The sequence below is a fragment of the Kitasatospora sp. NPDC088351 genome, from assembly GCF_040685575.1.
Taxonomy (GTDB): domain Bacteria; phylum Actinomycetota; class Actinomycetes; order Streptomycetales; family Streptomycetaceae; genus Kitasatospora.
Map to the genome: position 1 here is coordinate 1 of NZ_JBFBIL010000009.1, position 111,565 is coordinate 111,565.

At 74.1% G+C, this 111,565-nt stretch carries 105 protein-coding genes and 3 pseudogenes (1 of these 108 cut by a window edge); 68 read left to right on the forward strand and 40 right to left on the reverse strand.

What is annotated here, in order from left to right; genetic code table 11:
- Positions 1-265 precede the first annotated feature (265 nt).
- Together AB0P06_RS09425 and AB0P06_RS09430 are read left to right on the forward strand one after the other, a co-directional pair.
- Positions 266-532 carry a hypothetical protein gene (locus tag AB0P06_RS09425; RefSeq protein WP_363606336.1) on the forward strand — a complete coding sequence of 89 codons (267 nt, stop codon included), beginning with the start codon at positions 266-268 and terminating at the stop codon, positions 530-532.
- A 280-nt stretch (positions 533-812) separates the two neighbouring features.
- Complete coding sequence (locus AB0P06_RS09430; RefSeq protein WP_363606338.1) at positions 813-1,280, forward strand: YjbQ family protein; 468 nt, start codon at positions 813-815, stop codon at positions 1,278-1,280.
- A gap of 23 nt (positions 1,281-1,303) precedes the next feature.
- Here the strand turns inward: AB0P06_RS09430 and AB0P06_RS09435 are convergent, their stop codons facing one another.
- Positions 1,304-1,984 (reverse strand): DUF1990 domain-containing protein, encoded by a 681-nt coding sequence (locus tag AB0P06_RS09435; protein ID WP_363606340.1) that lies wholly within the window; start codon positions 1,982-1,984, stop codon positions 1,304-1,306.
- A 130-nt stretch (positions 1,985-2,114) separates the two neighbouring features.
- Here AB0P06_RS09435 and AB0P06_RS09440 point away from each other — a divergent pair, with 130 nt between their 5' ends.
- The gene (locus AB0P06_RS09440; protein ID WP_363606341.1) at positions 2,115-2,348 is read left to right on the forward strand and encodes a hypothetical protein; all 234 of its coding nucleotides are present in this window, start codon (positions 2,115-2,117) and stop codon (positions 2,346-2,348) included.
- Between the two features lie 62 nt (positions 2,349-2,410).
- Here the strand turns inward: AB0P06_RS09440 and AB0P06_RS09445 are convergent, their stop codons facing one another.
- The 3 genes from AB0P06_RS09445 to AB0P06_RS09455 form a co-directional block, all read right to left on the reverse strand.
- Complete coding sequence (locus AB0P06_RS09445) at positions 2,411-2,713, reverse strand: hypothetical protein (RefSeq protein ID WP_363606342.1); 303 nt, start codon at positions 2,711-2,713, stop codon at positions 2,411-2,413.
- 94 nt (positions 2,714-2,807) lie between these two features.
- Positions 2,808-5,948, reverse strand: a complete 3,141-nt coding sequence (locus tag AB0P06_RS09450) for an SMC family ATPase (RefSeq protein ID WP_363606343.1) — start codon at positions 5,946-5,948, stop codon at positions 2,808-2,810.
- Positions 5,945-7,114, reverse strand: a complete 1,170-nt coding sequence (locus AB0P06_RS09455; protein WP_363606344.1) for an exonuclease SbcCD subunit D — start codon at positions 7,112-7,114, stop codon at positions 5,945-5,947. Before AB0P06_RS09455 ends, AB0P06_RS09450 begins: the two co-directional genes overlap by 4 nt.
- A gap of 473 nt (positions 7,115-7,587) precedes the next feature.
- Here AB0P06_RS09455 and AB0P06_RS09460 point away from each other — a divergent pair, with 473 nt between their 5' ends.
- From AB0P06_RS09460 to AB0P06_RS09475, 4 genes are all read left to right on the forward strand, one after another.
- A complete protein-coding gene (locus AB0P06_RS09460) occupies positions 7,588-8,454 on the forward strand; it encodes a hypothetical protein (RefSeq protein ID WP_363606346.1) in 867 nt (288 codons plus the stop codon).
- A gap of 204 nt (positions 8,455-8,658) precedes the next feature.
- Positions 8,659-9,297, forward strand: a complete 639-nt coding sequence (locus AB0P06_RS09465; protein ID WP_363606348.1) for a hypothetical protein — start codon at positions 8,659-8,661, stop codon at positions 9,295-9,297.
- Positions 9,298-9,301: 4 nt separating this feature from the next.
- Entirely contained in the window at positions 9,302-9,847 is a 546-nt protein-coding gene (locus tag AB0P06_RS09470; RefSeq protein ID WP_363606349.1) for a glyoxalase, read from the forward strand.
- Positions 9,848-10,007: 160 nt separating this feature from the next.
- The gene (locus AB0P06_RS09475) at positions 10,008-10,787 is read left to right on the forward strand and encodes an SGNH/GDSL hydrolase family protein (protein ID WP_363606350.1); all 780 of its coding nucleotides are present in this window, start codon (positions 10,008-10,010) and stop codon (positions 10,785-10,787) included.
- Positions 10,788-10,937: 150 nt separating this feature from the next.
- Here the strand turns inward: AB0P06_RS09475 and AB0P06_RS09480 are convergent.
- From AB0P06_RS09480 to AB0P06_RS09495, 4 genes and pseudogenes are all read right to left on the reverse strand, one after another.
- A pseudogene (locus AB0P06_RS09480) lies at positions 10,938-11,336 on the reverse strand (nitroreductase family deazaflavin-dependent oxidoreductase); the annotation flags it as partial.
- Positions 11,337-11,810: 474 nt separating this feature from the next.
- On the reverse strand, positions 11,811-12,656 hold the full coding sequence (locus AB0P06_RS09485; protein ID WP_363606351.1) for a hypothetical protein: 846 nt from the start codon (positions 12,654-12,656) through the stop codon (positions 11,811-11,813).
- A 192-nt stretch (positions 12,657-12,848) separates the two neighbouring features.
- Positions 12,849-13,316: a hypothetical protein gene (locus AB0P06_RS09490; RefSeq protein WP_363606353.1), complete on the reverse strand. Its 468-nt coding sequence runs from the start codon at positions 13,314-13,316 to the stop codon at positions 12,849-12,851.
- 244 nt (positions 13,317-13,560) lie between these two features.
- Positions 13,561-14,553, reverse strand: coding sequence for a WYL domain-containing protein (locus tag AB0P06_RS09495; protein ID WP_363606354.1), 993 nt, complete (start codon positions 14,551-14,553; stop codon positions 13,561-13,563).
- Positions 14,554-14,661: 108 nt separating this feature from the next.
- Between AB0P06_RS09495 and AB0P06_RS09500 the strand changes: the two genes are divergently transcribed.
- Positions 14,662-15,066 carry a DUF3224 domain-containing protein gene (locus AB0P06_RS09500; protein WP_363606356.1) on the forward strand — a complete coding sequence of 135 codons (405 nt, stop codon included), beginning with the start codon at positions 14,662-14,664 and terminating at the stop codon, positions 15,064-15,066.
- Between the two features lie 27 nt (positions 15,067-15,093).
- Here AB0P06_RS09500 and AB0P06_RS09505 read toward each other — a convergent pair whose 3' ends face one another.
- Positions 15,094-16,071, reverse strand: a complete 978-nt coding sequence (locus tag AB0P06_RS09505; protein ID WP_363606358.1) for a TetR/AcrR family transcriptional regulator C-terminal domain-containing protein — start codon at positions 16,069-16,071, stop codon at positions 15,094-15,096.
- A 188-nt stretch (positions 16,072-16,259) separates the two neighbouring features.
- On the opposite strand from AB0P06_RS09505, the gene AB0P06_RS09510 reads away from it, so the two are divergent.
- The 14 genes and pseudogenes from AB0P06_RS09510 to AB0P06_RS09575 all read left to right on the forward strand — a co-directional run bounded on the left by AB0P06_RS09510 (position 16,260) and on the right by AB0P06_RS09575 (position 30,095).
- Positions 16,260-17,468 carry an FAD-dependent monooxygenase gene (locus AB0P06_RS09510; RefSeq protein WP_363606360.1) on the forward strand — a complete coding sequence of 403 codons (1,209 nt, stop codon included), beginning with the start codon at positions 16,260-16,262 and terminating at the stop codon, positions 17,466-17,468.
- A gap of 431 nt (positions 17,469-17,899) precedes the next feature.
- Positions 17,900-19,033, forward strand: a complete 1,134-nt coding sequence (locus AB0P06_RS09515; RefSeq protein ID WP_363606362.1) for a DNA-binding protein — start codon at positions 17,900-17,902, stop codon at positions 19,031-19,033.
- Between the two features lie 153 nt (positions 19,034-19,186).
- Positions 19,187-19,267: pseudogene (locus AB0P06_RS09520) on the forward strand (hypothetical protein); the annotation flags it as partial.
- A gap of 139 nt (positions 19,268-19,406) precedes the next feature.
- The gene (locus tag AB0P06_RS09525) at positions 19,407-20,363 is read left to right on the forward strand and encodes a transcriptional regulator (RefSeq protein ID WP_363606363.1); all 957 of its coding nucleotides are present in this window, start codon (positions 19,407-19,409) and stop codon (positions 20,361-20,363) included.
- Positions 20,364-20,379: 16 nt separating this feature from the next.
- Positions 20,380-20,919, forward strand: a complete 540-nt coding sequence (locus AB0P06_RS09530; protein WP_363606365.1) for a DUF6221 family protein — start codon at positions 20,380-20,382, stop codon at positions 20,917-20,919.
- Between the two features lie 328 nt (positions 20,920-21,247).
- A complete protein-coding gene (locus AB0P06_RS09535) occupies positions 21,248-21,634 on the forward strand; it encodes an ATP-binding protein (protein WP_363606367.1) in 387 nt (128 codons plus the stop codon).
- A gap of 11 nt (positions 21,635-21,645) precedes the next feature.
- Positions 21,646-22,710: a radical SAM protein gene (locus tag AB0P06_RS09540; RefSeq protein ID WP_363606369.1), complete on the forward strand. Its 1,065-nt coding sequence runs from the start codon at positions 21,646-21,648 to the stop codon at positions 22,708-22,710.
- Positions 22,710-23,915, forward strand: a complete 1,206-nt coding sequence (locus AB0P06_RS09545; RefSeq protein WP_363606370.1) for an enolase C-terminal domain-like protein — start codon at positions 22,710-22,712, stop codon at positions 23,913-23,915. The genes AB0P06_RS09540 and AB0P06_RS09545 overlap by 1 nt, the downstream gene beginning before the upstream one ends.
- Entirely contained in the window at positions 23,912-24,625 is a 714-nt protein-coding gene (locus AB0P06_RS09550; RefSeq protein ID WP_363606371.1) for an HAD family hydrolase, read from the forward strand. The genes AB0P06_RS09545 and AB0P06_RS09550 overlap by 4 nt, the downstream gene beginning before the upstream one ends.
- A gap of 30 nt (positions 24,626-24,655) precedes the next feature.
- Entirely contained in the window at positions 24,656-25,774 is a 1,119-nt protein-coding gene (locus AB0P06_RS09555) for a hypothetical protein (protein ID WP_363606373.1), read from the forward strand.
- Complete coding sequence (locus tag AB0P06_RS09560; protein ID WP_363606374.1) at positions 25,771-27,912, forward strand: phosphoketolase; 2,142 nt, start codon at positions 25,771-25,773, stop codon at positions 27,910-27,912. The genes AB0P06_RS09555 and AB0P06_RS09560 overlap by 4 nt, the downstream gene beginning before the upstream one ends.
- The gene (locus tag AB0P06_RS09565) at positions 27,909-28,772 is read left to right on the forward strand and encodes a phytanoyl-CoA dioxygenase family protein (protein WP_363606376.1); all 864 of its coding nucleotides are present in this window, start codon (positions 27,909-27,911) and stop codon (positions 28,770-28,772) included. The genes AB0P06_RS09560 and AB0P06_RS09565 overlap by 4 nt, the downstream gene beginning before the upstream one ends.
- A 42-nt stretch (positions 28,773-28,814) precedes the next feature.
- Positions 28,815-29,615 (forward strand): class I SAM-dependent methyltransferase, encoded by an 801-nt coding sequence (locus tag AB0P06_RS09570; RefSeq protein WP_363606378.1) that lies wholly within the window; start codon positions 28,815-28,817, stop codon positions 29,613-29,615.
- 174 nt (positions 29,616-29,789) lie between these two features.
- Entirely contained in the window at positions 29,790-30,095 is a 306-nt protein-coding gene (locus AB0P06_RS09575) for a hypothetical protein (RefSeq protein ID WP_363606380.1), read from the forward strand.
- 187 nt (positions 30,096-30,282) lie between these two features.
- On the opposite strand, the gene AB0P06_RS09580 is transcribed toward AB0P06_RS09575, so the two are convergent.
- From AB0P06_RS09580 to AB0P06_RS09605, 6 genes are all read right to left on the reverse strand, one after another.
- Entirely contained in the window at positions 30,283-30,510 is a 228-nt protein-coding gene (locus AB0P06_RS09580) for a DUF397 domain-containing protein (RefSeq protein WP_363606381.1), read from the reverse strand.
- Positions 30,507-30,662 (reverse strand): Scr1 family TA system antitoxin-like transcriptional regulator, encoded by a 156-nt coding sequence (locus tag AB0P06_RS09585; protein ID WP_363606383.1) that lies wholly within the window; start codon positions 30,660-30,662, stop codon positions 30,507-30,509. The genes AB0P06_RS09580 and AB0P06_RS09585 overlap by 4 nt, the downstream gene beginning before the upstream one ends.
- Before the next feature lie 354 nt (positions 30,663-31,016).
- Complete coding sequence (locus AB0P06_RS09590) at positions 31,017-31,244, reverse strand: DUF397 domain-containing protein (protein ID WP_363606384.1); 228 nt, start codon at positions 31,242-31,244, stop codon at positions 31,017-31,019.
- Positions 31,241-31,573 (reverse strand): DUF5753 domain-containing protein, encoded by a 333-nt coding sequence (locus AB0P06_RS09595; protein ID WP_363606586.1) that lies wholly within the window; start codon positions 31,571-31,573, stop codon positions 31,241-31,243. The genes AB0P06_RS09590 and AB0P06_RS09595 overlap by 4 nt, the downstream gene beginning before the upstream one ends.
- A 161-nt stretch (positions 31,574-31,734) precedes the next feature.
- Positions 31,735-32,871: a polysaccharide deacetylase family protein gene (locus AB0P06_RS09600; RefSeq protein WP_363606386.1), complete on the reverse strand. Its 1,137-nt coding sequence runs from the start codon at positions 32,869-32,871 to the stop codon at positions 31,735-31,737.
- Between the two features lie 207 nt (positions 32,872-33,078).
- A complete protein-coding gene (locus AB0P06_RS09605) occupies positions 33,079-34,908 on the reverse strand; it encodes an AMP-dependent synthetase/ligase (protein WP_363606388.1) in 1,830 nt (609 codons plus the stop codon).
- Between the two features lie 578 nt (positions 34,909-35,486).
- On the opposite strand from AB0P06_RS09605, the gene AB0P06_RS09610 reads away from it, so the two are divergent.
- The 6 genes from AB0P06_RS09610 (at position 35,487) to AB0P06_RS09635 (ending at position 41,509) form a co-directional block, all read left to right on the forward strand.
- Complete coding sequence (locus AB0P06_RS09610) at positions 35,487-38,405, forward strand: nitrate- and nitrite sensing domain-containing protein (RefSeq protein ID WP_363606389.1); 2,919 nt, start codon at positions 35,487-35,489, stop codon at positions 38,403-38,405.
- Positions 38,402-38,821, forward strand: a complete 420-nt coding sequence (locus tag AB0P06_RS09615; protein ID WP_363606390.1) for a roadblock/LC7 domain-containing protein — start codon at positions 38,402-38,404, stop codon at positions 38,819-38,821. Before AB0P06_RS09610 ends, AB0P06_RS09615 begins: the two co-directional genes overlap by 4 nt.
- A gap of 8 nt (positions 38,822-38,829) precedes the next feature.
- Positions 38,830-39,297, forward strand: a complete 468-nt coding sequence (locus AB0P06_RS09620) for a DUF742 domain-containing protein (RefSeq protein ID WP_363606391.1) — start codon at positions 38,830-38,832, stop codon at positions 39,295-39,297.
- A gap of 121 nt (positions 39,298-39,418) precedes the next feature.
- Positions 39,419-39,967, forward strand: coding sequence for an ATP/GTP-binding protein (locus tag AB0P06_RS09625; RefSeq protein ID WP_363606392.1), 549 nt, complete (start codon positions 39,419-39,421; stop codon positions 39,965-39,967).
- Between the two features lie 527 nt (positions 39,968-40,494).
- Positions 40,495-40,623 (forward strand): hypothetical protein, encoded by a 129-nt coding sequence (locus tag AB0P06_RS09630; protein WP_363606393.1) that lies wholly within the window; start codon positions 40,495-40,497, stop codon positions 40,621-40,623.
- A gap of 82 nt (positions 40,624-40,705) precedes the next feature.
- Complete coding sequence (locus AB0P06_RS09635; protein WP_363606394.1) at positions 40,706-41,509, forward strand: winged helix-turn-helix domain-containing protein; 804 nt, start codon at positions 40,706-40,708, stop codon at positions 41,507-41,509.
- 105 nt (positions 41,510-41,614) lie between these two features.
- On the opposite strand, the gene AB0P06_RS09640 is transcribed toward AB0P06_RS09635, so the two are convergent.
- A complete protein-coding gene (locus AB0P06_RS09640; RefSeq protein WP_363606395.1) occupies positions 41,615-42,397 on the reverse strand; it encodes an IclR family transcriptional regulator in 783 nt (260 codons plus the stop codon).
- 465 nt (positions 42,398-42,862) lie between these two features.
- Between AB0P06_RS09640 and AB0P06_RS09645 the strand changes: the two genes are divergently transcribed.
- From AB0P06_RS09645 to AB0P06_RS09670, 6 genes are all read left to right on the forward strand, one after another.
- Positions 42,863-43,903: an ABC transporter substrate-binding protein gene (locus AB0P06_RS09645; protein ID WP_363606397.1), complete on the forward strand. Its 1,041-nt coding sequence runs from the start codon at positions 42,863-42,865 to the stop codon at positions 43,901-43,903.
- 181 nt (positions 43,904-44,084) lie between these two features.
- The gene (locus AB0P06_RS09650) at positions 44,085-45,107 is read left to right on the forward strand and encodes an NrtA/SsuA/CpmA family ABC transporter substrate-binding protein (protein ID WP_363606399.1); all 1,023 of its coding nucleotides are present in this window, start codon (positions 44,085-44,087) and stop codon (positions 45,105-45,107) included.
- A 71-nt stretch (positions 45,108-45,178) separates the two neighbouring features.
- Positions 45,179-46,039, forward strand: coding sequence for an ABC transporter permease (locus AB0P06_RS09655; RefSeq protein ID WP_363606401.1), 861 nt, complete (start codon positions 45,179-45,181; stop codon positions 46,037-46,039).
- Positions 46,036-46,743, forward strand: coding sequence for an ABC transporter ATP-binding protein (locus AB0P06_RS09660; RefSeq protein ID WP_363606403.1), 708 nt, complete (start codon positions 46,036-46,038; stop codon positions 46,741-46,743). Before AB0P06_RS09655 ends, AB0P06_RS09660 begins: the two co-directional genes overlap by 4 nt.
- 80 nt (positions 46,744-46,823) lie before the next feature.
- Positions 46,824-47,729, forward strand: a complete 906-nt coding sequence (locus tag AB0P06_RS09665) for an ABC transporter substrate-binding protein (RefSeq protein ID WP_363606405.1) — start codon at positions 46,824-46,826, stop codon at positions 47,727-47,729.
- A 3-nt stretch (positions 47,730-47,732) separates the two neighbouring features.
- The gene (locus tag AB0P06_RS09670) at positions 47,733-48,809 is read left to right on the forward strand and encodes an LLM class flavin-dependent oxidoreductase (protein WP_363606406.1); all 1,077 of its coding nucleotides are present in this window, start codon (positions 47,733-47,735) and stop codon (positions 48,807-48,809) included.
- Positions 48,810-48,904: 95 nt separating this feature from the next.
- Here the strand turns inward: AB0P06_RS09670 and AB0P06_RS09675 are convergent, their stop codons facing one another.
- Positions 48,905-49,894: an aldo/keto reductase gene (locus AB0P06_RS09675; protein WP_363606408.1), complete on the reverse strand. Its 990-nt coding sequence runs from the start codon at positions 49,892-49,894 to the stop codon at positions 48,905-48,907.
- Positions 49,895-50,197: 303 nt separating this feature from the next.
- Between AB0P06_RS09675 and AB0P06_RS09680 the strand changes: the two genes are divergently transcribed.
- From AB0P06_RS09680 to AB0P06_RS09705, 6 genes are all read left to right on the forward strand, one after another.
- Positions 50,198-51,217 (forward strand): LLM class flavin-dependent oxidoreductase, encoded by a 1,020-nt coding sequence (locus AB0P06_RS09680; RefSeq protein ID WP_363606409.1) that lies wholly within the window; start codon positions 50,198-50,200, stop codon positions 51,215-51,217.
- Between the two features lie 230 nt (positions 51,218-51,447).
- Positions 51,448-52,014 (forward strand): TetR/AcrR family transcriptional regulator, encoded by a 567-nt coding sequence (locus tag AB0P06_RS09685; RefSeq protein ID WP_363606411.1) that lies wholly within the window; start codon positions 51,448-51,450, stop codon positions 52,012-52,014.
- Between the two features lie 75 nt (positions 52,015-52,089).
- Complete coding sequence (locus AB0P06_RS09690) at positions 52,090-52,695, forward strand: DUF4865 family protein (protein WP_363606413.1); 606 nt, start codon at positions 52,090-52,092, stop codon at positions 52,693-52,695.
- 17 nt (positions 52,696-52,712) lie between these two features.
- The gene (locus tag AB0P06_RS09695) at positions 52,713-53,147 is read left to right on the forward strand and encodes a carboxymuconolactone decarboxylase family protein (protein WP_363606414.1); all 435 of its coding nucleotides are present in this window, start codon (positions 52,713-52,715) and stop codon (positions 53,145-53,147) included.
- Positions 53,144-54,058: a phosphotriesterase gene (locus tag AB0P06_RS09700; protein WP_363606415.1), complete on the forward strand. Its 915-nt coding sequence runs from the start codon at positions 53,144-53,146 to the stop codon at positions 54,056-54,058. Before AB0P06_RS09695 ends, AB0P06_RS09700 begins: the two co-directional genes overlap by 4 nt.
- A 300-nt stretch (positions 54,059-54,358) precedes the next feature.
- Entirely contained in the window at positions 54,359-55,501 is a 1,143-nt protein-coding gene (locus AB0P06_RS09705) for an alpha/beta hydrolase-fold protein (protein ID WP_363606417.1), read from the forward strand.
- A 105-nt stretch (positions 55,502-55,606) separates the two neighbouring features.
- Here the strand turns inward: AB0P06_RS09705 and AB0P06_RS09710 are convergent, their stop codons facing one another.
- The gene (locus tag AB0P06_RS09710; RefSeq protein WP_363606418.1) at positions 55,607-55,936 is read right to left on the reverse strand and encodes a MoaF N-terminal domain-containing protein; all 330 of its coding nucleotides are present in this window, start codon (positions 55,934-55,936) and stop codon (positions 55,607-55,609) included.
- 343 nt (positions 55,937-56,279) lie between these two features.
- Here AB0P06_RS09710 and AB0P06_RS09715 point away from each other — a divergent pair, with 343 nt between their 5' ends.
- Positions 56,280-57,593, forward strand: coding sequence for a lipase (locus AB0P06_RS09715; protein WP_363606419.1), 1,314 nt, complete (start codon positions 56,280-56,282; stop codon positions 57,591-57,593).
- Between the two features lie 125 nt (positions 57,594-57,718).
- Here AB0P06_RS09715 and AB0P06_RS09720 read toward each other — a convergent pair whose 3' ends face one another.
- On the reverse strand, positions 57,719-58,258 hold the full coding sequence (locus AB0P06_RS09720; RefSeq protein WP_363606420.1) for a hypothetical protein: 540 nt from the start codon (positions 58,256-58,258) through the stop codon (positions 57,719-57,721).
- 318 nt (positions 58,259-58,576) lie between these two features.
- Positions 58,577-59,374: an IclR family transcriptional regulator gene (locus tag AB0P06_RS09725; RefSeq protein ID WP_363606422.1), complete on the reverse strand. Its 798-nt coding sequence runs from the start codon at positions 59,372-59,374 to the stop codon at positions 58,577-58,579.
- Between the two features lie 190 nt (positions 59,375-59,564).
- Here AB0P06_RS09725 and aceB point away from each other — a divergent pair, with 190 nt between their 5' ends.
- A complete protein-coding gene (aceB, locus tag AB0P06_RS09730) occupies positions 59,565-61,244 on the forward strand; it encodes a malate synthase A (protein WP_363606424.1) in 1,680 nt (559 codons plus the stop codon).
- 471 nt (positions 61,245-61,715) lie between these two features.
- Here the strand turns inward: aceB and AB0P06_RS09735 are convergent, their stop codons facing one another.
- The 6 genes from AB0P06_RS09735 to AB0P06_RS09760 form a co-directional block, all read right to left on the reverse strand.
- Entirely contained in the window at positions 61,716-63,101 is a 1,386-nt protein-coding gene (locus AB0P06_RS09735) for an 8-oxoguanine deaminase (RefSeq protein WP_363606426.1), read from the reverse strand.
- A gap of 96 nt (positions 63,102-63,197) precedes the next feature.
- A complete protein-coding gene (gene pucL / locus AB0P06_RS09740) occupies positions 63,198-64,112 on the reverse strand; it encodes a factor-independent urate hydroxylase (protein ID WP_363606427.1) in 915 nt (304 codons plus the stop codon).
- 27 nt (positions 64,113-64,139) lie between these two features.
- A complete protein-coding gene (gene uraH, locus AB0P06_RS09745) occupies positions 64,140-64,475 on the reverse strand; it encodes a hydroxyisourate hydrolase (RefSeq protein ID WP_363606429.1) in 336 nt (111 codons plus the stop codon).
- A gap of 55 nt (positions 64,476-64,530) precedes the next feature.
- Positions 64,531-65,034: a 2-oxo-4-hydroxy-4-carboxy-5-ureidoimidazoline decarboxylase gene (uraD, locus tag AB0P06_RS09750; RefSeq protein ID WP_363606431.1), complete on the reverse strand. Its 504-nt coding sequence runs from the start codon at positions 65,032-65,034 to the stop codon at positions 64,531-64,533.
- 204 nt (positions 65,035-65,238) lie between these two features.
- Positions 65,239-65,619 carry a helix-turn-helix domain-containing protein gene (locus tag AB0P06_RS09755; RefSeq protein ID WP_363606432.1) on the reverse strand — a complete coding sequence of 127 codons (381 nt, stop codon included), beginning with the start codon at positions 65,617-65,619 and terminating at the stop codon, positions 65,239-65,241.
- Entirely contained in the window at positions 65,616-65,870 is a 255-nt protein-coding gene (locus AB0P06_RS09760; protein WP_363606433.1) for a thiamine-binding protein, read from the reverse strand. The genes AB0P06_RS09755 and AB0P06_RS09760 overlap by 4 nt, the downstream gene beginning before the upstream one ends.
- 239 nt (positions 65,871-66,109) lie before the next feature.
- Between AB0P06_RS09760 and AB0P06_RS09765 the strand changes: the two genes are divergently transcribed.
- The 9 genes and pseudogenes from AB0P06_RS09765 to AB0P06_RS09805 all read left to right on the forward strand — a co-directional run bounded on the left by AB0P06_RS09765 (position 66,110) and on the right by AB0P06_RS09805 (position 77,087).
- Positions 66,110-67,261, forward strand: coding sequence for a glycerate kinase (locus AB0P06_RS09765; protein WP_363606435.1), 1,152 nt, complete (start codon positions 66,110-66,112; stop codon positions 67,259-67,261).
- Positions 67,262-67,463: 202 nt separating this feature from the next.
- The gene (allB, locus tag AB0P06_RS09770; protein ID WP_363606436.1) at positions 67,464-68,840 is read left to right on the forward strand and encodes an allantoinase AllB; all 1,377 of its coding nucleotides are present in this window, start codon (positions 67,464-67,466) and stop codon (positions 68,838-68,840) included.
- Positions 68,837-69,889, forward strand: a pseudogene (alc, locus tag AB0P06_RS09775) (allantoicase); the annotation flags it as partial. The gene allB and the pseudogene alc, both read left to right, overlap by 4 nt.
- 421 nt (positions 69,890-70,310) lie before the next feature.
- On the forward strand, positions 70,311-71,090 hold the full coding sequence (locus AB0P06_RS09780) for an IclR family transcriptional regulator C-terminal domain-containing protein (RefSeq protein ID WP_363606437.1): 780 nt from the start codon (positions 70,311-70,313) through the stop codon (positions 71,088-71,090).
- 203 nt (positions 71,091-71,293) lie between these two features.
- Positions 71,294-72,265, forward strand: a complete 972-nt coding sequence (locus tag AB0P06_RS09785) for a metal-dependent hydrolase (RefSeq protein WP_363606439.1) — start codon at positions 71,294-71,296, stop codon at positions 72,263-72,265.
- A gap of 96 nt (positions 72,266-72,361) precedes the next feature.
- Entirely contained in the window at positions 72,362-73,447 is a 1,086-nt protein-coding gene (locus AB0P06_RS09790) for a PDR/VanB family oxidoreductase (RefSeq protein ID WP_363606440.1), read from the forward strand.
- Positions 73,448-73,461: 14 nt separating this feature from the next.
- Positions 73,462-74,328, forward strand: a complete 867-nt coding sequence (locus AB0P06_RS09795; protein ID WP_363606441.1) for a M24 family metallopeptidase — start codon at positions 73,462-73,464, stop codon at positions 74,326-74,328.
- Positions 74,325-76,049, forward strand: coding sequence for an SDR family oxidoreductase (locus AB0P06_RS09800; RefSeq protein WP_363606443.1), 1,725 nt, complete (start codon positions 74,325-74,327; stop codon positions 76,047-76,049). The genes AB0P06_RS09795 and AB0P06_RS09800 overlap by 4 nt, the downstream gene beginning before the upstream one ends.
- Positions 76,050-76,172: 123 nt before the next feature.
- The gene (locus AB0P06_RS09805; protein WP_363606445.1) at positions 76,173-77,087 is read left to right on the forward strand and encodes an SDR family oxidoreductase; all 915 of its coding nucleotides are present in this window, start codon (positions 76,173-76,175) and stop codon (positions 77,085-77,087) included.
- Here the strand turns inward: AB0P06_RS09805 and AB0P06_RS09810 are convergent.
- On the reverse strand, positions 77,078-78,100 hold the full coding sequence (locus AB0P06_RS09810; protein ID WP_363606446.1) for a WYL domain-containing protein: 1,023 nt from the start codon (positions 78,098-78,100) through the stop codon (positions 77,078-77,080). The genes AB0P06_RS09805 and AB0P06_RS09810 overlap by 10 nt on opposite strands.
- A gap of 122 nt (positions 78,101-78,222) precedes the next feature.
- On the opposite strand from AB0P06_RS09810, the gene AB0P06_RS09815 reads away from it, so the two are divergent.
- The 3 genes from AB0P06_RS09815 to AB0P06_RS09825 all read left to right on the forward strand — a co-directional run bounded on the left by AB0P06_RS09815 (position 78,223) and on the right by AB0P06_RS09825 (position 79,574).
- Positions 78,223-78,438: a cold shock domain-containing protein gene (locus tag AB0P06_RS09815; protein ID WP_363606447.1), complete on the forward strand. Its 216-nt coding sequence runs from the start codon at positions 78,223-78,225 to the stop codon at positions 78,436-78,438.
- A 69-nt stretch (positions 78,439-78,507) separates the two neighbouring features.
- Positions 78,508-79,131, forward strand: a complete 624-nt coding sequence (locus AB0P06_RS09820) for a LysE family translocator (protein WP_363606448.1) — start codon at positions 78,508-78,510, stop codon at positions 79,129-79,131.
- A gap of 149 nt (positions 79,132-79,280) precedes the next feature.
- The gene (locus AB0P06_RS09825) at positions 79,281-79,574 is read left to right on the forward strand and encodes a hypothetical protein (protein ID WP_363606450.1); all 294 of its coding nucleotides are present in this window, start codon (positions 79,281-79,283) and stop codon (positions 79,572-79,574) included.
- Here AB0P06_RS09825 and AB0P06_RS09830 read toward each other — a convergent pair.
- The 4 genes from AB0P06_RS09830 to AB0P06_RS09845 form a co-directional block, all read right to left on the reverse strand.
- Positions 79,556-80,809, reverse strand: coding sequence for an XdhC/CoxI family protein (locus AB0P06_RS09830; RefSeq protein WP_363606451.1), 1,254 nt, complete (start codon positions 80,807-80,809; stop codon positions 79,556-79,558). The two genes, AB0P06_RS09825 and AB0P06_RS09830, sit on opposite strands and share 19 nt — an antisense overlap.
- Before the next feature lie 163 nt (positions 80,810-80,972).
- A complete protein-coding gene (pucD, locus tag AB0P06_RS09835; protein ID WP_363606587.1) occupies positions 80,973-83,339 on the reverse strand; it encodes a xanthine dehydrogenase subunit D in 2,367 nt (788 codons plus the stop codon).
- A 2-nt stretch (positions 83,340-83,341) separates the two neighbouring features.
- A complete protein-coding gene (locus AB0P06_RS09840) occupies positions 83,342-83,827 on the reverse strand; it encodes a (2Fe-2S)-binding protein (RefSeq protein WP_363606452.1) in 486 nt (161 codons plus the stop codon).
- Positions 83,824-84,711 carry an FAD binding domain-containing protein gene (locus AB0P06_RS09845; protein ID WP_363606453.1) on the reverse strand — a complete coding sequence of 296 codons (888 nt, stop codon included), beginning with the start codon at positions 84,709-84,711 and terminating at the stop codon, positions 83,824-83,826. The genes AB0P06_RS09840 and AB0P06_RS09845 overlap by 4 nt, the downstream gene beginning before the upstream one ends.
- Positions 84,712-85,128: 417 nt before the next feature.
- Here AB0P06_RS09845 and AB0P06_RS09850 point away from each other — a divergent pair, with 417 nt between their 5' ends.
- Positions 85,129-86,721, forward strand: a complete 1,593-nt coding sequence (locus AB0P06_RS09850; RefSeq protein ID WP_363606454.1) for a PucR family transcriptional regulator — start codon at positions 85,129-85,131, stop codon at positions 86,719-86,721.
- Between the two features lie 81 nt (positions 86,722-86,802).
- On the opposite strand, the gene AB0P06_RS09855 is transcribed toward AB0P06_RS09850, so the two are convergent.
- Positions 86,803-87,942, reverse strand: a complete 1,140-nt coding sequence (locus AB0P06_RS09855) for an alpha/beta hydrolase-fold protein (RefSeq protein ID WP_363606456.1) — start codon at positions 87,940-87,942, stop codon at positions 86,803-86,805.
- A gap of 314 nt (positions 87,943-88,256) precedes the next feature.
- Between AB0P06_RS09855 and AB0P06_RS09860 the strand changes: the two genes are divergently transcribed.
- From AB0P06_RS09860 to AB0P06_RS09890, 7 genes are all read left to right on the forward strand, one after another.
- On the forward strand, positions 88,257-89,276 hold the full coding sequence (locus AB0P06_RS09860; protein WP_363606458.1) for a substrate-binding domain-containing protein: 1,020 nt from the start codon (positions 88,257-88,259) through the stop codon (positions 89,274-89,276).
- Complete coding sequence (locus AB0P06_RS09865) at positions 89,273-90,301, forward strand: ABC transporter permease (protein WP_363606459.1); 1,029 nt, start codon at positions 89,273-89,275, stop codon at positions 90,299-90,301. The genes AB0P06_RS09860 and AB0P06_RS09865 overlap by 4 nt, the downstream gene beginning before the upstream one ends.
- A complete protein-coding gene (locus AB0P06_RS09870; protein WP_363606460.1) occupies positions 90,298-91,191 on the forward strand; it encodes an ATP-binding cassette domain-containing protein in 894 nt (297 codons plus the stop codon). The genes AB0P06_RS09865 and AB0P06_RS09870 overlap by 4 nt, the downstream gene beginning before the upstream one ends.
- A gap of 41 nt (positions 91,192-91,232) precedes the next feature.
- Positions 91,233-92,294, forward strand: coding sequence for an ROK family glucokinase (locus AB0P06_RS09875; protein ID WP_363606588.1), 1,062 nt, complete (start codon positions 91,233-91,235; stop codon positions 92,292-92,294).
- 131 nt (positions 92,295-92,425) lie between these two features.
- Positions 92,426-94,213 carry a gamma-glutamyltransferase gene (ggt, locus tag AB0P06_RS09880; RefSeq protein ID WP_363606461.1) on the forward strand — a complete coding sequence of 596 codons (1,788 nt, stop codon included), beginning with the start codon at positions 92,426-92,428 and terminating at the stop codon, positions 94,211-94,213.
- Between the two features lie 117 nt (positions 94,214-94,330).
- Complete coding sequence (locus AB0P06_RS09885; RefSeq protein WP_363606463.1) at positions 94,331-95,134, forward strand: exodeoxyribonuclease III; 804 nt, start codon at positions 94,331-94,333, stop codon at positions 95,132-95,134.
- Positions 95,135-95,301: 167 nt separating this feature from the next.
- Positions 95,302-95,901 (forward strand): hypothetical protein, encoded by a 600-nt coding sequence (locus tag AB0P06_RS09890; RefSeq protein ID WP_363606465.1) that lies wholly within the window; start codon positions 95,302-95,304, stop codon positions 95,899-95,901.
- Positions 95,902-96,047: 146 nt separating this feature from the next.
- On the opposite strand, the gene AB0P06_RS09895 is transcribed toward AB0P06_RS09890, so the two are convergent.
- Positions 96,048-96,782, reverse strand: coding sequence for a lysoplasmalogenase (locus tag AB0P06_RS09895; RefSeq protein WP_363606466.1), 735 nt, complete (start codon positions 96,780-96,782; stop codon positions 96,048-96,050).
- Between the two features lie 230 nt (positions 96,783-97,012).
- On the opposite strand from AB0P06_RS09895, the gene AB0P06_RS09900 reads away from it, so the two are divergent.
- On the forward strand, positions 97,013-98,749 hold the full coding sequence (locus tag AB0P06_RS09900) for a DUF2398 family protein (protein ID WP_363606468.1): 1,737 nt from the start codon (positions 97,013-97,015) through the stop codon (positions 98,747-98,749).
- Positions 98,750-98,830: 81 nt separating this feature from the next.
- On the opposite strand, the gene AB0P06_RS09905 is transcribed toward AB0P06_RS09900, so the two are convergent.
- Positions 98,831-99,793 (reverse strand): helix-turn-helix domain-containing protein, encoded by a 963-nt coding sequence (locus AB0P06_RS09905; RefSeq protein ID WP_363606469.1) that lies wholly within the window; start codon positions 99,791-99,793, stop codon positions 98,831-98,833.
- A 107-nt stretch (positions 99,794-99,900) separates the two neighbouring features.
- On the opposite strand from AB0P06_RS09905, the gene AB0P06_RS09910 reads away from it, so the two are divergent.
- Positions 99,901-100,230 (forward strand): antibiotic biosynthesis monooxygenase, encoded by a 330-nt coding sequence (locus tag AB0P06_RS09910; RefSeq protein ID WP_363606470.1) that lies wholly within the window; start codon positions 99,901-99,903, stop codon positions 100,228-100,230.
- A 37-nt stretch (positions 100,231-100,267) separates the two neighbouring features.
- On the opposite strand, the gene AB0P06_RS09915 is transcribed toward AB0P06_RS09910, so the two are convergent.
- From AB0P06_RS09915 to AB0P06_RS09930, 4 genes are all read right to left on the reverse strand, one after another.
- On the reverse strand, positions 100,268-100,447 hold the full coding sequence (locus tag AB0P06_RS09915) for a hypothetical protein (protein WP_363606472.1): 180 nt from the start codon (positions 100,445-100,447) through the stop codon (positions 100,268-100,270).
- Between the two features lie 136 nt (positions 100,448-100,583).
- Positions 100,584-102,242, reverse strand: coding sequence for a BCCT family transporter (locus AB0P06_RS09920; RefSeq protein WP_363606474.1), 1,659 nt, complete (start codon positions 102,240-102,242; stop codon positions 100,584-100,586).
- Between the two features lie 296 nt (positions 102,243-102,538).
- Positions 102,539-103,189 (reverse strand): TetR/AcrR family transcriptional regulator, encoded by a 651-nt coding sequence (locus AB0P06_RS09925; RefSeq protein WP_363606475.1) that lies wholly within the window; start codon positions 103,187-103,189, stop codon positions 102,539-102,541.
- A gap of 113 nt (positions 103,190-103,302) precedes the next feature.
- Positions 103,303-104,214, reverse strand: coding sequence for an acyl-CoA thioesterase II (locus AB0P06_RS09930; protein WP_363606477.1), 912 nt, complete (start codon positions 104,212-104,214; stop codon positions 103,303-103,305).
- Positions 104,215-104,351: 137 nt separating this feature from the next.
- Here AB0P06_RS09930 and AB0P06_RS09935 point away from each other — a divergent pair, with 137 nt between their 5' ends.
- The 4 genes from AB0P06_RS09935 (at position 104,352) to AB0P06_RS09950 (ending at position 109,580) form a co-directional block, all read left to right on the forward strand.
- On the forward strand, positions 104,352-105,764 hold the full coding sequence (locus AB0P06_RS09935) for an SWIM zinc finger family protein (RefSeq protein ID WP_363606478.1): 1,413 nt from the start codon (positions 104,352-104,354) through the stop codon (positions 105,762-105,764).
- Positions 105,761-108,469: a DUF6493 family protein gene (locus AB0P06_RS09940; protein ID WP_363606479.1), complete on the forward strand. Its 2,709-nt coding sequence runs from the start codon at positions 105,761-105,763 to the stop codon at positions 108,467-108,469. Before AB0P06_RS09935 ends, AB0P06_RS09940 begins: the two co-directional genes overlap by 4 nt.
- An 82-nt stretch (positions 108,470-108,551) precedes the next feature.
- Positions 108,552-109,103, forward strand: coding sequence for a TetR/AcrR family transcriptional regulator (locus AB0P06_RS09945; protein WP_363606481.1), 552 nt, complete (start codon positions 108,552-108,554; stop codon positions 109,101-109,103).
- A gap of 93 nt (positions 109,104-109,196) precedes the next feature.
- Positions 109,197-109,580 carry a hypothetical protein gene (locus AB0P06_RS09950; protein WP_363606482.1) on the forward strand — a complete coding sequence of 128 codons (384 nt, stop codon included), beginning with the start codon at positions 109,197-109,199 and terminating at the stop codon, positions 109,578-109,580.
- A 75-nt stretch (positions 109,581-109,655) separates the two neighbouring features.
- On the opposite strand, the gene AB0P06_RS09955 is transcribed toward AB0P06_RS09950, so the two are convergent.
- On the reverse strand, positions 109,656-110,876 hold the full coding sequence (locus AB0P06_RS09955) for an MBL fold metallo-hydrolase (RefSeq protein ID WP_363606589.1): 1,221 nt from the start codon (positions 110,874-110,876) through the stop codon (positions 109,656-109,658).
- A 252-nt stretch (positions 110,877-111,128) separates the two neighbouring features.
- A protein-coding gene (locus tag AB0P06_RS09960) for a MaoC family dehydratase (RefSeq protein WP_363606484.1) crosses the window boundary here: on the reverse strand, positions 111,129-111,565 show its 3' portion. 16 nt of this gene lie beyond the right edge of the window; only the last 437 of its 453 coding nucleotides appear in the window; its start codon lies off the right edge, out of view; it ends in the stop codon at positions 111,129-111,131.

Here is a 111,565-nt window from a genome sequence, read left to right on the forward strand (position 1 = left end):
GCCGGCGACCGCGCCCCGAGTTTCGCGAGATGGAGTCACCGTGTCCTCGAACGTCTTCCGCAGCGGCATCGGACGGCTGCTCTTCGACCGGCCGGTCGTGCACCATCATCGATGCCTAGTCGTGACCGGCCCGGCGGCCCCTGGTGCAGCGTCAGTTGACGCCGCACGATACGGTGGCAGAACACCAGGACGGTTGCGCGAAGACCGTCTGTCACGGATAGTCTTCGCCTCACGGCCCTGGCGCCTCGTAGGGGTGGGAATACTGATGGAACAGATGCAAGTGCGGACTCGGCCCCGAGTGCCGGCGATCCAGTGCGGTGTCGGCGCGACCGGCCGCCGGATCGACCGCCACCTGGCTGTGCTCGGCGCGCCCGCACTCCCGGCGGTGGAGACCGCCGAGGCGGTCGGGTTGATAAGGGAACTGACGCCCCGCGGCGCCAGTGCCCCGACCGCCCGTCGCCGTCACGCGCGGGTGTCGCTGCTGACGCCGCTGCGCCGACTGCGCCGGAGCCTCTTCGGCGGGCGAGGCTAGGGCCCTCACGGCTCGCTGTCGCGCCGCTCGGCACGCGACCCGACGGACCTCCGGGACCGTCGGGTCTTCGGCGTGTCCGGATGTCTCCTTCGCGGGGCGCGGTGCCGGGTTGTTCCGGGGTTCCTGGAGGCTCCCGGGGGGCTGCTTCGGGCCGCCCGCGCGAGCCCGGTTCTCCGGGCGGAAAGGTCTGAACCTCTCAGCGTACGACACCTTGCCCACCTGGCACGGAGAGTCGGCGAGGCAGGTCATCGCACCCCCGGGCGTGGGCCAGGATGGCGTCATGGCGGACAACATCCACTCCACCCCCCTGCAATTCCCTTCCTCCTACTCCAGCACCTTTCACTCCACGACCTTCGAGATCACCACCGGCAGCCACGAGGTGGCGCTCGACATCACCGACCGCTGCGCGGAGTTCCTCAACGAGCAGGCGACCGGGCGCGACGGTCTGCTCAATGTCTTCGTACCGCACGCCACAGCGGGCATCGCCGTTCTGGAAACCGGTTCGGGCAGCGACGACGACTTCCTCGCCACCCTGCGCGAGCTGCTGCCCCCCGACGACCGCTGGCGCCACCGCCACGGCAGCCCCGGCCACGGCCGCGACCACGTGGTGCCCGGCCTGGTCGCCCCGCACGCCACCCTGCCGGTCATCGGCGGTCAACTGGCGCTCGGCATCTGGCAGTCCGTGGTCCTGATCGACACCAATGGCGACAACCCGCACCGGACGGTCCGGCTGTCCTTCCTGGGCTGACGCGCCACCGTTCGGCTGACGGGCTACCGCTGGATCGCGGTGTCCGGGGCGTCGGTGTTCCGGGCCCCGGTGTCCGAGAGAGCTGTAGTGCCGGACGGGCCTGCGGTGCCCGGCGTGGCCGGGGCGCCGGCCGGGGCGGTCGTGGCGGCAGTGCCGTCCGCGGCCGCCCCGGCGACCGCCGCGAGATAGCGCTCGATCGCCAGGTACTGGCAGAGCACCGCCACCGGGCGGCCCAGCCGCGCGTACCAGGCGGCGAGCCGGGAGAAGGCCGTGACCTCGAACCACACCTCGCCCGCCGCGTCCATGCTCACCAGGAACGCCTCCTCGCCGCACTCCGGGTGTCCCGGCAGCGTCCCGTACGCGAAGCCGATCCGGTCCGGCGCGGCCACCGTCCACACCACCCGGCAGGGGATCACCAGGTGCGGGCGCCGCAGCCCGGGCAGGCTCAGCCGCAGCAGCACGGTGGCGCCCTGCTCGGCGGGGGCGTACGGGTGGACGGCGAACCCGCTGCCCAGCTGGCTGCCCCAGCCGAGGACGTACCGTCCGGCCCGCTCCAGCACCTCCGGCCCGTGCCCGAGGTGGATCCGCCGCCGCAGCTGCGCGTACCCCGCGGGCAGTCGGGCGTCCCGGGTGGCACCCACCTCCGGGTAGTTGGGCGAGGCGGCGCGGGCGGCTTCAAGGCGCCGGTGGAGAGCGGTCGGCATGGGCCCCACCGTAGCGGGCGCGTTCGGCGGGTGAGGCGGTCGGTCCGGGTGGCGGGTCGCTGGGCCGAGCCCCGCCACCCGGGCCCGGACGACCTTGCGGGCAGGCGGGGGAGCGGAGTAGGAAGGCGGCATGAGCGAAGCGGTGGACACGGCGGGCGTGCTGAACGAGGACGACGGGCCGGTCTGTGCCCTGGCTCCCACCGGGGCGGAGGCGGCGCTGACGCGTGCCCCGGAGTCGGCCGGTCCGCGCGCGGACTGCGTGCTGTGCGGGGAGCCGACCGAACTGCCCGCCGACCACCCCGGCAGCACGCTCTGCCCCGTCTGCGCCTGGCAGCAGGCCCAGCGGATCGCCTGCACCGGCTGACGGACGCCCCGTGGTCCCATGGCCGCCTGTCCGTTACACCCGATGAGGTGCACCGGGCTGGCTCAGCCGTCGGTGTCGGGGAGCGGGCCGACCCTGGTCACGGCTCCGGTCCACCAGCCCGGTTGATCGGTGGCCGCCCAGTCGACGTCCAGCTCCCGGCAGGTGAGCTCCGCGGCCTTGAGCCGCATGGCGGCCTGAGCGGTCTCCGGCTCGCAGGAGACCGCAGGCCGATCGAGAGCGCCGTCGGCGATGCCCCGGGGGTTCTCGAAGTACACGGCGTAGCGCCAGCGGTCAGGGGTGCGGTACAGGACGAGCGTCCTCGGCGTCCCGAAAGTACGCCAGTACGGCTTTCGTGCGTTTCCCATGCCCGCACGGTATCGGTGCGGGTGCGGACTGCCCGCACCCCGGGCGGCCGGCCCGGAGATTACGCGGGCCGGCCGGCTCGGCGTCGCCCGCCCCTCAGGCGTCCTCCCGGCCGGCCAGGGCGAGGGTGGAGCCGTGACGACCCTTGCGGACCAGCAGCTGGGCCGGGATCCGGCTGCGCAGGTCGGCCACGTGGCTGACGATGCCGACCGCGCGATCCCGCTCCCGCAGCCCGTCGAGGACGTCCATCACCTCCTCCAGCGCCTGCTCGTCCAGCGTCCCGAAGCCCTCGTCGATGAAGAGGGTGTCCAGCGGCATCCCGCCGGCCTCGTCGGTCACCACGTCCGCGAGGCCGAGGGCCAGGGCGAGCGAGGCGAAGAAGCTCTCGCCGCCGGAGAGCGTCGCGGTGTCCCGCTCGGTGCCGGTCCAGGCGTCGACCACACGCAGCGCCAGGCCCGAGCGCTTGTTGCCGGTGCCCCGGTCGTCGCTGTGGACGAGGGTGTAGCGGCCGCCCGACATCCGCACCAGGCGATCGCTCGCCGCCGCCGCGACCTGCTCCAGCCGGGCCGCCAGGACGTACGACTCCAGGCGCATCCGCAGCCGGTTCTCGGTGGAGGTGCCGGCCGCCAGCGCGGCGAGCCGGTTGATCCGGCCGTAACGGACCAGGGCCGGGGCCAGCGAAGCGGCCAGCTCAGCCAGCCGCCGCCCGATCGCGGCCAGCGCCTCGCAGCGCTCGCGCGCCGCGGTCTGGGCGGCGTGCGCCCGGCGCAGCCGGTCGACGGCCTCCTGGAGCCGGGCCCGCGCGCCCGGCACGTCCGCCGGAGGGCGGGCCGCCGCCTCGACCAGCTCGGGCAGCGCGAGCTGCCGCTCCACCGCCGCCAGCTCGGCACGGTGCCGCTCCAGCCGGGCCTCCAGCCGCTCGCGCTCCTCCCGTCGCAGCAGGACGGCGGTGGCCTCCTCCGCGCTCGGGAACCCGGCCGCCACCGCGGCCCTGGCCAGCTCGTCGTCGGCGTTCTTCAGCCGGAGCGCCGCCTCCGTACCGGCCCGCGCGGCCGCGGCCAGCGCCGCCACGCCCCCGGTGAGCCGGGTGAGCGCCGCCGCCCGGTCGGCCACCGAGGGCGCGTCGCCCCGGGCGGCGGCCACCCGTTCGGCCAGGTCCGTCCGCTCGGTGCGGAGCGCCTGGATCCGGGCCGTGAGCGCGGCGCTGCGCTCACCGGCCTCGCGCAGTGCGGCGAGCCGGACGGTCTGCTCCCGCGTCAGCCGCTCGACCCGCTGGGTGACCGGGCCCAGCCCCTCCGCCACCCGCAGCGCCTCGCGGTGCTCCCGCTCCAGCGCGGTGAGCGCCTCCGCCAGCGTCTCCGTGCTCTCCGGCCCGGCCGCGCCGGCGGCGGTGGCCTCGCGGACCCGGAGCCCGGCCAGCTCCCGTTCGGCGGTGTCCGCGGCCTGCTCGGCCGCCGTCTGGGCCGCCCTGGCCCGCTCCTCGTCCTCCGCGCTGACCTGGCCGCCCGCGGGCCGGGCCGGCGCCGGGTGCTCCGGCGAGCCGCAGACCCGGCAGGACTCGCCGGGCCGCAGCTGTGCCGCCAGTTCGGCGGCCATGCCGCCGAGCCGGCGTTCACGCAGGTCCTGGTTGTGTTCGCGGGCGTCCAGCGCCCGGGCCCGCAGGGCCAGCGCCCGGGGCTCCGCGTCCCGGATCTCCGCGCGCAGTCCGTCCCGGCCGCGGGCGGCGGCCAGGCGGTCCGTCGCCTCGCCGCGCCGCGTGTCCACCTGCTCGACCCGCGCACCCGCGGCCCGGGCCGCGGACTGCTCCTCCTGCAACGTGGCGAGCCGGCCGTCGAAGCCGTCCAGCCACTCACCCGCCTCCTCGGCCAGCTCCTCGGCCCGCTGCCGGTCGGCGTCCAGCGCCCGCTCCTGGTGCCCGAGCTCGGCGCACCGCCGCTCGTCGGCCTGCGCCGCCTCCAGCCGGACCACCTCGGCCCGCAGCCGGAGCTCGGCCTGCGCCAGCTCCTCGGCCTCCGCATGGGCGAGCGCCGGGCCCGTGCCGGCCATGACGCGGGCCTCGTCCGGGCCGTAGGCCTTGTCCGGCCCGGCCGCCCCGTCGGGGACACGCTCCCCGCCCGGGACGCGTGCCGTCTCCGGGATGCGCGCCAGCGCCGCGCGGTGGCGCCGCTCCTCGTCGCCCGCCACGCGGTAGGCCTCGGCGGCGGCCTCGCGCAGCCGTAGCACCGACTCCACGCCGACGGCCGCCTGCGCGGCGGCCAGCCTCCGCCGGTCGCGCCCCAGCGCCGCCTCGCCCTCGGCGAGCCGGGCGGCCTGGAGCGCCGCCTCCTGGTGGCGCCGCTGCCGGCCGGCCAGCTCCTCGGCGGCCTCCCGCGCCAGCTGCGCCTCCCGGTGGCCGGCCTCGGCCCCGGCCAGCGCGGCATCGGCGACCGCGAGCTGTTCGGCGGCGCCGCTGCGTAGCATGGCGGCCCAGCCGAGCACCCCGCCGGCGAGATCGGTGCCGGACCGCGTGGGCTCGTCCTCGGCGGGTACCCAGCCCTCGGCGGGCTCGGCCGCCGGGCCGGCCGCCTGTTCGGCCTTGCTGGCCAAGTCCCGAAGGCTCCGCTGCCCGGACTGGACGGCGGCCTCCTGGGCCCTGCGCTGTTCGGCCAGCCAGGACTCGACCTGCCCGAACCGCTCGGTGTCGAACAGCCGGCTCAGCAGCTTGCCCCGCTCCACGGCGTCCGCGCGCAGGAAGCGTGCGAAGTCGCCCTGCGGCAGCAGCACCACCTGGCAGAACTGCTCCCGGCTCATCCCGATCAGCCGGTGGATCTCCTCGCCGGCCTCCTGGTGCGATTTGCTGACCGCCTGCCAGCCGGGTGCGCCCCCGCCCGCGTCGGCCGTCCACTCGCGCAGCAGGGTCTGGGCCCGCTCGACCGTCGTCCCCGTGCCGACCTTCTTCGGCCGTCGCTGCTCCGGGAGCCGGGTGATCTCCAGCCGCCGCCCGCCGAGCGTCAGCTCCAGCCTGACCTCGGTCAGCCGCCGCGGGTCGGCGTGGTCGCTGCGCAGCCGGCTGGCCCGGCGGGCGCCGGGCACCTCGCCGTAGAGGGCGAAGCAGACCGCGTCCAGCACGCTGCTCTTGCCCGCGCCGGTGGCACCGCGCAGCAGGAAGAGCCCGCCGGCGGAGAGGGCGTCGAAGTCGACCGTCTCGGCGCCGGCGAACGGGCCGAAGGCGGTGACGGTCAGCCTGTGCAGTCTCATCGGGGCAGCTCCGCCTTCCGGTCGGTGGTCTCCCGGACGCTCTCGAAGCCCTCGCGCAGCCAGCCCAGCTCGTCCCCGTCCGGTTCGGAGCCCGGGCGGACGTGGCGGAGGAAGCCCTCGGCGATCTCCAGATCCGCGCGCCTGCTCACCCGGGCCGCGTACGACTGCGAGGGCGCCGCCTCGGCCTCCTCGGGGTCGAAGAGCAGTTGCAGGGTGTGGGGGAAGCGCCGGCGCAGCTTCTCCATCGGCTCGGCGGGGCGGCCCGGGTCGGTCAGGGTCGCCTGTACCCAGGACTGCTCGAACGGCGCGTACCTCTCGTCGGACAGCAGCTCGTCGAGCCTTCCGCGCAGGCAGGCCAGCGGGCGCGGCCGCGGGCAGTCGATCCGCTCGGCGGCCACCGAACCGTCCGCGGCGAGGTCGACCAGCCACATCGTCTTGCGCTGGGCGGCCTCGGAGAAGGAGTAGGCGAGCGGGGATCCGCTGTAGCGCAGGTGCGGGGCGAGGGTCTGGCAGCCGTGCAGGTGGCCGAGCGCGGCGTAGTGCACACCGTCGAAGACCGAGGCGGGCACGGAGGCGACGCCGCCCACCGCGATGTCCCGCTCGCTGTCGCTGGGCGCGCCGCCGGTGACGAAGGCGTGCGCCAGCACCACCGCCCTGGTACCGGCCGGGCGGGCCGCCAGGTCGGCTCTGACCTGGTCCATCGCCGCGCCGAGCACCGCCGCGTGGCCGCCGCGCTCCAGCCCGAAGCGCTCCCGGACCAGCGTCGGCTCCAGGTACGGGAGCCCGTAGACGGCGACCGGCCCGTGCGGGTCCGCCAGCAGCACGGGCACCGCGCACTCGCCGGGGTCGGTGCGCAGATGGACGCCCGCCCGGCCGATCAGCCCGGCGCCCACCCCCAGGCGGCGGGCCGAGTCGTGGTTGCCGCTGATGAACACCGTCGGCACGCCGAGCCCGGCCAGCCGGTGCAGCACGTCGTCGAACATGGCGACCGCCTCCAGGCCCGGCAGCGCACGGTCGTACACGTCGCCGGCGACCAGCACGGCGTCCACGCGCTCGGCCCGGACCACCGCCACGAGGTGGTCCAGGAAGGCGCGCTGGGCGTCGTGCAGGCTCTCCCGGTGGAACGAACGCCCGAGATGCCAGTCGGAGGTATGCAGCAGTCGCATGGTCCCCGACCCTAACGTCCGTCACCGACAACCCGGCCCGGAACTGGGATCCCGCCCGTTCCACCGGCCTGCCGGGAATCGCTCTGGGTGGATTGTCGGTGACGGTGTGTAGGTTCTCGATCGTCGGTCGCCCGCGGGATTCCGGGGCGGCCGTGAGAGATGCGAGAAGAGAGAGGGAAGCCATGTCCGTTCGGTCCCGGTACATCGAGTTCTCCGGTCCGGTCGGCCCTGCCGGTTCCGACCGGTACCGGGCGGCGGTGCCGACGGGGAGGCGGGGTCTGCCGCGGGTTCGGGTGCACGCCGGGCAGCGCCCGGGCCCGGGCGGGCCGGGGGGTGGCCTGCCCGGCGGCGGTGCCTCGTCGGGTGGTGGGCCTCCGGCCGGGGGTCCTCCGCGCGGGGGCGGGGCGGGCGGGCCCGGCGGGCGTGCGCGTCGCCGGGGTGGCGGCTCGCGGGGCGCGCCGCCCCCGGAGCCGGTGGCCCTCGCGGTGGCCGCCCGGGCCGCCGACTTCGTGGGCCTGGCCCGGTACGGGCTGTTCGGCACCGCCCCCTACCGGGAGTACCTGCGGCGGACGGAGAGCCGGCTCCGAGCGCTGCGCGGGCAGGGGGTGGAGGTGCACCTGCGGGTGTTCGACGCGGCCGACTACGAGGACTACTGCGAGGCGTTCGGCCTCGACCCCGGTGAGGCGGCCGCCCGGGTCGCGTACGCGGCCGATCCGGAGCTGGCCGGGGAGCCCTTCGTGTACGCGGGGGAGCGGCTGGCCGAGTTGCTTCCGGTACTGGTCGACGACCACCGGGCCAGGGTGCGGATCTCGGTCGCCGGCGAGGCGCTGCTGGACGCGGTCGGCGACGGCCCGTACGGGCAGCGGCGGCTGGTGGCGGTGATGAGGTTCGTCACCGCCGCCTACCTGGCACTGGCCGGGGGCGCGGGCGAGGGCTGCCACCTGCTGACGCTGCGCTGCCACGGCCCGGAGGACGGCGAAGAGCTCACCGCCGCGGCGGACGTCCGTGTCGAGGGCGGTCGGCTCGTCGGCACGGGGCGGGACGCGGAGGCGTTCTGCGTCACGCTGGCCGCGGGCGTGGCCGCGCGCGGCTCCGGCGCGCTGCTGCTGCACGGCGACCCGGCCGCGTCCGCCGGACCGCAGGTGCGCGGCTGGGCGCTGGCGGGCGGGCGGTTGCGGCCGATGGCCGTCCAGGAGGTGGCCGACTCGCTCACCGACGACGCCGACCGGGGGCTGCCCTTCCCGCCGGGAGCCGTGCCGCTGCCGGGCTTCCCGCTGCCGGACGGCCCGTCGGCGGCGGGGCCGTCCGGGGCCGAGGACGGCGGTGAGCCCCTGGGCTGACCAGCCGGTTCTGGCTCGGGTGTCCACCAAGCGGCGCTGGGGACTGTTCATCGACCGCCTGTTCGGGGAAGATTTCGGGGAAGATCAACAGGAGGAGCGGGCGGTGCCCCATGCCGCCGCTCCCGAAGCTCTGCCCCGAACCGCGTACCGCAGGTCTCCCCGCGCACCGCCGGTCCGGCGAGCCCGACACGGAGAGGGGGACGCATGGGCCGGATCGAGTTCAGCGCGGAGATCGCCGAGCTGCTCGGCAAGGTGCGGCGGCGTCCCACCGCGGGCTGGCCGTGGCGACCGGGGGAGCCGGTGCCCGCCGGGCTGCCGGTGAAGCAGTCGTGGGGGTGGCTGTTCGCCCCCGACGGCCGGGTGCTGACCCTGGTCAACCCCCGGGACGGCATCGTCTCGCTCCCCGGCGGTTCACTGGAACCGGAGGACACCGGCGATCCGGGCTCGGCGCTGGCACGGGAGGCGGCCGAGGAGGCCCAGGCCGTGATCGGCGCGCCCTACTACCTGGGCTACCTCTACGACCGGGTCGGCTCGGCCAACGGCGGGCACGAGTGCGCGCGGGTCCGGATGGCCGCCGCGCTGCGCGCCGTCGGCCCCAGCGCCGCGGACCCGGCCTCGGGCCGGCACTACCGGCGGCTGCTGGTCGCGCCCGGCCTCGCCGTCGAACTTCTCGGCTGGGGCGGGCCCGGGCTGCGTCAGGCCCGGTCGGCGGTGTCCGCCGCCGTCCAGTGGCTGGGTGTGCCCGCCGCCGCCAACGAGACGATCGAGGAACTGCCGGCCGGGGGCGCCGTGGTGTTCCCCGGCACCGCCCACTCGGGCACCGTCTACCCGGCCGGAGGCTGAGCCGGTGACGCTGCCGACGCCGGAACCGCGGGCTGCCGGGCAACCGGCCGCGTCGTCGTCCCCGGGCGCGGAGTGGGGCGAGGAGCCGGCCGCGCCGTCGCTCCCGGACGGGCAGCCGGACGCGCAACCCGGCACGGCCGGGGACCGGCGCGGGCTGTTCCACCACGTCGAGCTGTGGGTGGACGACCTCGCCACCGCCGAGGCGCAGTGGGCCCCGGTCCTGCTCGCCCTCGGCTGCGAGCCGTTCCAGCACTGGCCAGCCGGCCGCAGCTGGCGCCTCGGCGCCGCGTACCTGGTGATCGAGCAGTCGCCCGCCCTGCTGCCGGGCGGCCACCAGCGCCTGCGCGCCGGGCTCAACCACCTCGCCGTGCACGGCTCACGCGAGGCGGTGGCCGCCGCGCTCTCCGCCGGCTGGACGGTACGTGTCGACACCGGTGAGGCCGCGCACCTGATCGACGGTCAGGGCTTCGAGCTTGAGGTCGTCTACCGTGCCGCGCCCGCCGACCCCTCGGGCGCGACCCCCGGCGCGAACGGCGCGAACGGGGTCTGACCAGCGCGGAAGCGCCCGTGCGGGATCCAATTCACCCCGTCGTTATCAGACTGTTCGTCAATATCCTTGGCATGACCACTTCCCGGGGAAGCTACTGCCTGGTATCACTTCTGTGACCCTCGTCACTCCAGGAGACTTCATGCTGCGCCCCACTCGTGTCATGTCGACTTCCGCCCTCGCGGCGGCCCTCACCCTGACCACCTTCTTCGCCGCCTCGTCAGCCGGCGCGGCCACCGTCAACTACGTCGCGCTGGGGGACTCGTACTCCGCCGGCGTCGGCGCCGGCGGCTACACCAGCGAGAGCGGAAGCTGCAAGCGGAGCACCAACGCGTACCCCTACCTCTGGAAGAACGCGCACTCCCCGTCCTCCTTCTCCTTCGTGGCCTGCTCCGGTGCCAAAACCGGTGACGTGCTCAACAACCAGCTGTCGGCGCTGACCTCCGGCACCACGCTGGTCAGCATCAGCATCGGCGGCAACGACGCGGGCTTCGCCGGCACCATGCAGACCTGCGTGCTGGACTCGGAGAGCGCCTGCCTCAGCGCCGTCGCCACCGCGAAGAACTACGCCACCAACACCCTGCCCGCCCAGCTCGACCGGGTGTACTCGGCCATCCACGCCAAGGCCCCCAACGCCCGCGTGGTGGTGCTGGGTTACCCGCACCTGTACAAGATCGGCGGCAGCTGCATCTTCGGCATCGGCGACACCAAGCGCGCCGCCATCAACAGCGCGGCCGACGCGCTCGACGGCGTCCTCGCCAAGCGCGCCGCCAACGCCGGTTTCGCCTTCGGCGACGTCCGCAGCATCTTCACCGAGCACGAGATCTGCGGCTCCAGCACCACCTGGCTGAACAGCACCACCCTCCCCGTCGACGAGAGCTACCACCCCAAGGCCTCCGGCCAGTCCGGCGGCTACCTGCCCGTCTTCTCCGCGCAGGTGTAGCACCCCCGCTCCGCCGGTCCTCCCCCTCCCCCCGAAGGGGGCGGGCCGGCGGAGCGTCACCAGGCCCTACGCCCTCGGCCGCGGGTTCGGCGGGAACGGAATCCCGGCGAGGACGGGCAGCAGGGATTCCTCCTCATAGGCCAGATGCGCCTCCAGCACCACGACCGGCAACACCCGTGCGGTGTGCGCCCGGTAGTCGCCGTACCCCGGTGCCGCCCGGACCACGGCCTCGAACAGCCGGTCCCGCCGCGCACCCTCGGCCGGTACCGCGATCGCGTCGAACACCTCCGTTCCGAGCTCCACCCGCACCACCGGGCGGGCGAGCAGATTGCGGTACCAGTGCGGGTGCTCCGGCGCCCCGGCCGCCGACGCGACGACCAGCAGCAGCCCGTCGGCCCGGACGTACCCGAGCGGCACCGTGTGCGGGCGGCCCGACCTCGCGCCGGTGGTGGTCAGCAACAGCAGGTCACCCCCCTCGAAGGGGCCGCCGACCCGGCCGCCGTTGGCGCGGAATTCCTCGATGATCGCTTCATTGAAAGACATGGGCATACGTGTGTGTGAAGTCTCCGGAAAAGGGGAGCCGAGGCCGCGGACAGAACGGCGCACGCACGCGACGGAACGACAACGAGGCGGGCGCGCGCAGGCACTGCTGCGACCGCTTGCGTCAGATCAGGGGAGCGGAGTGAGAACTCATCGCGCATCGTCCCTCGGTGAAAGGTGCTCGCCCGGTCACCGGCCGGCCCACATCTCTTTGGCCGGCGCCACGCTGCACGCCCCCATTGGAGTCACCCCACCCACCGCCTGTCAACGAGCGTGATCACGCCGGATGGCCGTCCCGTCGGTGGCCCGGGGATTCTCGCGGGCGCGTGTCGCCGGGGTTTTCGGCCCGGTCGAACCAGTGGTCCGCCGGTGGCGAGGGCGGAATGCTGCCGGGCTCCGGGATCACCTCCGCGGCCCGAACGGCCGCGGCCCCGGCCGACGTGGTGTCGGGCCGGGGCCGCGGTAGGGCTTGTTCGGGACCGCTCAGGCGCACTTCGTGGTGCGGTTGGCGAGCGCGACCCCGGTGACCTTGTCGCCGTCCACGGTGAACTCGTACTGCCAGCCCGGCTTGCCCTCGACCGGCAGCTGGAACTTGCCGCTCTTGGCCAACTCCAGGCCCTTGGCGCCGTAGGCCTGCTTGAGCGCGTCCACGGTCGAACCGGCGCCGATGCCCTCGGCGGTCCGGGCGTCCGCCGGAGCGACCAGCTCGCGCAGTCCGTCGACGCCGAAGGAGACCCGCCCGGCGGTCAGGAACGCCGCGTCCCGGGCCTCGCGGGCCACCATCAGCTGGGCGGTGGACATCGTCGCGTCCGCGATCGTCTTGGCGTCGGCCGCGGAGTTCTTGGCCGAGCCGTACGCGCCCGCGGCGAACTCGGCCGCCTCCTTCGCCGAGGCGTTCGGCGGGAGGGTCGAGCCGGCGGCGGGCTTCTTGAGCGCGTCCGCCTTGGCGTTCAGGTCCTTGTAGGTGGCCTCGGTGGCCGCCTCGGAGGCCATCCGGGCGGCGTCCGGCGCCGGGCCGCCCTTGTAGGCGAAGTCGGTGCAGCCGTCGAGCAGCGACACCGGCGCGGGCTCCAGCGCGCCGGTCGCCAGTGCCGCGTCCTTCGCGATACCCGGCGTCAGGCCGCGGTAGCCGGCGGCGCCGAACGCCACCGGCGTCGGCGTCGCGCTCGCCGGGGCGGTCGCGCTCGCGGCGGCGCCGGTCCGGGCGGCGGCCGCTCCCGTGGCCTTCGAGTCGGTGGCGTCGTCGTTACAGGCCGACGCGCCGACGACGACCAGCGCGACCGTCAGCCCGGCGCCCGCCAGGCGCCGCAGTGCGGGGTTCTTCCCCAAGTCGATCTCCCCCTTCGTTCCGCAGGACACGGTAGCGAAGCTGCGTGGACGATCCACATCGGGTCCCGGGTGGACGCATCCGCTGGTCCGCCAACTCGGCTTCCGTCGAGGTGAGTTGATGGCCACCCCGCACGCTGTCCCCGGCCCCGGTGAGGGAGATCACACCCGCCGCGCCGACCCGCGCGCCACCGTTCAGCACTTATCCCGGACGTGGCGGTCGAACTCCTCGATCGCCCAGGTCCTGCCGCCCGCCCAGACCTGGCCGGGTTTCAGGCCGGAGATGTCCAGTGAGGTGAAGCTGACCGAGGAGTAGGCCGGTTCGGTGGTGCGGACCTCGACGTAGTAAGAGGTCCCGTCGGTGAGCGGTGGTGGCGTGGCGCCCTTGGCCGACCAGCCGGCCGGCGGCTGGAACAGCGGGAACGAGGTGGCCCTGTGGGCTTTCTGCGGTGTCAAGCTGAGCCACGAGTCGCTGCGGTGTTCCGAGACGGTGATGTAAGCGTAGGCCTCGTCGCCACAGGTCCGCAGCAGCACCACGGGCTGGCCGTTTTCGACGGTGATGCCGGTGATACTCCGCTCCGGTGGGGTGCAGCCGCCCAGCAGCAGCACCGCCACGACCGACCCCAGCCCCCAGTACAGCGTGTGAACTCCCCGATCCCTCATGCGCATGAGTCTGGCCAGGGCGGATCGCGCTTCGGCCACGGAGGGGATACACCTGGATACCGGAGGCGAGTGCGGCGGGGCCGCGAAATCCCTGATGGCAGGGGCCGGGGGCCGTTGAGGCCCGGAGCCGTGGCCGGACACCGCGGTGGGATCCCGGCCGGGCGGAGTGCCCGTGCGGACGACGACCGCGACAGCCAGGTCCTGGGGAGGATCGCCGGGCGCGTCCAGGCACGGATCGAGGAGGTCAGCAGCCCGTGTCCGGGTAGCGGTCCGCCAGGGCCGCGACCGTGCGGGCGACGGCCGCGCGCAGTCCGGGCGGGCCCAGGACCTCGGCCTCCGCGCCGAGTCGGAGCAGGTCGCCGACCGCGACGGACTCCGTCTCGACGGGCAGGTCCGCCTCCACCCAGCCGGCCCCGTCCGGCTGGGAGGCCCCTTCCAGCGCGCGCAGACCCGCCGAGCCGAACTGGGCCGGCAGCAGCTTCTGCGCGAGCGGGGAGAGCCGGACCCGGGCCGTCTGCTGGTGGCAGGCGGCCTCCAGCCGCCGGGACGACTCCTGCCAGTAGGCGGCCAGATCGAAGCCGGGGGGCCGATGGAAGGCGTCCGGCCGTTCGGGGGCGTCCGGCTCCGTCTCCACGGCCAGGAATCGGGAGATCCGGTACGTCCGGACGGTTTCGCCGGCCCGCGCGACCAGATACCAGATGCCGCCCTTGAGGACCAGGCCGAGCGGGTGCAGCTCGCGGTCCACCTCGCCGCGCCAGCGGCGGTAGCGGGTGCGCAGCGGGCGCTGCTCCCAGACGGCTTCGGCGATCTGCGCGAGGTGCGGCACCGGGTCGGCCTCCCGGAACCAGGCGGGCGCGTCCAGGTGGAAGCGGTCCTGGATGTGCCGGGCGCGCCCGGCCAGTTCGGCGGGGAGGGCGGCCTGGAGCTTGAGCTGGGCGGCGGCGAGGTCGGCGCCGAGGCCGAGCTCCCGCGCCGGGCCGGGTGCGCCGGCCAGAAACAGCGACCCGGCCTGGGCATCGGTGAGCCCGGTGAGCCGGGTGCGATAGCCGTCCAGCAGCCGGTAACCGCCCTCGGGGCCGCGGTCGGCGCAGACCGGGACACCGGACGCGCCGAGGGCCTCGATGTCGCGGTAGACGGTGCGGACCGAAACCTCCAGCTCGCGGGCGAGTTCGGGGGCGGTCATCCGGCCACGGGTCTGGAGCAGCAGGAGGAGGGAGAGGAGCCGGTCGGCGCGCATGGGGCCATTGTGTCGCCCGTACCTGACACGAGGTGTCAGGTACGGGCGGGAAGCTGATCACGCCTCGCCGCACGGATCAGGCCGTGCGGCGGATCGAAAGGAACGCGCATGCCCACGCAGACCAGCGGCCGGTTCACCTTCGCCAACTGGGAGGAGGCCCCGGTCGGCCCGGCCGACGGAACGCCGAGGCTCGCCCATGCCTCCGTCGCCAACAGCTTCACCGGGGGCATCGAAGCGGCCGGTACCACCTGCGAGTACGCCATCGTGTATGTCGGGGAGAGCGTCGGCACGTTCACCGGCATGGAGGTTGTGACGGGTGCCGTCGACGGCCGCAAGGGCTCGTTCGCGCTGGAGGAGCGCGGCACCTTCGACGCGGAGGCCACCCGCTGCACCTTCGAGGTGGTGCCGGGCTCGGGCACGGGCGAACTGGCCGGCCTGCGCGGGACGGGGAGCTTCACCTCCCGCCACGGCACGCCCGCCGTCGAGTACACCTTCGGGTACGAGCTGGGCTGACCGCCCGGCGGTGCCGGCGGCGTCGGCTCAGGGCGTCTCCTCGAGGAGTGCGGCGATGCCGTCGAGGAGGCGTTGCAGGCCGAACTCGAACAGCTCGTCCAGGTCGAAGTCGTACCCGGCCGTGGTGAGCCGCGCGAGTGTGGGGAATCGGCCGGTGGCCAGGATGGCCTGGAACACCGGCTCCTGGGTGTCCAGCCACTCCTCGTTGTTCTGGCCGCTGAGGGCCTCCGCCTCCGCCTCCAGCTCGACGTTGACAGCGGTGCCGCGAACGTAGTTGAACAACGTGAGGTGGGTGGTGAACATCGTCTGCAGGTCCAGACCGCGGCCGTCCAGGGCGGTGAGCACCCACTCGGTGAAGGGCAGTGCGCCGGCGACGGGCTGGGGCCGGGTCACCGACAGGGTCGGCGCGAGCCACGGGTGGCGACGGAACATGTCCCACAGCGTTCGGGCGGCGAGCGTGAGCCGGTCCCGCCAGCTTTCCGGCGGATCGGTGGGGAACGGCCACTGGGAGAGGGTCGCGTCCAGCATCCGCATCAGCAGGTCGTCCTTGTCGGCCACGTGCCGGTACAGCGACATGGTCGCGACCCCGAGATCGGCGGCGACCCGGCGCATGGAGACCGCGGCGACTCCCTCCGCGTCGGCGACCGCGACGGCCGAAGCGACGATCCGCCCGACCGTCAGTGTCTGGTCCGAGCCGCGCTTTCGGTGGGTGGACGATGCCGGGGCGGCGGGTGTGTCCGGGTGAGGCGAGGCCGGGAGCGGGCCGGTGCCCACGGGGCGGCGCCCGGCTTCGACGACTGTGCCGATACCCGGGACCGCGCGGACCAGGCCCTCGCGGCGGAGCTCGGTGAGCGCCTTTGTCGCGGTCGCCATCGCGACGCCCCACTGCCGGGTGATCTCACGGGTCGAGGGCACCCGGTCGCCCGGTGCGAGCTCGCCCGCCTCGATCCGCTGCCGCAGTTCGGCGACGATCTGGCCGCAGCGTGGCGCTCGCTGTCCGCTCACCGGCGTCCCCTCCGCACTAGTGCACCTGAACGCGCACCACCCTAGTCCCCAGCCGGGCGGTCTTCGCAACCGTGCCCGTCCGGGTGGAGCAGGCGCTCCAGCACTAGTGCACCGAAGGGTCAACTCGCCTTGATGGCAATGGTTTCCTGGCTTGTCTGATCTCATGTGTACGCCGTACATTCGGCGCTATGGGGAACACCGACGTACTCATCTCCGGCGCCGGCATCGCCGGGCCCGCGCTCGCGTACTGGCTGCGCAGGGCAGGCATCACCGTCACCGTCGTCGAGCGCGCGCCCGCGCCGCGGCCGGGCGGCCAGACCGTGGACCTGCGCGGCGCCGGGCGCACCGTGATGGCGCGTATGGGACTGCTGGAGCAGGCGCGGGCGACCAGCGTCGACCAGCGTGGCATCGCCTTCGTCGACGCCTCCGGCCGGCACACCGCCCGGATGACGGCGGACAGCTTCGGCGGCGAGGGAATCATTTCGGAGATCGAGATACTGCGCGGCGACCTCGGCCGCCTGCTGTACGAGGCGACCCGGCCGGAGACGGAGTACCTGTTCGATGACACCATCACCGCGCTCGACCAGGACGACGACGGCGTCACCGTCGCCTTCGAGAAAGCCGAGCCGCGTCGATACGGCCTGGTCGTCGGGGCGGACGGGCTGCACTCCGCGGTGCGCGCACTGGCCTTCGGCCCGGAGTCGGCGTACGTCCGCCCGCTGAACGTGTACACCGCCTGGTTCACGGCCACCGATGAGCTGGACCTCGACGGCTGGTTCCAGATGTACAACGCACCCGGCGGGCTCGTCGCGTCGGCCCGTCCGGGCCGCCTCCCCGGAGAGATCAAGGCCGGCCTCAGCTTCCGGTCGCCACCGATCGCCTACGACCGCCACGACACCGCCGCGCAGCAGGACATGATGGCCGACCGATTCGCCGGTGCGGGCTGGGAGGTCCCGCGGCTGCTGCGGGCGATGCGCACCGCGCCGGACTTCTTCTTCGACTCCATGGGCCAGGTGCGGCTCGACCACTGGTCTCGCGGCCGGGTGGTGCTGCTCGGTGACGCCGGCTACTGCCCGACGCCGCTCACCGGTCTGGGAACGAGCGTGGCCCTGGTCGGCGCCTACGTGCTGGCCGGCGAGCTCGCCACCGCCGACGGAGACCACCGTGCCGCCTTCCGGAACTACGACCGGGTGATGCGCCCCTATGTCGGCCAGGCCCAGCGACTGCCGCCCGGCGGTGCTTCGGGATACGCGCCCTCCAGCGCGCTAGCCATCCGCTTGCGGGACCTCTCGATGCGCTCGATGAACCGCTGGCCGATGCGGAACCTGCTTGCCGCACAGTTCGCCAAGGCCGGAGACATCACCCTGCCCGAGTACGGTCACGCACCCGCGCTGTAGTACCCGGCGCGGGTGCGGCCGGGGCGGACGGCCTTCGTCGGGACGGCGCCGCCGTGCTCCTTCGCCCGGGTCGGGCCGGTCGTTCGGTTGCGGCGGTCATCTGCCGTGCGCGTTCGTGGAGTTCCCGGGCGCGCTCCCCTCTTGCTGTGAGGTCTGAGGGCGGCGAGCATTGCGCGGATGCGGTCGTCGGCTAGGCCGGACTGGACGCGTGGGTAGTCTTCGACGGCCAGGTGCCAGGACGCGCAGGCTTCGTCGAGTCTCCCGTTGTGAGATCCCTGCCCTGTGCTACCGGGGCCTGCACTTCAGGTGAGCCAGGGTCACTACTGTGGTGCGGGTGAAGGGCATATGCGCTCACACGGGGGCCTCCGCTGACCGGAGGGAGCCGCCTTCGGCTGGCAGCGGACGCGACGGCAGAGGATCGAGCAGGCCCCGTGAGGCACGACGGACACAGCGATCAGGACGGCGGAAGCCTGATAGGCAGGAATCTGGCCACCTGGCGAGTGCGGCGGGCGGTGAGCGTCGGCGAACTCGCCGAGCGTGCCCGGATCCCGTCCGAGCGCATCGCCCTTCTGGAGAGCGGCCGGAACTGGGTGGACCGCCGCGGTGAGCTGGCCGCCCTGACCGGGGCCCTGCGGCTGGACGCCACCGATCTGACCGGGCAGCCCTACCCCCCGGCCGGCCCCGAGCACGCGGCGGTGCGGGCCGTGGCCTTCGAGCTGCGGCGCGAGATCGCCGGATCCGCAGCGGCGTCCTTGTCCGGGTCGGTGGACGATCTTGACGCCCGTACCTCCTCGGCCTTGGCCGCCGAGGCGGCCGGGGACGAGTACGCGCTGGCGCTTGCCCTGCCGGGCGCGATCCGTCTGGCCGACAGCATCGCCGCGACGGCGCGCTCGGAGGCCGGCCGGGAGCGGGCGGCGGAACTGCGGATGCTGGGACACGTCGCGGCGGCCGGACTGCTGCGGCGCCTGGGCTATCGGGATCTGGCCTGGATGCTGCTGCACACCGCCCGGCCTGGCGGCCCCGAGCCGGTGGAGGTCCTCATTGAGGAGGCCCGGCTGCTGATCGACATGGCCTTGCCGGAGTACGCCCTCGCCCGCCTCCAGCGGGCCAGGGCCGCCGGGGGCGGGCAGGGCCTGCCGCTGGTGGAAGCACTCGCGCACGCCGTCACCGGGCGGCGGGAGACGGCCGATGGGCTGCTTGACCAGGCGGCCGGTCAAGCGGAGGACTCCCGGACGGGCGCGGTGGTCGCGGCCACCCGGGTCGTGGTCGCCGTGGAGAGCGGAGCGGCGCACGAGGTGGTCGAGCATGCCCGGTGCGCGGATCTGGATGCCTTGGAGCCGGCCTGGCGTGCCTCGGTGATGGTGGCCGCCGCCTTGGCTCACGCCCGGCTCGGCCGTCTTGAGGAGACGGCGGCCAACCTCGCCGCGGCCGAGGAGCTGGCGCCGTTGCGGGTGCGTCTGGACTCGTTCGCTCGCGAGCTGCTGGCCGTGCTGCCTGCCCAGACCCACGACCCTGCGTCCGCGGAGACGATCCGGCGAATCGCGGAGCGGGCCGGAGTGCGGTGACGGCACCCGGTTCGGGGAAACCTGTCCCGGCGGGCCCCGCGGTCGCCCTACGCTACGGCTTGGTCACCGGAACTGCGAGGGTGGGGCGTGATGAGCGAAGAGCAGGCCCAGCAGATCGGCCAGCGGCTGCGGTTGGCCCGCCGTCAGCGAGGGATGAGCCTGCGGACGCTGTCCGGGCTGTCCGGGCTGTCGGCCGGCTTCCTGTCGATGGTGGAGAACGGCCAGCGGCACCTGGACCGCACCGGGCACATCAACGCCCTGGCCGAGGCCCTGCAGATCGCACCCTCGGAGCTGACCGGCCAGCCCTACGCTCCCGCCGACCCGATCCACCGCGAGCGCGCACGAGGCGATCCCGGCCCTTCGCCTGGCGCTGATGGGCATGAACCTGGGGCTGCCTCCGGACCAGGGGCCGCCGGCCGAGCCGGTCGGCGTGCTGGCCGAGCGGGTCGCCGAGGCCAACCGGCTCTATCACTCCTGCGAGTACGGCCAGGTCGCGGACGTGCTTCCCGGCCTGCTTGGGGATCTGCACGCGGCGGCCGATGCGGCCACCGGTCCGCGGCGGCAGGTGCTGCTGCGGCTGCTGGCGGACGCCTACCACCCGGCCTGCACGCTGCTGCTGAAGAACCTTGGCTACACCGACCTGGCGTTCATCGCAGTCACCCGGGCGGCGGAGGCGATCGCCGAGCTGGACGACCCGATCTACCACGCGCTGTCAGGGTTCTTCCACACCCACGTGCTCATGGCCGCCGGCAGCCCGGCCCAGGCCCTGGCCCGCGCCGGACAGGCCGCTGCCGAGGTCGAGCGGCGCCTGGTGAGCCCGGCCGCGCACGCGCTGCTGGGCGAGCTGCACCTGATCCAGGCGACCTGTCTGACCCAGGATGTCCGCCGCTCGGGCGCCGAGCGGACCCACGAGGTCAACCAGCACCTGGTGGAGGCCGCCAGCCTGGCCGCCCGCACCGGCGAGACCAAGGCATGGCACCTGAACTTCGGGCCGACCAACGTCGGCATCCACCAGGTGAGCCTGAACACCGACCTGGGCCTGCACGGAAAGGCGGTCGCGGCGGGCGGCGGCGTCCGCCCGCAGATCCTGTCCGCCCCAGGCCGGGAGGCGGCCTTCCGCGCGGACCTGGGCCGCTCGCTCGCGCACCTTCGCGGCCGGGACGCCGAGGCCGTCGCCGCGCTGCTGGCCGCCGAGCATGTCGCGCCCCAGCGTATCCACGCCAACGCGCTGGTGCGTGACACCGTCTCCGACCTGCTCGACCGCCAGCTGCCCTCGCATGCCGCCCGGGATCTGCGAGGGCTGGCCCACCGCATGGGCCTGCAGTTCTGAGCTGCACAATTGCCCGGTGGCGACGAACAAGTACGGGGCGGTCTGCGCGGCCGCCGGCTGCCAGACCTACGTTCCGCCCGGCGGCGGAGTGCTCATCCGCGGTGAACGGGGGTGGCTGACCTACTGCCCCGCCGACGGCCCGAGCGGACGGAAGGCCCGCGAGTCCTACGGCGGCCCGAGGGACTCCGAAGACGAGGGCCCGCACGAGCCCGTCGTCGTCTTCCTGCACGACCGCCTGGAGGAGGAACTGGCGGCAGCCGCGGCGGCGGGGATCACTCCCTGGCGGCACTGGCCCCGCCGCAGCCAGCGAGTTGTCGACGGCCACGACGAACTGGTGGTGGAGACCTCGCTGCGGGTCGTCGCCGACCACATCGCCACCTGGGGTCCCTGGCCCGCGATCCTGAACGCCGACAGCCGCTACATGGTCATCAACCTCTTCGAGGAAGCGGAACCGGGACCGGCCCGCGAGGCTCTGCGGGACGCGGTGAGGGCCTTGGCCATGGCCTACCGGGAACACCCCGACTACGACCCGGCCTGGACGCTGCGCGAGCCGTGACGGCCGCCTGGGCGCGTCGAAGTCACACTCGGCCGGGCACGTTCATCCGTACTCGACAGCTAACCCTTTTTGATGCCTGATCAGGGGCTCTCCCATCAGGGAGGGCCCCTGATCGCTGTCCGGGGCGGTGTGTTCACAGCCGTGAACACCGCAGCGTGTTCTCTCGCTTACCTTCGGTGATGCCGGGTTGCCGAGTCACCCCGGAAGGGAGGGGCTGTGATGTCCGCCGACGCGATGATCCACGTCTTCCAGGTCCTGTCGATCGCCGAGCGCGTCCCGCCGGGAGACCAGGAAGGTCCTCGAAGGCTGGGGTCTGGACGACGAGCTGGTGGCCACCTCCTGCCTGAGCGTCAGCGAGCTGGTCACGAACGTCGCCCGGCACGCGGCGGTGATCTCGCCGACCGTGAAGGTCGAACTGAGCACGGATGACACCGAGTTGACGGTTTCCGTCGCGGATGCCCACCCGTTCCGCCCCAAGGCCCTGCCTGCTCCGAACGGTTCGGGCGGCTGGGGACTGGCCCTGGCGAAGGGCCTGGTCGAGGAGGCTCACGGCAGGCACGAGGTCGTGGACGACGCCTCGACCGGCGGCAAGGCGGTCGTCCTCCATCTGCCGCTCGCCTCGGGTCGCCGTCTGAAGCCCGGTCCGCACCACCGCACGACCGCTCCTCCGGATGCTGCCGGCCTGGCCGCGTCCTGCCCGCACACGACTGCGTGAAGGAGAACGAGATGCTCGAATCGGTCGCCCACCTGGAGAAGGTGGCCAAGCAGTGGGACGTCAACACCGAGGACGTGCTGCTGATCGCCCTGAACGCCTGCGGCGCCCGCTCGCCGCTGACCAAGCCGCGCATGCGTTTCCAGCTGCGGCTGGACTCTCGCCCCGCCGATCCGCTGTTCCTGATCCTCTCCCTGGGCCGTCAGAACTCCCCGTTCGAGCTGGACGAGCACGAGCTGCGGCTGCGCGGGGTGAAGGTCGGCGAGGTCGACGGCATCGAGGACGATGATGCTGTGCTCGGCTACTGGCGTAACGGCAGGAGGACGCTGACCCTCAACTCCAACGCCCGTTCCCAGTGCACGGGCTGTGTGTTCTGCCCGAACACCCTGGAGGACTCCTCCGACCCGAAGATCAAGGCCCTCGACCTGGCCGGCTATCTCGGCGCGCTCGCCGCGAACTCGGGGATGGAGGACCTGTCGCCGGTAGAGACGGTGACGGTCTGCACCGGGTGCTTCCTCCACGAGCACCTCGCGCTCGAGCACCTGGCGGAGGTCCGTACGGCGATGAGCGCGAACGGTTGCACCGGCACCCTGCACTTCCTGTCCTCGGTGCTGACCACCGAGACCGGACTGGACGCCGCCGCGGATCTGGGCTCGTTCCACCTCACCCTGACGGCCGAGTGCTTCACCGAGCGGCGGCAGATCCTCAAGGAGTCCAAGGCCAAGCTCACGCCCGAGGAGATGGTCACCGCCCTCGGGGCGGCGAAGGAGCGCGGGATCACCACGGACTTCACCTACATCGTCGGCCTGGACCCGATCGAGGCGGCCGTCGAGAACCTGAAGGGCTTCGTCCCGGTCACCACGACGTTCCCCCGGTTCCAGACCTACCAGGCCCACAACCCGTTTATGGACGTCTACCGCACGCCCGGCTCGGACTCGATCGAGTGGCACCTGACGATGCGCCGCAACGTCGAGCGGCTGTTCGCCGGCACCGGGCTGCGGCCGGCCTGGTGGCAGAACTACCGCAGCCCGTGGTGCTTCACCTTCGACGGTGAAGAGCTGACCGGAGCGAGGATCTGATGGCGGCCACCGACACGGCGCCCGCGGCGGGCCGCTGCGAGGACGCCGGTCCGGTCCGGGAGGCGGGCACGGTGATCCGCGAGGTCCAGGCATGGCGCCTGCCCCCGCAGGAGGCGGGTCTGCCCGAAGGGCTGCCGAAGGAGATCGCCGCCGTCGCGGTCACCCCGGCCGGGCCCGAGTGGGCTGAGCACCGCGAGCGGTTCGCGCTCTGCCTGGTCGGCGACGGCGGGCTCGGCTGGCACGGCCCGGTGAGCGGGCCGGTGGTACAGGTGATCCGGGATGACCACGCGGCCGGGCTGGTAGGGCACGACGCCGCCGAGCACCGCCGCCTGCCCTACCGGAAGGCCACCGGCCGCCACCGGACGGGCCCGCACGCCCGGCAGGCGGTCTCCGCGGTCGAGCTGGCCTGCTGGGATCTGGCCTCGGCCGCGTCCAGGACGAGCGTGGTCGATCTGCTGGGCGGGCAGGTCCGCTCCCGCGTCCCGGCCTACGCGTCCGCGTTGGGCCTGGACCCGGCCCACCCGGGCGCCGGGGAGGCTGCGGCCTGGATCGCCGGGGCCGGGTTCTGGGGCCAAAAGTGGCCGCTGACCAAGCAGCTGATCCTGGCCGGGCCCCGCGCGCTCGCCGCCACGCTCGGGCGGCTGCGGGAAGCTGCGGGCGAGGGCCCGTTCATGGTCGACGGCCTGGGCCGCTGCCACCTGGACGACGCGCTGCGGTTGCTGCCGGTCCTCGCGGATCTCCAGGTCCAGTGGGCGGAGGAGCTGGTCCCGGCCGGCTCCTGGGGCTGGCAGCGGCTGCGGCTCGCCCCGGCCGAGGTCCCGCTCGCGGCCGGAGAGCACGCGGTCGACGAGGCTGAGCAGACACGGCTGCTGACCGGCGGGCAGGTGGACGTCTGGCAGGTCGACGTCGGCTGGGCCGGGGGCCTCGCACGCTCCCTGCACACCGTCGAGACGGCCGCGGATCAGGGCATCCCGACCTTCCCGCACGGCGCCCACCTGAACGCCACACTCGCGCTGGCCGCCGTCTGCTGCCGCGACAAGATCCCGGCGGTCGAATACCACCTGACCGTCGAGTCACTGCGGCAGCAGATCCACGAACACCCGGTGACGGTCGACGGGGGCTGGCTCCCGGCCCGCACCGGGCCGGGGCTGGCCGATCGGCTGACGACCGTCGGCGACGACCCGGCCTGGTCGGTGGGGCGATGACCAGCCGCCAGATCGGGGCGTGGATGACCGGGGCCGAGCGGAGCTCGCTCTGGGCTGGGGTCCGCGGGGTCTGCTTCGACCTGGGCGGCACCCTGGTGGTCACCGACACCCACCCGACCACCGGGCAGGTCGCCCACGTCCTGGGGATCACGCTGCAGCAGGCCCGGGAGGTGATGGAAGCCGGAGCGAAACGCCGCCGGATCACCCCCGCCGACCTGGCGGGCGAGCTCGCCCGCGATTTCGCCCGGCCCGAGGCATTCGAGCAACTGCTGCGGGTGCTGGAGGGCGCCCGCACCCGGGCGGCGTCCCCGCAGCTGTTCCCCGACGCGCTCGCGGCCCTGCAACTGCTGCGGGCCCGGGGGTTCGCCCTGTTCGCGATGACCAACTCGCTCGGCTCCTCGATCCCCGAGCAGGAGCCCGGCTTCCACGCGCTTCTTGACGCGGTCGTCCACTCCGCCGACACCGGCTTCTGCAAGCCGGAGAAGGAGGCGTTCGCCGCCGTCGAGGCCCTGTCCGGGCTCCAGCCGCACAAGCTGCTGCACGTCGGGGACTCCGCCCGGGCGGACGCCACCGGGGCGGTCGCGGCGGGCTGGCACGCGGCCTACCTGCACCGGCCCGAGGACACCCGGCTGCCGCAGCTGGCCGATCCGCTGGCCGTTACGATCCGCACCTTGCGCACGCTCCGCCACCTGCTGCCCGCCCGCAGCTGATCCCACTTACACCTTGGGGGAGGTCCCTCGATGGACCAGAGCGCCAACACCACCAAGGACGTGCTCGCCACGTCCGTGCCCTACTTCGACCCGTCCGGGATGCCGCTTCGCCAGTGGTGCACCGGCAGCCGGGAGGACCCGCTCACCGGGCTGGTCGCCTTCCCGGACTTCCACACCTCCATCCCCCGTGCGCTGGCCGGCGAGCTGGAAGCGGGCGGGATGGTCGCCCTGGCGATCGGCGACGTCGACGGGCTGAAGGAGCACGTCGAGCAGGCCAACGCCACGGACGCGGCCAGCTTCGGGCATCTGGCTGGCAATCAGGTCATGGCCCGCCTGGGCGCCGCCACCCGGGACTGGTTCCGCGACCAGCCCTGGCAGGCGGCCTGCACGGCCACGTTCGGCGGCGACGAGGTCATCATCGCCGCTGCCGTCGACGCCCCGGCCGCCTTCCAGCAGGCCGTCACCGACCTGCGCGACCGGCTCGCCGACGTGCTGCCCACCCGGGTGTCCTTCGCGCTCGCCGTCGCAGGTCCCGCCCACTTGCCCGACGGGCGGGAGGGCAACGCCTGGAAGCACACCTTCACCGACCACCTGCTGGCCACCGTCGACCGCTGCCTGTTCGCCCACAAGGCCGCCCGCCGCACCGCCGGGACCGCTGGCGGCGTCATCGCCGTCACCGAGCCCCCCGGCCACACCTCGCCGGGCACCCTGCAACCGCTGCCCGGACCGGACCGGGTCCTGCACGTGACGGCCCGGCCCTCCCATCCCGGCGGCCGACCCGTCCTACTGCTGCCCTGCCAGGGGCCGGCGGGTCTGCGCGGTCGGCGCCTGCGGGTCACTTTCCCGCAGTCCGGCACACGGACCCTGGTCGCCGTCTCCGCTGCCGGGCAGGCGGCCCTGCTCGTCGAGCACCCCACCGACCAAGCGGGCGTCCCGCTCGTCCTGCGCGGGATCCGGGAGGCTGCCCGGCACAGCGTCCCCGATGACCTGGCCGCCGCCCTCGCCCGGGCCGGGGCCGACTGGGCAGTCCTGCCGGACCATGAACGCGCCCAGATGCTCCACCTGATCACCGAGTCCGCCGACTCCCAGGTCCGAGCCGACCGCATCGCCGGGGCCGTCGTCGCCGCCCGCACCCGGAGCCCGAAGTGACCACCGCCCTTACCACCACCGACCCGGACCCCACCCCGGCGACTGCTGGCTTCCCCGATTGGGGCCGAGCCGCGGCCGAGGCCCTCGTCGCTGTCCCGGACCAGGCCGTCGACGCCTACTGGCGGGCCCTGAACTACCTGTCCGCCGCCCAGCTCTATCTGACCGGAAATCCACGTCTGGCCCGACTGTTGCGGCACGAGGACCTCAAGGCGAGCCCGCGAGGTCACTGGGGCGTCTGCCCGCCGGTGAACTACCTGCTCGCCCACCTCGGCCCGCTGACCGCTCACCGGCCGGAAGGCTCGGAGCTGCTGGTGCTGCACGGCGCCGGACACGCCGGGCCGTCTGCGCTCGCTCACGCCTACCTCAACCAGAGCCTGCCCCGGCCCGGCAGCGAAGCCTGGACGATGGCCGACCTGCGGACCCTCGTCGCCGGCTTCCCCGACCCCGAGCGGTTCGGATCGGAGGTCACCCCGCTGATCCCCGGCGTCCGGCACACCGGCGGGCAGCTCGGCCCCGTGCTCGCTGTCGCCCAGGGCATGGCCCTGGACGCCCCGCACCGCCTGGTTGTCCCGCTGATCGGCGACGGCGAGCTGGAGACCGGTGCCACCGCGGCGGCCTGGCTCGCCTGCCGGGCCCTGGCCGGATCCGGCGGGCACGGGGCGGTGCTGCCGGTGGTGCTGGCCAACGGCCTGCGGATGGGGGGCCCGTCCCTCCTCGCGGGGCTGACCAGTGAGGAGATGACGGCCTACTTCGCGGGGCTCGGCTACCGGCCGCTGGTCGCCGACGGCAGCGACCTGACCGCCTTCCGCCGCCTGCTCGCCGACGCGTTCACGGCGCTTCGCCCGCTCGGCGAGGCGGGCCCGCAGCCGGTGGTGGTGCTGACCATGCCCAAGGGCTACACCGGGCCCGAGCACGTCGCCGGACGGCAGATCGCCGGGACACCGGCGGTCCACAAGACACCACTGGCGAACCCGCTGGAGAACGACGCGGAGTTCTCCGCACTCGCCGGCTGGCTCGCCTCCTACCGGCCGACCGAGCTGCTGACCGCCCAGGGCCGCCCGACCGAACTGGTCCGCCGGGCCCTGCCCGGCCCTGCCGCACAACCACCTGCGGCAGGGACTGCGGTGATCGGCCAGCGGCAGTCCTGGGCGGACGTGAGCACGGTCCTGCGGGCCCGGGCCGAGCACCCCGCGTTTCGGCTGTTCAGCCCCGACGAGATCGCCTCCAACCGGCTCCGCCTCAGCCCGGACGGCAGCACCCCGCCCTGGGCGGTGGAGATCCTCAACGAGGAGATCTGCCACGCCTGGCTGCAGGGCTACACCGAGACCGGCCGCGACGCCGTGCTCGCGACCTACGAGGCGTTCGCCCCGGTCAACACCAGCCTGCTCGCCCAGCACCTCAAGCACCGCAACATGCGGTACGCGGCCGGGCATGCGAACCTGCCGTCGATCAACTACCTGATCACCTCGCTCGGCTGGCGCAACACCTACACCCACCAGAACCCGGGCCTGGCCTCCGCGATGCTCGAACTCGAAGACCCGTCCGTGCACATCTACACCCCGGCGGACACCACCCGGGCCGCCGCCGTTCTCGCCGAGATGCTCGCCGGCCGCGACCGTGTCAACTTCCTGATCACCGACAAGCACGGCGGGCTGAACTTCCCGCCCGGACCGTTCCGCGACGAGCTCACCCGAGGAGTCGCGATCTGGCCGCACCTGTCCTTCGGCCGGGGCACCCCGGAGGTGGTCCTGGCCTCCGCCGGAGACGTTCCGGCCCGCCAACTCGCCGAGGCCGCGCGCAACCTGCGTCGCGTCCGGGCCGCCACTACGATCCGATACCTGCACATCAACGACCTCACCGTCCTCGGCTCCCCGGGGACCTGGCCGGCAGCCCTGACCCGGCAGGCGTTCACCGACCTGTTCGGCGCCGACTGCCCCGTCCTGCTGGCCGTCCCGACCTTCCCCGGCGCCGTCCGCGGCCTGCTCGCGGCCCGCGGCGAGACGGACCGCTTCCACGTGGTCGGCTACCGCGACCCCGGCCGCCCCGTCAGCAACGAGGCCCTGCTCGAACACGCCGACCTGTCGACCCCGGCCCTGTCCGCCCGCGCGACCCGACTCATTGAGGAGCACCGCCGATGACCCGCACCCTCCCGGCCCCGCCCGACCCGGACCAGCTCGCCGCGTTTGACCGCGACGGCTACCTCATCCTGCGCGACGTCATCAGCCCCGAGCTCCGGGACCAGCTCGCCGAGGCGAGTGAGCGGCTCCTGGCCGGCGACCGGACCGCCGGCCGCGACCGCAGCACGGACGGCAAAGACGGCTTCCGTGGCGTCGTGGCCGTGGACGACGCCTTCCTGCCGCTGGTCGCCAACCCGGCCGTCCTGCCCACCATCGTCGGCCTGCTCAGCCCGAACCTGCACCTGATGTCCAGCAACCTGATCTCCATGCCGTCCATCCCGCCCGGCGGCACGCGCACCATCCGCGTCCCACAGCGGCACGGCTGGCACCGCGACATGGCCGCCGCCACCCGCGACCTCGGCACCGGCAAGGTCCCCCGGCTCGCGATCAAGGCCGCCTACTACCTCAGCGACATCACCCCCGATGCTGGCCTCACCATGGTCCTGCCCGGCAGCAGCCACGACCCCGGCCCGGTCACCGTTCCCCAGGGCGCCATCGACCCGCCCCGCGCGATCACCCCCGACCTCGGTCCCCTGGACGTCCTGCTGTTCGAAAACCGCACCTGGCACGCCGGCGGCCTGAACGTTTCTGGCCGCCCGCGCCTGGCGGTGATGATGCAATACGGCTACCGCTGGCTCGCCGACCTCGACGACCCCGCCCCGCACCTGCACGATCACCCCGGCCTGGACGACGTCGAACGCCAACTGCTGGGCACCCCCGACCGCAACCCGGACGGCTCGGTCACCCACGAAGGCGCCGGAGCCTGGGCCCTCCAGCAGTGGTGGGACCGTGTCAACTCCACTCCGCCGCATTCCTCCTGAAGAGCCACAAACCACGAGAGCGTCCGCGAAAGACTGGTGACCATGACCTCCTACACGCCCGACGAACTGTTCGCCTCCACCGCCCCCTACTACGCGAAATACCGGCCCGGCTACGACCCGAAGCTCTACGACCTGCTCAAGGAGAAGTTCGCCCTCGACGGCACCCAGCGCGTCCTGGACCTGGGCACCGGCACCGGCGTCCTCGCCCTCCCGCTCGCCCGCCTCGTCGGTGAGGTCGTCGCCGTCGACCCCGAGCCCGGCATGCTCGCCGAAGGCCGCACGCTCGCCGACCAGGCCGGCATCACCAACATCACCTGGCTGCAAGGCGATTCCACCACCCTGCACACCCTCGACCTCGGACAGATCCTGCTCACGGTGATGGGCGCCGCGTTCCACTGGACCGACCGCGACCAGCTCCTCAAGGACCTGGACCACCTCATCGCCCCCGGCGGGGCCGTCGTCCTCGCCTCCGGGGGAGCTCCCGGCGACGTCGAACCCACCCCCTGGCTGGAGGTGATCGCCGAGGTCCGCACCCGCTACCTCGGCCCCGAGCGCCGGGCCGGCTCCAGCACCTACAGCCACCCCAAAGAACGCCACCAGGACGTCGTCGCCCGCTCCCCGTTCTCCCACATCGAGACCGTCCGCTGGGACCGCACCGTCACCCGCACCCTGGACGAGGTCGTGGGCCTGCAGTTCTCCTACAGCTACTCCAGCCCCGCCCAACTCGGCGACCGGAAGGACTCCTTCGAGCACGACCTGCGCGAAGCCCTCACCGCCTTCAACCCCGAGGGCCGCTACGACGAACTCGTCCGCACCGAAGCGATCATCGCCACCCGAACCTGAGAAGACCCCAGCAGACCACCCGAAGGGCGGCCCCGGGCAACACCCAGCCCCTGGAGCCGCCTTTCCTCATACACCAGCGCCGAAATGCAGGGTCCTTGCGATCAGCTCCGACCACGCCACGGCGACGATGGCCTCGATACGCCAACGGCAGCACGCTGCGGCGAAGGACCACTGGTGGGAGCGCATGACCAAGCCGCTGCTCGACGGCTGCATCCCCCGCAAGCGGTTACCATCCTCAACCTGCCGAAGCCCAAGCGCTTCCGCGTGCTGGCCGAAGGCATGGCCAAACTCGCCGAGCACGTCGGCGCGCTCCACGGCGAACTGCAGCTGCTTCAGCAGAGCAGCGTTCCCCGGAGCCGGGTGGTAATTGACGGTCCGGCCAGCGAGGAAGCGGCGAAGATCCTCATCCTGTTCGATGTAGCCAGGATGGGCTGGGACGACCAGGAGCAGACGAAGCGACAGCTGGAGCGCAGCCCGTAGCCGGTTTCGTGAGGTGTCGGCGGTTTCCCGCAGCCGGCGGCCGACTCTCCGTCGGCCGCCGGTGAGTCACATCAGTCGGGTGCGTCGTTGGCCGTACTGACCGGGGCTGGCGCCCGCATGAGTGGCGGCCGGGTGGGAGGCGTCTCGACTCCGGGTGGCCGGTGGCTCGATCGTGGACAACCGGCTGTCAGAGTTCGCCGGCGATGACGCCGGTGCGGAAGGCGTGCCACTCGGCTTCGGTGAACAGCAGGGCCGGGCGGTCGGGGTTCTTGGAGTCGCGGACAGCGCGGGCGCCACCGGGGAGGACGGCGATCTCGACGCACTCGTGTTCACCCGCACTGGCCGACGACTTCGTCCAGTTGGCGTTGGAGAGGTCGGTGCCGTACAGGTCGGCCTTGGAGGAATCGGTGCTCATGTGCGTGTTCCTTCGTGTAGGCGTGTGACGAGTGCGAGGGAGTCGTCTGTGGAGAGCGCGGTGGCGACGATCCGCTCGTAGGCGGCGGTGTAGCTCTTCACGCCGTGGGCGTCCTCAATGTAGGTCGCGCCGAGCAGGTTCTCCAACACCACGACCCCGGGAAAGCCGATCAGGACGCGCTGTCGTCGGCTGCGCGCGGTGAACTGCGGCAGCCGTGGCCGGCGCTCGATGCGGAGTTCGTATGGCGGATCTTGCCGGATCCGTTCGCGTCCGCGGGGGCGGGAAGTGCCTGGTAGCACCGGTGTTTGACCGGCCCGTAGCCGGTTTCGTGAGGTGTCGGCGGTTTCCCGCAGCCGGCGGCCGACTCTCCGTCGGCCGCCGGTGAGTCACATCAGTCGGGTGCGTCGTTGGCTGTGTTGACCGGGGCTGGCGCCCGCGTGAGTGGCGGCCGGGCGGAGGCGTCTCGACTCAGGGTGGCCGGTGGCTCGATCGTGGACAGCTGGGCGTCAGAGTTCGCCGGCGATGACGCCGGTGCGGAAGGCGTGCCACTCGGTTTCGGTGAACAGGAGGGCCGGGCGGTCGGGGTTCTTGGAGTCGCGCACGGCGCGGGCGCCGTTGGGGAGGACGGCGATCTCGACGCACTCATGCTCGCCCACGCTGGCCGAGGACTTGGTCCAGGCCGCGTTGGAGAGGTCGATGGCGTACAGCTCGGCCTTGGAGGACTCGGCGTTCATGTCCGTTTTCCTTTTTCTAGGTGTGCGATCAGTGCGAGCGAGTCGTCAGGAGACAAAGCTGCAGCAACGATCCGCTCATACGCGGTGGTGTAGCTCTTCACGCCGTGGGCGTCCTCAATGTAGGTCGCGCCGATCAGGTTCTCCAAGACCACAACAGCTGGGACCGGGCCCCGGAATCTGATCAGGCTGAAAGGGCCCGCGCTCCCTGGGTGGGGCGTAGAGCTGAGTGGCATGACTTGGATCGTGACGTTCGGCAGGTTCGAGACATGAAGGAGGTTACGTAGTGACTCGCGCATGACGACGGGCTTTATGGCGAATCGTTGGTGCAGGACAGCTGGATGCCTTCGCCCTGGCCAACGTGCGGTGCCGGCAAGGGGATCGGGTCATGGGCGGGGCGGCCCGGAGGTGGTATGCGCACCGTCTCTCCGGGGACCGCCCGATGCTGTGAGGCGCGCCGCCGGGCCCCCGGGACTGGCGGCGCGCCCAGGAGTCAGCGCAGGTAGGAGGCCAGGCCCGCCGGCTTGAGGCCGGCCGCGTCGGCTGCCGCCAGGGCGCGCTGGAGGTCGGTGGCCAGGGTGTCGGTCCAGTGCATCAGGACGATGTCGCCGGGCTGCAAGGGGCCCTCGTGCCAGACGTTGGAAGCGCCCCAGCTGAAGTCGGCGTCGGCGGTCAGGACGGTGCGCATGCCGCAGTTGGCGGCGGCCTGGAGGGTGTCGGCGTTCCAGGTGAAGTAGGGCGGGCGGAAGACGGTGGGGACGGTGCCGAAGGTGCGGGTCAGGGAGTCGCGGGCGTCGCAGATCTCGACCTGCTGCTCGGCGGGGGAGAGCGTGGTGAGGTCCGGGTGGGAGACGCTGTGGTCCTGGATGGACGAACCGGGCACGGCGGTGACCCGCTGGAAGAAGCCGGGGTCGGCGGCGGCCGGCATCGGCAGCGGGAAGGCGGTGATCGGCAGCTTGTGGTCGGCGATGAACTGCTCCGCCTCAGGGGTGCGCTGCCAGCCGTCGTCCACGGTGAAGAAGACGACCTTGTCCTTGGTCGGGACGGACGGGGTGGCCGTCGCCGGGGCGGGGGCCGGGCCGTCCACCCGGACGTCGTCGACGGAGAACGGGCCCTGCTGGTACCAGCCGTGGACGTACAGCCGGACGGTGCGCGCGGTGGGGCCGGTGGTGAAACGGGTGGTCAGCTGCTGCCAGCCGCCGTTGGTGTTCTCCGTCCAGGCGGGGGCGACGTCGCGGCCGGTGCCGGTGGCGCCCAGGTAGACGAACTTGCCGCGTACCCAAGCCGAGGCGGTGTACGTGGTGTTGGGCTGGACGGAGACGGTCTGGGCGCACTCGCCGGTGGAGTTGTCGCCCGCCGGGGTGACGGTGAGCGCGGAGCCGCCGGAGTGCGGGGCTGCGGTGGTGGCCGCGGCCTCGGCGGGGCCGCCGGCGCAGCTCCAGCCGGGGACGCTGCCCCAGTCGGCGAGCGAGGAGGCGGGGATCTCGAAGCCGGGGTTGGTGGCCAGGTTGACGGTGGGAGCGGCGGGGGCGGTGGGGCTGGTGGGGCCGGTGTCGGCGGACGCCGGGGCGGCGAGGCCGCAGACGGTGAGCGCGGCGCACGCGGCGAGCGCGGACAGGCGCGAGGACATGGACAAGTGGGGACTCCTGCGTGGGGGAAACGCACCCGTGGGGAGGGCGCGTCGGAACGGGTTGGGGCGCTCCCCGAGGGGCGGGAGCCGTTGGCGTGCCGCACTCAGACCGAGGCAAAACAATGGACTGGACCACTCGGATCGTCAAGGGAGCGGCAGGTCGAACGATCGCCGTACGGCCGACGACAAAGGGGACAAGACGAACCGTCAGGGGAGGTACAGTTCCTCGATGTCCTGGCGGTGGAACTCCGTGATCACCGTTCGCCGCAGCTTCAGCGAGGGCGTGACCAGCCCCTGGGCCTGGCTGAACTCCCTTGGCAGCAGCCGGAACGCGCGGATCGACTCGGCCCGGGAGACCGCGGTGTTCGCCGCCGCCACCGCCCGCTGGATCTCGGCGTGCAGTTCCTCGTCGGCGAGCACCGCCCAGGTGTCCAGCTGCCCGCGCCCGTGGCTCTTCAGCCAGTGCGCGAGCGCCGTCGGGTCGAGCGTGATCAGCGCGGCCACGTACGGGCGGTCGTCGCCGACCACCAGGCACTGGGAGACCAGCGGATGCGCCTGGACCCGCTGCTCCAGGGCGGCGGGGGCGAGGTTCTTGCCGCTGCTGGTGACGATCAGGTCCTTCTTGCGGCCGGTGATGGAGAGGTAGCCGCCCTCGTCCAGGGAGCCGAGGTCGCCGGTGCCGAACCAGCCGTCGTGCAGCGATTCGGCCGTGCAGCGCGGGTGGTTGAGGTATCCGCCGAAGACGCTGCCGCCGCGCACCCACACCTCGCCGTCGTCGGCGATGGCCACCGAGGCGCCGGGCAGCGGGTGGCCGACCGTACCGAGCTTCTGCCGCCCGGCCGGGTTGGCGGTGATCGCGGCCGTGGTCTCGGTCAGGCCGTAGCCCTCGTAGATGTTGAGGCCGATGCCGGTGAAGAAGAGGCCGAGCTCCCGCCGGAGCGTCGAGCCGCCGCACACCATGGTGCGCACCCGTCCGCCGAGCACGGACCGCAGCCGCTGGTAGACGGTCCGCTCGTACGCCAGGTGCCGTAACCGCAGTTTGGGGCCCGGGCCGGGGCCGTGGCCGAACGCGCGGCGCTCCCGGGCGGCGGCCCAGTCGACGGCCACCTGCCGGGCCTGCTCGAAGAGTTCGCCCCGCCCGGCCCGCTCGGCGGAGCGCCGGGCCTGCTGGAAGATCTTGTCGAAGATGTAGGGCACGGCGTGCAGGAACGTGGGCCGGTAGGAGGCGAGGGCGGGTAACAGGACGTCGGTGGAGACCTCGGGGAGGTGGCCGAGCCGGAACCCGCCGCGCATCGCCGCGACCTGCACGGCCCGGGCGTAGACGTGTGCCAGCGGGAGGAAGAGCAGGGTGGACGGCTGGCCGCCGCCGGTGTCCTGGAAGACGTCGGCCCAGCCGCCGATCAGGCTGTCGGCCTCGGCGGTCAGGTTGGCGTGGGTGATCAGGCAGCCCTTGGGCGGGCCGGTGGTGCCGGAGGTGTAGACGATGGTGGCGATGTTCTCGGCGGCGACGCCGAGCCGTTGGCGGTGGACCAGCGAGTCGGGCACCCCGCGCCCGTCCTCGGTGATCGCGGTGACGCAGTCGCGGTCCAGCTGCCAGATGCCGGTCAGGTCCGGCAGCGCGTCACAGACCGCGCCGATCGTCATGGCGTGGTCCTCGTCCTCGACCACGCAGGCCACCGCCTGGGTCTCGGCGAGGATCCAGCGGACCTGCTCGGCCGCCGAGGTGGGGTAGATCGGGACGGGGATCGCGCCGATCGACCACAGCGCGTAGTCGAACAGCGTCCACTCGTAGCGGGTGCGGGACATCAGGGCGACCCGGTCGCCGTACCGCACGCCCCGGGTCAGCAGGCCCTTGGCGAGCGCCAGCACCTCGTCGCGGAAGGCCAGCGCGGTGACCTCGCGCCACTCCTGCGAGCCCTCGTCCTGGCGGGCCAGCTGGACCAGTTCGGGCGTGCGTTCGGCGGTGTCGTACAGCGAGTCGGCCAGTCCGCCGGCGGCCGGGGGCCGGTCCAGGGCGGGGGTGGTGAACTCGCGCACATCGCCCCCGATCCTGTTGCGGCCCTGCCTGCCGGGCCCGTGGGGCGTCCGGATCGGCGGCGCGCTGGACGGTCGGGCAGGTGCAGCGAAACTATCGGATTGCTCTGCCACTGCCCAGGGTTGTGACCGTGACGCGACGAGATCGGCACCGGCGCGTGGGGAAAGTGCCGCCGGGGGGAGCGGTCCGGGCAGGGCGCGTGATGGGTGAATCCGGGATGTCGGGGATGATTCGGACATGATCAGGGCGGGGGTGCGAAGAGTGGGCATTCGACCCTCGAACGAGTGGTCAGGGCGTAGTAGGCTCTCGCAGACCTGCGACCGGGGCCCTCCCGGCCGGGCCCGATCCGACGTCCACGACCCGCCCACGACCCGTCCGCGAACCGACCTCCAGCCGGCCTCCAGCCGACCGCGATCTCACTGCGATCTCGCCGCGATCCGACTGTGATCCGGCCGAGATCCTGACACACAGCCGACCCGCAGCCACCACCCCCAGCCGACCGTCAGCCGACCTCCGTCCGGGCTCCCGAAGCCTCGAACCGCTCCCCGTCCGCGCCTGGCACTTCCCGACCGAGGACTCCATGCGTCTGCGCAGCAGCTCGATCCGCGCGAAGATCATCGCGCTGCTCCTGGTGCCCATCGTCGCGCTCACCGCCCTGTGGGTGTACGCGACGCTCGCCACCACCGGAGACGTCTGGACCCAGCTGGAGGTCAGCAGTACGTACAAGGAGTTCGGGACGCCGGTCGACCGGTACGCCGACGACCTGCAGAACGAACGCCGCGCCGCCGTCCAGCGGCTGGCGGACCCCGGCTCGCGGGCCGCCCGGGACGCCTTCGAGCACGCCCAGGCGGTCACCGACCGTGACCTCGCCGTCCTGCGGGTCAAGAAGGACAGTGGCGCGGCCGGCCGGCTGGACGCGGCCCAGCGCGGCCGCTATGTGCAGATCCTCGCCGCCGCCGACCAACTCGCCCCGCTGCGCGGCCAGATCAACCGTACGGCGCTCAACTGGGAGTTCGCGCTCGGTCAGTACAGCGACCTGATCAAGCCCACCTTCGGCTTCCGGTCCGCCTACGTCGCCCGCCAGAGCGGCCAACTGCCCCGCCAGGGAACGATCCTGAACGAACTGGTGCGCGCCCGCGAGTACCTCGCGCAGGAGGACGCGGCGATGGAGGGGCTGCGCACCACCACCGGCCGGGTCACCGCCGAGCAGTACCAGGTGGCGCTGGACGCCCTGCACAACCAGCAGGCCCTGTTCACCGTCTACATCGCCGAGCTGGACCCGGTCGACCAGGCCGACTACATCGCGCTGCGCGGCGGCGAGGCGTGGGCCGCGCTGGCCCGTGCCGAGGCCGACTTCGTGGGCGCCGGCGGCCCGGACCGGGTGGTCCGGGCGATCGGCGGCGACTCCTGGCGGGAGACCGCCGAGCGGGCGCTGGACGACCTCGCCGCGATCAACTCCCGGCTGGCCGGCAGCCTCGGGGACCGCGAACGCTCGTACGCGATCGGGCTGCTCTGGCGCGGCGGCATCGCCGGTGCGATCGGCCTGGTCGCGGTGGTGCTCTCGATCATGATCTCGTACCGGATCGGCCGCGGCATGGTCCGCGAGCTGATCGGCCTGCGCAACGCGGCGAACGAACTGGCCGGTACCCGGCTGCCCTCGGTGATGCTGCGGCTGCGGCGTGGCGAGGCGGTGGACGTCGCGGCCGAGGCGCCGGAGCTGCAGTTCGGGCCGGCCGAGGTCGGGCAGGTCGGACGGGCGATCAACGCGGTGCAGCGGGCCGCCGTCGAGGCCGCGGTCGAGCAGGCCGAACTGCGGCGCGGCGTCGCGGCGGTCTTCGTCAACCTGGCCCGGCGCAGCCAGGTGCTGCTGCACCGCCAGCTGACCCTGCTGGACACCATGGAGCGCCGCACCGAGGACCCGGCGGAGCTGGAGGACCTGTTCAAGGTCGACCACCTCACCACCCGGATGAGGCGGCACGCCGAGGGCCTGATCATCCTGGCGGGCGGGTCGCCGGGGCGTGCCTGGCGCAAGCCGGTGCGGATGGTGGACGTGGTGCGCGCCGCCGTCGGCGAGGTGGAGGACTACGCCCGGGTGACCGTCCGGCCGTTCCCCGGCACCGGGCTGCTCGGCAGCGCGGTCGCGGACGTCACCCACCTGGTCGCCGAACTCGTCGAGAACGCGGCGGTGTTCTCCCCGCCGAGCACCCAGGTCACCGTCCAGGGCGAGGTGGTGGCGCACGGCTTCGCGCTGGAGATCGACGACCGGGGGCTCGGACTGAGCGAGCAGGCACTCGGCGAGATCAACGAACGGCTCGCGGTGGAGCAGGAGTTCGACCTCGCGGACACCGACCGGCTGGGGCTGTTCGTGGTCAGCCGGCTGGCCCGGCGGCACGGCATCCGGGTCCATCTGCGGCCCTCGCCGTACGGGGGGACCACCGCGGTGGTGCTGATCCCGCGCGAGCTGCTGGCGGAGGCGCCGGACGGACTGCCCGAACCCCCGGCCGCCGCGTCGGCCGTGTCCGCCGCGTCCGCCGTCGGCGGCAGGGCCAGGCCCGCCCAGGCCAGGCCCGCCCAGGCCAGGGCCGCCCAGGCCCGGCGGGGCCAGCGGGACCTGGTCGCCGTGCCCGCGCTGGGCGGCGAGGGCGGTGGCCTCGGCGAGGTCGGCGGATCCGGTGGCCTCGGCGATTTCGGTGATTCAGGTGATTCCGGCGATTTCGGTGCGGAGGGCGCCGATGGTGCCCGGGGCGGCGGCCGTGCGGCCGAGGCGGCGCAGGGCGGGCGGCACCGGGGGAGTGGCGGGCCGCGTCCGTCGGCGCCCGAACCGACCCGGACGCCGGGAGGTCTGCCGCGCCGGGCGCGGGTCAAGGGCGGGCCGGTGCTGGTGCCCGCGCCGAACGGTGAGACCGTGTCCGGCACCGGCCGGCACCGCCGGACGGGTGTGCCGCAGGCGGGCTCCGGTCCTGCTGACGTCGGTCCTGCCGACGCCGGCCCGGTGGACCCCGGTGTCGTGGGCTCCCGACCAGCGGACTCCGGCCCCGCCGACCGGCGGCCCGCCGACGGTGCCCTGCCGCGCCGCATCCGGCAGGCCAACCTCGCCCCGCAGCTCAAGGAACGTGCCGGACAGGAGGCCGAGCGGGCCGCGGCCGGTGCCGAATCCGCCCGCGAGCGCTCGCCGGAAGAGGCGCGGGCGACCTTCGCCTCCTTCCAGCGCGGTTTCACCCGAGGCCGCGGTACGGGCACCCCGCCTGCCTCGGGCACGCCGGCCGCATCGTCCCGATCGTCCGTCCGGCCCGCCGCCGTACCCACCTGGAGCCCGCCCGACCCGGCCCGCCGGGCGATCTCCCCGGCGCCCGCGCCGGCCGCTCTGCCCGCGCCGTCCGGCGGCGCGTCGGCCCCCCTGGCGCGCCGCGTACCACCCGCACCGCCGGCACGATTCGCACCACCTGTACTACCCGCACCACCCGCACCACCCGCTCCAGCGGAAGGAACAGATTCATGACCACTTCGACGCAGCCGTCCGGGGACCTCAACTGGCTTCTGGACGACCTGGTGGGGCGCGTCGCGGCCCTGCGGCACGCGGTGATCCTGTCCAGCGACGGACTGGCCACCGGGGCGTCCCGCGACCTCGACCGCGAGGACGCCGAGCACCTGGCCGCCGTCGCGGCCGGCTTCCACAGCCTGGCCAAGGGCGCCGGCGGGCACTTCAAGGTCGGCGGCGTCCGGCAGACCATGGTCGAGCTGGACGAGGCGTTCCTCTTCATCACCGCCGCCGGCGACGGCAGCTGCCTGGCCGTGCTCAGCGAGGCCGAGGCGGACATCGGCCAGATCGCCTACGAGATGGCCCTGCTGGTCAAGCGGGTCGGTGAGCACCTGGCCGCCGAGCCGCGCACCGAGACCGCCCCGCCGGGGAGATGAGCGGTCCGATGGCGGAGGACGAGCCGAGGCGGGAGCGGGACGACCCGGGCGGGGACGAGCCCGAGGTCGACCTGTTCCGGCCGCGCACCCCGGTCGACGAGCGCTGGTTCGACGACGACGCCGGCCCGGTGGTGCGCCTGTACTCGATGACCCGGGGCCGTACCCGACCGGTCGAGGACGGCCTGTTCGACCTGATCTCGCTGATCACCGCCGTCGAGCCCGGACCCGGTTCGGGGGCCGTGCCCGCGCACGTGCTCGACCCGGAGCACCAGACCATCCTGGCCTGGTGCCGCCGGGAGCCGCTGTCCGTCGCCGAGCTGGGCTCCTACACCGACCTGCCGGTCAGTGTGGTCCGGGTGCTGCTCGGCGACCTCTACGACGCCGAGCTGATCAGCGTCACCCGACCCGTTCCGCTCGCCGAGCTGCCGGACGAGCGCCTGCTGCGAGACGTGATCAATGGACTCCGTGCGCTCTGACGCCGCTGCTTCCGCCGCCTTTTCCGGTCCCGGTCCCGGTGCCGCCGGTAGTACCGGTGCCGCCGTTCCCGCCGGCCCGGGGGCCAACGATCCGCGCTGGCGCGGCGGACCGGCCGTCGCCGTGAAGATCCTCGTCGCGGGCGGGTTCGGCGCGGGCAAGACGACGCTGGTCGGCTCGGTCAGCGAGATCCGCCCGCTGCGCACCGAGGAGGAGCTCAGCGAGCTGGGCCGCCCGGTGGACGACACCGCGGGTGTCGAGGCCAAGCGGACCACCACGGTGGCGATGGACTTCGGCCGGATCGACCTGCGGCCCGGGCTCGCTCTCTACCTGTTCGGCACCCCCGGCCAGGACCGGTTCTGGTTCGTCTGGGACGAGCTGGCGCGCGGCTCGCTCGGCGCGGTGGTGCTGGCCGACACCCGGCGGCTGGCGGACTGCTTCCCGTCGGTGGACTTCTTCGAGCAGCGCGGCATCCCCTTCGTGGTCGCGGTGAACTGCTTCGACGGTACCGAGGTGTTCTCCCCCGAGGAGGTCCGCGACGCGCTCGACCTCGACGCGGACATCCCGGTGCTGCTCTGCGACGCCCGGCGCCGCGAGGACGGCAAGGAGCTGCTGGTCACGCTGGTCGAGCACGCCGCCGTACGCCGCCGAGGGGCGTCGGCGGGAGCCTGAGCCGACCGCGCCGTCTCATTCGGCCGTCCGAATCCCGGACGTCCGGCGCATGGAAGGTTGCCTTGACCGGCGCGGCGTGGAAGGCTCAGTGGGCGAAAGCCGTCCGGCCCTGCCGCCGGGACGTACCGAGACCGTGGGGGAGGGCAGCACCGTGACCGTCGACCACCGGCGTGCCGTCACCGTGCCCACCCCCGTCACGCCGACGCTGACGATCCGCCGGTACATCGACCACGCGCTCATCTGCAGCGCCTGCTGTCGGTGACCGGTCAGCCCGCCCTCGGTCCGTCGACAGCCCGCCGGGTCGACCGGGCCATCCCTTCCCGACGTTCCTGACGTTCCGTCAACTCGTCGACCCGGCCGTACCGGACACCCCGTCCGGAGCGCCGCACCTGCCCCGGCCCGCTTCGCGGAGAGCACCAGTGAACCTCGCCTGCCCCAGCTCCAGCCCTGCCGCCGCTACCGTCCGCGTGACGGGGGCGACACTCCCGGTGCGCTGCAACGGTCCGTTCACATGGTTGAATACGTGCATGAACAACGTCGTGGACAGCAGCCGAGGTCACTCCGACCTCGAGCCGTTCTGGCCGTCCCGGCAGCCGCACCTGTTCGACCAGACGTGTCCGGGTTCGCCCAGCGCGTCCCGGCTCTCCGCCCGCTGACCTCAAATCAGCCCCCGGCAGTTCGCCCGGTCGACGCGCAGACGACTCCACCCCGTCCGTCACGCGCGAAATGAGCGGCACCATGTCTTCTTCCTCCACGGCCACCCTTCCCCTGCCCGCCGCGACCCCGCACCTGCGCGCGGTCCGCTCCCTCCCCCCGACCGCCGAACGATGGCACGGCGGGTCCGCCCCGCAGCGCCCGGCGGCCGTTCCCCAGCACCCCGGCGCCTCCGCGCACCCCGGTGCCTCGCAGCACCCGTCCGCCGTCCAGGCCCCGCAGACCGCCCCGGCTCCGCAGGCGCCGCAGGCCCTGCTCGCCGCGCTGCCGGAGGGGGCCACCGTCGTCGCCGCGCTCCCGCAGGGCGCGTTGCCGCAGGCTCTGCTCGCCCAGTACGGCGCGCAGTTCGGCACGCAGTTCGGCGGCGCGACCGGGCACCCGATGGTCGGGTACCTGGTGCTCGTGCCCGCGGAGAACCCGCTTGTGGTGGCCCCGGTCACGGCTCCCGCCGTCGTCCAGACTCCGCCCGTCGGGCCGACCGGAGCCGCGGCGGCCGCCGCCGTCTCCGGACCCGCCGCGGTCCGGCCGGTCCGGCCCGCCGGCCGGGGCATCGCCGTCGACGTGGAGCGCCGCAACGCCTATGTCGACGGACGGCTGCTCGATCTCACCTACCTCGAGTTCGAGCTGCTGGCCCACCTGACCGAGCACCCGCAGCGGGTGCACACCCGCGATCACCTGGTCTCCGCCGTCTGGGGCTACGGCCACGTCGGCGACGGCCGCACGGTGGACGTGCACGTGGCCCGGCTGCGCCGCAAGCTCGGATCAGCCTACCGGGACAGCATCGTGACGGTCCGTCGGGTCGGCTACAAGTACACCCCGGTGGCGTGAACCGCCGCTGAACCAGGCCGGGCGGGCCGCTCGTCCATCGCGGACGTCAGGCCCGCCCGGCCCCGTTGACGATACGTCAGGGAAATTCGCTCGACGGGCGGCCGGTCACGCCCGCTGGTCGGGCGGCAGCAACAGGACGGCCAGTGCGCTCGCGCAGGTCCGCGCGTGCCCGAGGAACCAGTCCAGTCGGTCGTCCGTCAGGTGGGCCGGTGTCGAGCGCACGGCCAGGGCGAACCGGGCCTGCCCGGAGCGGTCCAGGACCGGGACGGCCGCGGTGCGTACCCCGGCGGCCGACTCGCCGTCGTTGAGTGCGAAGCCGGCTATTCGGACCTTCGCCAACTCCTCGGCCAGCCGCTCCGGTTCGGTGATGGTCCGGTCGGTGAACGGGTGCAGCGGGCCGAGCGCCGCCGCGCCCGCGTCCCCCGGGCGCGGCCAGGCGAGCAGCACCTTTCCGAGCGCGGTGGAGTGCAGCGGCCGGCGCAGCCCGAGCCCGGTGTCCGGGCGGACCGAGGCGCCGACCAGGATCACCGCGTGCGACCCGCTGCGGATCGCCAGGTCCGCGGTGGCGCCGGTGCGCTTGGCGAGCAGGTCCAGTTCCGGCGCGGCCAGGTGCAGTCCCCGCTGGTGGAAGCTGAGTTGGCCGAGTTCGGCGACGGCCGGGCCGAGCCGGTACCGGGCGGTCTGCTCGTCCTGTTCCAGGAAGCCGGCGCTGACCAGCGTCCGGGCCAGCCGGTGCGCGGTGGAGACCGACAGGCCCATCCGGCGGGCCAGGTCCGAGGCGCTCAGGTCGGGGCCGTTGTCGTGGAAACAGTGCAGCAGCCCGAGGGCCCGCTGGACGGCCTGCGCACCGGCCGGCGGGCTCTGGACGGCGGTGGCGGCCTCGGCCATGGCACCTCGCGTTCTGTCCGACGCTCCGGCTGGTTCACCGAAGTCACTTCCAGACTATGGCAGCCAGTGCTTCGGGATTGTGTCGGCGGCGTTGCAATGGAATGGCGTTCATGAACAAGTGATCCCACCATGTGGCAAAGGCTTGCTTCGTGCTCCCTTGCCGTGGAACGCTCGGCACATCGCCACCGAGCAGGACCGAGCAAGGCCGAGTGGTGTCGAGCAACACCGAACAGCACCAAGCAGTACCGGGCAGTACCGAACAGCACCAAGCATTACCGAGCAGGACCACAGGAACCACCGAACCCGCAGGAAGGAGCAGCGCCGTGACGACCCACCGGTGCCCCGCCCCCTGCGCCTGTTGTCGCTGACGCCTCCCCCGCGCCTCCCGCACTCCCTGAAGCTCCACGCCCTGTGCCGCGCCCAGCCGCGCCCGCGCACTCCCCGTTGCAGAGGAACCCCACCACCGTGCCCAGTCACGCCCCCAGCGCCCAGGCGACCTCCGAAGCCGCCCCGGACACCCTCTGGTTCACTCGCTGCCCCGTCCCCACCGCCACCGGCATCGCCGCCGACCAGGGGTGGCTCGCCAAGGAGTTCGCCGCCGACGGCATCACCGTCCGCTCGCTCCAGGACGCGCCGCCGGAGGTGGCCGCCGACCACCACTACACCCACGCCCTCACCGGCCTGTTCCGCGAGGGCGGCAACGTCCCGGCGCTCTGGGCCCGTTCGCGCGGTGAGCAGACCCGGCTGATCGGCCTCACCTGGATCGAGGAACGCCAGGTCGTCCTGGTCCGGGCCGGCAGCGGCATCACCACCCCCGGGCAGTTGCGCGGTCTGCGTCTGGCCGTCCCACGTCATGGGATCGGTATCGACTTCTGGCGGGCGATGGCCCTGGCCGGGCTGCACGGCGCCCTCTCGCTCGCCGGACTCACCCTGGACGAAGCCGAGTTGGTCGATGTGCCGGCCGCCCCCGGAGGTGGCCAGTGGGCCGCCGAACTCGCCGCGCTGCGTGACGGTGTGGTGGACGCGGTCTACGTCAAGGGTGCGCTCGCCGTCGAGGCCGCCCGCCGGTTCGGCGCCGAGGTCGCCGTCGAGCTGGACACCGCGCCGGACCGCCGCACCCGGGTGAACAACGGCACGCCCCGCCCGGTGACCGTCCACCAGCGTCTGCTGGACGACCACCCCGACCTGGTGGCCCGGTTCCTCGCCGTCCTGCTGGACGCCGCCGACTGGGCCGTCGACAACCCCGCCGAGGTGGTCCGGATCCTCCAGGCCGAGACCGGCGCCGGAGCCGAGGGCGTCACCGGGGCGTACGTGGCGGGCAGCCACCGCGCCCTGCATCTCGACCTCTCCGAGGAGCGCCTCGGTCTGCTGGAGCAGCAGGAGCGCTTCCTGCGCGGCCAGGGCTTCCTCGACGCGGCCGTCGACATCCGTGCCTGGACCGACCCCGAGCCGCTGCGTGCGGCCCGCGAGCTGCTCGACCGTCGTCGCGCGGCTGTGCGCGACTGACGGGCGGCAGGGAACAGAAAACAGAAAACAGGAAACAGATGACGGATAACAGATTTCGTTTTCTGTTACCCGTCACCTGTCGCCCGCCCGCCCGCCCGCCCGCTCGCCGCCCGCCCACCCCTCCGCCACCGCCCGTCATCAGCAGCCCCCGACCAGCTGCCGATCCATCAGGAGTTGACCCGTGAAGACCCCCCGCCTCGCCCTCGCTGCCACCGCGCTGCTCGCCACCACCGCCCTGGCCGCCTGCGGCTCGTCCGCCGACGGGGCCAAGGCCTCCGCCGACGGCGGGGGCAAGGCCGAGGTGGTCCTGCGACTGCCCGACCCGGGCAACAACGGCTTCCTCGCCCTCGGCAAGAAGGACGGCTCGCTGGACCGGGCCCTGGCCGCCGTCCACGCCAAGGTCTCCTGGACCGGCAGCGCCGGCCCGTTCGCCCCCGCCGCCCAGGCGCTCTCCGCCGACCAGCTGGACGTCGCGCTGGGCTCGATCACCTCGGCCGTCGCCGCGCTCGCCCAGAAGCCCGGCTTCAAGCTGTTCGCCCAGACCGCCCCCGACGGCGTCGGCGAGGGGATCCTGGTGAAGAACGACTCGCCCATCAAGTCCGTCCAGGACCTGGTCGGCCGGAAGGTCGCCGTCTCCCAGGGCGGCACCAGCGAGTACCTGCTGCTCAAGGCGCTGGAGAAAAACAACATCCCGGCCGACAAGGTCGAGCGCGTCTACCTGCGCGCCGACCAGACCTCGGGCGTCTTCAACTCCGGCCAGGTGGACGCCTGGGCCACCTGGAACACCTTCTCCACCCCGTCGATCGCCAACTCCGGCGCGCACTTCCTGGTCAACGGCAAGGAGGTGGGCTCCGACAACTACGCGGTCTGGGCGGTGCGCAACGGCTTCGCCGAGAAGCACCCCGACGTGGTCAAGGCCTTCTACACCTACCTGCACGAGAACGGCCTCAAGGAGAAGGCCGACCCGGCCGCCTACCTCAACGTCTTCACCGACTCCGGACCGACCGCCGTCACCCCGGCCGAGAAGGACATCGCGGTCAACATCGGCAAGCAGGGCGCGACCGCCGACGTGATCGCCGACGCCGACATCGCCCGCTTCGGCACCGTCGCCCAGTTCTTCGCCGACCAGAAGGTCACCAAGCAGCCGGTCGACGTCAAGCCGTACCTGATCGACATCAGCAAGATCGCGGACGGTGCCAAGTGAGCCCTGCCCCCTCGACAGCGGCAACACCAGCGGCAACACCGGCCGCAACGACACCGGCAGAGGCGGCACCGGTGGCCGCCGGTGGCCACACCCCCGCCGACACCGCGGCCGCCCTCGAAGCCGGCCTGGTCGTCCCCCGGACCAGGCTGCCCGCGCCCCGCCCGCGCGCCCTCGCCGTGATCCTGCGCACCATCGGCCCGCTCGCCCTGCTCGGCGGCTGGGCCCTGGCCTCCGCCACCGGCGTGCTCACCCAGGACGTGCTCGCCTCGCCCGCCCAGGTCGCCGAGGCGGTCGGCGAGCTCTGGGGCAACGGCCAGCTCACCGACGCCCTCGCGGTCTCGCTCACCCGGGCCGGCCTGGGCCTGGTCTTCGGAGCCGCCACCGGTCTGGTGCTGGGCGTGGTCACCGGGTTCTTCCGGCTCGGCGACGAACTGCTGGACTCCGCCGTCCAGGTCCTGCGGACCGTGCCCTTCCTCGCCCTGGTGCCGCTCTTCATGGTCTGGTTCGGCATCACCGAGACGGCGAAGATCGCCCTGATCGGTGTCGCCACCAGCTTCCCGATGTACGTCTCCACCTCCGGCGGCGTCCGCAACACCGACCGCAAGCTGATCGAGGCGATGCGCAGCTTCGGCCTCGGCCGCTGGGCGATCGTCCGTACGGTCGTGCTGCCCGGCGCGCTGCCCTCGCTGCTCTCCGGCCTGCGGCTGTCCATGACGCTCAGTGTGATCGCGCTGATCGCCGCCGAGGAGATCAACTCCACCGAGGGCATCGGCTATCTGATGGCCCAGGCGCAGAACTACTCCCGCACCGACATCCTCGCCGTCTGCATCCTGATCTACGGACTCCTCGGCCTCACCGCCGACGGCATCGTCCGTGTGCTGGAACGGTTCCTGATGCCCTGGCGCAAGGCCACCCAAGGAGCAGGCCGATGACCACCGTCGCGTCCCCCGCCGTGCACATCCGCGGTCTGCGCCGGGTGTTCGGTACCCGGGCCGTCCTCGACGGCGTCGATCTGTCCATCGCGCGCGGGGAGTTCGTCGCGCTGCTCGGTGCCAGCGGTACCGGCAAGACCACCCTGCTGCGGATCCTGGGAGCCCTGGACAAGGCCGACGGCGGCACCGTCCTCGTTCCGCCGGTGCGCACCGTGGTCTTCCAGGAGCCCAGGCTCGTGCCCTCCAAGCGGGTGCTCGCCAATGTCACCGTCGGCCTGCCACGTGGCGCGGCCACCCGGGAGACCGGCCTCACCGCGCTGGCCGAGGTCGGCCTGGAGAAGCACGCCGACGCCTGGCCCGCCACCCTCTCCGGTGGCGAGGCGCAGCGGGCGGCGCTGGCCCGGGCGCTCGTCCGCGAGCCCCAACTGCTCTTGCTGGACGAGCCGTTCGCCGCCCTGGACGCGCTCACCCGGCTGCGGATGCAGGACCTCGTCGGCGACCTGGTCCGCCGCCACCGCCCGGCCGTCCTGCTGGTCACCCACGATGTGGAGGAGGCCGTCCGGCTGGCCGACCGGGTCGCCGTCCTGCGCGACGGCAACCTCGTCCGCGATGAGCGGGTCACCGTCGACCGTCCCCGCGACCCGGCCGACCCGGCCTTCGCCGAGCTGCGCCGACAACTGCTCGCGGACCTCGGCGTCCACTGATCCGACCCGCCCCGAACCACCCTGACCCTTCCGGCAATCCCGCCCAGCAACCCCGCTCAGCACCAATGGAGTTGATCCCCATGGCCATCACCCTCGGCGTCCACGCCAGCAACCCCTCGCTCTACTACCTCTCCCGCCTGGACTACCTGAACGAGGAACTGGCCCCGCTCGGCGAGACCGGCGTGTTCCACCGCTACGCGGACGGCACCCGCACCGGCGAACTGCTCGCCGACGGCACCATCGACTTCGGCGGCACCGGCTCCACTCCGCCGGTCACCGCCCAGGCCGCCGGGTACGACCTGGTGTACGCGGCGGTCTCCGCGCCCCGCCCCGACCACGGCGCGCTGCTGGTGCGTGCCGACGGTCCGGTGCGGGCCGTCGCCGACCTCAGGGGCGGCACCGTCGTCCTCGGCATCGGTTCCTGGCAGACCCACCTGCTCGCCAAGGCGCTGCACGCCGAGGGCCTCTCCTACGCCGACGACATCACCCCGGTCCGCCCGGCCGCCGGGGAGGACCCGGCGCAGCGGCTGCGTGACGGCGAGATCGCCGGCTGGATCGCCCAGGGCGCCGAACTGGCCGCCGCCCGCCGGACCGGGGAGTTCCGCGAGCTGATCCGCACCGGGGACTTCATCACCGACCGCTCGGTCTTCTTCACCCGCCGGGACTTCGCCACCGACCGCCCCGAGGTGGTGGCCGCGATCGGCGCCGCGCTGCGCCGGGCCGACGCCTGGGTGGCCGCCAACCTGGCCGAGGCCGCCGCGATCGCCGCCGACGACCTCGGTGGCACCGCCGAGGACTGGCAGAGTGCGCTGGCCGTCCTGCCGTGGCGGCTGGAGCCCGCCACGACCGCCTTCGTGGCCGAGCAGCAGGAGGCCGCGGACATCTTCCACGGGGTCGGCTTCATCGGCCGCGCGCTGACCGTCGCCGACGCCCATCTGCCCGCGCTGGAGGCCCCGGTGGCCGCCGCACTGGCCAAGGCGGTCTGAGTCGTGGCCTCCGAATTCCTCTGGTACATCATCCCGCGCGAGGGCCACTACCCGTGGGAGCCGGCCGGGCGCCGCCCGACGGACCTCCGCTACCTCCAGCAACTCGCGGGCAGTGTGGAGCGGTTGGGCTACACGGGCGCCCTGCTCGCCACCGACCTCTACGACGTGTGGGACCTCGGCAACGCGCTGGCCGCCGCCACCACCCCGGCGTTCAAGCCGTTGCTGGCGATCCACCCCGGGCTGGTCTCGCCCACCCTGCTGGCCAAGATGGCGCTCAGCTTCGACCATCTGCACGGCAGCCGGCTGCGGTTCAACGTGGTCAACGGCTCCACCGCGCAGCTGCGCGAGTACGGCCTGGACGTCGAGCACGACGACCGCTACCGGCTCAGCGCCGAGTACTGGTCGATCGTCAAGCGCCTCACCTCGGGCGAAGTCTTCGACCACAAGGGCGAGTTCTACAACCTGAAGAACGCCGGCGCGAGCCTGCGCGAGCTCACCCCGGTCCAGCCGGGCGGCATCCCGCTCTGGTTCGGCGGCAGTTCGGCGGCCGGCATCGAGATGGCCGCCGAGCACGTGGACGTCTACCTCACCTGGGGCGAGCCGCCGCACCTGCTCAAGGAGAAGCTGGACCTGGTCCGCGAACGCGCCGCCGCGTACGGGCGCACCCTGCGGATCGGGCTGCGGCTGCACCTGATCGTCCGCGACACCGAGGACGAGGCCTGGGCCGCCGCGGACCGGCTGCTCGACGTCACCAGCGAGGCCACCTACGCGCGCCAGCTCGGCGGTGCCAAGGGGGAGGACGGGGTCGGCTGGCAGCGCCAGTTCCGCCAGCACGGCGGCAAGGTCCCGGCCCGCGCCCGGGAGCTGGAGAGCTACCCGAACCTCTGGCCGGGGATGAGCCTGTTCCGCCCCGGTCCCGGTACGGCGGTGGTCGGCTCGACGGCCCAGGTGATCGAACGCCTCCAGGAGTTCGAGTCGCTGGGCGTGGACACCTTCATACTCTCCGGCAACCCGCTGCTCGAAGAGGCCCACCGGGTGGCCGAGACGGTGCTACCGGCGCTGGGCGTCACCCGCCGGTAGCGCACCGGTCAGCAGGGTGAACGGCGCCGGCCAGGTCACGCGGCGCGGCCCGAACGCCCCACCCGGGGGCGCCGGGGCCGCGCCGCGCGCCGTCCTCAGCGGCTCAGCCGGTCGATCTCCGCCAGCTCCTCGGCCGTCAGCGGACCGCCGTTCAGCGCGTCGATGTTCTGGTCCAGCTGGGCGACGGAGCTGGCGCCGATGATCACCGACACCACCCGCTCGTCGCGCAGCACCCAGGAGAGCGCCAGCTGCGCGAGCGTCTGCCCGCGCCGCTCGGCCACCTTGTTCAGCGCCCGCAGCTGCTCCAGCTTCGGGCCGGTCAGCGCCTCCTTGTTCAGGAAGTGCCCGACCGACATCCGCGATCCGGCCGGCACCTCGCCCGAGAGGTAACGGTCTGTCAGCAGCCCCTGGGCGAGCGGGGAGTAGGAGATCAGGCTGGTCCCGGTCTCGCCGACCGCGTCCAGCACGCCCTCCTCCACGGAGCGGTTGAGAATCGAGTACGCCGACTGGTTCATCAGCACCGGCGTGCCCAGCTCCCGCAGGATCTCCACCGCCTTCCGGTGCTGCTCCGCCGGGTAGTTGGAGATGCCCGCGTACAGCGCCTTGCCCGCGCGCACCGCCGAGTCCAGCGCGCCCATCGTCTCCTCCAGCGGAGTGTCCGGGTCGTAGCGGTGCGAGTAGAAGATGTCGACGTAGTCCAGGCCCATCCGGCCCAGCGACTGGTCCAGGCTGGCCAGCAGGTACTTGCGGCTGCCGCCGTCCCCGTACGGGCCGGGCCACATGTCCCAGCCGGCCTTGGTGGCGATGAACAGCTCGTCCCGGTACGGACGGAAGTCCTGCGCGAACAGGTAGCCGAAGTTGCGTTCGGCGCTGCCGTACGGCGGGCCGTAGTTGTTCGCCAGGTCGAAGTGGGTGATGCCGCGGTCGAAGGCGCGGCGCAGCACCGCCCGCTGCACCTCCAGCGGCTGGGCGTCACCGAAGTTGTGCCACAGGCCCAGTGAGACGGCGGGCAGCTGTACGCCGCTGCGGCCGGCCCGGCGGTAGGTCATCGAGGCATAGCGGTCATCCGCCGCGAGGTAGGTCATGCCGGACATCCTGCCAGCCCCGGCCCTCCGATCAAGCTCTTGCCCCGTTCCTGAGCGGTGCATATGCTCGCGGTGGATCGTGTGTGTGCGAGGCGAGGGAGAGTCGGTATGTCCGTGTACGCCGCACCCCTGCGCTGTTGTCGTCCCCGCAGCACCTCGCGCTGACGCCGCCACCGAGCCGATTCCGCGCGATCCCTCCCCGGTGCCGCCCCCGGGTGAGCGCGGCCGTGTCCGGAGCGCTCAGCCCGGGCCGCCGCGCCGTCCTCGCCGAACTCCCACCGAGTGCCCCACAAGGAGACCGCCATGCGGTTCACCGTCTCGTCCCTCGTCGCCAACGGCCCCGACCCCGTCACCGGTGTGCGGCGCACCCCGAACGAGAAGCTGCACAACGTCATCGACCAGGCCGTCACCGCCGAGGAACTCGGCTACGACGGCTACGGGGTGGGGGAGCGGCACGGCGAGCCGTTCCTCTCCCCGGCGCCGCCCGTGCTGCTCAGCGCCATCGCCGCCCGCACCTCGACGATCCGGCTGTTCACCACCGTGACGGTGCTCAGCATCCTGGACCCGGTCCGGGTCGCCGAGGACTACGCCCTGCTCGACCAACTCTCCGGCGGCCGCCTCGAACTGATCATCGGCAAGGGCAACGACCCGCGCCACTTCGACCTGTTCGGCCTGCCCGAGGAACGGCAGTGGGACGCGCTGGCCGAGAACTACGCTCTGCTGCGCCGGCTCTGGCGCGAGGAGAAGGTGACCTGGGAGGGCGGCACCCGGCCGCCGCTCAAGGACGCGACCATCTCGCCGCGCCCGTTCCAGGACCCGATCCCGGTCTGGCACGGCAGTGCCACCAGCACCCAGTCCACCGACCTGGCGGCCCGCTACGGGGACCCGCTGTTCTCCGCCAACTCCTTCCACCCGCTGGCCAAGTACAAGGCCCTGGTGGACCACTACCGCGAGCGCTGGGAGCACTACGGCCGTGACCCGAAGGACGCCCGGGTCGGCACCAGTTTTGGCGGCCTGTTCATCGCCAGGCGCTCGCAGGATGCCGTCGAGGGCTTCCGCCCGTACTGGGACGCGCTGTTCAACTCGGCGGCCGGCAAGCACAACAACTCGCCGTTCGAGTCGCTGGAGGACGCGCTGGAGCGCGGCTCGGCGCTGGTCGGCAGCCCGCAGCAGGTGATCGAGAAGATCCACCGCTACCACGAGGCCTTCGGCAACGAGGTCGTCGGGATCGGCGTGGACTCGCTCACCGAGGACGTCCAGCACGAGCAGCTGGAGCTGTTCGCGAGCGAGGTCGCCCCGGTGATCCGGCGGGAGCTGCCCTGACGGCCCCTCGGGGGTGACGTACACCTCACCCGGACCGCGGGGCCCGGGGGAATGCCGCCCGCCGTTCCGGGGGACGACGATCACAGGGAGGGCCGTGGACCGCCGGGGGGCGGCCCACGGCCCTCGGCAGGCCTGTCGGGATCTGTCGGGGTGTGTCGGGTCGTGCCCGGCCGGGCCGTTCCCGGTGCACCCCTGGCGTTCTGTACCTACTGGTATGTACAGTGACCGGTATGGCAACCCAGGACCGTCTCATCGAGAGCACCCAGGAACTCCTCTGGGAGCGCGGCTACGTCGGCACCAGCCCCAAGGCCATCCAGCAGCGCGCGGGCGTCGGCCAGGGCAGCATGTACCACCACTTCGACGGCAAACCCGATCTGGCCGCCGCCGCCCTGCGCCGCAGCGCCGAGCAGCTGCGCGCCGTCGCCGAGGCCGACCTGGCCGGGCCCGGCACCGCCTACGACCGCATCGCGGCCTATCTGCACCGCGAACGCGACGTGCTGCGCGGCTGCCGGATCGGCCGGATGGCCCAGGACCCGGAGGTGATCGCCGACCCGCGGCTGCGCGCGCCCGTCGAGGAGACCTTCGACTGGCTGCGCGGCCGGCTGGCCGAACTGGTGGCCGAGGGGCAGACCGCCGGCGAGCTGATCCCCGGTGCCGACCCGGCCGACACCGCCGCCGCGGTGGTCGCCGTCGTGCAGGGCGGCTACGTCCTCGCCCGCGCGGCCGGCTCCGCCGAACCGTTCGAGCAGGCCGTCCGGGGCGCCCTCGGCCTGCTCGCCGCCCACCGCTCCCGCTGAGGCCCGGTCCCCGCGTCGCACCGCCCGCCGCCCTGCCCCGCCCCGTCCCGCCCGGCCGTTCCGGAGGTACCGCCCGTGCACGCCATGCAGTACGAGATCACCCTCCCCGCCGACTACGACATGGGGATCATCCGGAAGCGGGTCGCCGACAAGGGCCACCTGCTCGACGACTACCCCGGCCTCGGCCTCAAGGCGTACCTGGTGCGCGAGCGCGGCCGACGCGGGGCCGCCTCCCGGCCGGAGACCGGAGGAGGCTCACCGGTCAACCAGTACGCGCCGTTCTACCTCTGGCGCACCCCCGAGGGGATGAACAGCTTCCTCTGGGGCCCGGGCTTCCGGGGCGTGAGCGCCGACTTCGGCCGCCCGGCCGTCCGGCACTGGCTCGGAGCCGGACTGCGCCGGGGCACCTCGACAGGGAGCCCGGCCGCCGCCACCCGCCGTATCGAACGGCTCCCGGAGGACGCGGACCCGGCCGAGGCGGTCGAGCGGGCCCTTGCCGGGCTGCCCGACCACCCCGGCCTGCACACGGCCGCCGTCGCCGTCGACCCGGCCCGCTGGGAGCTGCTGCGGATCGCGCTCTGGCACGGCGACGCACCCGAGGACGAGCCCGGCGTCCACTACCGCGTACTGCACCTCTGCCGCCCCGAACTCGACCGGCTGCCCGCCGGCCGCCACTGGTGAAAGGACCGCCCGACCCGATGGAACCCGCCGACCTCACCCCCGCCCCGCTCGACCGCGCCGCCGGCTACGCGCTGCTCAACGACCTCGCCGGACCGCAGACCCAGGCCGACACCCTGCGCGGCCTGGACGAGGTGGCACCCGGCTTCCCCGACTGGATCGTCACCAGCCTGTTCGGCGGCACCTACCAGCGGCCCGGCCTCTCCCCGCGCGACCGCCAGGTCGCCAACCTGGCCGCGCTCACCGCCCTCGGTGGCGTCGAGCCGCAGCTCGCCGACCACGTCCGCAACAGCCTGCGGATCGGCCTCACCCGGCAGGAGATCACCGAGGTGCTGGTCCACCTCGCGCCCTACGTCGGCGTCCCCAAGGCGCTCGCGGGCCTGCGGGCCGCGACCGCGGCCTTCGCCGAGTACGCCGCCGCGGCCGAGGACACCACCGACCCGGATGCCGCGTGACCGCCACCGTCCGGACGGTGCTCGGCGACCTCGATCCGGCCGAACTCGGCGTCTGCGACTCCCACGACCACCTCTTCCTCCGCAGCCCCCGGCTGCCCGGCGAGGAACTGGACGACCAGGGGGCCGCCGCCGAGGTGCTGCGCGCCTTCGCGGCGGCCGGCGGCCGGGCGCTCGTCCAGTGGACCCCGCACGGCATGGGCCGGGGCGGCGCCACGCTCGCCGGGCTGTCGCGCGGCGCCGGCGTCCACCTCGTCGCGGCCACCGGTCTGCACCAGGCCGTCCACTACGACCCGGACGGGCTCGCCGACCTGTACGACGGACTGGCCGGGCTGTTCACCGCCGAGCTGACCACCGGCCTGCGCGGGGCGCCGGCCGGCACCAGGGCCGGACTGATCAAGGTGGCCGGCGACTACCACGGCCTCGGCGAGCACACCCGCCGGGTGATGGCGGCCGCCGCCGAGGCGCACCACGCCACCGGCGCGCCGATCGCGGTCCACCACGAACTCGGCACCGCCGCGCCCGACGTCCTGGACCTGCTCTGCGGTCGGTACGGCGTCCCGCCCCGGCGGATCGTCCTCGGCCACCTCAACCGGCTCCCCGACCTCCGGCTGCACCGGCACCTCGCCGCCTCCGGCGCCTACCTCGCGCTGGACGGCCCCTCCCGCGCCCACCACGCCACCGACCACCACCTGTTCGACACCATCGCCGCCCTCGCCGAGGCCGGCCACGCCGCCCAGTTGCTCCTCGGCGGCGACACCACCACCCGTGGCGCCCGCCACAGCCCCGGCCCGACCCACCTCCTGACCGCGCTCGCACCCCGCCTCGCCCGCGAGTTCGGCCCCGCCCTCCCGCACCAGCTCCTCACCGCCAACCCCGCCCGCGCCTTCGCCGCCGAGTGGGCGGCGCCCTGACGGACCGGCCCGTTCGTTCCTCGTGATCCGGCGGGCCGGGTCCGCGCCCGCGACCACCGGCGCGCCCTCGGCGACCCGCGCCCCCGTCCCGCTCCTGTCGCCTCCGTCACCCCGCATACCCGCTGGTCGGCGGGTCCGCGGCAGCCTCCCGGACCGCTAGGGTGGTTGATCGCGCCTCGGCGGGGGCTTCCGCGACGAGCGGGGGAACCGGGGCGGCCGTCCTGGATGTCCTAGGGGTTGTCCGTCGGACAGGCCCTAGGGGCGGGGACGGGGAGTTCGAGGCGTGGGAGCAAGTAGGACATGGGTCTGACGAGCCACAAGGTGCTGGCGCTGACCGTATTGATCGCCGTCGTGATGATGGCGGGCACCGTCTGGCTGTGGCCGAGACTGGCGAAGCGGAGCTGGCAGGCGGTGCTCGGCCGGATCGGCACGCTGCTCGCCACCCAGCTCACCGTGCTCGCCGCGCTGGGCCTGGTGGCGAACAACTACTTCGCCTTCTACAGCAGCTGGGACGACCTGCTCGGCACCGGCGACAACGGCCCGGTCGTCATCCAGAACAAGGTGGACGCCTCCGGCCGGCTGCGGGTGGAGACCATCGGGCACGCGGAGGTCCAGGGCGGCGGGGCGCTCGGCCGCGACCCCGGAAAGTCCGGGGAGATCCGCGAGGTCCGGATCGACGGGGCCACCACCCGGCTCTCCACCGAGGGGTACGTCTACCTGCCGCCGCAGTACTTCCAGCCGGAGTACGCGCAGAAGCAGTTCCCGGCGGTGATCGTCAGCACCGGCTTCCCCGGCATCGCCAAGAACCTGGTGACCCGCCTCAACTACCCGGGCGCGGCGCTGAAGCTGCTCCAGGAGGGGAAGATGCAGCCGACCGTGATGGTGCTGATGCGCCCGTCGCCCGCGCTGCCGCAGGACACCGAGTGCGAGGACATCCCCGGCGGCGCACAGTCCGAGACGTACTTCACCAAGGACGTCCCGTCCGCGATCCAGGCGTCGTTCCGGGTCTCCGCCGACCCGCAGGCGTGGGGCTTCATGGGCAACTCGACCGGTGGCTACTGCGCGCTCAAGCTGGCCATGCGCCACCCGGAGGTCTTCCCGACCGCCGTCTCGCTCTCCGGTTACTACCAGGCGGCCGACGACCCGACCACCGGTGACCTCTTCAAGGGCAGCGAGCAGCGCCGCAACGAGGCGGACCTGATCTGGCGACTGAAGAACCTGCCCCAGCCCAAGGCGTCCGTGCTGCTGGCCGGCACCAAGGAGGGCGACGGTGAATACCGGCGCGACACCGAGCAGTTCGTGGCCGCCGTGCACAGCCCGATGAAGGTGTCGTACAGCATGCTGCAGACCGGCGGCCACAACTTCGAGACCTGGGGCAAGCTGCTGCCGTCCTCGCTGGAGTGGCTCTCCCAGCACCTCCGGGTGCCCGGCCAGCCGGTCTGAGCCCCCGGCCGCCCTGCCGGCCCCTGACAGCCCCTGACAGCCCCGGCCGGTTCCGGCGGGGCGTCGGGGCCGGGGCCGGGGCCGGGGCTTCGGCTCAAGGCCTGCTCAGGCCACCGGCTCCAGCGTCCCGGTGTGCAGCTCGCCGACCCGGCCACCCTCGCCCTCGTACGTCCAGAAGGCGCGCACCGTCAGCCTGGCGAGGTCCATCACATGGCTGACGGTGATGCCGCTCTGCTCGGTCCAGCTGACGAAGTACAGCTCCGGCCCGACCTCGGCGACGTGCAGTGTCACGTCCTCCCACTGGCCCGCCGACTCGCCGAGGCCCTCCCAGCGCAGCCGCTTGCCGTCGGCCGAGTAGGCGTTGCGGAAGGCCGCACCGTTGTCGACCTGGAAGAGATAGGTACGGCCGGCGAAGGCGGGCAGGGGCGCGGTCATGGTTGGGCGTGTCCTCGTCTCTTGTGCGGAGCGGTACGGATGGACCTCCAACTTATCCGACCCGGCGACCTTTCCCGGCGTACTCGGGGACACCCGCCACGGCACCGGTCCCACGGCACCGGTCCCACGGCACCGGTCCCACGGCACCGGTCCCCACGGCGCGGATCACCACGGCACGGGGATCGCCATGGCCCCGGGGCGCCGGAGCCCGGGGACGCCACGGCGCGAAGCGCCACGACGGCCGCCCGCCGGGTGTGCGACCGGCACATGGGCGCTCCGGCGGGCCGACCGTACCGTGCAGGCTCCGGCCCACCGGGACGTGGGCCCGACCAGGGAGCCGCCCATGAACCCCGCCAGAGATCCGCACGCCGCAAGCGGCATGAGCCCCGTCCGCGACGGCAGGGACTCCAGACGCCCGGCCGCCGCCCTCGCCGCCGTCCTGCTCACCCTGGCCGCCCTCCTGCTGGGCGCGCCGCCCCGGGCCTCGGCCGCCGCGCCGCTCACCCTGGAGGCGACCTACCCCTCACCCGGTAACGGCTGGGCCAAGGTCGAGCGCTATCTGGACACCACCGCCGGCTTCCACGCCGAGCAGTACCCGGCCGACGGCCGCGGCGACCAGGACGGCGCCCGTCTCACGTACTTCGGCGGCGTCCGCCAACCGTTCTCCGGCCGCTTCCTGCTCTACTCGGCGGCCGGCTGGGACACCGGCAGCCGCCAGACCCCCGTCCTGCTCGTCCACGGTGCCAACGACAACGCCGACCGCGCCTGGGCCAACCCCGGCGAGAGCGGCAGCTGCGGTGCGTCCGGCTGTCCGTCCACCGGCCTGGCCCAGTACCTCGCCTCGACCGGCCACCGCGTCTTCGCGATCAACTTCGCCCACAAGAACGGCGACAACCTGATGCAGGCGCAGGCCGTCGGCGACGCCGTCGCGCTGATCCGGGCCCGGCTCGGCGTCCCCCAGGTGGACGTGGTCGCGTGGAGCAAGGGCGAGGTCGCGGCCCGCGCGTACGTCTCCTCGGTGCGCCCCTCCTGGGGCCGGGCATACGCGGGGGACGTCCGCCGCCTGGTCACGCTCGGCGGCCCGAACGGCGGCCTCGACTACGTGTACGCCCACGGCTGGGCCTTCTCGCTCGCGACCTGGCCGGCCTGCGGCGGCAGCGCCAACGCGCCGTCCCCGCACCTCTTCATGACCTGCTACGGCACGTACACCTCGCAGCCCTGCCTCGGCGTGCTGCCCAGCGGCGGCCACGACTGCTACCCGGGGCAGCGGCAGCTGCTCGCCCGCTGGGACGGCACCTACGGGGTGGACGGCACCGCCCAGGACTGGTGGACGACGTACTACGGCGGCCAGGGCTTCTACACCTCGGGCCAGGGCATCCAGGCGGCCATCGACGCCGGTTCGCTGATCGGACCGCTCCAGCGGGCCGGGGTCCCGGCCGCCGTCCGCGGCTACCTGCTCGCGGGCGGCTCGGCCGACATCCCGGGAGTCCTCAACGAGAACCGGGGGCCCAGCGACGGCATCGTCTTCACCGCGAGCGCGCTGGACACCACCGGGATCGGTACGGTCGGCGGCACCCGGCTGCTCGCCGGGCTCAACCACCTGGAACTGGCCTGGGCGCCGGAGTCGCTGAGCCAGGTGGACGCCTGGCTCGACTGACCGGCCCCGGAGCCCTGTTGACCGGCCGCCTGCGCCGGCGGCCCGGGCGCGACAACGCCCGGGCCGCCGTCACCGGCTCGCCGTCAGCCGGTCCGCGTCAGCGGGTCTCCGTCAGCGGATCTCCGTCAGCGGATCTCCGTCTCGACGACGGGGATCGCGAACGGCTGCTTGTCGTTCGACGTGTTCCGGTCGTCGTCGCCGCGCACCGAGACCCAGCCCCCGAGCAGCGTTCCGGGGGCCGGGACGGTGCGCGCCAGCCGGACCGGGATCAGCGCCGTCGCGCTCCGCAGCGCGGGCAGGCCGGCCGGGAAGGTGCAGTGCACCCGGTGGCCGTCCTGGAACGGGGCGCAGTTCTCCGGGAAGTACGGGCCCTCCGGCGTCACGCCCGCCGGCAGGGTGACCACCACCGTGAACGGCGAGGCGGTGCGGTCGGGGCCGCGGTTGCCGACGACGGCGTGCACCGTGGTGGTGCCACCGGGTGCGGCGGGGTCCGGGTCCAGCCCGATGACCTCCAGGTCGGAGTCGGAGGCCGTCGCGGCCGTGGCGCCGGGCCCGGCCGAGGGGGCGGTCGACGGTGCGGCCGTCGCCGGCCATTGCAGACCGGCCCAGGCGGGCCCGGCCGTCAGTGCCGTCAGCGCACAACCCGCCGTCAGCGCGGAACCCACCGCGACAGCGCCGCGCACCGCGGCCCGCCGGCCCGCCGATCCCAGGCCCGACGTTCCCGGGGCCGACGTTCCCGGGGCCGAACCCCCGTCCGATCCCTGAACCGAACCACGAACGGATCCTCTGCGGGACATCGCCGCTCACCCTGCCCTTGCGTTCCCGGTGCCCGCGCCGTCGCGGGCCGCGTCCGCAACAGCCTGGCCGACCGGCTCCCCGCCGCTGCCGCAACCCGCCCCCGGCCGCTCGAACGGGGGAAAACCCGCACCGGAAGTCGGCCGGCCCGACTTCCGGTGTTCACCGGCGGCCGGACCGGCGGATCGTCAGGGCGCGAGGACCTGTCCCAGCCGGGTCGCGATCCGGTGCATCACCGGCACCAGCGACGAGCTGCCGTCCTGCTCCTCCAGCGCCCGGATGCGCGCCTCCGGGCCGGAGACCGAGATCGCCGCAGGGGTCGGCGCGCCCGGCACCGCGAGCGCGATGCAGCGCACCCCGATCTCCTGCTCCTGGTCGTCCACCACATAGCCGCGCTCGCGCGCCTCGGCGAGCTGGGCCATCAGCTCCTGCGGGTCGGTCAGCGTGTACGAGGTGTGCGCGGGCAGCGGGTCGGGGCCGAGGACGGCGCGTGCCTCCTCCTCCGGCAGCTGCGCCAGCAGGGCCTTGCCGACGCCCGTGCAGTGCGGCTGCGCCCGTCGCCCGACCTCGGTGAACATCCGCATCGAGCGCCGCGACTGCACCTGCCCGACGTAGACCACCTCACCGCCCTCCAGCACGGCCAGGTTGGCCGTCTCGCCGGTGGCCTCCATCAGTTCGGCCAGGTACGGGCGGGCCCAGCTGCCGAGCAGCCGGCCGGCCGTCTCGCCGAGCCGGATCAGCCGGGGGCCCAGGGTGTAGCGGCGCGTGGTGTCCTGGCGGACATAGCCCTGCTGGACGAGGGTACGAACCAGGCGGTGGATGGTCGGCATGGGCAGACCGGAGGAGGTGGAGAGCTCGCTGAGCGTCGCGATGCCCCCGGAGTCGGCCAGCGCCTCCAGCAGCTGGAAGGCGCGCTCGACGGACTGCACGCCGCCGCTCGCGCGGTCCGTGCCCGTCGTCGATGCGGTCTCGGGGGTGGCGACCACCGGCGTTCCCTTCACTGTGGGGGGAGGATCAGAGCCTCCGCGATCGCTTCAACAAACCGTTGAAATTCTGTATCGCGGAAACTAGTCTCCACCTTACAGAATCGGGCCCTCCGGCAGCCGGGTTCGGTTCGAGGCAGTTCCCGCCGGAGCTCCCTTCGTCGGGCTCAACCGTCTTAGGAGTGTCCTGCCCATGGCCACAGATCAGGGACCCTCGCCCAGCCCCGGGCCGGGGGTGCCCCCGGACGCCCTCTCCGCCGCTCCGGCCGTCACCGTCGCCGGTCCGCGCGTCCACCGGGCGGAGGAGGTGCTCACCCCGGAGGCGGTCGCCTTCGTCGCCGGACTCCACCGCGCCTTCGAGGGCCGTCGGAAGGAGCTCCTGGCCCGCCGCAGGGCCCGCCGCGCCGAGATCGCCGAGGCCGGCACCCTGGACTTCCTCCCCGGGACGGCCCACATCCGGGCCGGCGACTGGAGGGTGGCCGAGGCCCCCCGCGCACTCCAGGACCGCCGGGTCGAGATCACCGGCCCGACCGACCGCAAGATGGTCATCAACGCCCTCAACTCCGGCGCCCGGGTCTGGCTCGCCGACTTCGAGGACGCCACCTCCCCGACCTGGGAGAACGTGGTCGGCGGCCAGATCAACCTGATCGACGCCTTCGAGGGCGGGATCGACTTCACCGGCCCGCAGGGCAGGGCGTACGCCCTGCGGCCCGCCGCCGAACTGGCCACCGTGGTGGTCCGCCCGCGCGGCTGGCACCTGGACGAGACACACCTGCTGGTCGACGGTGCCCCGGTGGCCGGCGCCCTTCTCGACTTCGGCCTCTACTTCTTCCACAACGCGGCCCGGCTGATCGCGCGCGGCCCCGAGGACCCGAACTCCGGCCCGTACTTCTACCTGCCGAAGACCGAGAGCCACCTCGAGGCCCGGCTCTGGAACGACGTCTTCACCCACGCCCAGGCCGCGCTCGGCATCCCGTACGGCACCGTCCGCGCCACCGTGCTGATCGAGACCATCACCGCCGCGTTCGAGATGGACGAGATCCTCTACGAGCTGCGCGACCACGCCGCCGGGCTCAACGCGGGCCGCTGGGACTACCTGTTCTCGATCGTCAAGAACTTCCGCGACGCCGGCGAGCACTACATCCTGCCCGACCGCAACACCGTCACCATGGCCTCCCCGTTCATGGCCGCCTACACCCGCCTGCTGGTGCGGACCTGCCACCGGCGCGGCGCCCACGCGATCGGCGGCATGGCCGCGTTCATCCCCAGCCGCCGCGACCCCGAGGTCACCGCCGCCGCGCTGGAGAAGGTCAAGGCCGACAAGGACCGCGAGGCCGGCCACGGTTTCGACGGCTCCTGGGTCGCCCACCCCGACCTCGTCCCGGTCGCCCGCGCCTCCTTCGACGCCGTCCTCGGTGAGCGCCCCCACCAGAAGGACAACCCCGGCCCGGCCGAACCGGTCACCGCCGCCCAGCTGCTGGACATCGCGGGCGCCGGCGGCAGCTGCACCCGCGCCGGGCTGCACAACGCCGTCCAGGTCGGCGTGCGCTACATCGAGGCGTGGCTGCGTGGCCTCGGCGCCGTCGCCATCTTCCACCTGATGGAGGACGCCGCCACCGCCGAGATCTCCCGTTCGCAGGTCTGGCAGTGGATCCACAACGGCGTCGTGCTCGCCGACACCGGCGAGAAGGCCACCGCGGCCCTGGTGCGGCGGCTGGTGGCCGAGGAGCTGGCCGGGCTCCGGGCCGGGCTGGGTGCCGACGCCTACGCCGGCGGGCGCTGGGACGAGGCCGCCGCGCTCTTCGAACAGGTCGCCCTGGCCGAGGAGTTCGTGGACTTCCTGACCCTCCCCGCGCTTCCCCTGCTGGACTGAGCCCCGCTCCGCCCAGTGGCGGCGGCCGGCCCGCCTGCCCCGCCACGCCGCGGCCCCGGACCCCCGCCGTGGGTCCAGGTCCGCGGTCCGCTGTCATGCCGGGGTGACCGTCCGGAGGCCGACGGCCTCGGCGGCTTCCACCAGGCGCTTGTCGTAGGCGAGGAACCAGGCCACCGACGGCGCCACGCTGAGCGCGGCGGCCACACGGATGGCCGTCCAGCGACCGGAGTGTCCCGCCGGGTGCGAGGCGGCCCGCCTGGTCGAAGAGGGCCGGGGTGAGCCGCAGAACGGCCGCGATGTCCAGCCAGTCCTCGGCGTTCCGGTGGGAGACCGGATCGGTCCGGGCGGCGTGCGTGGCGCGACGCGGCTCCGTGCGGGTCGGATCGCCGGTGACGACGAGCGCTCCGCCCGGTCCGTCCAGCCGCTCCAGCAGGGCGGCGCCGCGGTCGTGAGTCCAAGGGGGAGGGAGGGTCAGCCGGGGCGGGTGGCGAGTTCCCTGGCGGCACGGGCGCAGGCCTGGGCGATCCGGTCCTCGTCGACGGTGGTCAGCCGGCCCCGCTCGACCACGGCGTTGCCGTTGACGAAGAGGGCGGTCAGCGGGGGCAGGGCGCCGAGGGTGAGGGCGGCGACCGGGTCGGCGATCGAGGAGTGCATGATGCCGTCGATCTTCCACAGGGCGAGGTCGGCCAGCTTGCCGGCCTCGATGGAGCCGATCTCGTTCTGCCGGCCGAGCACCCGGGCGCCGCCCATGGTGCCGAGGCGCAGCGCCTGCCGGCCGGTCAGCGCGGTGGGGGAGCCGTGCAGCCGGTTGATCAGCAGGGCGTTGCGCAGCTCGGTGCCCAGCTCGCCGGACTCGTTGGAGGCGGTGCCGTCCACGCCGAGGCCGACCGGGACGCCTGCCGCCAGCATGTCGGGGACGCGGGCGATGCCGGCCGCCAGGCGGGCGTTGGAGGAGGGGCAGTGCGCCACGCCGGTGCCGGTCTCGGCGAACTTGACGAGGTCGGAGTCGTCCATGTGGACGCAGTGCGCCATCCAGACGTCCTCGCCGAGCCAGCCGACCGACTCGAAGTAGTCGGTCGGGCCCATGCCGAACAGCTCCTTGCAGAACTGTTCCTCCTCGGCCGTCTCCGAGCCGTGGGTGTGCAGCCGGACGCCCTTGCGGCGGGCCAGGAGGGCGGTCTCGCGCATCAGCTCGGTGGAGACCGAGAAGGGGGAGCAGGGGGCGATGGCGATCCGCAGCATCGAGTCGAAGGAGGCGTCGTGGTAGCGGTCCACGGCGGCCTCGGAGGCGATCAGGACGGCCTCGGTCGACTCGACCGCGTGGTCCGGCGGCAGCCCGCCGTCCTTCTTCCCGCGGTCCATCGAGCCGCGCAGCGCGGTGAAGCGCAGGCCGAGCTCCTGGACGGCCTCGATCTCGGCGCCGAGGATGTCGCCGCCGTCCCGGGGGAAGACGTAGTGGTGGTCGGCGGCCGTCGTGCAGCCGGACTTGAGCAGGGCGGCGGCCGAGCCCTGGGCGGCGGCGTGGACGAGCCGGTCGTCGATCCGGGCCCAGGTCGGGTAGAGCGCCACCAGCCAGTCGAACAGGATGGCGTCCTGGGCCAGGCCGCGGGTGATCCACTGGTAGAAGTGGTGGTGGGTGTTGACCAGGCCGGGGGTGAGGAGGTGGCCCTCGCCGTCGATCCGGCGCACCACGTTGTCCGGCCACTGCGGGGCGGGGCCGTCGCCGACCGACTCGATCCGGTTGCCGAGGACGACCACGTGGCCGCGGGCGTACTCGGTGTCGTCGGCGTCGACCGTCGCGACGGCGACGTTCTCGATCACGATCCGCCGGCCGGCGGGCGGGGGCTGGACTGCCATGGTGGGGCTCCTGGGGGGAGGGCCGACGGGGGAGCACGCTGAGCGGGGGTGCGACGGCCCCCGCGTACCCGGCGGCGGTCACGGGGGCGCTCCGGGTCAGGCGACCGGGATGACCGGGGTGACGCCCTCGCGGTGCACGGTGCCCTCGATCAGGCCGTACATCCGGTCGGCGGCGTAGTAGACCTCGTTCTCGTTCGTCAGGCCGAACGGCTCCAGGTCGACCAGGAAGTGGTGCTTGTTGGGGAGTTCCAGGCGGACCTCGTCCACCTCGGCGCGGTTGTCGAGGACCCGGGTGCCCATCGCGTGCAGGGTCTGCTGCAACGAGTAGGAGTAGGTCCCGGCGAACGCCTCCAGCAGATGGCGGCGGACCTGGGTGTAGCAGCGGTTCCAGTCGGGCCGGGCCTCGTCGCCCCGGCCGGTGAAGCCGTACGCCCAACGGGCCGTCACCTGGGTGGCGAGGATGCGGTCGTAGGCCTCCCGCAGCGTGGTGTACCCGTCCTTGAGGTAGCCCCGGAACTCCGAGTCGGTGGAGTTCAGCACGACGAGGTCCCTGAGGCCCGAGATGACCCTGACGGTCTCGCCGTCGTAGGCGATCTCGGTGGTGCGGGTCTCCTGCCCGTTGCGGACGAAGGAGTGGCCGGTCTCCTCCGGACCGGTGAAGCGGGCCGAGCCGTCGGACGTCCTGATCCGGTCCCAGGCGTACTCCTCGATCCGGATCCGGGCGCGGTGGACGGGGTCGGTGCTGTCGACGAAGTGGCGGGCCAGCGCGATGCCGAAGGCCTCGGCCGACTCGATCCCGTGCTCCTTGGCGAAGGCGTAGACGGTGTTCTTGGTGGTGTCGGTGGGGAGGCAGTTGGCGTTCGACCCGGTGAGGTGGACGTCCTCGAAGTCGCCGGAGAGGGCGACCGAGACGTTCAGGTCCTTGATCTCGTGCCGGGTCGAGTCGCGGCTGATCCGGACGATGCGGTTCTCCGCCTTGCCGTACTGGTTCTGGCCGAGCACATGGGCCATGGCATGGCTCCCAATCAATGAAGTGGCCTAGCTTCCGCGGTAGACCGAGTATCCGAACGGGTTCAGCAGCAGCGGCACGTGGTAGTGGTGCTGCGCGGGCGCGATCGTGAAGACGACCGCGACCTCGGGGAAGAACGGCGTCCCGTCCGACACCGCGGCGAAGTAAGCGGCGGTGCCGAAGCGGAGCCGGACGACCGAGCCCGCCTCCGCGGCCGGCAGGTCCTCGGCCCGGCCGTCGGAGTCCGTGACGGAGGCGCCGAGCACCTGCCAGCCGCCCTCGGTCTGCAGTGCGAGCTCGACCGGGACGCCGGCGGCCGGGCGGCCCAGGCTGGTGTCGAGCACATGGGTGGAGATGCCGGTCATGGGCGAAGTGACCTTACTGATGGCAGAGGTGGGACCTGTCAGATCTGACGGTACGTCAGGATCCGTCGAGCAGCCGGTTGATGCGGATGTCGTTGATTCTGCGCAGCTCGCCCCGGGTGATCTCCGTCTCGGTGGCGGCGTCGTTGGGGTGGCGCTCGCGCAGGGCGGCGAGCATGGTGGCCGCGGTGCGGCCGGTCGCGCAGATCAGGAACGCATGGCCGAACTTCGCCTCGTAGGCGGCGTTGGCCTCGTGCAGGGCGTCGAGGAGAGCGCCGTCCGCCCCCCGGATGCCGGCCTGCTCGCGCTCGGCGGTGGCGTCGCCCGCCATGGGTGTGCCGATCCGGGCGTGGCCGGCCATCGCGTCGCGCAGGTCTTCGGTGGTCAGCGTGGCCATGGCCGCCTCGTTGGCGGCGAGCAGGGCCTCGCGGTCGGGCCACGGCCGGGCTGCCGCGACGGTGGTGGCCCAGCGGGGGCTGGAACAGATCTCCAGCAGGAGGGCCGTCAGGTCGGCGGCGTCGGCCGCGGCCAGGGCGTCGAGGACGTGGGGGCGGTTGGTCACGGGTGGACCTCCTGGAGAGTGGCGCCACCCGCACAAGCTAGATCTGCCCACCCGGGCCGTCAACACTTTGTTGAACAGTTGGTGGTTATGGTGTGAGTCGGTCCCGGTCGCGGGGGCGTTCCGTTGTGCGATACGCCGAACGCGCCCGCCGGGGGCCGGTCCCGGCCGGTCCGGACCGACTCCCGGCCCCCGGTGCCGCCGCGATCAGCCGGACTTCGAACCGTCCTGGCGGTTGAGGTAGTTGTAGACGGTGAAGCGGCTGACCCCGAGCGCCGAGGCGACCGTCTCCACCCCGTGGCGGACGGTGAAGGCGCCGCGCTCCTCCAGGAGGGCGACCACCCGCTGCTTCTCCCTGCGGTCCAGCTCGGCCAGCGGGCGGCCGTCGAACTGGCGGGTCATCTCCGCCAGCAGCCGGTCCAGCGCGCTGCTCAGGTGCGGCAGCCGGACGGCCAGGGCCGGGGCGCCCTCCCACTCCAGCACCACGTCCTCGCCCTTCGCCTCGGCCGGCGGGACGGGCGTCGCGCCGATCGCGTCCAGCAGCGGCTTCACCGCCGCGGCGAGCGGGTGCTCCGCATGCTCGGTCACGGCCTACCGCCCTCCTCGCCGAGCACGCTGACCTGGACCGAGATCCGGGTCGCGCCGGCGTCCAGGGTCTCCCGCAGCAGCTTGGTCACGGCGGCCAGGACCTGGTCGGCCTCGCCCTCCGCGCCGGTGCCGAACGGGCCGACCGCGACGGTCAGGCCGGCCTCGTCGACCGCCTTCCGGGCCGCCACGGCGTGCTCCGGGAACGTCTCCAGTTCGAACGGTTCTGTCGTGAACTCCACCATCAATCGCACTTGCTCACTTTAGGGCTTGTCTGACCATTCCCGCCGCGCGTTGATGTGACGCGAATGGTCGGACAAGCCCTGACGAGCGCGGGCGCGTCCCGGTCGGGGGCCGGTCTCCGGCAGGCCGTACGCCGATCCCCTGGGCGGGCGCCGCACCCGGTCGCCGGGCGGCGGAGGCGCCGAGCCCCGCCCCCAGGGCACATGCTTGTCGGACCATCGCCAGACCGTCCGGAAGTGAGGCCCGCACCATGCCCGCCACCCCCCGCCAGGGCCATGTGGTCGTAGCTCCCGACAAGTTCAAGGGCACGCTGGAGGCCGCCGAGGCCGCCGCACGGATCGCCGCCGGGATCCGCCGGGCCGCACCCGGTACCGAGGTCCGCGAACTGCCCGTCGCCGACGGCGGCGAGGGCACCCTGGCGGCCGCGCTGGCGGCCGGCTTCACCAGGATCCCGGCCGAGGTGACCGGCCCGACCGGGCTGCCGGTGGCCGCCGCGTTCGCCGTCCGGGGCGACACCGCCGTGGTCGAACTGGCGCAGGCCGCCGGACTGGCCCGCCTCCCCGGCGGCCGGACCGCCCCGCTCGCGGCCGGCTCGTACGGGGTCGGCCAGTTGATCGGCCGGGCGGTGGCCCTGGGCGCCCGGCGGATCGTGCTCGGCCTCGGCGGCAGCGCCTGCACCGACGGCGGCGCGGGCATGGTCCAGGCGCTCGGCGTCCGTCTGCTGGACGCCGACGGCGCCGAACTCCCGGCCGGCGGCGCCGCGCTGCGCCGGCTGGCCCGGATCGACCTCGGCCGGTCGGCCGACGTGCTCGCCGGGGCCGGCGTCGTGGTGGCCTGCGACGTGGACAACCCACTGCTCGGCCCGCGCGGCGCGGCCGCCGTGTACGGCCCGCAGAAGGGTGCCGGCGCCGACGACCTGGTGGTACTGGAGGAGGGGCTGACCCGCTTCGCCGACCTGGTCGGCGCCGCCGTCGGCCGGGACCTGCGCGACGCCCCCGGGGCCGGTGCCGCGGGCGGGGTGGGCTTCGCCGCCCTCGCCCTGCTGGGTGCCACCATGCGGCCCGGCATCGCGTTGATGCTCGAACTGCTGGGCTTCGCCGAGGCGGTGCGGGGCGCGCGCCTGGTCGTGACCGGCGAGGGCTGTCTGGACGCGCAGACGCTGCACGGCAAGGCCCCCGCCGGGGTGGCCGCGGCGGCTGCCCGGTCGGAAGTCCCGGTGGTCGCCGTGGCGGGACGGCTGGAGCTGTCGGAGCGGGAGTGGCGGGCGGCCGGGTTCGCCGGGGCGTACGCGCTCACCGAGCTGGCCGAGCGGCCCGGGGACAGTACGACCAGGGCGGCCGAGCTGGCCGAGGTCGCGGGGGAGCGGCTGGCGGTCGCCTTCCTCGGGGGCGGTGCGGCTTGATCTTCCGCGCGCGATCGGGCGTTGACGTTTTGTTGAAGGCGGGCCTAGGCTCCCAGCACGCTGCCGCCGCCGACCCGGTCGGGGTCAGACCCGCGGCACCAACTGCCGTGCACGCCTTCGCTGTTCCCTCGCCGCTCCCTGCCGCACCTGCTTCGCCGTTCCCTTCGGTGTCTCCACCCGTCCCCAGGTTTCGGAGGTTCAGATGCCCCTCAGCGAGACTCCGCCGCACCCGGCGGTGATCCGCTCCCGCAGGGTGGTCCTGCCGGACGGCGAACGCCCCGCCGATGTGCTGATCCGGGACGGACGGATCGAGCGGGTCGCCGCGCACGGCTCGGCGCCCGTCGACGGCCGGCCGGTGACCGACCTCGGTGACACCGCCCTGCTCCCCGGCCTGGTCGACACCCATGTGCACGTGAACGAGCCGGGCCGGACGGCGTGGGAGGGTTTCGCCACCGCCACCCGGGCCGCCGCGGCCGGCGGCGTCACCACGATCGTCGACATGCCGCTCAACTCCGTTCCGCCCACCACCACCCCCGACGGCCTGGCGGCCAAACGGCGGACCGCGGAGGGCCAGGCCTGGGTCGACCTCGGCTTCTGGGGCGGCGCCGTCCCCGGCAACGTCCCGGACCTCCAACCGCTCCACGACGCCGGGGTGTTCGGCTTCAAGAGCTTCCTCGCACCCTCCGGGGTGGCCGAGTTCCCGCACGTCGAGCAGGCCGCCCTGGAGGCCGCGCTGGCCGAACAGGCCCGGATCGGCGCCCTGGCGATCGTCCACGCCGAGGACCCGGCCGTCCTGGCCGCCGCGCCCCAGCGGCCCGGCGCGCACTACCGCGACTTCCTCGCCTCCCGCCCGGCCGCCGCCGAGACCGCCGCCGTCGCCCGGCTGCTCGACACGGCCCGTCGCACCGGCGCCCGGGTCCACATCCTGCACGTCTCCGCCGCCGCCGTGCTGCCGCTGCTGCGCCGGGCCCGCGAGGACGGTGTCCGGGTGACCGCCGAGACCTGTCCGCACTACCTCACCCTCGCGGCCGAGGAGGTGCCGGACGGCGACACCGCCTTCAAGTGCTGCCCGCCGATCCGCGACGAGTCCAACCGCGACCGGCTCTGGGAGGCCCTGGCGAACGGCGAGTTCGCCGCGGTCGTCTCGGACCACTCGCCGTCCACCCCGGACCTCAAGCTGCTGCCCGAACTCGGCGGCAGCGGCGACTTCGCGGCCGCCTGGGGCGGGATCGCCTCCCTCCAGCTGGGCCTGCCCGCCGTCTGGACCGAGGCCCGCCGACGCGGCCACACCCTCGCCGACGTGGTCCGCTGGATGGCCGCCGGCCCGGCCGCGCTGGCCGGTCTGACCGGCACCAAGGGCGCCATCGCCGCCGGTGGCGACGCCGATCTGGTCGCCTTCGACCCCGACGGCGCGTTCGCGGTGCGCGCCGCCGAACTGCACCACCGCAACCCCGTCACCCCGTACGCGGGCCGGACGCTGACCGGCACCGTCCGCACCACCTGGCTCCGCGGCCGGGTGGTCGACCCCGCCGCCGAGCCCTTCGGCCGCCAGATCACCCGACCCCAGGAGCCGAAGTGAGCACCGTCCACACCCCGAGTGCCCCGTTCACCGAGCTGGTCGACCTGGCGTCCCGGCTGCTCGGTGCCGGCGTCGTCGCCACCAACGAGGACACCTTCGCGGACGCCGAGAACCTGCTGGTCGCCCGGCCCGCCGAGTTCCGCCCGCACACCTTCGGCCACAAGGGCCAGATCATGGACGGCTGGGAGTCCAAGCGCCGCCGCGGCGTCAGCGCCGACCAGCCGCACCCCGCCGACGACGACCACGACTGGACGATCGTGCGGCTCGGCGCCGGCGGCGTGATCCGTGGCGTGATCGTCGACACCGCCCACTTCACCGGCAACCACCCGGAGAGCGCCTCGGTCGAGGCCGCCTCGGTGCCCGGCCACCCCTCGCCCGAGGAACTCCAGGCCGCCGCGTGGGTCGAACTGGTGCCGCGCACCCCGCTCCGGGGCGACACCGCGCACGAGTTCGCCGTCGACAGCCCGGCCCGCTTCACCCACGTCCGCCTCAACATCTTCCCGGACGGCGGCGTCGCCCGGCTGCGGGTGCACGGCGAGGTGCTGCCCGACCCCCGTGAGCTGGACGGTCTCACCTTCGACCTGGCCGCCCAGGAGTACGGCGGCGTGGCCGAGGCGGCGTCCGACCGCTACTTCTCCTCCCCGCACAACCTGAACGCTCCCGGCCGTGCCTCCGTCATGGGCGAGGGCTGGGAGACCAGGCGTCGGCGCGACAAGGCCAACGACTGGGTGCGGATCGCCCTGGCCGCCGGCGGCGAGGTCCTGGCCGTCGAGGTGGACACCACCCACTTCGTCGCCAACGCGCCCGGCTGGGCCGACCTGACCGGCTACGACGCCTCCGCGGGCGGCGACCCGCCCGAGGACGCGGCCGGCTGGTTCGAGCTCCTGCCCCGTACCCGCCTCCAGCCCGACACCCGGCACCGCTTCCGGCTCGACGCCGGCCGCCCGGTGACCCATGTGCGGATCAACGTCCACCCGGACGGCGGCCTGGCCCGGCTCCGGCTGACCGGTCGGCTCACCGAGGCGGGCCGCGCCGCCCTCGCGCTGCGCTGGTTCGACGCCGTCCCGGCCGCCGAGGCCGTCGCCGCCCTGACCGGGGCGGGCCTGGTCGGCGAGGAGGCCGCCGCGCTGACCGCCGCCCGCCCGCTGTCCGGCCGGTCCGCGGCCACCGCCGCCGTCGCCGCGCTTTGGCCGGCGGACCGCGCGGATGACGGCGCGAACGGCGGTCCGGACGACGGGTACTCCGCCCGCCGCCGCGCGGCCGTCCGGCGCCTGCTCGGAATCTGACCGTCCGACACCCCGGGTGGATGCCGCCGGACCCCGGCGCGGACGTAACGGCCGGGCCGGTGCCAGTCAAGTCCTTCGTGCAACCTCCACCAATATTGGCGGAGGACAACTGCCGGAGCCCATGGGTGGCTAGGCTGGAGAAGCTCGCGGGTGGTTTCGCGGGCGGACATCGGAAGGGGACGACATGTCGACACCAGCCCCGGGTCGTCACGCCACGCTGGACCAGGGCGAGCCCGGTCCGTTCACCTCCCTGCAGCACGCCCTCAGACTGCTGGAGGCCGTCGACCGGCACCCCGACGGCGCCACCCTGGTCGCTCTCGCCCGGGAGACGTCCCTGGCGCTGCCGACCGTCCGCCGGCTCGCCGAGATCCTGGAGATCGAGGGCTATCTCCAGTGCCAGGACGGCGGTTGGGTGCTCGGCGGCACCTTCGCGCTGCTCGGCCAGCACAACCGGGAGCAGCTGGTGCGGGCCCGGCTGAACCGCAAACTCGCCGAACTGCGTGACGAGTTGGGCGCGGCGGTGTACTTCAGCCGCTACCACGACGGCGAGCTGTCGGTGGAGGCGGTCGCCGCGGCCGACGACGCCCCGGCGGTGCAGGAGTGGGTGGACTTCCGGGCCACCGCGCACGCCAGCGCGATCGGCAAGTGCCTGCTCAGCCAGCTCGACCACGACGCCCGCCGGGACCACCTGTCCCGGCACCCGGTGGCCCGGCTGACCTCCCGGACGGTCGTCGACGCCGACCAGTTGATGCACCGGCTGGAGCGCCAGCCCGCCACCGTGCCGGTGCTGGACTTCCAGGAGTACGCGCTCGGCACGGTCTGTGCCGCCGTCCCGGTGACGGCGGGCAGCACCGTCGGCTGCCTGGCCACCTCGATGCCGGTCGGCAATGTGCACCGGCTCAAGGCCGCCGCCGAACTGCTCGCGGCCCGTGCCGCGCCGCTGATGCTCGCGATGGCCGTCTGACGGCCCAGCGGTCGCCCGTACCACGAAGCCCCGCCGGCCGAGGCGGGGCTTTGGTGTTTCCCGGGGTCCTTTCCGGCGCACATCACTTATTAGACTTGATGTCGATAAGAGTGTCGAAACCCTTGAAGCGGGGCTCTACCCGCGAGTAGGTTGCCCTGGAACCGAGCGCGAGCCACCCGCCCCCCGGTCAGGAGGCCCCAGCCATGCCCCGTTCCACCGCCCCCGTCCCCGGCGTCCCCGCGGTCCCTACCGCCCCCGCCGTGACCGCCCCCGCCGTGACCGTCCCCGTCCTCGCCGGCCCCGCCGCCCGGGTCCACGAGAGCCTCGTCCTGGAGCCCCGGGACGTGCGCTTCGACTGGTCCGGGCTGCCGCTGCACTGGATCCCCGACGAGCCGGTGGCCACCCACATCATCAACGTCCTGCACCTGCTGCTGCCCGAGGGGGAGCGCTGGTTCGTCAAGGTGTTCAAGGAGGCCCTGCCGCTGATCCGGGACGAGCAGCTGCGCGAGGAGGTGCTCGGCTTCATCGGCCAGGAGGCCATCCACGCCGAGGCCCACCAGGAGGTCCTGGACCACCTGCTCGGCCAGGGCCTCGACCCGCGCCCCTACGTCCGTCAGATCGCCTGGCTGTTCCGGCGCGTCCTCGGCGACCGGCCCGGCCTGACGCCCGCCCAGCAGCGCGAGAACGTCATCGAGCGGGTCGCCTTCGTCGCGGCGATCGAGCACTTCACCGCCTTCCTGGGCAACTGGGCGCTCAACTCCCCGGGCCTGGACCGCGCCAAGGCCGACCCGACCATGCTCGACCTGCTCCGCTGGCACGGCGCCGAGGAGGTCGAACACCGCAGCGTCGCCTACGACCTGATGGTCCACCTGGACCCGGGCTATCTGCGCCGGATCCGCGGCATGGCCGTCTCCGGACCGCTGCTGGTCCACCTCTGGGTGCGCGGCGCCCGCTTCCTGCTGGCCGCCGACCCCACCCTCGACGGGCGGCTGCGGCCCAGCTGGCGCGAGGCGGGACGGATCGCCCGGCGCGGGCTGCTGCCCGACCCGGTCGCGTCGCTCCGCTCCGGCCTGCGGTACCTGCGGCCCGGCTACCACCCCACCCAGGAGGGCTCCTCCAGCCAGGCGCTCGGCTACCTCGCCACCTCCCCGGCCGCCCGCGCCGCCGCCCACTGAGCCCGCCACCGGCCGGGCCGCCTGCCGCCCGTGCCACCAACCGCCCGTGCCACCCGACGCCCGAGCCACCCGACGAGAACGGGGACCGACCGCCCGATGGACCTGCGCACCCCGCCCCCCGACCTCTACGGCCGCCCCCGCGCCGACCGGTTCATGCGGCGCCTCACCGCCTTCGGCGACCGCTACACCCCGGCCCTCGCCGGCCCGCTGCTGCGCCGCAACCCCCGGCGCCCGCCCGGCCGCCCCACCCCGCCGCTGCAACTCGTCGTCACCGGCCGCCGCCAGGTCGCCGCCGACGTCGTCGAGCTGCGGCTCGCCGACCCCTCCGGCACCGCGCTCCCGCCCTGGCAGCCCGGCGCACACCTGCGCCTCGCCCTGCCCTCCGGCCGCGAGCGCCACTACTCGCTCTGCGGCGACCCGGCCGACCGCGCCGCCTACCGGATCGCCGTCCGCCGGCTGCCCGCGGGCGGCGGCGGCTCGGTGGAGATCCACGACGAACTGCACCCCGGCAGCCGCCTGACGGCCCGCCGCCCGCGCAACGGCTTCGCGTTCTGCGCCGAACCGGCCGTGCTGCTGCTGGCCGGCGGCATCGGCATCACCCCGCTGCTGCCGATGGCCCGCGAGGCGCGGCGGCACGGCCTGGACTGGCGGCTGCTCCACGTCGGCCGCAGCGCCGACACCCTCCCGTACACGGACGAGCTGCGCGCCCTCGACCCGCACCGCGTCACCCTGCGCACCGACGACGAACACGGCGTTCCCACCGGCGCCGAACTGCTGGCCCACGCCCCGCGCGGGGCCGCCGTCTACTGCTGCGGGCCGGCCCCGATGCTCGCCGCCGTCCAGCGCGCCCTGGACGAATCACCCGCCGCCGCCCTGCACTTCGAGCGGTTCGGTGCCGCCCCGGTCACCGACGGCGAACCGTTCACCGTCCGCCTCGGCGCGACCGGCCAGGCGCTGGACGTCCCCGCCGACCGCTCCGCCCTGGACATCCTCCGCGAGACCCGCCCCGACCTGCCGTACTCCTGCCACCAGGGCTTCTGCGGCACCTGCGAGGTCCGGCTGCTGGCCGGCACCCCCGACCACCGCGACCGCCGCCTCACCCCCGAACAGCGTGCCGCCGGCGCCCTGCTGCCCTGCGTCTCCCGGGCCGCCGAGGGCGAGACCCTGGTCCTCGATCTGTAGCAAGGAGCCCCGTCGTGGCCGAGCCCCCGTCCTTCCCGTTCACCGCGCACGACCTGGCCCGCTTCCGCGAGACCCAGCAACTCGCCTACCACTGCGCCGAACAGGTCGCCGCCTGGATCGAACCGGGCGTCACCGAGCGGCAGGCCACCGCGGAGCTGCGCCGCCGCCTGGTCGCGGCCGGTGTGCGGGACTTCTTCCACATCCCGTTCGCCTGGTTCGGCGACCGGACGGCGTTCCGGCACTTCCACACCCCGCTCCAGTTCTTCGCGGGCGGCCGGCGGCTGGCCGAGGGCATGCCCTATGTGCTGGACTGCGCACCGGTGGTGGACGGCTACACCGCCGACATCGGCTACGGCGGCAAGGTCGGCGAGAACCCGGTCTGGGACCGTCTCGCCGCCGACCTCAAGGTCTACCGCGAGCTGATCCTCGCCGAGGTCCGCGCCCGCAAACCGCTCGACGAGGTGTACGCGGCGGTGGACGCGCAGATCGCCGCACACGGCTACGACAACCGCCACCAGGTCTACCCCGGCCGGGTGATCGGCCACCAGGTGACCAGGACGACCACCTGCGGCCCGGCCGGGGTCAACGTCCTAGGCTTCGGCGTCCGGACCCTCCAGACGCTCGGCCGCGAGCTGATCGGCGAACGCCTGCACGGCCGTTCACCGCTCTGGGCGGACGGCCGGTCCTCCCGGCACGCGCCGACCCCGGGCCTCTGGGCGGTGGAGCCGCACATCGCCTTCCGCGAGGTGGGCATCAAGTTCGAGGAACTGCTCGTGGTGACGGACGACGACGCGTACTGGCTCGACGACGACCTGCCGCACGTCCGGCGCTGGACCGTGCGGGAGACCCCGCAGCAGACCGCCCAGGAGGCGACCCGATGACGACGACCACCCGCCGCCGGACCGTCCGCTCCGGCGGGCTGCCGCTCGCCGTCTTCGAGGACGGCGACCCGGCCGCCCCCACCGTCCTGCTGGTGCACGGCTACCCGGACACCCATGTGGTCTGGGACGACATCGCCGCCGACCTCGCCCGCGACCACCACGTGGTCCGCTACGACGTGCGCGGCGCCGGCGAGTCGGGCGCGCCGGCCACCCGCGACGGCTACCGGCTGGAGCACCTCGCCGCCGACCTCCTCGCCGTCGCCGACGCCGTCAGCCCGGACCGCCCGGTGCACGTCGTCGCCCACGACTGGGGCTCGCTGCAGTCCTGGGAGGCCGTCACCGCGCCCGGCGCCGGGCAGCGGATCGCCTCCTACACCACCATGTCCGGCCCCTGCCTGGACCACCTGGGGTACTGGCTGCGCGAGCGCTACCGCCGGCCCACCCCGCGCCACCTGCGGCAACTGCTCTCCCAGGGCGTGCACTCCTGGTACATCACCGCCTTCCACCTGCCCTTCCTCGCCCCCGGCGTCTGGCGGCTCGGCCTTGCCCGGGCCTGGCCCCGGGTGCTGCGCGACCTGGAGGGCGTCACCCCGCGCCCCGGCCACCCGCAGCCCACCCTGCGGCGGGACGCCGTGCGCGGCATCGAGCTGTACCGGGCCAATATGCGCCCCGCCCTGGGCCACCCGCGCGAGCGGCCCACCGAGGTGCCCGTCCAGCTGATCACCCTCACCGAGGACCACTACGTCGGAGAGTTCCTCTCCGAGGGGCTGGAGCGCTGGGTGCCGCGGCTGACCCGCCGTTCGCTGCGCGCCTCCCACTGGTCCGCCCTGCTGGAGAAGGGGCCCGCCGTGGCCGCCATGGTCCGCGAGTTCACCGCCCGGGTCGACGCCGGACAGCCCGGCGCGGCCCCGGACCCCGGCCGGCTGGTCGTCGTCACCGGCGGCGGCAGCGGCATCGGACGGGCCACCGCGCTCGCCTTCGCCGAGGACGGCGCCCGGGTGGTGGTCTGCGACCTCGACCTCGCCGCCGCCGAGCGCACCGCCGAACTCGCCGCCCTGATCGGCCCGCCCGCCCACGCCTACCGGGTGGACGTCAGCGACGGCGCCGCCGTGGACGCCTTCGCCCAGCAGGTCGCCGCCGAGCACGGGGTGCCCGACGTGGTCGTCAACAACGCGGGCATCGGCCACTCCGGGACGTTCCTGCAGACCACCGAGAAGGAGTGGCAGCGCGTCCTGGACGTCAACCTCTGGGGCGTGATCCACGGCTGCCGCGCCTTCGGCTCGCTGATGGCCGAGCGTGCCGAGGGCGGCCACATCGTCAACCTCGCCTCGGCGGCGGCCTATCTGCCCGCCAAGGCGCTGACCGCCTACGCCACCAGCAAGGCCGCCGTCTTCATGCTCTCCGACTGCCTGCGCGCCGAACTGGCCGGGCACGGCATCGGCGTCTCCACGATCTGCCCCGGCATCGTCAACACCAACATCACCCGCACCTCCACCTTCTCCGCCACCACCCCCGCCCAGCAGACCGCCAAACAGGCCCGCGCCGCCAAGCTCTACGCCCGCCGCGGCTTCCCGCCCGAGAAGGTCGCCGCCGCCGTCCTGCACGCCGTCCGCACCGGCAAACCCGTCGTCCCCGTCACCCCCGAGGCGAAACTCGCCCGCCTCCTCAGCCGCCTCTCCCCGGGCCTGCTCCGCCTCGCCGCCCGCCTCGACGTCACCTGACGGCAGGCCTCGCGGCCTCCCGCGGCGCTTCTTCGCACTACCGCGGGGAATCCCGACAGGAGGTGTCGGGATTCCACGGCAGCATCGGCGGGGTCGGAGCGAGCACGAGGGAAGGAGCAGGGCATGACACAGCCGCTGAAGGGCAGGGTCGCGCTGGTCGCGGGGGCGACGCGGGGGGCGGGGCGGGCGATCGCCGTCCAGCTGGGGGCCGCGGGGGCCACGGTGTACGGGACGGGGCGCAGTGCCGAGGGGCACCGGTCGGAGTACGGGCGGGCGGAGACGCTGGAGGAGACGGCGGAGCTGGTCACGGCGGCCGGCGGGCGGGGGATCGCGGTGCGGGCGGACCACCTGGTGCCGGCCGAGGTGGCGGCGGTGGCCGAGCGGATCGACGCCGAACAGGGCGGGCTGGACATCCTGGTCAACGACATCTGGGGCGGCGAGCAACTGTTCGCCTGGGACCGTCCGGTCTGGGAGCACGACCTCGACAAGGGGCTGCGCCTGCTGCGTCTCGCGGTCGAGACGCACGCCGTCACCAGTCACCACCTGCTGCCGTTGCTGCTGCGCAGGCCCGGCGGGCTGGTGGTGGAGATGACGGACGGCACCGCCGAGTACAACGCGAACCGCTACCGGATGTCGTTCTTCTACGACCTCGCCAAGGCCTCCGTGCTGCGGATGGCGTTCGCACTGGGGCACGAACTCGGCCCGCGCGGGGCGACGGCGGTCGCCCTGACGCCCGGCTGGATGCGCTCGGAGATCATGCTGGAGCACTTCGGCGTCACCGAGGAGACCTGGCGCGAGGCGACCGAGCGGGAGCCGCAGTTCGGCATCTCGGAGTCGCCCGGCTATGTCGGCCGGGCGGTGGTGGCGCTGGCCGCCGACCCGGACGTGGCGCGCTGGAACGGGACGTCCCTCTCCAGCGGCGCCCTGGCCGGGGAATACGGCTTCACCGATCTGGACGGCAGCCGGCCGGACGCCTGGCGCTACCTGGTGGACGCGGAGACGGCGGAAGGGCCGCTGGACCCGGCCGGCTACCGCTGAGCGGAAACGCCGTACAGGGCAGCGGTGCGGGCCGCCGCCTGGGCCAACCGCCTTCGCAGCGGCGGCGGTTCGAGCACCTCGGCCTCCGGTCCGAGCCGCAGCAGCTCGTCGTAGGCGACCTCCAGTGATTCGACGGGGAGCCGGACGGTCACCCAGCCGTGGCCGTCCGGCTCCCCGGCGGTGGCGAGGGCCTGCCGGGCGGGGACGGGCTCCAGCAGCCGGGGGAGCAGCTCGGTGCCCAGCGGGCTCAGCCGTACCGTGACACTCTCCCGCAGCAGGGACCGGGCGAACGCGGCCGCGCTGGCCTCCCAGAACGCCCCGAGGTCGAACTCCTCGTCCCGCTCGAAGCGTTCGGGCAGCGGCTCGGCGCTCTCCAGCCGGTCCACCCGGTACACCCGCGGCTCGGTGGCACCCTCCGGGCGGGCCACCAGGTACCAGGTGCCCGCCTTCAGCACCAGCCCGTACGGCCGCAGCGTCCGCGCCACGGTCTCCGTCCGCTCGGGGGTTTCCGTCCGCTCGGGGGTTTCCGTCCGCTCGGGGGCCCGCCGCCGGTAGCGGGCCCGCAGCAGCCGCTCGCCCCAGACGGCCCGGGAGACCTCGGTGAGCAGCGGGGGAGCCGGCGCGGTGCGGAACCAGCCGGGCGCGTCCAGGTGGAACCGCCGCACCCCGGCGGCCGGCGCCTCGCCGAGTTCGTTCAGCACCTTCAGCCGGGCGGTCAGTGCCGGGTCGGCGAGCCCCATGTCGCCCAGCGGGCCGGGCAGTCCGGCGAGCAGCAGCACCTCGGCCTCGGCCCGGTCCAGCCCGGTCAGCCGGGTGCGGTAGCCGTCCAGCAGCCGGTAGCCGCCGGCCCGCCCGCGCTCCGCGTACACCGGCACCCCGGCCTCGGCGAGCGCCAGCACGTCCCGCTGGACGGTGCGCTCGGACACCTCCAGTTCGGCCGCCAGCTCGGCCCCGGTCATGGTCCGCCGCGCCTGCAGCAGCAACAGCAACGAGATCGCCCGCGCCGCCCGCATCCGCTCCGCCCTTCCCGCCCGGCCGTGGTCCTGCTGCCCGATCCTAGGACGCGCGCCCCACCCCCACTGCACCGATCATGGGTGCCACAGGGCCATCACCCGGCGCGAGCGAAGGAGCACCCATGGCCACCGGCACCGTGAAGTCCTACAACGCCGACCACGGCTACGGCACGATCACCCCCGACGACGAGGGACCCGCGCTGTACGTCTACTTCGACTCGATCCTGGGCGCGCGCGAGGACGGGGGCGCGCGCGGCCTCGCCGTGGGCCAGAAGGTGGAGTACGACCCGACCGAACAGGAGGGCCGGCCGGTCGCGGAGCGCGTCCGGCCGCGGTGAGCCGGCGCCGGGACCGCGTGCCGGGACCGTGTGCCGGGGCCGGGAGCCGGGAGCCTAGGATCGAGGCCCATGGAGATCTCGACCGCCCTCTGGTCCTTCGCCCTCGTCGTGGGGCTGCTCACCCTCACCCCCGGTCTCGACACCGCGCTGATCCTGCGCACCTCCGCGCTCGGCCACCGCCGGCAGGCGTGGGGCGTGGTGCTCGGCATCCAGACCGGCACGCTGATCTGGGGCACCCTCACCTCGGCCGGGGTGACGGCGCTGCTGACCGCCTCCCATCTGGCGTACGAGATCGTCCGCTGGGCCGGGGCCGCGTACCTGGTCTGGATGGGTGTGGGGATGCTGCGCAGCCGGGGCGCCGAGCCGGCGGCGGACGCGGTGGGGCCCGCGGACGGCGGTTTCGGGTACGGCTGGCGGCGCGGCACGCTGACCAATCTGCTGAACCCCAAGGTCGGCGTCTTCTATGTGGCGATGCTGCCGCAGTTCATCCCGGCGGGCGCGCCGCACTTCGCCACCGGTGTGGCGCTGACCTGCGTGCACGTCGTGGAGGGGGTGCTCTGGTCGACGGTCCTGGTGGGCTTCGCCCAGGTGGTGCGCGGCTGGCTGCGCAGGCCCGCCGCGCGCCGGGTGCTGGACCGGGTGACCGGTGCGGTGGTGGTCGGCTTCGGGCTGAAGCTGGCGGTCTCCGAGTAAGGCAGTGTGGCGGGCCGCAGAGCGGGGCAGGGGCGGCGACCGGGCAGCGTCACCCGGGTGGTGGCCAGCGATGGCCGCCCCGGGCCGGTCCGGGCTGCACTGGAGGCGACACGGCCCCGGCCCGGCGGGCCGGAGACAGGAGCGGCCCCATGGCCATCATCGCGACGTTCGAGTTCCCCGGGGTCGGTCTGGCCCAGTACGAGGAGGCCGTGGACCGGCTGACCGGCGGTGCGGGCCTCAACGCGCCGTCCGACTGGCCGGTGCGCGGGCTGGTGCTGCACACGGCGGGCCCGACGCCGGACGGCGGCTGGCTGGTCACCGACGTGTGGGAGTCCCGGGAGGCGTTCGAACACTATGCGGCGGTGCTGATGCCGATCCTCCAGGAGGTCGGCATCCCGGCCGTGCCGCCGCTGCTCTGCCAGGCCTACAACGTGGTGACCTGAGCGCGTTCAGGCCGCGTGCGACCGCGGCTTCCCGGCCTCGGCCCGTCCGTTCGCGCCAGGTCGTGGTGGATCGGCCCGCTGCCGGAGCTCAGCGGCCGGCAGCCGCCGCCGCGGCGGTGGGCGATGATCTCGGCGGCCACCGAGACGGCCGTCTCCTCGGGGGTGCGGGCGCCGAGGTCGAGGCCGATCGGGGAGCGCAGCCGGGCGATCTCGGCGTCGGTGAGGCCGGCCTCGCGCAGCCGGGCCAGCCGGTCGTGGTGGGTGCGGCGCGAGCCCATCGCGCCGACGTAGCCGACCGGCAGCCGCAGGGCGCGTTCCAGCAGCGGGATGTCGAACTTGGCGTCGTGGGTGAGGACGCAGAGCACCGTCCGCCCGTCGATCGCCGCCGCGCCGTCCGGGAGGGCCAGCTGGGAGTCGAGGTAGCGGTGCGGCCAGTCCACGACGACCTGGTCGGCCTCGGCGAAGCGGCGTTCGGTGGCGAAGACCGGGCGGGCGTCGCAGACGGTGACGTGGTAGCCGAGGAACTTGCCGATCCGCACCACGGCGGCGGCGAAGTCGATGGCGCCGAAGACCAGCATGCGGGGCGGGGGAACGCAGGACTCGACGAAGACGGTGACGCTGCCTTGCTCACGGACAGTGGCCGGTTCACGTTCGCCGCAGGGGCGCCCGTCCAGGCCGAGGACGACCCGGCCGGTGCGTCCGGCGTCCAGCATGGCCCGCGCCTCGGCGGTGATCGCGCGCTCCAGCGCGGTGAGGCGGTGCGCGGCGGGGCGCGCGGGGGAGAGGGAGCCGTGGCGGGTGTCGGCGGTGACGGCGAGGGCGGCGCCGACCAGCCCGCCGGGGCCGGCGATCACCCGGGCGAGGGCCACCGGGGTGCCGGCGGCGATGGCCGCGATGCCGGTGTCCAGGGCGGGGTCGGTGCCGGGGGTGACCGGCTGGACGAAGACGTCCAGGACGCCGCCGCAGGTCAGGCCGACCGCGAAGGCGTCCTCGTCGTTGTAGCCGAACCGCTTCAGCACCGGTTCGCCGGAGGCGAGGGCGGCCCGGCACAGCTCGTACACGGCGCCCTCGACGCAGCCGCCGGAGACGCTGCCGACCGCCTCGCCGGCCGCGTCCACGGCGAGGGCCGCCCCCGGGTCGCGCGGCGCGCTGCCGGCGACCCCGACGACGGTGGCCACGGCGAAGGAGCGCCCGGACGCGTGCCAGGCCCGCAGCTGCTCGGCGATGTCCTGCATGTCGGGGAACTCCTCGCGCGACGAAGTCGGGGCGGGCCGGAAGGGCCGCCGTACGGGAAACGATTCCGGCCCGGCGACGGTGCGGCCGGCGCGCGGTTCGTCGGCGACGGCCGAGCCCCCAGGACGGCCGCGGCCCCGGGGACGTTCGGACCGGCCCGCCGGGCTACCGCGCCCCGGGGGCCTCGGTGGTCAGGTGCTCGGGCCGGACCGGGATCCGGTGCAGCGCCAGCCCGGTGGCGTCGCGGATGGCGGCCACGATGGACGGCGTCGCGGAGACGGTCGGGGCCTCGCCCACCCCGCGCAGCCCGTACGGGGCGTGCGGGTCGGGCAGTTCGAGGAGCTCCACCGGCATCGGCGGGGTGTCCAGGATGGTGGGGATCAGGTAGTCGGTGAAGGAGGCGTTGCGCACCTTCCCGTCCTTGACGACGATCTCCTCCATCACGGCCAGGCCGAGCGCCTGGGCGCAGCCGCCCTGGATCTGGCCGACCACCGAGAGCGGGTTGAGCGCCTTGCCGACGTCCTGGACGGCGGTCAGCTCGACCACCTTGACCAGGCCGAGTTCGACGTCCACGTCGACGACCGCGCGGTTGGCGCAGAAGGAGTACTGGAGGTGGCCGGAGCCCTGCCCGGTCTCCTTGTCGAACGGGACGGTCGGGCGGTGGTGGTGCTCGCGGGTGAGGTCGATCGCGTCGTCGCCGAGCAGGTCGACCATGGCCACCAGCGGGCCGGCCGACGCCGAGACCACCGTTCCGGCGCTCAGCGTGAGGTCGTGGTGGGTCCAGCCGTAACGCCGGCGGCCCTTCTCGATCAGCGCCTGCCGGACGGCCTCGGCGGCGAGCTTGACCGCGCCGCCGGTCATGTAGGTCTGCCGGGAGGCGGAGGTCGAACCGGCCGAGCCGACCTCGGTGTTGGCTGGCTGGATGGTCACCTGCTCGACGCCCAGCTCGGTGCGGGCGATCTGGGCGTGCACGGTGACCCCGCCCTGGCCGACCTCCGCCATCGCGGTGTGCACCATGGCGACCGGCTCGCCGCCGATCACCTCCAGCCGCACCCGGGCGGTGGAGTAGTCGTCGAAGCCCTCGGAGAAGCCGACGTTCTTGATGCCGACCGAGTAGCCGACACCGCGCACGATGCCCTCGCCGTGCGAGGTGTTGGACAGCGCGCCCGGGAGCCGCCGGATGTCCGGGCGGTCGGGGTCCAGCGGTGGCGGGAGCGGCATGTCCTTGACGCGGCGCAGGAGTTCGGCGACCGGGGCGGGTGAGTCGATCCGCTGGCCGGTGGGCAGCCGGTCGCCCTCGGCCATCGCGTTCAGCCGCCGCAGCTCGACCGGGTCCATGCCCAGGGCGGCGGCCAGCTTGTCCATCTGCGTCTCGTAGCCGAACGCGGCCTGGACGGCGCCGAAGCCGCGCATCGCCCCGCAGGGCGGGTTGTTGCTGTAGAGCGCGATGGCGTGCATCCGCACGTTCGGGATCACGTACGGGCCGTGGCCGAGCGAGGCCGCGTTGCCGACCACGGCGGGTGAGGAGGAGGCGTACGCACCGCCGTCCAGCACGATCCGGCAGTCGGCGAAGACCAGCCTGCCGTCCCGGGTGGCGCCGTGCTCGTACGTCATCCGGGCCGGGTGGCGGTGGACATGGCCGAAGAAGGACTCGTCGCGGGAGTAGACGATCTTGACCGGCCTGCCGGTGCGCAGCGCCAGCAGACCGGCGTGGATCTGCATCGAGAGGTCCTCGCGACCGCCGAAGGCGCCGCCGACGCCGGCCAGGGTGAGCCGGATCCTCTCCTCCGGCAGGGCCAGCACGGGGGCCATCTGCCGGCGGTCCACGTGCAGCCACTGGGTGGCGATGTAGAGGTCGATGCCGCCGTCCTCGGCGGGCACCGCCAGGCCGGACTCGGGGCCGAGGAAGGCCTGGTCCTGCATGCCGACCTCGTAGCTGCCGCTGACGGTGACGTCCGCCATCGCCCGCACCTCGTCGGTCACCCCGAGGCCGGAGACCAGCCGCTGCTCGTGGCAGATGTTGCCGTGCCCGTGCGACCTGTACTCGTGCGGCTCGTGCACATGGCCGTGGGTCTCCGGGTCGAGGCACTGCTCCTCGGTGGTGATCGGGGTGAGCACCTCGTACTCGACCCTGATCCGCTCCACCGCGCGGCGGGCCGTCTCCGGGTGGTCGGCCGCGACCAGCGCGATCGCCTCGCCGTGGTGGCGGACCTTGTCGATCGCCAGGACCGGCTGGTCCTGGATCTCCAGGCCGTAGTACTTGGAGCCCGGGATGTCCTCGTGGGTGAGCACGGCGTACACCCCGGGCAGCCGCAGCGCCTCGGAGACGTCCACCGAGCGGATGGTGGCGCGGGGGTGCGGCGAGCGCAGGGCCGTACCCCAGAGCATGTCCTCGTGCCACAGGTCGGACGAGTAGGCGAACTCGCCCCTGACCTTCAGCGCGCCGTCCGGGCGCAGCTGCGAGCCGCCGACGCCGTCCCCGCCGGTCTGCCGGATGTCCTGGAGGTTCTTCTGGCCCCGGAGGGTGCGCATGCTCATTCCGCGACCGCCTTGCCGCCCATGCGGGCGGAGGCCAGCCGCACCGCGTCCATGATCTTCCCGTAGCCGGTGCAGCGGCAGAGGTTGCCGGAGAGCGCCTCGCGGATGTCGTCGTCGCCCGGCCGGGCGTCCCTGGCGAGCAGCGCGTCGGTCTGCACCAGCAGGCCGGGGGTGCAGAAGCCGCACTGGACGGCCCCGGCGTCGACGAACGCCTGCTGGACGAGGCCCAGTTCACCGTTCTCGCCGGTCAGGCCCTCGACCGTGCGGACGTCCCGGTCCTGGACCTGGCCGGCCGCGACCAGGCAGGAACAGACCGGCACGCCGTCCAGGTAGACCGTGCAGGAGCCGCACTCGCCCTGCTCGCAGGCGTTCTTCGAGCCCGGCAGGCCCACGCGCTCGCGCAGCACGTACAGCAGGCTCTCGCCCTCCCACACGTCGTCGGCCTCGACCGGCCTGCCGTTGGCGGTGAATGTGACCCTCATGCCGCGCTCCCGATCTGCTTGCCGTAGTCGTTCCACGTCCAGGTGAGGGTGCGCCGGGCCAGCACGGCCAGCGCGTGCCGCCGGTAGTCGGCGGTGCCGCGGACGTCGTCGATCGGTGCGGCGGCGGCCTTCACCAGCTCGCCGAACCGCTGAACCACCCCGGCGCCCAGCGGGCCGCCGGACTCCCAGAGGCCGCGCCCGGCGAGCACGCCCTGGAGGTACTCCTCGGCCTCGACGGCGCGGCGTGGCGTGGGGGCGGCCGAGCCGATCCCGGTGCCGACGGTGCCGCTCCCCGGGTGGAGGGCGAAGCCGAACGCGCAGACCGCGATCACCATGGCGTTGCGGGTGCCGACCTTGGAGAACTGCTGGGGGCCGTCCGCGACCGGGATCCGCACGGCGCGGATCAGCTCGTCCGGCTCCAGCGAGTTGCGCTTCACCCCGACGTAGAACTCGTCGATGGGGATCAACCGGGTGCCGCGCACCGAGGCGGCCTCCACGAGGACGTCCCGGCCGGCCGCCAGCAGCGCGGGGTGCGCGTCACCGGCGGGCGAGGCACCGCCGAGGTTGCCGCCCACGCTGCCGCGGTTGCGGATCTGCGGCGAGCCGACGGTGCGGGCCGCCAGCGCCAGGCCGGGCAGCGGGCCGGACAGCTCGTCGGTGATCCGGCGGTAGGGGACGGCGGCGCCGAGCCGCACGACATCGCCGTCGTTCGACCAGGTGGTGAGCTCGGTGACGCGGTTGAGGTCGAGGAGCGCGGATGGCCGGCGCACGTCGAAGTTCAGCTCGACCATGACGTCCGTACCGCCCGAGAGGGGCAGCGCGGTCGGGTGCCCGGCCTTCGCCGCGAGCGCCTCGTCCCAGGTGGCGGGCCGAAGGAACTCCATACGGGGGTCTCCTCACGTCGTCGGCGCCAGGACGGGTGGGCCCGGTGCCCGCCGCCCGGTGCCCGGATCGCGTGGACCGCCTCGTCGCCTCGGCGCCGGATGCCGGTCACCGGCGTCGTTCCGGCGGCGTGTGGACAGTGAACCGCCGGGACGGGCCCGTCGGCAGTCACCGATGGCATGAAGCCCCGGCTCTGGTCCCGCCCGGCATCCTGTACGTTCCTCTAAGGAGGGGAATCGCGCATCCCAGCCGTGGAGCGGACACCACCGACGACCGTGACCCGGCCGCGGTTCCCGAGCCGCGGGCCCGTGATCCGGGCACCGGCCGGTCCGTCCCCCCGAGCCCGGCCGGTCGGGCAGACTGTGAGCCCGGCCGAGCGCCCGGGCCGCCCTCACCCCCAGCCCGTTAGGAGTCCGCGGATGCGTGTCCGTGACCTGCTCGCCCCCGGTGCCCCGCGTCTGCGCCTGCTCGCGGCCGAGGAGGAGCTGGACCGGCAGGTCGGCGGTGTGATGACCACGGACCTGCACGATCCGGGCCGCTATCTGCACGGCGGCGAGCTGGTGCTCACCGGCATGCTCTGGCGCACCGGCCCGGCGGACTCCGAGCGCTTCGTGCGGACCATCGCGGCCGGCGGCGCGGTCGCCCTGGCGGCCGGCGAGGCCGAGGTCGGGCCCGTCCCCGAGGACCTGATCGAGGCCTGTCGCCGGCACCGGATGCCGCTGCTGGCGGTCCCCGACGACATCGCGTTCGGCACCGTCGCCGAGTTCATCGGCCGCCAGGTCTCCGCCGACCGCGCCGCCGACCTCGCCGCCCTGGTGGACCGTCACCGCCTGCTGGTCTCCGCGGCCGGCGGCGGTGGCCTGGACGCCGTCCTCGACCTGCTCGGCGGCGACCTCGACCTGGACTGCTGGGTGCTCACCCCCACCGGATCGGTGATCGCCGGTCCGGCCGACCGGCTCTCCGCCGACGACCGGGACCAGCTGGTCCGCGCCCACCTCGGCGCCCAGCGCGGGCGCCGTCGCCCCCCGCACCTGGCCCGGCTGCGCACCGGCGCCTACTCGCTGCTGCCCGCGCCCGCCGTTCCCGACACCGGGACGCCGCTCGCCGACTGGCTGCTGGCGGTCGCCGGTGACATCACCGAGTGGACCACCAAGCGCCAGCAGCTCGCCGAGAACCTGGCCGGGCTGGTCGCCGCCGAGCGCCACCGCCGGGACGAGGGCCGCCGGCTGCGCCGCCGCCTCGCCGACGAGGCGCTGACGCTGCTCCAGCGCGACGCCGACCCGGCCGAGATCAGCCGCGCCCTCTACGCCTCCTCGGCGATGGCCGCCCGCTACGAGAGCGCCGAGCCCGGGCGCCGGACGGCGCAGGGTTCCTGGCTGGTGCTCAGCGCCGAGGGGACGGGTCTGCCGGACGGGGCGGTGCGGCCGATCCTGGAGGAAGCCCTCAACGGGACCACCGACCGCGCCCTGGTCGCCGGGGCCGGCGACGACGCGGTGGTGGTGCTGCCGGTCCTCGACAGCCCGGTGCCCGCCGACGCCCTGCGCGAGCTGCTCGCCCCGCTGGAGGCCGGCCTCGGTCCGGAGGGCCGGATCACCCTCGGCGTCTCCGCCCCCGCCTCCGAGGCGGGCGGCCTGCGCGGCGCCCTGGAGGAGGCCCGGCACGCCCGCCGGATCGCCGCCGCCCGGGTGGGCCGGGTCTGCGTCGCCGGTCCGGAGGAGCTGGCCTCGCACGTGCTGCTGCTGGCCGCCGTCCCGGACGAGGTCCGCCGGGCGTTCCGCGGCCGGCTGCTGGACAAGGTGATCGGGTACGACCTCGAGCACCAGGCGGACCTGGTCCGCACCCTGGAGGCGTTCCTGCGCTCGGACGGCTCCTGGACGCGCTGCGCCGCCCAGCTGCACGTCCACGTCAACACCCTGCGCTACCGGATCGGCCGGATCGAGGAGCTGACCGGGCGGGACCTCTCCCGCCTGGAGGACCGGGTGGACTTCTACCTGGCCCTGGAACTGGCCTGAGCCGGTAGGTACCGGCCGGACGGACCGAGGGCCCGCCACGACGCCGGTTTCCGGCGGTCGTGGCGGGCCCTCGGCGCGGTGCTACGGCTGGACCGGGATCACCCCGGTGAGCCACTCGAAGACCCCGGGCACCATGTTCTTCCAGACGTCACTGGAGTGCGGGCCGGTGGTCTCCACCGGCTGGACGGTGGTGGGCGCCTTGGCGACGTCCTTCATCGCGACCGCGCCCTCGTAGCCGTCGCCCTTGTTGCCGCTCATGTAGAGGGCGACCTTCGGGGGCTGGCCGGCGCTCTTGAGGATGTTGACCGGGTTGTTGGCCTCGCGCAGCTTGGCGTCCTTGCCGACCAGGGAGTCCGGCTCGGTGGCCGGGTCGTTGTAGCCGGAGAGGCTGACGCCGGCCCGGTAGCGGTCGGGGTGGGCGACCGCCAGCTTGGTGGCGCAGTGCGCGCCGGCCGAGTACCCGGCGACGGCCCAGCGGTCCGGGGCGGGGTCGGCCCGGAAGTTGTCCAGCACCATCTGCGGTACGTCGCGGGTCAGCCAGGCCTCGGCGTTGACCTTGCCCGGTACGTCGGCGCAGCCGGTGTCGGTGTGGTTGCCGAGCAGCAGGGTGCGCGGCGAGACCAGGATGAACGGCGCCACCTTGCCCTGCTGCATCAGCGGCTTCAGCTGGTCGGAGACCTTCAGCGTGCCGTACCAGGTGGAGGAGGAGCCCGGGTAGCCCGGGATCAGCTCGACGACCGGGAACTTCTTGTCCTTGAAGGCCGGGTCGTTGTACTGCGGCGGCAGCCAGACCAGCACCTCGCCGTCGACCCCGGAGACCTGGCCCTTGAGGTCGGTCTTCTGGACGTCGCCCGGCACCTTCGGGTCGTCCACGCCGTGGAACTGCTGCAGCACCTTGGTCGGTTTGGCGTCGCCCCCGCCCTCCTGGCCGTGGCCGGCGCCCGTGCCGTGCTCGGCCGGCGGGACGGGGGGCACGGCCCGGACGTGGTTGCCGGTGCCGAGCAGGTCGTCCCAGGTGCCGTAGATCAGGTTGGCGTTGTTGACCATGACGAAGACCATCGTCACGGCGGTGATCTGGCAGAAGACGATCATGGCAAGTCTGGACAGGATCCGCACCGGTCGAGGTCCGCGGACCTTGCCCCAGAGCAGCATCGCCACCGCGATGGAGATCGGCACGAGGATCACCGTGCAGACGAAGAATGGCGTACCTGTCAGTTGCATCAAGTTCTCGTATCCGGGTTTCAAGCCGCTCCGGGCCCCACTCGCCCGGAACGCGCTCCAATGGCATCAGACGGTGGGGAACGGGAGATCGGTTGCCGTTCAAATCTGTGCGGAACCTGAGAGGAACATCACGTTTCCGGGATGTTCCGTTTTCGGGCCGGACCTAGTCTGCCACCCAATCGGCCCTGTCCTGGACGGCGTTGCCAGCCAACTCCCAGGATCGCCACTCAGCAGGGCACGATACCGCGCGTACGGACCCGGCCGGCGGGCGAGGCGGTGCAATACCGCGCGCGCCGGGAAGCGAGACTATGGGGATGAGCAATACCCGCTTTCGTCCTTACCGCCGGTTCTGGCCCGCCTGCGCCGCCCTGGCACTGGTGGTCGCCGTGGCCGGTTGCAGCAGTACCGGAGGCAGACGCGCCGAGCAGGCCCGCGCCAAGGCCGCGGCCGGCGCCGGCAGCGCTGTCACCACCCCGCGCTGGAAGGTCGCCATGGTGACCCACGCGGGCGCCGGCGACGCGTTCTGGGACACCGTGCGCAAGGGCGCCGAGCAGGCCGCGGCCAAGGACAACATCACCTTCCTGTACTCCAACGACGCGCAGACCCAGAACCAGGTCCAGCTCGTCCAGGCCGCCATCGACCAGAAGGTCGACGGCCTGCTGGTCACCCTCGCCAAGGGCGACGCGCTCGGCGACGTCCTCGGCAAGGCCAAGGCAGCCGGCATCCCGGTGATCACCATCAACTCCGGCCAGGAGTACTCGGCCAGGTTCGGCGCGCTCACCCACATCGGCCAGGACGAGTCCACCGCCGGCCAGGCCGCCGGCACCGAGCTGGCCGCGCGCGGCCGCAGGAACGTCCTCTGCGTCATCCACGAGCAGGGCAACGTGGGCCAGGAGCAGCGCTGCGCCGGAGCCCGGAGCACGGCCGGCGGCCCCTTCCAGGTGCTCTACGTGGACGGCGTCAACATGCCCGACGCCCGCGCCGCCGTCTCCGCCCGGCTCCAGGCCGACCCGGCCATCGACACCGTGCTCACCCTCTCCGCGCCGATGGCCGCCACCGGCCTCCAGGCCATCCAGGACGCCCGCCGCGACGTCGAACTCGACACCTTCGACCTGGGCGCCCAGGTGGTGGCCGGCCTCAAGTCCGGCAGCGTCGGCTTCGCCGTCGACCAGCAGCCCTACCTCCAGGGCTACGAGGGCGTCGACCTGCTCTGGCTGTACCGCTCCAACCTGGACGCGCTCGGCGGCGGCAAGCCCGTCCTGACCGGCCCGCAGATCCTCACCCGGGACGACGCCGACGCGCTCGCCGAGTACGTCGCGAGGGGGACCAGGTGAGCACCGACCTCCTCGCCCAGGACCGCCCGGCGGCACTGCGCCGGCTCTTCGCCCGGCCCGAGTTCGGCTCGCTGATCGCCGCCGCCGCGGTGTTCCTGGTCTTCGCCGCCGTCGCCGAGCCGTTCCTGCGGGTCTCCTCGCTGGGCACGGTGCTGTACGCGGCCTCCACCATCGGGATCATGGCGGTGCCGGTCTCGCTGCTGATGATCGGCGGCGAGTTCGACCTCTCGGCCGGGGTGCTGGTCACCACCGCGGCCCTGACCTCGTCGATGGTCTCCTACCAGCTCACCGCCGTGACCTGGGTCGGTGTGCTGGTCTCGCTGCTGGTCGCGCTGGCCGTCGGCGGCTTCAACGGCTGGATGCTCAGCCGGACGAAGCTGCCCAGCTTCATCGTCACCCTCGGCACGTTCCTGATGCTGACCGGTGCCAACCTCGGCGTCACCAAGCTGGTCTCCGGCACCGTCTCCACCAAGCCGATCTCCGACATGCGGGGCTTCGCCTCCTGCCGCTGGCTGTTCGCCTCCGAGGTCACCGTCGGCGGGCTGACGATCAAGGCCACCGTCTGGTGGTGGCTCGGCCTGCTGCTGGTCGGCAGCTGGGTGCTGCTGCGGACCCGCTTCGGCAACTGGATCTTCGCGGTCGGCGGCGACGCGGACGCGGCCCGCGCGGTCGGCGTGCCCGTCGCCCGGACCAAGACCCTGCTCTACCTCGGCGTCGGCTTCGGCGCCTGGGTGCTCGGCCAGCACCTGCTGTTCTCCTTCGACACCGTGCAGTCCGGCGAGGGCGTCGGCAACGAGCTGATCTACATCGTCGCGGCGGTCATCGGCGGCTGCCTGATCACCGGCGGCTACGGCTCGGTGGCCGGCTCCGCGCTCGGCGCGCTGATCTTCGGCATGGCCAGCAAGGGGATCATCTACGCCCAGTGGAACCCGGACTGGTTCAAGTTCTTCCTGGGCGCGATGCTGCTGCTCGCCGCCCTGCTGAACTCCTGGGTCAAGCGCCGGGCCGAACGGGGGCCGCGATGAGCGACAGCACGAACCACGGGACGAACGAACTGCTCGCCCTGGACGGCGTCGGCAAGACGTACGGCACGGTCCGGGCGCTCCAGGACGTCTCGCTCACCCTGCGGGCCGGCGAGATCAGCTGCGTGCTCGGCGACAACGGCGCCGGGAAGTCCACCCTGATCAAGATCATCGCAGGGCTGCACCAGCACGACGAGGGCGTCTACACCGTCGGCGGCGAGGAGGTCCGCCTGGCCTCCCCGCGCCAGGCCCTGGACCGCGGCATCGCCACCGTCTACCAGGACCTCGCGGTGGTGCCGCTGATGCCGGTCTGGCGCAACTTCTTCCTCGGCTCCGAACAGGGCACCAAGCGCTGGGGCCGGTTCGGCCCGCTGCGCCTGGACGCCGACGGGATGCGCGCCACCACCCGCGAGGCGCTCGCCCGGATGGGCATCGACCTGTACGACGTGGACCGCCCGATCGGCACCCTCTCCGGCGGTCAGCGGCAGTGCGTGGCGATCGCCCGGGCCGTCCACTTCGGCGCCAGGGTGCTGATCCTGGACGAGCCGACGGCCGCGCTCGGCGTCAAGCAGTCCGGGGTGGTGCTCAAGTACGTCGACGCCGCCCGCGACGCCGGGCTCGGAGTCGTCCTGATCACCCACAACCCGCACCACGCCTACCTGGTCGGCGACCACTTCACCCTGCTCAAGCGGGGGCGGATGGCCGGCAGCCACCCCCGGGCGGAGATCAGCCTCGAACAGCTCACCACCGAGATGGCGGGCGGCTCCGACCTCGCCGAGCTCTCGCACGAGCTCGGCCGCAGTGAGCCCCGCCCGGACTCCCGCCCCGGTTCCCCTCCCAGCTCCCCGTCCGACCCCGACCCCGATTCCCGTGAGGAGCGTCCGCAGCCGTGACCAGCCCCAACGGCCCCACCCGGCCGGCCGTCCTGCCCACCCTGCTCGGCCTCGGACCGCGCGCCGAGCGCCGCCGCCGGGCCCTGCCCGCCAGCATCCTGCGGCTGCCCACCATCGGCGTCGACATCGGCGGCACCAAGGTGGTCGCGGGCGTGGTGGACGGCGAGGGCACGATCCTGGAGAAGCTGCGCACCGACACCCCGCACCGGAGCAAGAGCCCCCGGGTGGTCGAGGACGTCATCGTCGAGCTGGTGCTCCAGCTCGCCGACCGGCACGACGTCCACGCGGTCGGGATCGGCGCGGCCGGCTGGGTGGACGCCGACCGCTCCAAGGTGCTCTTCGCCCCGCACCTGAACTGGCGCAACGAGCCGCTCCAGCAGGCGCTCAGCGAGCGGCTGCGGTTCCCGGTGATCGTCGAGAACGACGCCAACGCCGCCGCCTGGGCCGAGTGGCGGTTCGGCGCCGGGCGCGGCGAGGACCACATGGTGATGCTCACCCTCGGCACCGGCATCGGCGGCGCGGTCGTCCGCGACGGCTACGTGGACCGGGGCAAGTACGGGCTGGCGGGGGAGTTCGGGCACATGCAGGTGGTGCCCGGCGGCCACCGCTGCCCGTGCGGCAACCGGGGCTGCTGGGAGCAGTACTCCTCCGGCAACGCGCTGGTGCGCGACGCGCGCGAGCTGGTCGCCGAGGAGTCGCCGGTGGTGCAGCCGCTGCTGGCCAGGGCCGGCGGCACCGTCGAGGGCATCACCGGCCCGCTGGTCACCGAGGCGGCCCGGGCCGGCGACCCGACCGCCACCGAGCTGCTGTACGAGGTCGGCACCTGGCTCGGCATCGGCATCGCCAACCTGGCCGCCGCCCTCGACCCGGGCCGCTTCGTGATCGGCGGCGGTGTCTCCGAGGCCGGCGACCTGCTGATCGGCCCGGCCCGGGACACCTTCCGCCGGACCCTCACCGGCCGCGGCTTCCGCCCCGAGGCCACCATCGTGCACGCCGCCCTCGGCAACGAGGCCGGTCTGGTCGGCGCCGCCGACCTGGCCCGCCAGGTGGCCCGCCGTTTCCGCACCATCAAGCGCCGCCGGGTGGAGCGCAGCGTGCTGTAGCTCCCGCCACGGGCGCCGCGGGCCACGGGCCGTGCGGAACGTCAACTACCCGTTGGTAGTCACGAGGCCCTGTTGTCCGGGCCATGCCTCCTGTGAAACAACGGAGTTGACGCCCACTCAGGAGGCCCCGGATGAGAGCTCTGGCCCGTATCGCCCCGCCGCTCCTGCTCGCCACCGCCCTGGTCTGGTCCACCGTCGGACCGGCCGGGGCGGCGGCGCCACCGCCCAAGGTGCCCGAGGCGGTGGGCTGGGGCGGGGCGGTGGCCAGCGTGGACGCCGACGCCACGGCGGCCGGCATCGAGGTGCTGCGCAAGGGCGGCAACGCGGTGGACGCCGCCGTCGCCGTCGCGGCCGCGCTCGGGGTCACCGAGCCGTACTCGGCCGGCATCGGCGGGGGCGGCTACTTCGTCTACTACGACCACGACAGCGGCCGGGTCTCCACCATCGACGGCCGCGAGGTCGCCTCCCGGACCGCCGACGAGTCGCTCTTCCTGGAGGACGGCCGGCCGCTGGCCTTCGCCGACGCCGTCACCAGTGGCCTCTCGGTCGGCGTGCCCGGCACCCCCGCGACCTGGGAGACGGCCGTCCGGGAGTGGGGCCGGCACTCGCTGGGCGACGCGCTGGCGCCCGCCCGGCGGATCGCCGAGCAGGGCTTCACCGTCGACCAGACCTTCCAGGACCAGACCGCGCTCAACCAGGACCGGTTCAAGGACTTCCCCGCCACCGCGGAGCTCTTCCTGCCCGGCGGCAGACTCCCCGCCGTCGGCTCCACCCTGCGCAACCCCGATCTCGCCGCCACCTACGGCCAGTTGGCCAAGGAGGGCACCAAGGCGCTCTACCAGGGCGACCTCGGTGCCGACATCGTCCGGGCCGTCCAGCACCCCCCGGTGGACCCGGCCTCCGGGCGCAACGCCCGCCCCGGCAGGGTGGACGCCACCGACCTGGCCGACTACCAGGTCCGCCGCCAGCAGCCCACCCACGTCGCCTACCGCGACTACGACGTCTACTCCATCGCCCCGTCCAGCTCCGGCGGCACCACCGTCGGCGAGGCGCTGGGCATCCTGGAGGACGGCGAGCTGTCCCGGCTGAGCGCCACGCAGTACTACCACCACTTCCTGGACGCCTCCCGGATCGCCTTCGCCGACCGCAACCGCTGGGTCGGCGACCCGCGCTTCTCGTCCGTGCCCACCAGGGAACTGCTCTCCGAGCGGTACGCCGCCTCCCGGGCCTGCCTGATCAGCCCCGACCGGGCGCTCACCAGCCCGCTCGCCCCCGGCGACCCGCGCCACCCGGCCGACTGCGCCTCGTACGGCCCGGCGGTGGCCGAGCCGTACGAGGGGCTGAGCACCACCCACCTGAGCGTCGCCGACCGCTGGGGCAACGTCGTCTCGTACACCCTCACCCTGGAGCAGACCGGCGGCAGCGGCATCACCGTCCCCGGCCGCGGCTTCCTGCTCAACAACGAGCTGACCGACTTCGACTTCACCCCGCTCACCCCCGGGGTGCCCGACCCCAACCTGCCCGGGCCCGGCAAGCGGCCGCGCTCCTCGATCTCGCCGACCATCGTGCTGCGCGACGGCGAGCCGCTCCTCGCGGCCGGCTCGCCCGGCGGCGCGACCATCGTCACCACCACGCTCCAGGTGCTGCTCGGCCGGCTCGACCGCGGCCTGAGCCTGGAGCAGGCGATCGCCGCGCCGCGCGCCAGCCAGCGCAACACGGCCGCCACCCAGGCCGAACCGGCCTTCCTCGCGCTGCCCGAGCGGGCCCGGCTGGAGGCGCTCGGGCACGTGTTCAGCGGCACCCCGGAGATCGGCGCCGCGACCGGCGTCGAGCGCCTGCCGGACGGCCGCTGGGTGGCGGCCGTCGAACCGGTGCGCCGGGGCGGCGGCGCGGCGGCGGTGGTCCGGCCCGCGCCCTGAGCCCGGCCGCCGGATCCCTTGGGCAGGCCCGGTCTGTCAGTGGGCGGCGGTAGATTCGGGGTGGGCGTCCGGCTGGGCGCCCACCCCTCGTCCGTACGACCGGGAAGGCCGCCCGCCGTGACCGTCCGCATCGCCACCTGGAACATCAACTCCGTGACCGCGCGGCTGCCCAAGCTCCTGGAGTGGCTGGAGAGCGCCAAGCCGGACGTGCTCTGTCTCCAGGAGCTCAAGTGCGCCGCCGACGCCTTCCCGTACGAGGCGGTGCGCGAGCTCGGCTACGAGACGGCCGCCCACGGCAACGGCCGGTGGAACGGCGTCGCCATCGTCTCCCGGCTCGGCCTGGACGACGTGGTGCGGGACCTCCCCGGCCAGCCCGGCTACCTCGCCGACGACGCCCTGCTGCCCGACGTCGAGCCGCGGGCCGTCGCCGCCACCTGCGGGCCGGTCCGGGTCTGGTCCGTCTACGTGCCCAACGGCCGCGAGGTCGGCCACGCCCACTACCGCTACAAGCTGGAGTGGCTGGAGGCCCTGCGCAAGGCCTCGGTCGAGGACGCCGCCGGCCCGCGCCCCTTCGCCGTCCTCGGCGACTTCAACATCGCCCCCACCGACGAGGACGTCTTCGACGTCGCCGCCTTCGAAGGCCTGACCCACATCACCCCCGCCGAGCGCGCCGCGCTCGCCGCCCTCGGCGAGGCCGGCCTCCAGGACGTCGTGCCCCGCCCGCTCAAGTACGACCGGCCCTACACCTACTGGGACTACCGCCAGCTGGCCTTCCCGAAGAACCGGGGCATGCGGATCGACCTCACCTACGCCAACAAGCCCTTCGCCGACGCCGTCACCGACAGTTATGTGGACCGCGAGGCCCGCAAGGGCAAGGGCACCTCGGACCACGCGCCGGTTGTGGTGGACCTCGACCTGTGAGTCACGCGCGGTGAGTCACGCTGTGTGAGTGGCCGTCGCCCGAACGGTCCAGAGCGGTGGCCGAGCGGGTGAGGCCTGCATACCGTCGGTGAATGACTGGGTGTAGTTGTTCGATCACGGGGACTTCGGAGTCCCCGGCTGCGCCCGAGAATTCCGGAGGTTCCGGTATGCGCCCCACGCGTACGGCCGCCGCCGCCCTGATCGGCGCGACGGTGCTGACCGGTCTTACGGCCCCCCTCGCGCTGGCCAAGGACGGCGCGGCCACCGTCAGCCCGTCCCAGGCCGCACCGGGCCAGACCGTGAAGGTCACGGTCTCCTGCGAGAAGTCCGACAAGCCCAACGCCAAGACCATCACCGCCAACTCCCCGGCCTTCGAGGGCGGCCCGGCCACCCTCACGCTGGGGTCGGACGGCAAGCACACCGGCTCCGTCCGGCTGGCGGGCAAGTACGGCGGTGACAGCAAGGTGGACGGCAACTGCCCCGACGGCGGTGCCTTCGCCACCAACGTCAACGTGAAGGACGCCGGCGGCTCCGTACCCAGCCAGGGCCTCGGCGAATTCGGCAAGGCCGCGGGGGAGTGGGCCGGCTCGCTCGGCCAGTCCGGCGTGGGCGGCCAGCAGGTCGCCCCGCACGGCGCCGTGCAGACCGGCCTCGGCGGCTCGGTCGCGGCCGATCCGATCGAGCTGGCCGGCGGCGCGGCGCTGGTCGCCGGGGGGGTCGGCGGCTTCTGGCTGCTGCGGCGGCGCGGCGGCGCCGGGTCCCTCTGAGCGGCCCCGGCCTGCTCCGTCCGGGTCTGTTCCGCTGACGTCTGTTCCGTTCGCGAGCGTGCCGTTCGCGAGTGTTCCGTTCGAGAGTGCTCCGTGAGCGCCGCCGGGCCCGGGGGTCCGGCGGCGCTCAGGTGCGCGGGCCCCGCTCAGGCGGGCGCGGGACCGGCCGGGGCGGTCTCCGCGTTCTCCTGGTCCTCCTCGGGGAGGGCCCGAAGGGTGCCGCTGGCCAGCAGGTACTGGGCCAGGATGTATGTCGCCATGATCCAGAACTGGTGTCCCGGCAGCTCCCGCCACTTCGCCAGCTGGGTCGCGATCAGCGTGTCGGAGAGCAGGAACAACCCCCCGCCCAGTCCGGTCCGCCAGCCGAGCCCGGCCGAGGTGACGGCGGTGGAGGCCAGCAGCAGGCTGTAGCCGGCCACCGGCACCCGCAGATCGCCGAGGTCCGGCCAGAGCCGGCCGACCAGGGTCACCCAGGCCGTCGCGTACGCGGCGGCGACCACCAGCGCCCGCCGCCGGTCGCTGAGCGCCCCGCGCCGGACGAACATCGTCACGTAGCAGACGTGCGCCGCCGCGAAGGAGCCCATACCGGCCAGGAAGGCGGTGTCGTTGCCGAGCTGGAGCAGGACGTCCCCGCCCGCGCTCAGCAGCAGCGCGGGCGCCAGCAGCTTCGGCGCCCCGGCGGCCCGGTCCCCGGCGGCGGTCAGGCTGTGTGCGGCCAGCAGCGGCATCAGGGCCGGTTTGGTGGCGTGCTGCAGGACGGACGTGCCGGTGAGGATCGCGCCCAGGTGGGCCGCCGAGGTGGCGGCGAAGCCGCTGAGCAGCCCGGTGGCGGAGCGCAGGCGTCCGCCGAGCACGGCGCGGGTGGTCGTACGGATGCTCATGCGGCGGTGACCTCCGGAAGGGGCGGCGGGGGTGGGCTGGTCCGTCGTGGCACGATAGGCGACCGGCGGCGTCCGGGGGAAGAGTCTTGTTACCGGCGCGTAGCGGCCGGCCGCCCTGCCAGGGCGCGGCGGTGGATCCCGGCCGCGTCCCGGCGGCGGTCCGCCAATTCGCCGGCTGGTCCGGTTGCTGCCACCGGGGGCGGCGCCCACCGTCTACTCTGGTCCACGACATGGAGCAGCAGGAGTACGCGACCGGCACCACACAGGTGGCCGGTGGCACGGCGGACGGGCACACGGGCGAGGCGGGGCGCAACAGCACCGACGCCGCCGTCGCCGTACGCGAAGCCCGCCCTGACGGTCCGCAGGGGGGCCGGTCGGCCGGGAGTGCCGCCGCACCGTCGCCCGATCCCGGACTGCTCCGGCTCGCCCACTGGTTCGCCGCGGCCGATCCGGGCACCGCCGACGACCTCTGCACCGCCTCCTTCGGCCTCTACCCGGCCCGCCACTTCGGCGTCTGTGCCGAGCCGGCGGCCGGCGCCGGAGCGGACGCCGACGTCAGCTGGTGGCACGGCCCCACCGCGCACGCCCCGGCCGTGCTCCGCTCCCGCGAGGCCCGCCCGGCGCGCGGGCCGCGGCGGGCCCGGCGGGACGCGGCCGCGCTGCCCGTCGTCCTCTCAGGGGCCAAGCCGGGCAGGCCCGGCAAGCACCGCAAGCCCGAGCGGTCCCGGGCGGTGGCCGCACCGCAGGATCGTTCCGCCGCCGCCGAGCGCCGGATCGCCGCCCGCCTGCTGCTCGCCCACCCGCTGGTCACCGCCTCCGGGCCGCACGCCGACGGCTTCCCGCTGATCCGCCGTCACCGTGACTGGCTGACCGAACGCTTCGCCACCCTGCTCGGCTACCGGCTGGTCGTCGGCCCCTGGCATGCCCGCCTCTGCAAGGCCGGGCTTGGCCCCGGCGCCGCCCGCCGCCTCGAACACCCCGTCACCGGTGCCCCGTTCACCCCCGCCGGGTACGCCCAACTCGCCCTCGCCCTGGCCCTGTTGGTGGACGCTCCGGAGCGGCTGCCGCTCGACCGGCTGCTGGCCGCGATGCACGAGGCCGCGCCCGCGCTGGCCGCCGCCCCCGCCGACCGGGCCATGGCCCTCGCCGCGCTGGCGGACTGGCAGGTGCTCACCGACCTGCCGGCCGACCCGGCCGATCCGCGCGCGCGGACCGCCGTCCTGACGGTGGACCGGGAGCTCGCCCGGGCCGTCCCGGCCGGCCCGCCCGCCCTCGCCGACGACGCCGCCGACCTGATCCGCCGCGCCGCCGAGGCCGAGCCCGCGACGGCCGTCCGCCGCCTCCTCGCCGAGACCCCGGCCGTGCTCGCCGCCGACCTGTCCGAGAAGCAGCGCGCCTGGCTGCACCGCCACCGCCACACCGGCCCGGCCGCCCTCGCCGACTTCCTCGGCCTGGAGGCCGAGCTGCGCGCCGAGGGCGTCGCCCTGCTCGACCCCGCCGACGAGCTGACCGACCTCGCCCTCCCCGGCGCGGGCACCCTCGCCCAGGCCACCCTGCTGCTGGTCGAGCGCCTGGTCGAGGAGGTCCGCCCGCTCCCCGGCGAGCCGGACGCCGGCCTCGATCTGCCGATCCCCGAGGTGCCGATCCCCGACGCGCTGATAGACGGTGTCCTGGGCGACCTCGCCGACGAGTACGGCCTCCCGGCCGGCTGGCGCCGCGACTACCTCGCCGACCGCACCGCCCTGCGCCGCGACGCGCTGGACCTGCTCCACCGGATGGGCCTGATCACCCCCGCCCCGCGCGGCACCCGGCCCCCGGGCTGGCTCCTCCGCGCCCCCGCCGCCCGCTACGCCCCGGCGGCCGACCTGCTCCCCGCGCCCGGCAGCGGCCGCCACTCCCGACCGGACGCACCGGACGCACCGGCGATCCCGGCGCCCACGGCCCCGCGGGCGGAGCAGCGGGCGTAGCGCCCGGCCGAGGCTGAGGCCGAGGCCGAGGTACCCCCTGCCGGTGCGCCGCCCGGTTGCCGCGTGCTCACCCGTGCCTTCTCACCCGAGCCGCCGCAGCCGGCCCGGGGTGGTCCCCAGCCGCTCGCGCAGGAGGGTGGTGAGGGTCGTGGCGTTCTCGTAGCCCACCCGCCGGGCCACCGCCTCGGTCGGCAGGGTGGTGGTGCGCAGGAGGTGCACCGCGTGGTCGAGGCGGATCCGCTGGGCGAAGCGAAGCGGGGAGACGCCCACCACCCGGGCGAGGGCGCGCTGCAGCGTGCGCTCGCTCGTGCCGATGGCCCGGGCGGCGTCCGCGATGCGCAGCGGCCGGTCGAGGTGCTCGCGGACCCAGCGCTCGAAGGCGCCGACCGTCGGGTCGGCGCGGGCGAGGTGGCCGGGGACGGCGTAACCGGCCTGGGTGGGGCGGGAGTCGGCGACGAGGTAGCGCGCGGCGAGGTCGGCCAGCGCCGGACTGCCGTCCCGTACCAGGCAGAGCGCCAGGTCGAGGTGGGCCATGGCGGCCCCGGCCGTGGTGACACCGGGCGCCCGGGCGACCATCAGGCTCTCGTCCAGAGCCACCCGCGGGTAGCGGCGGCGGAACTCGGGCGCGAGCCACCAGCTGGTGGTGGCGGGCAGCCCGTCGAGCACGCCGCTCTCGGCGAGCACGAAGGTACCGGTGCAGGCCGCCGCCAGGGCGATCCCGTCCGCGCGGGCCTGCCGGACCGTTTCGAGGACGGGCCGCTGCCCGGGGGCGGTGACCCACGCGGTGAGCGGTTCCGGCTGCTTCCGCCAGGCCCCGGGCACCACCAGGACGTCCGGGGCTCCGGCGGCCTCCGGCGTGGCGGTGTCCACCAGGTGCCCGGCGGCCGTCCGCACCGGGCCGTACGGGCTGACACACCGCACCTGCCAGGCGGGCGGGGGCTGCGGGAGCTCCCGGCGCAGTTCGTTGGCGGTCCGCAGCACGTCGAGCACCGCGGCGAGGCCGGAATCGAAGACCCCGTCGGCGACCAGGACCGAGACTCTCATGTCGGAAACGGTAAGGGATGTGTCGGATCCGCCACTGGAGGGGCCGGTGGCCCCGCTCCTACGGTGGGCAGCCAGCGGCCCCGACAACCACTCAGGAAGGAATGCCGATGACCGATCCCGCCGTCTCCGCGACCACCCGCGTCGGACTGATCGTCCGCCTGGAGGCCAGACCGGAACACGCCCAGGAGCTCCAGGAACTCCTCACCGGCGCCCTCGACCTCGCCCGGGAGGAGACCGGCACCACGGTCTGGTTCGTGCTGCGCCTCGGTCCGGCCTCCTTCGCCATCGTCGACGCCTTCCCGGACGACGGGGCCCGCCAGGCCCACATCGACGGCCGGATCGCCGACCTCCTCCGCGCCGAGGGCCCGCGCCTGCTGGCCGCCCGGGTGGAGGTCAGCCCGGTCGACGTGCTGGCCGCGAAGCTCCCCGCGGCCTGAACCCCCGGCCGTACCGGCGGGCCCGGGGCGGCGGGGCTCACGGTCTGGCGGTGGCGGTGGCCACGGTGCCGTGCTGGACGGTCTCGACGGTGACGGCCACGCCGCAGGCGCCGAGGATGACGGAGGCGAGAACGGCGGTGCACGCGAGGAAGCGGCGGTGCCGCTGGGGGAGCGGGAAGCGCGGTTCCTGGAGGGCGGCCGGAGGGTTGGCGTTCATGGCACGGAGGTTTCCAGGGCGGTGTGAACGGTCGCTACGCACGGGTGAAGTCCGGATGGGGGGCGGGCGTCGGATTGGGCCCGATATGCCCCACCCCGCACCGCCCCGCCCCGAGCGGGGGCGGGGCGGTGCGAATTCACCTGAACGGGGGACGGTCGCGCCGGCGGGCGTCGGCCATCGCCTCGCCCACGGCGACCCGGACGGCATCCCGTAGGCCGTGGGCCGGGTGGAACCGGGACGGGCCGGCCGCCGGGTCCTCCCGCAGCTCCTTCACGAGGGAGACGCAGAGCAGCAGCATCACCACGACGAACGGCAGCGCGACCAGGATGGTGGCGTTCTGCAGCGCGGTGAGCCCGCCCGCCAGCAGCAGCGCGGCGGCCACCCCGCCCATCAGGACGCCCCAGACCACCACCAGCCAGGTGCGGGGGTGCAGGGAGCCCCGGCTGGAGAGCGAGCCGAGGACCAGCGAGGCGGAGTCGGCGCTGGTGACGAAGAAGGTCATCACCAGCAGCACCGCGACCACGCTGGTCACCGAGCCGAGCGGGAGCGAGCGCAGCATCTCGAACAGCGACGCCTCGGCGCCCTGCGGGATGGTGGCGACCAGGTCGGCCGCGCCGGTGGAGTCCAGCCGGATCGCCGTCCCGCCCATCACGCAGAACCAGATCACCGTCGCCCCGCTGGGCACCAGCAGCACGCCGAGCAGGAACTGCCGGACGGTGCGGCCGCGCGAGATCCGGGCGATGAAGGTGCCGACGAACGGCGCCCAGGAGAGCCACCAGGCCCAGTAGAAGATCGTCCAGGTGCCGAGCCAGCTCTCGTCGGTGAAGGCCCCGGTCTGGGTGGACATGGTGAGCAGGTCGGAGAGGTAGCCGCCGACGCTGGAGGGGATCGAGTCCAGGACGAACACCGAGGGGCCGAACACGAAGACGAAGACCATGATCAGCGAGGCCAGTACGACGTTCGCGGTGGAGAGCCACTTGACGCCCTTGTGGACGCCGGAGAAGGCGGAGAGGACGAAGGCCGCGGTCAGCGAGCCGATGATGATCAGCTGGGCGTGCTGGGTGTTGCGCACCGAGGAGATGTAGCCGAGGCCGTCCGCGACCTGGAGGGCGCCGAGGCCGAGGCTGGTGGCGGAGCCGAAGACGGTGGCGAAGACGGCGAGCATGTCGATTCCCCGGCCGGCCCAGCCGTCCGCGCCGCGCTGTCCGATCAGCGGGACGAAGGCGGCGGAGATCCGGTTGCCCCGGCCCTTGCGGAAGGTGGTGTAGGCGAGCGCGAGGCCGCCGACCGCGTAGATCGCCCACGGGTGCAGGGTCCAGTGGAACAGCGAGAACTCCAGCGCCTGCTGGGCGGCGGCGGCGCTCCGCGGTTCCAGGCCGGAGCCCGGCTGCGGGGCGGCGAAGAGCTGGAGCGGCTCGCCGACGCCGTAGAACATCAGGCCGATGCCCATGCCGGCGCTGAACATCATGGCGATCCAGGCGATGGTGCTGAACTCCGGTTCGTCGTCGTCGCGCCCGAGCCGGATCCGGCCGAAGCGGCTGAACGCGAGCAGGACGGCGAGCACCAGGAAGACATCGGCGGCGACCACGAACAGCCAGCCGAAGTTGTGCAGGACCCAGCCCAGCGCGGTGCTGGAGGTCCGGCCGAGGGAGTCCTCGGCGAAGACGCCCCAGGCGACCACCCCGAGCACCAGGACGGCGCTGATCCCGAACACCGCCCGGTCGGTGGGGAGGGTCGAGGCCGGTTGGTCCGGTTCCGTCGGATCGGGCTCGGGGGTCGGCGGATGACTGCTCATCGGGGTGCCTCTCGTGGCGTACTGGGGCTCGGTGACATGATCAGAAATTGGCTACATGTCGTACTATGTCCAGTTCGCGCCGGGAGGGCGGGGAGGGCACGCCGGGGAAGGGGCCGTCGGGCGGGGTGCGCGGGCCCCGGCCCCGGGCCGTGCGAACGGGCCCTCAGGCCGCCTGGCCGGTCGCGAAGTCCAGCAGCAGTCGGCGCAGTTCGGGCAGCCGCTCGGTCACCGCCAGGTGGCCGCAGGCGAGTTCGGCCGCAGGCCGGTCCGCCGGCGACCGGTCCGGCCGGGCCCGGTCAGACGGTCGGCTGGACCTCGTACGGGGCGGGGTACGGCGTCTCGTACGGGGTCAGCACCAGCCGCACCACGTCCTCCAGCCGCCGCCGGGCGTCCCCGAGCGTGGTGCGGCCGGTCACCCAGGCGGTCAGCTCGCCCTGCCAGGCGTGCCCGACGATGTGCCGCACCAGATCGCTCGCGGCGGCCGGGACCTCCGCCATCACCGCCTGGAGCGCGGCGCTGTCGGCCCGGGCCATGCCCTGCAGGGCCTCGCTGGCGAAGGGATCCGTGGAGGCGGCGACGGCCACCCGGAGCCGGGCCAGCTCGGGCTGGCGCTGGTAGGCCCGCATGCCGCCGCGGACGAAGCGCACCACCCGGTCGGTGGCCCCCAGCCCGGCGCGCGGCCCGCGCAGCTCCGCCACCAGGTCGGCCAGCAGCAGCCGATGCCACTCGGCGATCGCCGCCGCCAGCAGATGGTCCTTGGAGGAGAAGTAGCGGTACGCCGTCCCCAGGGCGACTCCGGACCGCTCGCAGACCTGTTTCATCTGCAGCCGCTCGACGCCGATCTCGTTCACCAGGGCAAGCGCGGCCGCGATCAGGCTTTCGCGGCGTTCGAGCTGACGCGGAGACATCGCCTCCACCGGTCGTGGTGACAGGTCAACCTTGGTCACCCGCACCATGATACGGCTCAGGACCGCTCAGGAGTATGACGCCGACCGGCCGCCCGGAGTTCGCCCCCCGGACACCGGCCCGGGTGAGGGCGTGAGGGGCGGCCGGCCGGTGGTCAGCGGAGCCGGGCCGACCTCTCCCGGACCAGGGCCTCCTGGGTGGCGGAGGCCACCAGCCGCCCGCTCCGGTCGTAGAAATCGCCGTGCGACAGGCCCCGGCCGTCCGAGGCGGACGGGCTGCGCTGGTCGAACAGTAGCCACTCGTCGGCCCGGAACGGCCGGTGGAACCACATCGAGTGGTCCAGCGAGGCGAGGATCAGCCGGGGCGGCTCGGTCAGCTGGAAATAGCTCGGCTGCACGTGCAGTCCGGCCGTGGACCCCAGCGTGAGGTCCGAGAGGTAGGTGAGCGCGCCGACGTGCAGCAGCGGGTCGTCGGCGGGCAGCGGGGAGCCGGTGCGCAGCCAGACGAACTGCTGCTGCATGCCCGGGGCGGCCGGCGGCACCCCGGGCGCGTCCGGCGGGACGAACCGCAGTTCCATGGTGCGGAAGCCGGCCGTGCGGTCGAAGTCCCGGCGGGCGGCCTCGTCCCAGAGCGAGAACGCGTCCGGCACCTCCTCGGGGCCGGGCAGCGGGGGCATCGCGCGGCGGCGGTCGTCCGCCGGCTCGGGCCGCTTGAAGGAGGCGGAGAGGGTGAAGACCGCGTCCCCGTTCTGGACCGCCGTCACCTGGCGGGTGGCGTACGACAGGCCCTCGCGGACCCGGTCGACCTCGTAGTGGATCGGGCGGGTCGGGTCGCCGGGGAGCAGGAAGTAGCCGTGCAGCGAGTGCGCCACGCGGCCGGCCTCGACGGTGTGCCCGGCGGCGGTCAGTGCCTGTGCGGCGACCTGGCCGCCGAAGGCCCGCATCGGGGCTCCGGCGTGGCAGCGGCCCCGGAACGTGTTCTCGTCCAGCCGTTCGATCCGTAGCAGCTCGGCGAACGATCCGGCGCTGTCGGTGGCCCGTCTCTCCTGTTCGGTCACTTCAGTCACAGGCCCATAGTGACAGAAGCCCGCACTATGGGGGACGTGAGCCGATCGGCCAGTTCGAAAGGGCGGTAGGTATAGAACCTGTTTCAGTATTGGCCGGGCCCGACGGGCTGTCAGTGCCGCCGCCTAACGTGCTCGCCATGTCGCAAGCCGCACACGCGTACGCCTATCTGCGCCCGTCCGCCGTCCTCGACGGAGCCGACGGCCCGCGCCTCGCCCTGGAGACCTCCGGCGGCGCCACCCCGCTCGGGGCGGTCGCCAACCCGCGCTTCTTCGCGGGCTTCCTCGCCGATCCGGCACCGGCCGCCGCCGCGCTGCTCGCCGTCGCCGATGTCGCCGCCGCCCGCTACTACCAGCCGCAGCTGCGCGCCTCGCTGGACCCGGTGGTCACCGCCAACGGGGACCGGCTGCGCTTCGAGTCCTTCTCGGGCTGCTGCGGCGTCTACGCCCGTCTCGACGTGCTGGAGGCCGGCCTCGACGGGGACGACATCGGCCACGGCACCACCAACGTGGACGTCAACAACCCGCTGCGGGAGGCGCTCACCCGGATCGGCCCGGCCGACCCGCTGCACCTCGCCGTCGGACCGGACGCGCTGGAGGTGACCACCTTCGACGGGCCGGTCGTGGAGAAGAAGGTCCCGCTGCCCGAGCGCTGGCTGCGCGGCTTCGCCGAGACCCAGGTGACCGCCGCCGGCTTCGACCTGCGGGCCGAGCTGCCCGCCGCCGAGGCGGTCCGCTTCCTGCGCTCGCTACCGCGCGCCGGCAGTGGCGGCCGGGCCGCGGCCCGCACCGCCCAGTGGGTGGTCCCGGCCGGCCGGACGCTGCGGCCGACCACCCGCCCGGTGCCCGGCGCGGTCTGCCTGCCCGGCCCGGAGCGGCTGGTGGCCCTGCAGCGCGTACTCCGGCACGCGCTGGCGCTGCGGGTGTACGGGCCGGTGGCGGCCGACGGACCGGTGGCCTCGGCCTGGGAGGCGGTGCTGCCGGGGATGCGCCTCACGCTCACCCTCTCGCCCGACGCCTCCCGGGGCTTCTCCGGCGAGGGCGGGGTGCTGGGCGCGCTGGCCACCGGCACCGCCGAGCAGGACGCCGAGCTGGTCGCGGTGCTGCTCGCCTGGGAGCCGCGGATCGAGGTGGCCGAGCTGGCCGAGCAGTCCGGGCTCACCCCCGCCCGGGTGCGGGCCGCCCTCACCCGGCTGGGCACCGCCGGGCAGATCGGCTACGACACGGCGGAGGCCGCGTACTTCCACCGGCAGCTGCCGTACGACGCCGGCCGGGCGGAGGCGCGCAACCCGCGGCTGCGGGCCGCGCAGGCCCTGGTCGCGGCGGGCGCGGTGCGGCTGGAGGCGGGCGGTGCGCTCGCCACGGTGACGGTGGACGACCACCTCCAGCGGGTACGGACGGACGAGGCGGGCCGGGCGAGCTGCACCTGCCTCTGGTGGGCCAAGTACCGGGGCGGGCGCGGGCCGTGCAAGCACGCGCTGGCGGTCGGGATGGTCCGCGAGGCGGCCGCGGCCGGCGCGGTTCCGGCGACGGGCGCGGAGGTGGCCCGATGAGCGGGGTCACGGAGCCGGGGAGCCGGGTCGAGGAGCTGCTGCGGGCGGTGCGGGAGGGGCGGGGACCGCAGATCCCGGCCCTGGTGGCCGCACTGGACCCGGCCGAACGGCGGGCCTGCCTGCCGGAGCTGAAGGCGCTGCGCAAGCAGGTCCGGGGCGAGTGGTCCAAGGAGGCGAGCGCGCGGTCCGGGGCGCTGCTGTTCGCGGGCGCCGGCTGCCACGCGGGGCCGGCCGCCGCCGCCACCTGGATCGGCGGGCGGGACTTCGCCGGCCGGTCCTGGGCCCGCCACCCCGCGCTCGCCGACGTGGTCGAGGCGCAGCCGGTGGAGTGGCAGATCGAGGTGGTCACCCGGCTCTCGGCGCGGCCCGTCCAGCAGTGGGGCTGGGACCTCTACCCGCTGATCGAGCGGGTGGTGCGGCGCACCGGCTGCCCGGTGCCCGACTCCGAGGCCTTCACCACCGAGTGGCTGCGCCAGGTCTCCTCCGGCGGAGGCGGCCGCCGCGGCGAGTCCACCACGCTGCTGGAACGGCTGCGCCGCGACCCGTACCTGCCGGTGCTGCTGCCCAAGGTGTTCGAACTCGCCGACATCGGCTCGATGCTGGACCACCGGCGCAGCGACCGGCCGGGGGACTTCTGGCCGGAGGCGGTCGCCGGGCTGGCGGCCGAGGGCGTGCTGGACCGCGCCGGGCTGATCGACCGCTGCCTGGCCCGGCTGGTGCGCGGTGGCAGGCCGGGCGACCAGCGGCTCTTCCTGGTGACCTTGCAGGCCCTCGCGCCCACCCCCGGGGAGTACGCGGGGCAGGTGCGCAGCCTGGTGGCGCTGCTGGACGGCCTCTCGGCGGTGGCCGGCCACGCCCAGCAGGTGCTGACCGAGCTCGACGAGGCGGGCCTGGTCGAGGCGGAGGTGCTGACCGAGGCCTCGGCGGTGGTGCTGTTCCGGACCGAGAAGAAGCTCGTCCGGGCCCAGCTGGGCTGGCTGGAGAAGGCGGCCCGGCGTTCGCCGGAGCGGGCCGGCCCGGTGGTGCTGGCGGCGGCCGAGGCCTTCGGCCACCCCGACACGGCCCTCCAGGAGCGGGCGCTCAACGTGGTGGCCCGCCACCTCAAGGCGGCCGGCGAGGCCGTTCTGCCCGAGCTGCGGTTCGCCGCCGAGGGGCTCAGCCCGGCCCACCACGCCCGGGCCGGCGTGCTGCTCGGCGCGCCGGTGGGCGGCGACGACCCGGACACCGGGTGGACCGAGCTGCTGCCCCCCGTCCCGGTGCCGCGTCCGCTGGGGGAGCCGATCGCCACCCCGGCCGAGGTGGCCGAGGAACTGTCGGCCCTGCTGGCGGCGGAGCAGCCGGAGGTCGCCGTCTTCGAACGGACCCTGGACGGCCTGGTCCGGCACGCCCACCGGGACCGGGCGGCGCTGGCCGAGGCGCTCGGGCCGGTGCTGCGGGTGCACCCGTGGAACGGCCCCGGACGGTGGGCCGACTGCTCGCCGCGGGACGTCCTGTACGTCGCGCTCGCGATCACCGGGGAGGTCGATCCGCACCGCCGGGACTCGTTCTGGCGCCGGCAGGCGCGGTCCCCGCTGCGCGGTGAGCACAACACCGTCCACGGGAACGTCCTCGCCGCCCGGCTGACGGAGGCGGCCCAGCGGGTGACGGCGGACCGGCCGCCGCTGCTGCTGGCCACGCCCACCGACGCGACCGGTGCGCTGGCGGCGGCGGTGCTGGTCGAGCGGGTGGCCGGGTACGAGGCGGCGGGCGTCGAACCGGGGCCGGCGGACCTGCACACCGCGCTGCTGCGGCTGACCCCGGCCCCGGACGGCGAGGTGCCGGCCGCCGCCGGGCGGCTGGCCTCACCGGCCGGGCGCTGGGTGGCCCGGTGGCTGCGCGAGGGCGGGCTGCCCCGCCGGCGCTCCGAGCGGGTGGTCTTCGCGCCCATGGCGGGGGCCAAGCCGGTCCACCGCTACTGGGAGCGCTGGTGGGAGGAGCTGAAGCGGGTCGTCGTGGCCCAGCCCGGCATCGGTGCCGGCCCCGAGGGCCCGGCGGGCGAGCGGCTGGGCGCCGACTTCCGGGCGCTGCTGGAGGGCACCGAGCCGAGCGTGGCGCGGGTCAGGAAGCAGGCCGAGTGGCAGTGGCAGCCGACCGCGCACTGGGCCGCGCTCCTCCCGCACCACCGCGAGGAGCTGGCCGCCCGCTGGCTGGACTGGTTCGCCGGGGTCGCGGACCGTGAGATCCGCGGCCCGGCCCGGATGCTGCCCCCGCTCGCCGAGGCCGGCGGCCCGGCCGGGCTCGCGGTGCACCTCGCGGTGGCGTACGGCCTGGGCGCGCGGTTCCCCGAGGACCGGACGGCGGCGGTGGACGCGCTGCTGGTGCTCGCCGCGCGCGGGGACCTGGACGCCGGGCTGCTCGGCCGGGAGCTGGCCGAACTGGTCGCCATCGGCGCGGTCAAGCCGGTCCGGCTGGGCCAGGCGGTGGCGGCGGCCGCCGAGACCGGCGCGTACGCCACGGTCTGGTCGGTCCTGGCGGCCGCCCTGCCGGGCCTGCTGGCCGGCGAGCCGGCGCGGGGCGCGGGGGACGTGGTCGCGGTGGCGGCGGACTGTGCGCGCCGGTGTTCGGCGCGCGGGCCGATCGAGCAGGTGAGCGCGGTGGCGCAGCGCTCCGGGTCGAGCCGGCTGGTCAAGGAGTCGCGGGCGCTGCGGGAGGTGCTGGCGGGCTGATCCCGGGCGGCGGTGGGGGCGGCCGGGAGTTTGAGAACACTCGTTCTTGACTGAGTGTTCTTAAACTCGTAGGGTCCTGGGCATGGGAAGACCACGCGCCTTCGACGAGGACGAGGCCGTTCAGGCGGCAGCCGAGCTGTTCGCCACCCGGGGCTACGAAGGCACCTCGGTGGACGATCTGGTCACCGGCCTCGGTGTGCACCGGGGCAGCCTCTACAAGGTGTTCGGCAGTAAACGCGGCCTCTATCTGACCGCGCTGCGCCGCCACCTGGACCAGGAGGTGCTGCCGCTCGCGGCGGCCCTCGGCGAGGCCCGCGACCTGCCCGCCGTGCTGGCCCAGGCCGCCGCCGGGTACGACGGCGGCCGGGCCGCCGGGCTGCTGCTGTTCGCGGCGGCCGAGCGGGCGCCGTCCGACCCGGACGTCGCCGCGCTCGTCGAGGAGGGGTTCGCCGCGCTCGACCGGGCGATCGGACGGGTCCTGTCCGCCTCCGGCGATCCCGCGGGCGGCTCGCCCGACGGGCCGGCCGGGGTGCTGGCCGCCACCGTGCTCGGTCTGCGCCTGCGGGCCCGCGCCGGGGTCGGCGGGCCGTCGCCCGTCGCCGTGGCGGCGCTCGCCGGCCGCCTCACGGGCTGACCCGCCGGGCGCCGCCACACCACCACCACTGCACCGTCACCACCGCACCACCACCACCGCACCGTCACCGGCAACAGAACTGGGGAACGCTCCATGGCTCACGTGAGTGTCAGCAACGGCCTGCTCGTCGTCGAGATCGAAGGGCTCGACCGGCTCTGGGCGGTCAAGAGCAGGATCGAGATCCCGCTCGGCAACGTCCGGGGCGCCACGCTCGACCCGGGGATCCTCCGTGAGCCCAAGGGCGTCAAGGTCGGCGGCACGTACTTCCCCGGGCTGATCACGGCCGGGACGTTCCGGTCGGGCGGCGAATGGGTCTTCTGGGACGTCAAGAACCCGGCCAGGGCCGTGGTGATCGAACTCGCCGACGAGCGGTACAGCCGGCTGATCGTCGAGGTCGACGACCCGCACGCCACCGTGGACCTGGTCGAGCGGCGGAAGGGCGCGCCGCCGGCCGGGCCGGTGGCGGCGGAGCGGTAGGAGGGCGGGAGAACGGCAGGGGACCGGCCCCGCGTTCGGGCGGCGGCCCGAGTGCCGCCGCCCCGGCGGGCCCGGTCAGACGGGGACGCCGTCGTCCTCGGCCGAGGCCTTCGACCGCGCCGACCCGTTCGCGCCGGCCGGGTCCGCGCCGTCCGGGACCGGTGGCCGTGGGCCCGTCGGCTGCGGTTCGGACGGCTGCTCCTCCGCCGGCCGCGTCGTGACCGCCCGCCACCAGAGACGCAGGGCCGGGGCCTCCACCGGCTCGAAGGGCTTGCCCGGCCGGGGCACCGCCAGCCGGGCGCCGAGCGACTGGGCCGCCGCGACCACCCGCTCGGCGGGTTCGTCCCAGGGGTGCAGCGCCAGGTTGAAGGTGCACCAGTGGATCGGCAGCAGCAGTTCGCCGCCGAGGTCCAGGTGCGCCCGGACGCCCTCCTCGGGCGTCATGTGCACCTCGGGCCAGAAGTCGCTGTACGCGCCGACCTGCATCATCGTCGCGTCGAACGGGCCGAGCCGGCGGCCGACCTCGGCGAAGCCCGGGAAGTAGCCGGTGTCCCCGCTGTGGAACAGCCGGTGCCCGCCGCCGGCCACCACCCAGGACGCCCAGAGGAACAGCGCGCTGGTGCGCGGGCCGCGGCTGCAGTAGTGCCGGGCCGGGGTGGCGGTCAGGGTCAGCCCGGCGACCTCGGCCGAATCCCACCAGTCCAGCTCGACCAGCCGGTCGGCCGGCACCCCCCAGTGCTCCAGGTGCGCGCCGACCCCGAGCGGCACGGCGAACACCGCGCCGGTGCCGGTCAGCTCGCGGATGGTGGCCATGTCCAGGTGGTCGTAGTGGTCGTGCGAGACCACCACCACGTCCACCGGGCCGAGTTCGGCGAGCGGCAGCGGCACCGGGTGCAGCCGCTTGGGGCCGGTCCAGCCGAACGGGGAGCAGCGGTCGCCCCAGACCGGGTCGAACAGCACCCGGCGGCCGCCGATCTCGGCCAGCACGGTGGCGTGGCCGAGCCAGGTGAGCCGCAGGCCCGAGGCGGGCGGCCGGGCCAGGTCGGCGGGGAGCAGCCGGTGCACCGGCACGGCGGCGCCGGGCGCCCGGCGGGTCCTGTCGCCGGTGAGCTGGGCCCGGGTGATCTCCAGCGGGGTGCGCTCGTACACCAGTCGGCGGGTGGGCAGCGGGTTGCGGAAGGCGCCGTCGGCGAACTGCGGTGAGCGGTGGATCCTGGACAGCCGCTCGCCCCGCGGCTCGGCCCCGAAGGCGTCCGTCCGGACCCGGTGCCAGGCCGCGCGGGACAGTCCGGCCAGACCCGGGGGAGTGGCGAGCTGTGGGGTGAGACCGGCGACGCGGGTGAACCACGGGACGGGGCGGGGCACGGCACCTCCAAGGACGGTTACGGCTACCGGGCATGCCGGGGCGCGTACCGAGGGCGATGGGGCCTCTGCGATACGACAACCATCTCGTCGGAGGTTACTCGCCGTGGGCCGTCCGGACCTGGTGAGCGGCCCCGCGCACGCCGTTCGGCGTAGCGGGGGCCGGGGCGGGACCTACGCCGGGACCTACGCGTAGAAGAGGGTGATCGCCTCCGCGACGCAGTGCGGCTTGGCGCTCTCCGCGCTGCTGATGGTGAACCGGACCACCGTCCGGACGCCGCCGGGCACCTCGGTGGCGGAGACCAGCTCGGCCGTCGCCCGGACCGCCGTGCCGACCGGCAGCGGCGCCGGGAAACGGACCTTCTCCGAGCCGTAGTTCAGCGCCATCCGGACGCCCCCGACGCTGTAGCACTCCTTGGCCAGCATCGGGACGAGCGACAGCGTGAGGTAACCGTGCGCGATCGTCGAGCCGAACCGACTCTCCTTCGCCCGCTCCGGATCCACGTGGATCCACTGGTGGTCACCGGTGGCCTCGGCGAACAGGTCGATCCGCTCCTGCTCGACGGTGTGCCACTGGCTGGTGCCCAGCTCGGTGCCGACGGCGGCGGTCAGCTCGGCGAGGG

Excerpts from the sequence above, each read along its gene's own strand:
- AB0P06_RS09590 (WP_363606384.1), bottom strand. The coding sequence starts at position 31,244 with ATGAACGCCGAGTCCTCCAAGGCCGAGCTGTACGCCATCGACCTCTCC.
- AB0P06_RS09490 (WP_363606353.1), bottom strand. The coding sequence starts at position 13,316 with ATGAGGGATCGGGGAGTTCACACGCTGTACTGGGGGCTGGGGTCGGTC.
- allB (WP_363606436.1), top strand. The coding sequence starts at position 67,464 with ATGCCCCTCAGCGAGACTCCGCCGCACCCGGCGGTGATCCGCTCCCGC.
- AB0P06_RS09555 (WP_363606373.1), top strand. The coding sequence starts at position 24,656 with ATGGACCAGAGCGCCAACACCACCAAGGACGTGCTCGCCACGTCCGTG.
- AB0P06_RS09610 (WP_363606389.1), top strand. The coding sequence starts at position 35,487 with ATGCGTCTGCGCAGCAGCTCGATCCGCGCGAAGATCATCGCGCTGCTC.
- AB0P06_RS09550 (WP_363606371.1), top strand. The coding sequence starts at position 23,912 with ATGACCAGCCGCCAGATCGGGGCGTGGATGACCGGGGCCGAGCGGAGC.
- AB0P06_RS09945 (WP_363606481.1), top strand. The coding sequence starts at position 108,552 with ATGGGAAGACCACGCGCCTTCGACGAGGACGAGGCCGTTCAGGCGGCA.
- AB0P06_RS09805 (WP_363606445.1), top strand. The coding sequence starts at position 76,173 with ATGACACAGCCGCTGAAGGGCAGGGTCGCGCTGGTCGCGGGGGCGACG.
- AB0P06_RS09450 (WP_363606343.1), bottom strand. The coding sequence starts at position 5,948 with ATGAGACTGCACAGGCTGACCGTCACCGCCTTCGGCCCGTTCGCCGGC.
- ggt (WP_363606461.1), top strand. The coding sequence starts at position 92,426 with ATGAGAGCTCTGGCCCGTATCGCCCCGCCGCTCCTGCTCGCCACCGCC.
- AB0P06_RS09500 (WP_363606356.1), top strand. The coding sequence starts at position 14,662 with ATGCCCACGCAGACCAGCGGCCGGTTCACCTTCGCCAACTGGGAGGAG.
- AB0P06_RS09580 (WP_363606381.1), bottom strand. The coding sequence starts at position 30,510 with ATGAGCACCGATTCCTCCAAGGCCGACCTGTACGGCACCGACCTCTCC.
- AB0P06_RS09565 (WP_363606376.1), top strand. The coding sequence starts at position 27,909 with ATGACCCGCACCCTCCCGGCCCCGCCCGACCCGGACCAGCTCGCCGCG.
- AB0P06_RS09845 (WP_363606453.1), bottom strand. The coding sequence starts at position 84,711 with ATGGAGTTCCTTCGGCCCGCCACCTGGGACGAGGCGCTCGCGGCGAAG.
- AB0P06_RS09445 (WP_363606342.1), bottom strand. The coding sequence starts at position 2,713 with ATGGGAAACGCACGAAAGCCGTACTGGCGTACTTTCGGGACGCCGAGG.
- AB0P06_RS09660 (WP_363606403.1), top strand. The coding sequence starts at position 46,036 with ATGACCACCGTCGCGTCCCCCGCCGTGCACATCCGCGGTCTGCGCCGG.
- AB0P06_RS09465 (WP_363606348.1), top strand. The coding sequence starts at position 8,659 with ATGGGCCGGATCGAGTTCAGCGCGGAGATCGCCGAGCTGCTCGGCAAG.
- pucL (WP_363606427.1), bottom strand. The coding sequence starts at position 64,112 with ATGGCCCATGTGCTCGGCCAGAACCAGTACGGCAAGGCGGAGAACCGC.
- AB0P06_RS09820 (WP_363606448.1), top strand. The coding sequence starts at position 78,508 with ATGGAGATCTCGACCGCCCTCTGGTCCTTCGCCCTCGTCGTGGGGCTG.
- uraH (WP_363606429.1), bottom strand. The coding sequence starts at position 64,475 with ATGACCGGCATCTCCACCCATGTGCTCGACACCAGCCTGGGCCGCCCG.
- AB0P06_RS09915 (WP_363606472.1), bottom strand. The coding sequence starts at position 100,447 with ATGAACGCCAACCCTCCGGCCGCCCTCCAGGAACCGCGCTTCCCGCTC.
- AB0P06_RS09825 (WP_363606450.1), top strand. The coding sequence starts at position 79,281 with ATGGCCATCATCGCGACGTTCGAGTTCCCCGGGGTCGGTCTGGCCCAG.
- AB0P06_RS09785 (WP_363606439.1), top strand. The coding sequence starts at position 71,294 with ATGCCCCGTTCCACCGCCCCCGTCCCCGGCGTCCCCGCGGTCCCTACC.
- AB0P06_RS09665 (WP_363606405.1), top strand. The coding sequence starts at position 46,824 with ATGGCCATCACCCTCGGCGTCCACGCCAGCAACCCCTCGCTCTACTAC.
- AB0P06_RS09935 (WP_363606478.1), top strand. The coding sequence starts at position 104,352 with ATGTCGCAAGCCGCACACGCGTACGCCTATCTGCGCCCGTCCGCCGTC.
- AB0P06_RS09635 (WP_363606394.1), top strand. The coding sequence starts at position 40,706 with ATGTCTTCTTCCTCCACGGCCACCCTTCCCCTGCCCGCCGCGACCCCG.
- AB0P06_RS09905 (WP_363606469.1), bottom strand. The coding sequence starts at position 99,793 with ATGAGAGTCTCGGTCCTGGTCGCCGACGGGGTCTTCGATTCCGGCCTC.
- AB0P06_RS09830 (WP_363606451.1), bottom strand. The coding sequence starts at position 80,809 with ATGCAGGACATCGCCGAGCAGCTGCGGGCCTGGCACGCGTCCGGGCGC.
- AB0P06_RS09435 (WP_363606340.1), bottom strand. The coding sequence starts at position 1,984 with ATGCCGACCGCTCTCCACCGGCGCCTTGAAGCCGCCCGCGCCGCCTCG.
- AB0P06_RS09940 (WP_363606479.1), top strand. The coding sequence starts at position 105,761 with ATGAGCGGGGTCACGGAGCCGGGGAGCCGGGTCGAGGAGCTGCTGCGG.
- AB0P06_RS09860 (WP_363606458.1), top strand. The coding sequence starts at position 88,257 with ATGAGCAATACCCGCTTTCGTCCTTACCGCCGGTTCTGGCCCGCCTGC.
- AB0P06_RS09710 (WP_363606418.1), bottom strand. The coding sequence starts at position 55,936 with ATGACCGCGCCCCTGCCCGCCTTCGCCGGCCGTACCTATCTCTTCCAG.
- AB0P06_RS09620 (WP_363606391.1), top strand. The coding sequence starts at position 38,830 with ATGGCGGAGGACGAGCCGAGGCGGGAGCGGGACGACCCGGGCGGGGAC.
- aceB (WP_363606424.1), top strand. The coding sequence starts at position 59,565 with ATGGCCACAGATCAGGGACCCTCGCCCAGCCCCGGGCCGGGGGTGCCC.
- AB0P06_RS09640 (WP_363606395.1), bottom strand. The coding sequence starts at position 42,397 with ATGGCCGAGGCCGCCACCGCCGTCCAGAGCCCGCCGGCCGGTGCGCAG.
- AB0P06_RS09800 (WP_363606443.1), top strand. The coding sequence starts at position 74,325 with ATGACGACGACCACCCGCCGCCGGACCGTCCGCTCCGGCGGGCTGCCG.
- AB0P06_RS09510 (WP_363606360.1), top strand. The coding sequence starts at position 16,260 with ATGGGGAACACCGACGTACTCATCTCCGGCGCCGGCATCGCCGGGCCC.
- AB0P06_RS09695 (WP_363606414.1), top strand. The coding sequence starts at position 52,713 with ATGGAACCCGCCGACCTCACCCCCGCCCCGCTCGACCGCGCCGCCGGC.
- AB0P06_RS09790 (WP_363606440.1), top strand. The coding sequence starts at position 72,362 with ATGGACCTGCGCACCCCGCCCCCCGACCTCTACGGCCGCCCCCGCGCC.
- AB0P06_RS09425 (WP_363606336.1), top strand. The coding sequence starts at position 266 with ATGGAACAGATGCAAGTGCGGACTCGGCCCCGAGTGCCGGCGATCCAG.
- AB0P06_RS09525 (WP_363606363.1), top strand. The coding sequence starts at position 19,407 with ATGGGCATGAACCTGGGGCTGCCTCCGGACCAGGGGCCGCCGGCCGAG.
- AB0P06_RS09570 (WP_363606378.1), top strand. The coding sequence starts at position 28,815 with ATGACCTCCTACACGCCCGACGAACTGTTCGCCTCCACCGCCCCCTAC.
- pucD (WP_363606587.1), bottom strand. The coding sequence starts at position 83,339 with ATGCGCACCCTCCGGGGCCAGAAGAACCTCCAGGACATCCGGCAGACC.
- AB0P06_RS09715 (WP_363606419.1), top strand. The coding sequence starts at position 56,280 with ATGAACCCCGCCAGAGATCCGCACGCCGCAAGCGGCATGAGCCCCGTC.
- AB0P06_RS09855 (WP_363606456.1), bottom strand. The coding sequence starts at position 87,942 with ATGCAACTGACAGGTACGCCATTCTTCGTCTGCACGGTGATCCTCGTG.
- AB0P06_RS09675 (WP_363606408.1), bottom strand. The coding sequence starts at position 49,894 with ATGACCTACCTCGCGGCGGATGACCGCTATGCCTCGATGACCTACCGC.
- AB0P06_RS09780 (WP_363606437.1), top strand. The coding sequence starts at position 70,311 with ATGTCGACACCAGCCCCGGGTCGTCACGCCACGCTGGACCAGGGCGAG.
- AB0P06_RS09430 (WP_363606338.1), top strand. The coding sequence starts at position 813 with ATGGCGGACAACATCCACTCCACCCCCCTGCAATTCCCTTCCTCCTAC.
- AB0P06_RS09475 (WP_363606350.1), top strand. The coding sequence starts at position 10,008 with ATGTCGACTTCCGCCCTCGCGGCGGCCCTCACCCTGACCACCTTCTTC.
- AB0P06_RS09705 (WP_363606417.1), top strand. The coding sequence starts at position 54,359 with ATGGGTCTGACGAGCCACAAGGTGCTGGCGCTGACCGTATTGATCGCC.
- AB0P06_RS09900 (WP_363606468.1), top strand. The coding sequence starts at position 97,013 with ATGGAGCAGCAGGAGTACGCGACCGGCACCACACAGGTGGCCGGTGGC.
- AB0P06_RS09765 (WP_363606435.1), top strand. The coding sequence starts at position 66,110 with ATGCCCGCCACCCCCCGCCAGGGCCATGTGGTCGTAGCTCCCGACAAG.
- AB0P06_RS09735 (WP_363606426.1), bottom strand. The coding sequence starts at position 63,101 with ATGGCAGTCCAGCCCCCGCCCGCCGGCCGGCGGATCGTGATCGAGAAC.
- AB0P06_RS09815 (WP_363606447.1), top strand. The coding sequence starts at position 78,223 with ATGGCCACCGGCACCGTGAAGTCCTACAACGCCGACCACGGCTACGGC.
- AB0P06_RS09455 (WP_363606344.1), bottom strand. The coding sequence starts at position 7,114 with ATGCGACTGCTGCATACCTCCGACTGGCATCTCGGGCGTTCGTTCCAC.
- AB0P06_RS09850 (WP_363606454.1), top strand. The coding sequence starts at position 85,129 with ATGCGTGTCCGTGACCTGCTCGCCCCCGGTGCCCCGCGTCTGCGCCTG.
- AB0P06_RS09840 (WP_363606452.1), bottom strand. The coding sequence starts at position 83,827 with ATGAGGGTCACATTCACCGCCAACGGCAGGCCGGTCGAGGCCGACGAC.
- AB0P06_RS09630 (WP_363606393.1), top strand. The coding sequence starts at position 40,495 with ATGAACAACGTCGTGGACAGCAGCCGAGGTCACTCCGACCTCGAGCCG.
- AB0P06_RS09600 (WP_363606386.1), bottom strand. The coding sequence starts at position 32,871 with ATGTCCTCGCGCCTGTCCGCGCTCGCCGCGTGCGCCGCGCTCACCGTC.
- AB0P06_RS09870 (WP_363606460.1), top strand. The coding sequence starts at position 90,298 with ATGAGCGACAGCACGAACCACGGGACGAACGAACTGCTCGCCCTGGAC.
- AB0P06_RS09910 (WP_363606470.1), top strand. The coding sequence starts at position 99,901 with ATGACCGATCCCGCCGTCTCCGCGACCACCCGCGTCGGACTGATCGTC.
- AB0P06_RS09440 (WP_363606341.1), top strand. The coding sequence starts at position 2,115 with ATGAGCGAAGCGGTGGACACGGCGGGCGTGCTGAACGAGGACGACGGG.
- AB0P06_RS09495 (WP_363606354.1), bottom strand. The coding sequence starts at position 14,553 with ATGCGCGCCGACCGGCTCCTCTCCCTCCTCCTGCTGCTCCAGACCCGT.
- AB0P06_RS09920 (WP_363606474.1), bottom strand. The coding sequence starts at position 102,242 with ATGAGCAGTCATCCGCCGACCCCCGAGCCCGATCCGACGGAACCGGAC.
- AB0P06_RS09895 (WP_363606466.1), bottom strand. The coding sequence starts at position 96,782 with ATGAGCATCCGTACGACCACCCGCGCCGTGCTCGGCGGACGCCTGCGC.
- AB0P06_RS09680 (WP_363606409.1), top strand. The coding sequence starts at position 50,198 with ATGCGGTTCACCGTCTCGTCCCTCGTCGCCAACGGCCCCGACCCCGTC.
- AB0P06_RS09950 (WP_363606482.1), top strand. The coding sequence starts at position 109,197 with ATGGCTCACGTGAGTGTCAGCAACGGCCTGCTCGTCGTCGAGATCGAA.
- AB0P06_RS09545 (WP_363606370.1), top strand. The coding sequence starts at position 22,710 with ATGGCGGCCACCGACACGGCGCCCGCGGCGGGCCGCTGCGAGGACGCC.
- AB0P06_RS09615 (WP_363606390.1), top strand. The coding sequence starts at position 38,402 with ATGACCACTTCGACGCAGCCGTCCGGGGACCTCAACTGGCTTCTGGAC.
- AB0P06_RS09540 (WP_363606369.1), top strand. The coding sequence starts at position 21,646 with ATGCTCGAATCGGTCGCCCACCTGGAGAAGGTGGCCAAGCAGTGGGAC.
- AB0P06_RS09810 (WP_363606446.1), bottom strand. The coding sequence starts at position 78,100 with ATGCGGGCGGCGCGGGCGATCTCGTTGCTGTTGCTGCTGCAGGCGCGG.
- AB0P06_RS09685 (WP_363606411.1), top strand. The coding sequence starts at position 51,448 with ATGGCAACCCAGGACCGTCTCATCGAGAGCACCCAGGAACTCCTCTGG.
- AB0P06_RS09890 (WP_363606465.1), top strand. The coding sequence starts at position 95,302 with ATGCGCCCCACGCGTACGGCCGCCGCCGCCCTGATCGGCGCGACGGTG.